The following is a 113008-nucleotide window of genomic DNA, read 5'->3' on the forward strand; positions in this document are numbered from 1 at the left end:
AGTCCGAGATGGCCAGCAAGCACAGCAGACACGTCCTACCGGCCCTGACCGTCAGCGGCGCACTGTTGCTGCTTGGCTGCTCGGCTGCACTGCAGAGCGGTCAAACCGACCGCGGGAATTATGCAGCGCAGGCAGCTGGTGAACAGCAGGATGCTACCGCCCCAACCCATGCGAAACGACCGGCCCGACGGATGCGTACCAGTCTGTCACTGCCCTACTTCTCCTTCGCACAGTCGCTGAATCCGCGGAGCTGACCCATGACCGATATCCAGTGGAGCGATGGCGCTCCCATCTACCGCCAGCTGAAGGATCGCGTGATCGCGATGATGCTGGACGGTGTCCTCAAGCCGGGTGATGCCCTGCCCTCGGTGCGCCAGGTGGCGGCCGAGTACCAGCTCAATCCGATCACCGTCTCGCGGGCCTACCAAGAGTTGGCCGACGAGAACCTGGTCGAGAAGCGCCGTGGCCTTGGCATGTTCATGACCGAGGAAGCCGCGCTGAAACTGCGCGGCAACGAGCGCGACCGTTTTCTCAACGATGAATGGCCCAGCGTACTGGAGCGCATCCAGCGCCTGGGTCTGACCTTGAAAGATCTGCTGCCACCGGGGACCACTCTATGAACGCCGCCGTCGAAGCCGTCGTTTCCGCCAAGGGCCTGCGCAAGGCCTACAAGCAGAAGCCGGCGCTGGACAACACCAGCTTCACCATTGAACCGGGTCGCATCGTCGGCCTGATCGGCCCCAACGGCGCCGGCAAGACCACCGCGCTGAAGGCCCTGCTCGGCCTGACCGCGGTCGAGGGCGAGCTGCGGGTGCTGGGCATGGACCCGCGTACCCGTCGCAACGCGCTGATGAACGACGTGTGCTTCATCGCCGACGTGGCGGTGCTGCCGCGCTGGATCCGGGTCAAGGAGGCCATCGACTTCGTCGCCGGCGTCCACCCGCGCTTCGACCGCGCCCGCTGCGAGCGCTTCCTGGCCAATACCAAGCTCAACCCGAAGCAGCGCGTGCGCGAGCTGTCCAAGGGCATGGTGGTGCAACTGCACCTGGCCCTGGTGATGGCCATCGACGCCAAGGTACTGGTGCTCGACGAGCCGACCCTGGGCCTGGACATCCTGTACCGCAAGGAGTTCTACCAGCGCCTGCTGGAAGACTACTTCGACGAGCAGAAGACCATCATCGTCACCACCCACCAGGTGGAGGAGATCGAGCACATCCTCACCGACGTGCTGTTCATCCGCGACGGCAGGATCGTCCTGTCCACCGACATGGAAACCCTGGCCGACCGCTACACCGAGTTGCTGGCCTCGGCGGACACGCTGGAAGCAGCGCGCGCGCTGGGCCCGATCGACGAGCGCAGCCTGCCGTTCGGCAAGACTGTCCTGCTCTACGACGGCGTCGAGCGCAGCCGCATCGCCGCCCTCGGTGAAACCCGCAACCCCGGCCTGGCCGACCTGTTCGTGGCCACCATGAAGGGAACCTACGCATGAACGCCGCACACCACATCACCCCGCTGGGCAAGCTGAAGTGGCTGCTCAAGCGCGAATACTGGGAAAACAAGGGCGGTTTCTTCTGGGCACCGGTCGTGGCCGGCGGCGTGTCGCTGCTGCTGTCCTCGATGGCGATCATCGCCGGCCTGTGGGCGGCCAGCCGCGCGGCGAGCACCGGTGACCTCCATATCAATGGCGTGAACGTCAACGGCCTGGACCTGAGCCTGCTGACCAGCCAGATGTCGGCCGGTGATGCCCAGGACCTGGCCAACGGCATCAACTTCACCCTGCTGCTCAGCGCCGGATGGCCGTTCATCGTGCTGATGTTCGTGGTGTTCTTCTACTTCCTGGGCGCGCTGTACGACGATCGCCGCGATCGCAGCATCCTGTTCTGGAAGTCGATGCCGCTGTCGGACACCCAGACCGTGCTGTCCAAGCTGATCGCCGGTGTCGTGCTGGCACCGCTGCTGGCCACCGTGGCCGCCATCGTCGCCATGTTCGGCTTCCTGGCCATCATCAGCCTGGTCGTGCTCGCCCATGGTGGCAGCCCGATGACGCTGATCTGGGGCCCCGCCGAGCCGTTGACCATCGCCGCGTCGTTCCTGTGCCGCATCCCGGTCTACGCGCTGTGGGCGTTGCCGACCGCCGGCTGGCTGCTGATGTGCTCGGCCTGGGCCAAGAGCAAGCCGTTCCTGTGGGCGGTGATGCTGCCGGTGTTCTCCGGCGTGGTGGTGAGCTGGTTCGGCCTGATGCGCCTGTTCGGCAGCGACGGCAGCTGGTTCTGGGCGCACGTGGTTGGTCGCCTGCTGCTGGGCACCGTCCCCGGCGTGGACCTGGCCTACACCGCCGATGCCCGTGCCCCGCGTGAGTCGCTGCATTCGTTGCTGGATGGCTTCTCCCCGGCCACCCAGTTCGCCGCCCTGGCCACGCCGGAGTTGTGGATTGGCGCCGCGGTGGGCATCGTCTTCATCGCCGCCGCCATCTGGCTGCGCCAGCGCCGCGACGAAATCTGAGCCCTCATCCGCAATCGCAAGGAAAACAGATGAATATCAAGCCCTTCCTGTTCGCCCTCGCCCTGCTGCCGGCCGGCGCCTTCGCGGCCGAGGAACACTGCAAGTTCTCCGAGCCCAAGGCGCTGGAACTGGAACTCGGCGACGCCAAGGCCGTGGTGTTCGAGGTCAACAGCCACGACCTGCGCCTGGTCGCAAGCCCCGGTGCCAGGGCGGCGGTTTCCGGCCGCGCCTGCGCCTCCACCCAGGACCTGCTGCGCCAGTTGTCGGTCAGCCAGCAGAAGGTCGGCGACAAGCTGGTGGTCCGCCTTGAACGCCAGAGCCAGGGCCTGAACTTCAACTTCAGCGGCAGCACCTACGCTTACTTGGACGTGTCCGGCACCCTGCCGGACACGATCCTAGTGCAGCTGAAGGTCGGCTCGGGCGACGCCTCGCTGACCGGTGCGCATTCGATGAGCGCCGATGTCGGTTCCGGCGACGTGGTCGCCCGCGACATCAAAGGCCTGGCCACCGCCGCGGTGGGCTCCGGTGACATCGAGCTGAGCACCATCAGCGCACTCCACGTCGTCTCCATCGGTTCGGGCGACGTCAAGGTCGACGGCGTGCGTGGCGACGCCCGGGTCGGCAGCATCGGCTCCGGCGACCTGGAACTGCGCAACGTGCAGGGTGCGGTGAGCATCGACAGCGTCGGCTCCGGCGACGTCGACGTGCGCGACGTGCGCGGTGCCGTCAGCGTCGGTTCGCTCGGCTCGGGCGATGTCGAAGTCCGCAACGCCGCCAGCCTGCAGGTACGTCGTACCGGCAGTGGCTCGGTCAACCACTCCGGCATCACCGGCACGGTCGACCTGCCCAAGAAGCGCTGATTCCCATTCCCGTCCGCAACGGAAGCCCACCATGAAACTCGTCAATGCCCCCCTGCTCGCCCTGATGCTCGTCCTGCCGCTGGCCGCCTGTGGCGAGCGCCCGCAGGCCAATGCGCCGCAGACCGACACCACGCTCGGCCAGAAGGTCCGCGAAGCCACCAACGAGGCACGCAAGGAACTGACCCAGGGCAACATCAGCATTGGCAGCGACGGCGCCAAGGTCGAGATCTCGCCCGCCGGCGACCTGCTGATCAACGGCACCGCCGTCGCGCTGAACGACAGCCAGCGCGCGCTGACCCTGCAGTATCGCGAACGGACCATCGCCATCGCCGAGGCCGGCATCGAGATCGGTGTGCAGGGCGCCAACCTGGGCGCGCGCGCGGCCGGCGAAGCCCTGAAGGGCATCTTCAGCGGTGACACCGACAAGATCGAGGAACGCGTCAACGCCGAAGCCGAGAAGCTCAAGGCCAATGCGGCGAAGATCTGCGACCAGATGCCGGCGTTGCTGGCCACGCAGCAGCAGCTGGCGGCAGCGGTGCCGGAGTTCCGGCCCTACGCCAAGATGGACCAGAGCGACATCGACGACTGTCGCGACGGGCACGTCGAACTGCCCTGATCCCGGTGTCGGGCGCGCCTGCGGGCCGCGTCCCAGGTCGCCACCGGGACAGCGCGGACGGCGGGAGCGGTAGAATGCCGCTTCCGCCGTTCACGTATCTGCTGCTGTCATGAAAAAACTGCTGCTGCTCGCCCTGGTTGCCTTCGCCGTGCTCGCCACCGGCTGCGACCGCGAAAAGTACGCTGCCCATCGGTCCGAGCGCAGCAAGCCCAAGACCGAGGTCACCACCGACCGCATCGCGATCCGTCGCGCCCCGTTCCCGAACCTGGACATCCTTCCCGATGGCCAACTGCGCGTGGACGACATCGAGATCCCGCTCAAGCCCGAGCAGCGCGAACTGCTGCAGACCAGCTTCGTGAAGCTGCAGATCCTGCGCCAGAACACCCTGACCGACGCCACCAGCAACGGCGCCGCGCCCACTTCGCGCACGGTCCGGATCGATGTACCCGCCAACCAGCCGGTGTTCCCGGCCGATATCGCCGAACGCGTTCCCGAGTTCAAGGGCTACGCCGAGGCCCTGGCCAACACCCAGGCGGTTCGCTGAGCCGATGCCCGCCGGCGCGCCTCCAGGCGCGAAGCCGGCAATCCTCCCCTCAGTGCCGGCAGCCGCAGCCGCCGGCACCCTCGGCTTGGCGGCCGAGGCCGCTCCTACCCGGGTCCCAACGGGTAGAAGCGCCCCCGGAGCACGCCGACCTCAATGGTCGTGGATGCCACCCAGCGTCAGCGCCGCCGGGTCCAGCAGGCGCTTGAGCTCGGCCTCGGACAGGCCGCTGTCCTCCACCGCCACCTCCAGCACCGGCCGCTGCTCCTTGTAGGCGCGCTTGGCGATCGCCGCGGCCTTCTCGTAGCCGATGATCGGGTTCAGCGCGGTCACCAGGATCGGGTTGCGGGCCAGTGCCTCGCGCACCCGCTCCTGCTTGACCACCAACCCGGCGAACACCTTGTCGGCCAGCAGGTTCATCACGCTGGACAGCAACTGGATCGAATCGAGCAAGTTGGCCGCGATCAACGGCAGGGTCACGTTCAACTGGAAGTTGCCGGTCTGCCCGGCCACGGTGATCGCGGTGTGGTGGCCGATCACCTGCGCGGCGGCCATCACCGTCGCTTCCGGGATCACCGGATTGACCTTGCCCGGCATGATCGAACTGCCCGGCTGCAGCGCCGGCAGCTCCACCTCGCCCAGCCCGGCCAGCGGACCGGAGTTCATCCAGCGCAGGTCGTTGGCGATCTTGATCAGGGCCACGGCCAGCGCGTTGAACTGGCCGGACAGCTCGACCGCATCATCCTGGGCGGCCAGGCCTTCGAACTTGTTGTCCGCGCTGTCGAACTTCACCCCGGTGCCGGTACTCAGCACCTTGGCCACCTTGCCACCGAAGCGCGGGTCCGCATTGATGCCGGTGCCGATGGCGGTGCCGCCCAGCGGCAGCCGGCGCAGCCGCTTCAGGGCGTCCTCGATGCGGCCCTGCGCCGACGTCAGCTGCGCCGACCAGGCGCCGAACTCCTGGGCGAAGGTCAACGGCATGGCGTCCATCAGGTGCGTGCGGCCGGTCTTGACCACCTTGCCCAGCCCGCGGCCGCGCTTGTCGATGGTCTTGCGCAGGTGCCGCAACGCCGGCAGCAGGGTCTCCACCGTGGCCAGCTGCGCCGAAACACGGATCGCGGTGGGGATCACGTCATTGGAGCTCTGCCCCAGGTTGACGTGGTCATTGGGGTGTACCGCGGTCTTGCCGGCCTTCCCGCCCTGGTTGGCCAGGGTGGCGATGACCTCGTTGGCGTTCATGTTCGACGAGGTTCCCGAGCCGGTCTGGTACACATCGATCGGGAAATGCGCGTCATGCGCGCCGGCGGCCACGTCCTGCGCAGCCGCCTGGATCGCCTTGCCCACGCCCTTGGGCAGCAGCCCCAGCCCGGTATTGACCTCGGCCGCGGCCCCCTTGATCAGCCCCAGCGCGCGGATGAATTCGCGCGGCATGCGCTGCCCGGACACCGGGAAATTCTGCGCCGCCCGCTGCGTCTGGGCGCCCCACAAGGCCTCGGCGGGCACCTGCAGTTCACCCATGCTGTCGTGTTCAACCCTGAAACCCTTGCTCATCGTTCAACTCCGCGTTGCGTGTTCATGGAAGGAAGTCGCAGCTTGCTGATGGCGCGGCGCGCTTGGCTGGCAATGCCGCTACACGATACGCCGACCCGCTGGGTACGGCATGCCTGCCCGCCCGCCGGGCGGCAGACCCTGTCCTGCCCGATCACGGCCTTCGGCCCGCGGCCGGGCCGCGTCACCGCGAACACCGGCCCCGCCGTGGCGCCCGCCAGACGGGTAGAATGTGCGCCCCCGCCACTGCCCCAACTGCCCGCCGACATGACGGATACGTCCCGCCCCGAAGCCGCCCTGCTCGCCCTGTCCCCGCTGGACGGCCGTTACGCCAGCAAGGTCGACGCCCTGCGTCCGATCTTCTCCGAGTACGGCCTGATCAAGGCCCGCGTGAAGGTGGAGATCGAATGGCTGCTGGCACTGGCCGCCGAGCCGGGCATCGGCGAACTGGCCGACTTCAGTGCCGCCGCCAAGACGCGCCTGCGCGCCCTGGCCGACGGCTTCTCGGTCGCCAACGCCGCCCGCGTCAAGGAGATCGAGCGCACCACCAACCATGACGTCAAGGCGGTGGAGTACTTCATCAAGGAGCAGCTCAAGGACGACGCCGAGCTGGCCCCGGCGCTGGAGTTCGTGCATTTCGCCTGCACCAGCGAGGACATCAACAACCTGTCCTACGGCGTGATGCTGGAAGAGGCCCGCCGCACCGTGCTGCTGCCGACCCTGACCGGGATCGCCGCCAGCCTGCGCACGCTGGCCCACGCGCAGGCCGGACAGCCGATGCTCTCGCGCACCCACGGCCAGACCGCCTCGCCGACCACGCTGGGCAAGGAAATCGCCAACGTCGTGGCCCGCCTGGAGCGCCAGATCCGCCAGATCGACGCGGTCGAGCTGACCGGCAAGATCAACGGCGCGGTCGGCAACTACAACGCCCACGTCGTGTCCTACCCGGCGGTGGACTGGCCGGCCTTCGCCGAGCGCTTCGTCACCTCGCTGGGCCTGGTGTTCAACCCGTACACCACCCAGATCGAGCCGCACGACAACGTGGCCGAGATCGGCGACGCCGCGCGCCGCGCCAACACCATCCTGATCGACCTGGCCCGCGACATCTGGGGCTACATCTCGCTGGGCTACTTCAAGCAGAAGCTCAAGGAAGGCGAAGTCGGCTCCTCGACCATGCCGCACAAGGTCAACCCGATCGACTTCGAGAACGCCGAAGGCAACTTCGGCATCGCCAACGCGCTGTTCGAGCACTTCAGCGCCAAGCTGCCGATCAGCCGCTGGCAGCGCGACCTCACCGACTCCACCGTGCTGCGCGCGCTGGGCACCGCCTTCGGCCACAGCCAGGTGGCACTGGAGTCGCTGGCCAAGGGCCTGGGCAAGCTGACCGTGAACCCGGAGCGCCTGGATGCCGACCTGGACGCGGCCTGGGAAGTGCTGGCCGAAGCCGTGCAGACGGTGATGCGCCGCCACGGCCTGCCGAACCCGTACGAGCAGCTCAAGGCCCTGACCCGCGGCCACGGCATCACCGCCGATTCGATGCGCGAGTTCATCGAAACGCTGGAACTGCCGGCCGATGCCAAGCAGCGCCTGCGCGAACTGACCCCGGGCGGCTATGTTGGCCTGGCGGCGGACCTGGCCAAGGCGATCTGATCGGCGACCCTGCACGCCCTTCATCCGGCCTGCGGCGACGGCGGAGCGAAAGCTCCGCCGTTTCCTTATGAACGGGCCACAGGCACCGCGTAATAAAATCTTCGCACGGCCTCTGCCAGCATCGGGCAACCCGATGACAGTGGAGTCCCCATGCGGATCAGCCCCTTCCTGCTCGCACCGACCCTGGCCGCGCTCAGCGCCTGCACCCCCGCCCCCCCGGAAGCCGGCACCGCCGCGCCGGCGGCAGCGGCACCATCGCCGACCCCTGCGACGGCCGTTTCCGACACCCTCAACGACCCGGGCAGCGGCGCCGACTGCGCCGGCAAGAACCTACGCATCAGCCGCGACAACACCACGCTGGTCATCAACGGCGAATGCGGCGAGGTCACCATCACCGCCTCCGGCGGCAGCCTCAACTTCGACAAGGCCCGGACCATCGTCCTCGAAGGCAGCCATTACACGGTGCTCAACACCGACGTGGACACGGTGCGGGTGGTGGGCAGCGACAACACGCTCAACCTGACCAATGCCCGCCGCATCGAGGTCAGTGGCAACAACAACATGATCCTGTCCCGCGAAACGGCCGAAGTCCAGTTCAGCGGCAATACCAACACGCTCAACACCGACGCCCAGCCTCAGGTGGACGACCGCGGCAGCGGCAACCGGGTCATCTGACCTGCCCCCGCCCCGTAGCGCGGCGCCATGCTCCGTCGGGGCCTTGCCGGCCACGCCGCCCAGCGTGGTCCAGCACCATTGTCATCCCCGTGGCGATTGATCCAGATCAGCCACCCATCGTGCGGTTTGCCGCCAACAAGGGGACAATAGCCGCGATACGCGCCGCAGGCGCCTGATTCCCGTTTTCCGCTGCAAGGATCTCCCCCATGGCTGCACGCAAGCAAAAGACCTATCCGATCGAAGTCCAGGCCAAGCCCGGCCTGCCGCTGGGCATGGCCCCGGCCACCTTCCTGCGCGACTACTGGCAGAAGCGTCCGCTGCTGATCCGCGCCGCGTTCCCCGACTTTGAAACCCCGGTGATGCCCGAAGACCTGGCCGGCCTGGCCTGCGAGGAAGGCGCGCTGGCCCGCATGATCAGCCACGACCGCGCCACCGACGGCTGGACCGTGCGCACCGGCCCGTTCCAGGAAGAAGATTTCCCCGGCATGCCCGACCACGACTGGACCCTGCTGGTGCAGGACGTGGACAAGTGGGACCCGGATGTCCGTGCCCTGATCGGCTACTTCGATTTCCTGCCGCGCTGGCGCATGGACGACGTGATGATCAGCTTCGCCGCCACCGGCGGCTCGGTCGGCGCCCACGTCGACCAGTACGACGTGTTCCTGCTGCAGGCCTACGGCCACCGCCGCTGGCAGATCGACGCCAGCGAGTCCACCAAGGGCAAGCGTCCGCCGCTGGACTTCCGCCCCGACGTGGAGCTGAAGCTGCTCAAGAAGTTCAAGAAGACCCACGACTGGGTGCTCGGCCCGGGCGACATGCTGTACCTGCCGCCGAACGTGCCGCACAACGGCGTGGCTGAAGACCCCTGCCTGACCTTCTCCTTCGGCATGCGTGCGCCGTCCTCGGCCGAACTCATCAGCGACTACCTGGACGACCTGGTCGCCGGCGCCGATGAGTCCATCCGCCTGCAGGACCCGGACCTGAAGCTGCACGACGACCCGAACGAGATCGACGAGGCCGCCATGCGCCGCGTCGTCACCGCCCTCAATGCCCTGCGCATGAACGACCCGGACCGCCTGGGCAACTGGTTTGGCCGCTTCATCACCACCTACCGCTCGGCCGGCGACATCCTGCCCTCCCAGGCCCCCAGCTCGGCCGGGGAAGTGGACGCCGAACTCGCCAATGGCGGCGTGCTGGAGCGCCATCCCTGGGCCCGCACCGCGTGGCGACGCGCCACCAAGGGCGCCACCCTGTACATCTCCGGCCAGGCCTGCGCCCTGCCGGTCAAGGATGCCCAGGTGCTGGCCGGCACCGAGCGCCTGGATGCCACCGTCTGGCGCAAGCTGTCGGCCAAGGGCCGCACCACCGTGCTGGAACTGATCGCCGGCGGCTTCTTCCAGCTGCTCGATGCCCAGACCCTGGCCGCCGAGGCCGCGTGGGATGAGCAGGAAGAAGGCTTCGGGGATGAGGCCCTGGCCATCGCCGGGGAAGTGGACGAGGCGCTGGAACTGGACGAGGACGACGCCGATGGCGACGCCCCGGAAGTCGAGATCGAGGTGTTCGAGTACACCGAAGCAGGCGAAGGCGAGCCGGCCTCGGCCAACATCGGCACCGTCCAGGTCAACGACGAGGGGGTGGAGGTCGTGGTGATCTACGACGACGAGGACGCCCCACAGGCATGACCTCAGGCAGCGGCTTCAGCGTCCAGCCCGCCGACTACGCCGTGCAGCGCGACCAGCTGCACGGCGTCCGCCATGCCGTGTTCGTCAACGAACAGCGGGTACCGGCGGAACTGGAAGTCGATGCGCTGGACCCGCTCAGCCACCATGTGCTGGCACTGGATGCCGACGGCCGGGCCATTGGTGCCGGCCGCCTGACCCCGGAACGCCGCATCGGCCGCATGGCGGTCCTGCCCGGCTGGCGCAGCCAGGGCGTCGGTGACGCCCTGCTGGCCGCCTTGGTCGGCCAGGCCAGGGCGCTGGGCTGGGGCGAGGTCAGCCTGCACGCCCAGCTGCCGGCCCGCGATTTCTATGCCCGCAATGGCTTCCTGCCCGAAGGCCCGACCTTCCAGGAAGCCGGCATCGAACACCAGACCATGCGCCAGCGTCTGGACGGCGCCCTGCGCGTGAGCGACCGTGAGCAAGCCCTCGCCGCCACCGCCACGGTGATCCACCGCGCCCGTCGCGGCCTGTACCTGCACCTGCGCTGTGCCGACGACCTGTTCGGCGAGCCGCTCGTGCTCGGTGCCCTGCGCCGCTTCGCCGCCGCCCGGCATGACAAGCAGATGCAGGTCCTGGCCGAGGAGGCCGACCTGGTCGCCCTGCCCGCCGCGGTGCTCGCCCTGTTCCAGCGCCTGCCCAGCGTGTTCGTCGTGCGTACCCCGGTGGACCCCACCGACGTCCAGGTGGCCAGCGGCCGTATCGGCAACGACATCGGCGACTGCTACTTTCGTCCAATGGGCGTCCTTCTGGAGGGTGAACTCACGCTGGCGGCCCATCCCCGGATCCGCGCACCGGACGAGCAGTTCCAGCGCATCTGGCAGCGTTCACGCGACTGCAACGCACTTCGCGTACTTGGGATTTGACGATATCCGCACAACGGGACAAGCACTGACCAGGTATTAATCCCCGGGACAGTGTGCATGCCCCTTCCTGTCCCGTGAGGGGTATAATTCAGCGGTTAGAACACGCCCGCGCGGAGCGCTGCAGCCAGGCTCCGCCGGTTTCCCCAGAATTACCCCACAAGCGAATCCGACCCTCCATCGTGGACAATCTACTGAAGCAGTTTGCGCAGTCATCGCAACTCGCCGGCGGCAACGCCTCCTATGTCGAGGACCTGTACGAGCAGTACCTCGTCTCCCCGGACAGTGTGGACCCCAAGTGGAAGTCCTACTTCGACGGCTTCAAGGGCCGCGAAGCTGGTGATGTCCCGCACTCTGCCGCCATCGCCCACATCACCGAAGCCGCCAAGAACGCGTTCAACGCAGGCTTCTCCGCTGGCGAAGGCGACGAGCGCGAGCGCAACGTCGGCCGCCTGATCACCGCCTACCGTTCGCGCGGCCACCTCGGCGCCAACCTTGATCCGCTGGGCCTGACCCCGCCGACCAACCCGCCGGACCTCAGCCTGCCGTTCCACAACCTCAGCGATGCCGACCTCAACGACGAGTTCAGCACCGGTGGCGTGGGCGGCCAGCCGCGCATGAAGCTGCGTGACCTGCTGGCACGCCTGAAGGCGACCTACACCGGCTCCATCGGCGCCGAGTTCATGTACATCGCCGAAGTCGAGCAGCGCCAGTGGCTGTACAAGCGCCTGGAGCAGGCCGGCGGCAACTACAACCTCGATGCCGACACCAAGCGCCGCACGCTCGAGCGCCTGACCGCCGCCGAGGGCCTGGAACGCTACCTGCACACCAAGTACGTCGGCCAGAAGCGCTTCTCGCTGGAAGGCGGCGACTCGCTGATCCCGATGATGGACACCATCATCCGCGACGCCGGCAAGGAAGGCGTCAAGGACGTGGTGATCGGCATGGCCCACCGCGGCCGCCTCAACGTGCTGGTCAACACCCTCGGCAAGAACCCGCGCAAGCTGTTCGACGAATTCGAAGGCAAGTTCGAGCACGACGACCGTGCCGTCGCCGGTGACGTGAAGTACCACATGGGCTTCTCGGCCGACGTCGCCAGCGATGGTGGCCCGGTCCACCTGGCCCTGGCCTTCAACCCGTCGCACCTGGAGATCGCCGACCCGGTGGTCGCCGGTTCGGTGCGTTCGCGCCAGGAACGCCGCAACGACACCGCGCGCAAGCAGGTGATGCCGATCCTGATCCACGGCGACGCCGCATTCGCCGGCCAGGGCGTGGTGATGGAGCTGTTCCAGATGTCGCAGGCCCGCGGTTTCACCGTCGGCGGCACCGTGCACATCGTCATCAACAACCAGGTGGGTTTCACCACCTCCAACCGCGACGACTCGCGCTCGACCCTGTACTGCACCGACATCGCCAAGATGGTCGCTGCCCCGGTCCTGCACGTGAACGGCGACGACCCGGAAGCGGTGGTGTTCGCCGCCAAGCTGGCCTATGACTTCCGCCAGCAGTTCCACAAGGACGTCGTGATCGACCTGGTCTGCTACCGCCGCTGGGGCCACAACGAGGCCGACGAGCCGGCGATCACCCAGCCGCTGATGTACCAGGTGATCCGCAAGCACAAGACCACCCGCGAGCTCTACGCCGAGCAGCTGGAAGCCGCCGGCGTGATCGCCGCCGGTGCCGGCAAGGAAATGGTCGACGCCTACCGCAACAAGCTGGATTCGGGCGAAGTCACCACCGAGCTGGCCGTGGTCGAGAAGACCCCGACCACCAGCAAGATGTACGTGGATTGGCCGCGCTACCTGTCCGGCAAGCTGTCCGACCCGGTCAGCACCCAGGTCGAGATGGGCAAGCTGACCCAGCTGGCCACGATGATCAACACCGTCCCGGACGGCGTGGAGCTGCACTCGCGCGTGGCCAAGGTGTACGACGACCGTCGCAAGATGGCCGCCGGCGAGATCCCGGGCGACTGGGGCTTTGCCGAGAACCTCGCCTACGCCACCCTGCTGGACGAAGGCAACAGCCTGCGCCTGGTCGGCCAGGACGTGGGCCGCGGCACCTTCACCCACCGCCACGCGATCCTGCACGACCAGAAGACCGACAACTACTACCTGCCGCTGCGCCAGCTGGTCCAGTCGCCGGAGCAGGCCACCATCATCGATTCGCTGCTCAGCGAAGAAGCCGTGATGGCGTTCGAGTACGGCTTCTCCACCACCGACCCCAACACCCTGTGCATCTGGGAAGGCCAGTTCGGTGACTTCGCCAACGGTGCGCAGGTCGTGATCGACCAGTTCATCGCCTCCGGTGAAGCCAAGTGGGGCCGCATCTCCGGCCTGACCCTGCTGCTGCCGCACGGCTACGAAGGCCAGGGCCCGGAACACAGCTCGGCGCGCCTGGAGCGCTTCCTGCAGCTGTGCGCGCTGGAGAACATGCTGGTCTGCGTGCCGTCCACCCCGGCCCAGGCGTTCCACATGCTGCGTCGCCAGATGCGCATGGACACCCGCAAGCCGCTGATCGTCATGTCGCCCAAGTCGCTGCTGCGCCACAAGCTGGCCGTCTCGACCCTGGACGAACTGGCCAATGGCGAGTTCCAGCACCTGATCAGCGACACCACCGCCAAGGACATCAGCAAGGTCAAGCGCGTGGTGCTGTGCTCGGGCAAGGTCTACTACGACCTGCTGGAGGACGTGACCAAGCGTGGTCAGGAAGACGTCGCCCTGGTCCGCGTGGAGCAGCTCTATCCGTTCCCGCGCCCGGCGCTGGTCGCCGAGCTGAAGAAGTACGGCAAGGCCGACGTGGTGTGGTGCCAGGAAGAGCCGATGAACCAGGGTGCCTGGTACCAGATCAAGCACCACCTGCAGGCATGCCTGGCCGATGGCCAGTCGCTGCATTACGCAGGCCGTCCGCGTTCGCCGTCGCCGGCTGTGGGCCACATGTCCGACCACCTGCGCGAACTGTCGCAGTTGCTGGCCGACGCACTGGTCAACACCTTCAACGACAACTACGCCGAATAAGCCCCTTTTTCCACAAGAAAACGAAACCAGGAAAACAGCCACATGGCCACCGAAGTCAAAGTACCGGTACTGCCCGAATCCGTCTCCGACGCCACCATCGCCAGCTGGCACAAGAAGGCGGGTGAAGCGGTCAAGCGTGATGAGAACCTGCTCGACCTGGAAACCGACAAGGTCGTGCTGGAAGTGCCGGCACCGGTTGATGGCGTGCTGAAGGAAATCAAGTTCAAGGAAGGCGACACCGTCACCTCGAACCAGATCCTGGCCATCATCGAGGAAGGCGCGGTTGCCGCCGCTGCTCCGGCTGCTGCCGAAGCACCGAAGGCTGCCGCTCCGGCTGCGGCCGCCGCTGCTCCGGCCGCAGCCGCCGCCCCGGCACCGGCTGCCAAGTCGGCCGCCGACGGCCTGCCCCCGGGCGCCCGCTTCTCGGCCATCACCGAAGGCGTGAACCCGGCTGACGTGTCCGGCACCGGCCGCCACGGCGCCGTGACCAAGGAAGACATCGTCAACTTCGCCCGCAACGGCGGCGTCGGCAAGGCCGGCGGCGCACGTCCGGAAGAACGCGTGCCGATGACCCGCATGCGCAAGCGCATCGCCGAGCGCCTGATGCAGTCGAAGAACTCGACCGCCATGCTGACCACCTTCAACGAGGTCAACCTGTCCAAGGTGTCGGCCGCGCGCAAGGAACTGCAGGAAGAGTTCGTCAAGGCCCACGGCATCAAGCTGGGCTTCATGAGCTTCTTCGTGAAGGCCGCCGCCAACGCGCTGCAGCGCTTCCCGCTGGTCAATGCCTCCATCGATGGTGACGACATCATCTATCACGGCTACTCGGACATCTCCATCGCCGTGTCGACCGACAAGGGCCTGGTGACCCCGGTGCTGCGCAACGTCGAGCGCATGTCCTTCGCCGACATCGAGAAGGCGATCGCCGACTACGCCAAGAAGGCCCGCGACGGCAAGCTGTCGCTGGAAGAACTGCAGGGCGGCACCTTCACCGTCACCAACGGCGGCACCTTCGGCTCGCTGATGTCGACCCCGATCGTCAACCCGCCGCAGAGCGCCATCCTGGGCATGCACGCCATCAAGGACCGTCCGATCGCCGAGAACGGCCAGGTCGTGATCGCGCCGATGATGTACCTGGCCATGTCCTATGACCACCGCATCATCGACGGCAAGGACTCGGTGCAGTTCCTGGTGGACATCAAGAACCAGCTGGAAAACCCGGGCCGCATGCTGTTCGGCCTGTAACAGGCCTGTAGCCCCTCTCCCTCCGGGAGAGGGGTTGGGGGCGCCAAGCAGCCCGTCTGCGGCTCATTGAAGATCAACGAGCCGCCGCGAGCCGCCAAGGCAAACCACCCGCTGTTCACCTGCTCTACTCGCGGCGGCCCGTTTCGAATCACGACTCTTTGTCTTTGATTGAACGACTGCGGCACCCTCATCCGGCGCTTCGCGCCACCTTCTCCCGGCGGGAGAAGGGATAGGAAACAAGGAATCTCTAATGGCTGAACAATTCGACGTCGTCGTCATCGGTGCCGGCCCGGCCGGCTACCACGCCGCCATCCGCGCCGCACAGCTGGGCCTGAAGACCGCCTGCATCGACGCAGCGCTGGGCAAGGACGGCAAGCCGGCACTGGGCGGCACCTGTCTGCGCGTGGGCTGCATCCCGTCCAAGGCGCTGCTGGACTCCTCGCGCCAGTACTGGAACATGGGCCACATCTTCGACCAGCACGGCATCAGCTTCAACGACGCCAAGATCGACGTGAACAAGATGGTCGGCCGCAAGGACGCCATCGTGAAGCAGTTCACCGGCGGCATCGCTCAGCTGTTCAAGGCCAACAAGGTCGCCACCTACTACGGCTTCGGCCAGCTCAAGGCCGGCAACCTGGTCACCGTCAAGCAGCATGACGGCAGCGAAGTCGAGCTCAAGGGCACCAACGTCATCATCGCTGCCGGTTCGGATTCGATCGAACTGCCGTTCGCCAAGTTCGACGGCAAGCACATCGTCGACAACGTCGGCGCACTGGACTTCACCGAAGTGCCCAAGCGCCTGGCCGTGATCGGCGCCGGCGTGATCGGCCTGGAACTGGGCAGCGTGTGGAAGCGCCTGGGTTCGGAAGTGGTGATCCTGGAAGCACTGCCGGAATTCCTGGCCGCCGCCGATGCCGAAGTGGCCAAGGTCGCCGCCAAGGAATTCAAGAAGCAGGGCCTGGACATCCGCCTCAACGCCAAGGTCTCCAAGACCGAGATCAAGGGCGAGGAAGTCATCGTCACTTACACCGACGCCGAAGGCGAGAAGACGCTGACCGTCGACAAGCTGCTGGTGGCTGTCGGCCGTCGCGCCGCCACCAAGGGCCTGCTGGCCGATGGCAGCGGCGTGCAGGTCAACGAGCGCGGCCAGATCGTGGTCGACGACCACTGCCACACCGGCGTCGATGGCGTCTGGGCGGTGGGCGACTGCGTGCGCGGCCCGATGCTGGCGCACAAGGGCTTCGAGGAAGGCATCGCGGTTGCCGAACTGATCGCTGGCCTGCCGGGCCACGTCAACTTCGACACCATCCCGTGGGTCATCTACACCGAGCCGGAACTGGCATGGGTCGGCAAGACCGAAGCCCAGCTCAAGGCCGAGGGCATCCCGTACAAGGCTGGCAGCTTCCCGTTCGCCGCCAACGGCCGTGCGGTTGCGATGGTCGAGCCGGCCGGCTTCGTCAAGGTGCTGGCACACGCCGAGACCGACCGCGTGCTGGGCATGCACCTGGTGGGCGCCAACGTCTCCGAACTGGTCCACGAAGGCGTGCTGACCATGGAGTTCAGCGGCTCGTCCGACGACTTGGCCCGCATCTGCCACGCCCACCCGTCGCTGTCCGAGGCAGTGCACGACGCGGCGATGGCGGTCACCAAGCGCGCCATCCACAAGGCCAACTAAGCTCCATCGGCCTGTGAAAAGAAGGCTCCGCCCCGGCGGAGCCTTCTTGCTTTTGTACTTTCCGGGCCCGGCGCCTGTTCATCGGTGCCGGACGGAATACCTCCCGCTTTTTCAGGAACATCACATGAAGTCCATCTGCGTCTACTGCGGCTCCAACCCCGGCGCCAAACCCGTCTACGTCGAACAGGCCACCGCGCTGGGCAAGCGCATCGCCGCCGAAGGACTGCGCCTGGTGTATGGCGGTGGCCGCACCGGCCTGATGGGCGCGGTGGCCGATGGCGTGCTGGCGGCCGGCGGAGAAGTCACCGGCGTGATCCCGCAGCACCTGGTGGACATGGAAGTGGCGCACAAGGGCGTGACCACGCTGGAGATCGTCGGCTCGATGCACGAGCGCAAGTCGCGCATGTTCGACCTGTCCGATGCCTTCGTCGCCCTGCCCGGCGGCTTCGGCACCGCCGAGGAAATCTTCGAGATGCTGACCTGGCGCCAGCTCGGCATCGGCAAGAAGCCCTGCGCGTTCCTCGACATCGACGGCTTCTACAAGCCGCTGATCCACATGATCGACACCATGGTCAGCGAGCGCTTCCTGCACCCGGAGCAGCGCGAGGACCTGTGGTACGGCGACGACGCCGTGCAGATGCTGGAATGGATGCGCGCGTATTCGCCGGCGCAGGCGGACAAGTGGTTCGATGAGAAGAAGCGCAGCGCCCTGCGCTGAAGCAGTGTCTGGAGGCACTCCTACCGCGCGCCTGCCGTAGGAGCGGCCTTGGCCGCGAAGCTGGCGCCCGATCCGCCCCCCTGCCCTAGCCCGCCACAGCGCGCGGCAACACCGCTTCGCCCGGCGACGGATAGCCCAGCAGATACCCCTGTCCGAAGCTGCAGCCCAGCTCCAGCAGGGTCTGCAGCTGCCGGTCGTTCTCCACGCCTTCGCCGATGGTCTCGATGCCCAGCGTGCGGGCCAGCGACAGCACCCCCTCGACCAGCGCCATCGTGCTCTTGCCGGTCTCCGCATGCAGGCCGGCGACGAAACTGCGGTCCACCTTCAGCGCACTGATCGGGAACCGGTGCAGGTACGACAACGCCGAATACCCCGTGCCGAAGTCGTCCAGCTGCACCACCACGCCACGCTCGCGCAGCTGGTGCAGGGTCTGCAGGGTACGCGGCGCGTCGTCAAGCAGGGCCATCTCGGTGATCTCCACCCGCAGTCGCTCCGGGTCCGCACCCGCGGCATCCAGCAGGCCCAGCAGTCGCGAGGCGAACTCGACCGAACGGAAGTGCCGCGGCGACACGTTCACCGAGATATAGCCGGCCGCGCTGTTGGCCAGGTCGCCGATCACGTGCTCGTAGATCTGCCAGTCCACCTGCTCGATCAGCCCGCTCTCCTCCCCCAGCTCCAGGAAGTCCCCGGGCGTGAGCAGGCCACGGCGCTCGTGCCGCCATCGCAGCAGCGCCTCGAAACCCACCACCTGGCCGCTCTGCAGGGAGACGATCGGCTGGTAGTACGGGATGAAATGCTGGTTCTTGATCGCTCGCCGCAGGTCGGCTTCCAGCTCCAGGCTGCGCACCGCCTCCTCGTGCATGGCACCGTCGAACATCACGCAGCGGTCCTGGCCCCGCAGCTTGGCCCGGTACATCGCGGCATCAGCGTCACGCAGCAGGTCCGCACCCGAGGTATAGCGTGGGTTCCACAAGGCGATGCCGATGCTGCCGGACGGGAACAGCTCGCGCCCATCGACCCACATCGGCGCTTCCAGCGCCTTGAGCAGCCGGCGGCCCAACTGCATCGCCGCATCGGCGCCGCGCTCGCAGCTGACCAGCAACGCGAACTCGTCGCCTCCCAGCCGCGCCACCACGTCCTCGCCCCGTACCAATCCAACCAGCCGCCGCGCCACCTCGACCAGCATCTGGTCGCCGGCGGCATGCCCGATGCTGTCGTTCACCCACTTGAAACGGTCCAGGTCCAGGAACAGCAACGCGAAATGCTGGGCGATGCCCAGCTCGGCATTCTCGATGGCGCGTTCCAGGCGGTCCTGCAGGTGCAGGCGATTGGGCAGCCCGGTCAGCACGTCGTGCATGGCTAGGTGGGTCAAGCGCTGCTCGGCGCGCATGCGCTCGCCGATCTGGCCAAGCAGCTTCTGGTTGACCTCCCCCAGTTCACGGGTGCGTTCCATCACCCGTCGTTCCAGGTCCGCATGCGCCTGCATCAGGCGCTGCTGGTCGCGCTGTCGCGTCAGGCCGGCACCGATGGTGCGCGCCACGAACACCAGCAGGCGCTGGTCATCCAGCGTGAACACCGTCTCCGGGTCATAGCTCTGCACGGCGATGACACCCACCGCCTCGTCGTCGCTGAACAAGGGAACCCCCAGCCAGCAGTACGATTTGGCACCGAATTCGCTTACCGCGCCGGCGGCGAGCAACGCATCGATATCCGCGCGCATGGCCAACACCGGCGCCCTCCGGCGCAGCGTGTACTCGGTCAGGCCGGCACTGAACGGCCGTGACGGACGTTCGCGGTTGAAACGGTCGACCGAGTAGACGAACTCGATGCCGTCACCGCTGGCACTGACCATCGCCACGTAGAAATTGCTGGCGTCCAGCAGCCCGCTGATGATCGCGTGCACCTGCGCAAGGAACGCGTCCTGGCAAAGCCCGCCCATCGCCAGTTCGGAAATATTGAACAGCGCGGCCTGCAACTGCTCCGCGCGCCGGCGCTCGACGATCTCCTCCTGCAGGTGGACGTTGATGCGCTCCAGCTCCTGGGTGCGCTGCTGCACGCGCTCCTCCAGCTGCATGTGCGTCTGGTGGCGGTCCATCGTGGTCAGGATCTGCTTGGCCACGAAGTCCAGCAGCGCGCGTTCCTCCTCGCCGTAGCTGTCCTCGCCCACGTAGCTCTGCACCACGATCGCGCCGCAGACGCGGTTGTCGCGCCACATCGGCACGCCCAGCCAGTCCAGGCTCTCCGCGCCCTCGCTGGTATCCGGCGGATACTCCAGGAAGCGGTGCAGCTCCTGCGACGGCCCGCTCATCACCCGGCCATGGCGCAGCACCGCGAAGGTCAGGCTGCCGGGCATCTCGTCATGGTGGTAGCTGCGCCCCGCCTCGGGCACGAAGTCGTCCTGCGTATCGACGTAGAACAGGAACTTCAGGCTCTCCTGGCGCTCGTCGCACTCGACGATGTAGCAGTTCTCCGCGTACATCAGCGAACACAGGATGCGGTGGAAATAGCCCAGCATCTCCGACATCGCCAGGTCCGCGCCGGCCAGGTCGGCGATCTCGAACAGCGCCCGCTGCAACTGGCGCGCCCGCTGCAGCTGCTTGATCTCCACGTGCTGGCGCATCGAATCGATGGCGCAGCCGATCAACACCCGCGCCGTACCCTGCCATGCCTGGCACTGGTGCGGCGCCAAGGCGCCGGCCGCATCGATCACCGCCGCCAGCCGCACTCCGCTGGCATGCTCCCAGGCGAAGCAGCGCTGCGCGGGGCCATCGTCGCCGGCTGGCGCATCGGCAAGGGCACGCCGGGCCCGCTGCAGCGCCACCGTTGCATCCACGGGCAGCACGCAGCTCCCTTCGCCGAGCACGTCGTCGCGCCAGGCCACCGCAACGGCAGTCCCGGCAGGCAGCAGTCCCTGCAGCGTCGCCACGACCTTTTCCAGCGGCGTCTGGCTGGTGGCCTGTGTCGATTCGGTACGCGTTTCCAACTCGCTGTACGTCATGTATTCCGTCTCTCTGGGCCCCGGTTCCCCCGAAGCTCCCCCCATCAACCAGCATACCGTCCCGGCCGGGTTCAAACCTGCAAATATTTCGCTTCACAATCGTGAACAGGCCGCGATCCACCGGCCTTGCCGACTAGGCATGCTCCACCGCAACACTTACGCTTCCCGCGTGGATACCGCCGTTCAATCCCCTTCCGACGAAACGCTGATGCTCGCCTACGCCGACGGCGACGGCGACGCATTCGCCGAACTGTATGCGCGCCACCGGGCGCGGCTGTTCCATTACCTGCTCGGACAGTTGCGCGACCGCTCGCTGGCCGAGGAGCTGTTCCAGGACGTGTGGCAGAAGATGATCCATGCCCGCAACGGCTGGCGGCCCGACGCGGCCTTCGCCACCTGGCTGTTCCGCATCGCGCACAACCGCTTGAACGACCACTGGCGCGCTGCACGCCACCGCCCGGTGGCCCCGGACGACGCCGATGAGCGCACCGCGCGCCTGGCCGACACCTGCACCCCTGAACTGCTGGCGGACGAACAGGCCCAGCGGCTCGAACTGCGCCAGGCCTTGGCCGAACTGCCACCGGAGCAACAGGAGGTCGTGATCCTGCGCCTGGAGCAGGAATTGAGCCTGGAGGAGATCGGGCAGATCACCGGCGTGGGCCGGGAAACCGTCAAGTCGCGGCTGCGCTATGCGATGGACAAGCTGCGCGCGAGGTTGAGCCAATGAACACGTCTGACCTGCTCAGCGCTGAAGAACGCGAACTGGCCCGGCTGCTCGGTCGTCCGGGCCCGGCCGCTGGCCCCGGCCCAGGCCTGGACGCCGCCGTCCTGGCGATGGCGCGTGCACCGGCAGCCCCGGCCGCGGAGACCCCGCCGGCGGCGGCACCGGTCGCCGCCCCGCTGCCTGTCCGTCCCCGGACCACGGGCTGGGGACGACGTCGCCGCGTCGTGTCCTCGCTGGCGGCGGTCGCCTCGCTGGTCCTGGTGGTTGGCCTTGCCTGGCAGTTGCGCCCGCTTCCGCCCCAACCCGGCATGGCCCTGCCCGCCGCCACGGAATCCCAGGCGGCGCCGGCTGATGCCCCCGCCGCCGAGGCTCCCCCGCTGCAGCAGTCGGCCGATGCCGCCGCCAACCAGGCGACGCTGCCCGCCACAGGCATGGCCGAAACCGAGCCTGTGCCGGCGCCCCCGCCGGCTCCTGCCCGGGCCCGGGCCCAGGCTGCGCCTGCCGCGGCCGCTCCCGTCGCTGAGCCGGCCGCCGCGGAAGTCATCGCCCCACCGGCGGCCTACAGCACCGCCATCCTCCCGCCCGCTCCGCCAGCGCCTCCGGCGCCCGCGCCGGCAGCCATCAGCGCCCCGGTCGACCAACAGGCCGACGCGTTCCCGGCCGCCGACGCGGGCGCTGACCGCACGTCCGTCCCGCAACCGCCGCAAACGCCACGTCCCGTCATGTCCGCCCCCATCCCGCATGCCGGTGCCAAGGCCACCGCCAAGGCAGTCGAAGCCCGCAGGGAACAGGCGCAGGTGGCCGACATCGGGGCTGACAGTGGCTTGTCGCGGCACCAGTGGCTCAAGCGCATCCGCGAACGCCGCGACAACGGTGACTTCGACGGCGCCCGCGCAAGCCTGCGCCAGTTCGTCCAGGACTACCCCGAGGCGCGCGTGCCGCGTGACCTGCGCCCGTTGCTGGAACCGTGAGCACAACGCACGGCTGCTGCGGCAGCCACTAGAATGGCGGCGATGCTCGACACCCTTGCCGCACCGGCCAGCCACGCGCTGGAAATCAAGCACAGCCGCTTCCTCGCCCAGGCCTGCCCGATCAACAGCGCCGCCGAGGCGCTGGTGTTCTTCGATGCTGTTTCCACGCCGGATGCCACGCACAACTGCTGGGCCTACCGCTACGGCAACGAATACCGCTCCAGTGACGATGGCGAACCCGCCGGCACCGCCGGGCGGCCGATCCTGGCCGCCATCGACGGCCAGGGCTACGACCGCGTCGCAGTGGTCGTCACCCGCTGGTACGGCGGCATCAAGCTGGGGGCCGGCGGGCTGGTGCGTGCGTACGGTGGCACTGCCGCCGAATGCCTGCGGCTGGCCACGCGCAGCCCGTTGGTGCCGATGACCGAGCGCATCCTGCAATGTGGCTTCGAGGACATGGGCATCGTGCATACCCTGCTGGGCAGCGCCGGTGCCGAGAAGCTGGACGAACAATTCCTGGCGGAGGGGCTGCGCCTGCACGTGCGCCTGCCGGCCGACCGCATCGATGCCCTGGCCATCCGCCTGCGCGATGCCACCCGTGATCGCCTGCGCCTGAGCGAGCCTGCACACCATGACTGAAGCCCCCCCGTCGCCGCGCGAGCCGCGCCTGAAGAAACTCGGCAGCCTGAAAACCCTGTGGCCATTCGTGCGTCGGCATGGCGCGCTGTTCAGCGCATGGCTGCTGGCGCTGGCCGTCTCCTCTGCGGCCACCCTGAGCCTGCCGATGGCAGTCAAGCAGATGATCGACACCGGTTTCTCCGGCGGCGGCAGCGAGATCAACCGTGCCTTCGGCCTGCTCTTGATCGTGGCGATCGTGCTCGCCCTGGCCACCGCAGCGCGCTTCTTCTTCGTTTCCCTGCTGGGCGAGAAGGTGGTGGCCGACCTGCGTGGACAGCTGTACGCGCACCTGATCGGGCTGGACGCCGGTTTCCATGACCGCACCCGCAGCGGCGAGCTGGTCTCGCGCCTGTCCGCCGACAGCGAGCTGCTGCGCAGCGTGATCGGCTCGACCATGTCGGTGGCGCTGCGCAGCACCGTCACCGTGGTCGGCAGCATGGTCATGCTGTTCGTGACCAGCCCGCATCTGGCACTGTACTCGCTGATCGGCATTCCGCTGGCGGTGCTGCCGATCGTGCTCGGCGCGCGCCAGTTGCAGAAGATCTCACGCGCCAGCCAGGACCGCGTGGCCGACGCCAACACGCTGGCCGCCGAGACCCTCGGCGCGGTGCGAACGGTACAGGCACATGCACGCGAACCGTACGAACGTGGCCGTTTTGAAGACGCACTGAAGGTATCGGTGGCCACCGCGCGGCGTCGCATCGGCACCCAATCCTTCGTCACGGCCATCGCGATCATGCTGGTGTTCGGCGCCATCGTGGCGGTGCTGTGGTCCGGCGCGCACGATGTGGTCGATGGCCAGATGAGTGCCGGCACGCTGGGGCAGTTCGTGCTGTATGCCCTGATCGGCGGCGGCTCGGTCGGCGCGCTGGCCGAGGTCTGGAATGAGCTGCAGCGTGCCGCCGGTGGCATGGGCCGCATTGGCGAGCTGCTGGTGGAAACCCCGCGCATCACTGCGCCGGCGCAACCCGTGCCGCTGCCTGCGCCGGTCCGTGGCCAGATCCGCTTCGAGCAGGTCGCCTTCCACTACCCGCAGCGGCCTGACCAGCCCGCCCTGGACGACTTCACCCTGACCGTTGCCCCCGGCGAGACGGTGGCCCTGGTCGGCCCTTCCGGGGCCGGCAAGAGCACCGTGCTGTCGTTGCTGCTGCGTTTCCACGACCCGGACGCCGGCGCGGTGTACCTGGACGACATCGACCTGCGCAAGCTCGACCCGGCCCAACTGCGCCAGAGCATCGCACTGGTGCCGCAGCAGCCGGCCCTGTTCGCCGCCAGCGCCGCCGACAACATCCGCTACGGCCGTTTGGATGCCACCGACGAGGAACTGCGCGCCGCCGCCCGTTCGGCCGAGGCCGACGACTTCCTCAACCAGTTGCCGCAGGGCTATGACAGTGACCTGGGCGAGCGTGGCGCGCGCCTGTCCGGCGGCCAGCAGCAACGCATCGCCATTGCCCGTGCCCTGCTCAAGGACGCCCCGGTGCTGCTGCTGGACGAAGCCACCAGCGCGCTGGATGCCCAAAGCGAGCGTGCGGTGCAGCAGGCGCTGGAGCGACTGATGGCCGGCCGCACCACACTGGTCATCGCGCACCGCCTGGCCACCGTGCTCAAGGCCGACCGCATCGTGGTGATGGACCACGGCCGCATCGTCGCCCAAGGCACGCATGCCGAGCTGCTGGCCCAGGATGGGCTGTACGCCGAGCTGGCCCGGCTGCAGTTCATCGATTGACCACGTCCGGATAACGCCTGCATAACGCTGCAAGGGGCAAGCTGCCCCGGCAGTGCACGCGCACCGCATCGTGCGGACAGGAGGTGAGCCATGGCGTTTCGACAGTTCCCTGCCACCAATGAAGAGGGCGAAAGCTGGGTCGTGATCGAGTTCAAGGACGAAGACGGCGGCGCGGCGCATTCCATCCGCTACGAGCTGTCCGACGGGCGCCCGCTGATACGTGAGGGCAGCCGCCTTTTCACCTCCGACGGCGAGGTCCGACTGTCCTTGAACCAGTCATATCGCGCCTGAGCCTGAATGCGCTTTGCCGATATCGCCTTGAACTGGTCAATATTTAGGCAACTGTCTTGACAGCCTTGTGCCCCAAGGGCTGCCGGCGATTATCCACATGGTTGTGAACATTTCATCCACACCCCCTGTGGATTAGTACAGAACCGTCTCACCGCCTGCGACCACTGTAGAAGCCGCCTCGGCCACGAAGCAGGGAGTGCTTGACGTACGCAAACCCCTCCGTCCCAGGCACGCCCTCACCCCTTGGCGCCAATCGATGGGACGGCCGGCGAGGAACAACGCTTCGACATCCCTGCAGGACCCGGCGCGGGGATGGCATCCCCGCCCAGGCATCCTCGTCCGCCTAGCGCCCCAGCACCCGGCCAATGCCGCTGCTGTCGATCTCCGCCGACGCCGCGGCCAGCACCTCGGGCGCATAGGCCTGCACGAACCCCATCCGGAAGTGCACCTCGCCTGCCGGCGTACGCGAGGAGTGTATCGAGGCCAGGCTGATCCCGTGCCGCTCGAACACGTGCAGCAGTTCGCGCAATGAACCGGCGCGATCCTCCGGCAGGTGCACGCTCATTGCCCGCTGATCGGTCAGATCCGCCAGCAGGTAGCCGAGCCGTTCGAAGCTGTAGTTGCCATCACGCAACGTCTGCTCGCCGACCGCTTCGCGGTTGACGTCCAGGAACTGCTTCCGGAACGCGGTACGCGCCTGTTCGCTGCCTTCGGCCAGCAGGCCGCGCAGCTGCTGCAGCTGCTGCAGCAGGTGATCCAGCACCTCGCCGGCATGCGGGTTGCCGAACTGGATGTCTTCATAGATCGCCGGGTTCAACGACAGGATCCGCGAGATCACCGTCGCATCCAACTCGAACGCAGCCGAACGGTACGGCATCAATTCCTGCAATGAGCCCAGCATCGGCGCGTACTCGCGCAGCACGCCGGCCTGCGCCAGGTGGGTGGCATGCACCATCGCCTGCACCAACGCCATTACCCGGTCATGGTGTTCGGCCGTGCCACGTACGCATTCGGCCTGCAGCGCCATGCACAGCGCATCCAGCCAGGCCTGCCAGCGTGCATCCAGCCGCGCTTCGCAGACCACCATCACCCTGCCTTTCAGCGTGGGAGCCTTGGGGGGTGCCGTCATCGGATGCAGCCCGGCCACCGAGGCCTGCGACTCCAGCATCGCCGCGACCGGCCCGGCCTTGATCGAGGTGACGTCCAGCCACAGCCGGCCACGTTCGCGTCCGGCCGATTGCTGCACGTACTGGCGGATCAGCGCCGGGGTCTGCCGGATCGGCGCGGAGAACAGCAGCACGTCGGCGCGTTCCAGCAACTGCTCCGGCGTCTGCGACGAAGCATCCACCGGATCGTGCCCGATGACTTCCAGGCCCATCCGGGTCTGGAAGAACGTGCGCAGCCAACGACCATAGGCGCCACCACTCCCGACGATGCCGATCACCGGCATCGCCGTCGCGTCCTGCGTCACGCCAGGCGCTCGGCGCGGAAGCGGTACGGCGTGCCCAGCGCGGCCGGCGCCGCGGCCAGCACGTCGAACTCCTCCACGCCCTCGGCCAAGGTGGCTTCCAGCGCTGCGTGCACGCCGGCGATCGCACGCCCGACGGCGTCCTCGAAGGCATGGCCCTTGATCAGGAAGGCCACCAGCAGCGACATCAGCACGTCACCGGTGCCGGCCACGTCCACCGGCAGGTGCGGCGAGGTCCAGCGCCACACTTCATCGCGGCCGATGGCCAGCGTCACCAGCTCGCCCGGATCGCCGGACACCGAATGCGCGATCACCCATTCCGGCCCGCGCTCAAGCAGCTTGCGCGAGGCGGCGATGGCATCGTCCTGCTCCAGCGCCGGCATGCCGGTCAGGCGTCCCAGTTCGAAGGCATTGGGCGTCACCAGCCAGGCATGCGGCAACAGCCGCTCGGCGAACACGCGTTCCAATCCCGGTTCCACGTAGGGGCCGGTATGGGTGTCGCCGATCACCGGGTCCAGGCAGTAACGCAGGTTGGGCGACTGTGGCAGCACTTCGTCCAGCCAGTCGGCAAACGCCGCGCCGTTGTCGACGCTGCCGAAGTAGCCGGACACCAGCATCTTCGCCCGCTGCGGCAAGCCGCGCTCGCTCGTGCCCTGCAACAGCTCGGCGAACCAGTCCGACGGCAGCACCCGGCCGCGCAGGGTCGAATAGAACGGCGCATTGCTGAGCAGCGTGGTCGGGATCTCCGCCACGCGCAGGCCCAGCGCGCGCAACGGCGGCACCGCCGCGCTGTTGCCGGCATGGCCGTAGACCAGTTGGGATTGAACGGAAATCACGTCCACCGGCGACGGCCCATCGGGGCGCTGCCGGCGACCATGCACGAGGTGGCTGTGGTCGGGATTGTTCATTGCAACATTCTACGTCCGCCTGCCACCGCGCGGCCCAGGACGCTTGCGTGCGCAACCAACGCAACCGCCTGGAACGCGAAAGCCGCAGCAAGCTGCGGCTTTCGCGTCGAATCCAGCACAAAGACAAAGGCCCGGCCGTAGCGCCGGGCCCCGTCCGTCGGCGGCTCCACCGGAAACGTCCGGTGGGGTGTGGCGCCGCACTGTCGCCTCAGGACTTCATGCGTTCCCAGAAGCCCTTCACGCCATCCATGAAGGTGGCCGATTTCGGCGAGTGCTTGCGTGCTTCCTCGCCGACGAAGGTGGCCTCGAACTGCTCCAGCAGCTTGCGCTGCTCGTTGGTCAGGTTCACCGGCGTCTCGACCACGATGCGGCAGTACAGATCGCCCTCGGTGCGGCTGCGCACCGACTTGACGCCCTTGCCGCGCAAACGGAACAGCTTGCCGGTCTGGGTCTCGGACGGGATGCGGATCTCCGCCTCGCCACCCAGCGTGGCCACGCGCACGGTATCGCCCAGCGCCGCCTGCGAGATGCGGATCGGCACTTCGCAGTGCAGGTCGTCGCCGTCGCGGGTAAAGATGGCGTGGTCGCGCACGCGCACTTCCACGTACAAGTCGCCCGGCGGGGTGCCCGGCGGACCGGCCTCGCCCTCGCCCTGCAGGCGGATGCGGTCGCCGGTGTCCACGCCCGCGGGCACCTTCACCGACAACACCTTGTCTTCCTCGACACGGCCGTTGCCGTGGCAGGTCTTGCACGGCTTGGCGATGATCTGGCCGCGGCCGCCGCAGTTGTGGCAGGCCTGTTGCATGGCGAAGATGCCGCGCTGCACGCGGACCTGGCCGCGACCACCGCAGACGTTGCAGGTTTCCACCTTGCCGTCTTCCGAGCCGCTGCCATCGCAGTCACCACACTCGGCCAGGGTCGGGATCTCGATGCGGCGCTCCACGCCGGCCACCGCTTCCTCCAGGTCCAGCTCCATCACGTAGCCGATGTCGGCACCGCGACGCGGCTGGCGCGGGCCACCGCCGCCACCGAAGATGTTGCCGAAGATGTCCCCGAAGATGTCGTTCATGTCCGGGCCGCCGGCACCGCCGCCACCGCCCATGCCGTGCTCGAACGCGGCGTGGCCGTGGGCGTCGTACATGCGCCGCTTGTTGCCGTCGGACAGCACCTCGTAGGCTTCCTTGCACTCCTTGAAGGAGGCCTCGGCCGCCGCGTCACCGGGGTTGCGGTCCGGGTGGAACTTCATCGCGCAGCGACGGTAGGACTTCTTCAGTTCCTCGTCGCTGGCGTTGCGGGCCACGCCCAGTACTTCGTAGTAATCGCGCTTGCTCATGCTCTTCTCTCCCTCCCCCTCCGGGGAGGGCAAGGTGGCGGTTCATCGACAAGACAAGGGTCCGGGGCCGCCTGCGCAAACCCGGACCCTGGTCCCGGCCCTTCCCACGCGGGGAAGGGCCAGCGGTACATCAGGACTTCTTGTCGTCCTTGACTTCGGTGAACTCGGCGTCCACCACGTCGTCGTTGGACGGGCCGGCGGCGCCGGCACCCGGTGCCGGGCCGGCCTGCTCACCGGCCGAAGCGGCGGCGTACAGCGACTGGCCGGCTTCCTCCAGCGCCTTGGACCTGGCTTCGATCTGGGCCTTGTCGTCGCCCTTCATCGCCGTCTCCAGGTCGGCCAGCGCGGCCTCGACCTTGCCGATCACATCGCCACCGACCTTGCTGCCATGCTCGGTGATGGCGGTGCGGGTGGCGTGGATCAGGCCGTCGGCCTGGTTGCGGGCCTGGACCAGCTCCTGGAACTTCTTGTCTTCCTCGCGGTTGGCTTCGGCGTCGGCAACCATGCGGTTGATTTCGTCTTCCGACAGGCCCGAACCGGCCTTGATCTCGACCTTCTGTTCCTTGTTGGTCTTCTTGTCCTTGGCCGACACGTGCAGGATGCCGTTGGCGTCGATGTCGAAGGACACTTCCACCTGCGGCATGCCGCGCGGGGCCGGCTCGATGCCGGACAGGTCGAACTTGGCCAGCGACTTGTTGAAGCGGGCCTGCTCGCGCTCACCCTGCAGCACGTGCACGGTCACGGCCGACTGGTTGTCCTCGGCGGTGGAGAAGGTCTGCGAGGCCTTGGTCGGGATGGTGGTGTTCTTCTCGATGATCTTGGTGAACACGCCACCCAGGGTCTCGATGCCCAGCGACAGCGGGGTCACGTCCAGCAGCAGCACGTCCTTGACGTCGCCGCCCAGCACGCCGCCCTGGATCGCGGCACCCAGTGCCACGGCTTCGTCCGGGTTGACGTCCTTGCGCGGCTCCTTGCCGAAGAACTCGGTGACGGCCTGCTGCACCTTCGGCATGCGGGTCTGGCCACCGACCAGGATCACTTCGCTGATGTCGCTCGAACGCAGGCCGGCATCGTTCAACGCGGTGCGGCACGGCTCGATCGACTTCTTGATCAGGTCTTCCACCAGCGCTTCGAGCTTGGCACGGGTCAGCTTGATGTTCAGGTGCTTCGGGCCCGACGCGTCAGCGGTGACGTACGGCAGGTTCACTTCGGTCTGCTGGGCGCTGGACAGCTCGATCTTGGCGCGCTCGGCGGCGTCCTTCAGGCGCTGCAGGGCCAGCGGATCCTTGCGCAGGTCGATGCCCTGGTCCTTCTGGAACTCTTCCACCAGGTACTCGATGACGCGGTTGTCGAAGTCTTCGCCGCCCAGGAAGGTGTCGCCGTTGGTGGCCAGCACCTCGAACTGCTTCTCGCCGTCGACGTTGGCGATCTCGATGATCGACACGTCGAAGGTGCCGCCGCCCAGGTCGTAGACGACGATCTTGCGGTCCTTGTTGTCACCCTTGTCCAGGCCATAGGCCAGCGCGGCCGCGGTCGGCTCGTTGATGATGCGCTTGACGTCCAGGCCGGCGATGCGGCCGGCGTCCTTGGTCGCCTGGCGCTGGCTGTCGTTGAAGTACGCCGGCACGGTGATCACCGCTTCGGTGACCTTCTCGCCCAGGAAATCCTCGGCGGTCTTGCGCATCTTCTCCAGCACGCGGGCGGAGATTTCCTGCGGCGCCATCTTCTTGGCGTCGCTGGTCTGCACCCAGGCGTCGCCATTGTCATGGGCCAGGATGGTGTACGGGACGTGCGCGATGTCCTTCTGCACTTCGGCGTCGGTGAACTTGCGGCCGATCAGGCGCTTCACCGCGTAGAAGGTGTTCTTCGGGTTGGTGACGGCCTGGCGCTTGGCCGAGGCACCCACCAGCACTTCGCCGTCCTTGGTGTAGGCAACGATGGAGGGCGTGGTGCGGTCGCCTTCCGAGTTTTCGATGACGCGGGCCTTGCCGCCGTCCATGATCGCCACGCACGAGTTGGTGGTGCCGAGGTCGATACCAATGATCTTGCCCATGGGGGACTCCTGAGAATTCGTGTGCCGGCCGCTGCCGGGGATGAATGGGATGTGGGGGACGACCCGATGACATTCAAGTCATCCCCGGAACACTGTTTGCTGTTGGCCGGCCCCGTTTAACCCGGGGCCAGCCGGCCGGTCAGTCGGCCTTGGCCACCACCACCAGCGCCGGCCGCAGCAGGCGCTCGTTGAGCAGGTAGCCCTTCTGGAACACGGTCACCACGGCGCCCGGCGCCACGCCAGCCGGCGCGTCGACCTGGCTGATGGCCTGGTGGTGTTCCGGGTTGAAGGCCTCCCCGGCCGGGTTCAGCAGGGTCAGCCCGTTGTCGGCGGCCACCTTGAGCAACTGCTTGTAGGTCAGCTCCAGCCCCTCGCGCAGCGGGCTCGGCTCGGTGCCGGCGGCGGCCAGGCCGGCGTCCAGGCTGTCAAAGACCGGCAGCAGCTCGCCCAGCAGCTTCTCGTTGGCGAACTTGCGCGCCTGTTCGATGTCACGGGCCACGCGCTTGCGCTGGTTCTCCAGGTCGGCACGCTCGCGCAGCGCGTCGGCCTTGACCTGCTCCAGCTCGCCAAGCAGCGCCTGGACCTGGGCTTCGTGCTGGTCGGCGACGGCGTCGTTCTGATGATCGGTTTCGGGGTGGTCTTGGTTCATTTCCGGTTCCCTGGCGGAGGTTCTGCCCGCCTACCCGGCCTCGTATGTGGGCAATGCCTGCCGTTTCAAGGCTTGGACTCATCCTTTGAGACGCCGGGCGCCTACCCTGCCCCGGCGCCCCTGCATGCATTGACCTGTCCGGCGTGCGTGCTAGCTTTGCGCGGCCAACTCATCTGCCCACCATGCTCAGACATCTTTCAATCAAGGATTTCGCCGTTGCCCGCGCCACCGAGCTCGAGTTCGGGCCTGGCATGACCGTGGTTTCCGGCGAAACCGGCGCCGGCAAGTCATTGATGGTGGACGCCCTGGGCTTCCTGTCCGGGCTGCGCGCCGACTCCGGCGTGGTCCGCCACGGCGCCAGCCGGGCCGAGCTTTCGGCCGAATTCAGCCTGGAGGCCGACAGCCCGGCCCGGCAGTGGCTGCTGGACAACGAACTGGACGACGAGGAGCAGTGCCAACTGCGCCGCGTGATCCGCGCCGACGGCGGCTCGCGGGCCTTCATCAACGGTCGCCCGGTCCCGGTTTCGCAGCTGACCGAGCTGGCCGGCTTCCTGGTCGAGATCCATGGCCAGCACGACCAGCAGGCATTGCTGTCGCGGCCCAGCCAGCTGGCCCTGCTCGATGCCTATGCCCGCAACGACACCGAGCGCGCCGCCGTGCGTGCCGCCACCGGCACCTGGCAGGCACTGCTCGATGAGCGCGATGCCCTCTCCCAGCAGGGCGACGTCTCCGACCGCATCGGCTTCCTGGAGCACCAGCTCGGTGAACTGCAGCGCGAGGACCTGGAACCGGCGGCGATCACCGCGCTGGGCGCCAGCCACCGTCGCCAGGCCCATTCCACCGCCCTGATCGAAGCCTGCCAACGTGCCGGCGGCATCCTCAACGGGGACGACGATGCCCCGTCCCTGCTCTCGCTGCTGCAGCAGGTCCGCCATGAACTGGGCCGGGTCAGCCAGCACGAACCGCGCCTGGGCGAGGTCGATGGCATGCTCGACGCGGCCGGCATCCAACTGCACGAGGCGCTGGCCCAGCTCGACCGCGTCCAGGACGACCTGGACAGCGACCCGGATGCCTTCGAGGAAATCGAACGCCGGCTCGGCCGCCTGCACGACCTGGCGCGCAAGCACCGGGTACCGATGGAGGAGCTGCTGGCCACCCAGCAGCGCATCGAGGCCGAGCTGGAACAGTTGCGTGGCGCCGACGAACGCCTGGCCCGTCTGGCCGGCGAGATCGACAAGGCCGCTGCCCGCTGGCAGGCCGAAGCGGCCATCCTCACCGCCAGCCGCAGCAACGCGGCCAAGGCACTGTCTGACACCACCACCACCCTGATCGGCGAGCTGGGCATGGGCGGCGGCCAGTTCCTGATCGAACTGGAACCGCAGCCGGCCGCCCGCCCGGACCCGAACGGCGCCGAGCGGGTCGAGTTCCTGGTCGCCGCCAACGCCGGCCAGCCACCGCGTGCCCTGCGCAAGGTCGCCTCCGGTGGCGAGCTCTCGCGCATCTCGCTGGCCATCGAGGTCGCCGCGCTGGGCCTGGATGCCGTCCCCACCATGGTCTTCGACGAAGTGGACTCGGGCATCGGTGGCGCGGTGGCTGACATCGTCGGCAAGAAGCTGCGCGCCCTGGGCGAACGCCGCCAGGTGCTGTGCGTGACCCACCTGCCGCAGGTCGCCTCCAAGGGCCATGCCCACTACCGCGTCAGCAAGGCCCCGGTCGACGGCATGACCCAGAGCGCGGTGGAACTGCTCGACGCCAAGGGCCGCGAGGAAGAGCTGGCGCGCATGCTCGGCGGGGCCGAGGTCAGCAAGGAAGCCCGCGCCGCTGCCCGCAGGCTGCTCACCGAGGCCTGAGCCGGTCGAGGACCAAGGTGTCCCCGGCCTGTTCCCCCATGGACGCGGGACAGGCCCCAAACAACAACGCCGGCCCAGGGGCCGGCGTTGTGCGTTTCATCCTGCTGGCCGGTGACCCGTGGCGGGCTACCGCTGGCGCGGGCGTTCAGCGACGCTTCTTGCGCACGTACAGCACCAGCGAATGCTCTTCCAGCTCGTAGCCATGATCAGCCGCGATCTTGCGCTGCAGCTGCTCGATCTCGTGGCTTTCGAACTCGATGATCTTGCCGGTGTCCACGTCCACCATGTGGTCGTGGTGGCCGCCGCGGTCCAGCTCATAAACCGCCTGGCCGCCCTCGAAGTTGTGCTTGAGCACCAGCCCGGCCGCTTCGAACTGGGTCAGGACACGGTAAACCGTGGCCAGGCCGATTTCGTCGCCGCAATCGAGCAACTGCCGATAGATGTCTTCGGCGGTCAGGTGGTGATGGGGGGTGTTCTGCTCGAGCAGGGCGAGGATGCGCATCCGCGGATGCGTCACCTTCAGACCGACTTTGCGCAGGTCGTTGGATTCCATGGCCATCGTGTTCATTGGCGGTTTAGCGCCAGTTGCCTCCGGTCAGATCGCGCTGGGTGCCGGGGAGTGTATCATCGCCCTGATATCCCCAATCGCCCTACCCAATGCGCAACCTTCTGTTGATTGCTGTAGTCGCCCTGTCCACCACCGGCTGCGGCATCATCTACAAGCAGCCCATCTACCAGGGCAACCTGATCCGTGAACAGGCCGTCTCGCAGCTGCAGGTCGGCCAGAGCAAGCAGCAGGTCAACGCGCTGCTGGGCACCCCGTCCATCGCCGACCCGTTCCACGCCCAGCGTTGGGATTACACCGCCAGCCAGCGCGTGAACCGCCTCGGCACCACCGAGACCAAGAACTTCACGGTGTTCTTCGAGAACGACATGGTCACCCGCTGGGAAGGCGACTACTTCCCGAACCAGGATGCCGAGCTTGCCCGCAAGAGCGTGCGCCAGTTCGGCCGCAACCTGGCCAAGGACAAGAAGAAGGGCCGCTGATCGCCAGCGCCGCTTGGGATCAATCGCCGCCGCGCGCCCGCCGGCGGCGATTTTCTTTGGGGTCGGCCAACAGCGGGCGCAGCAGCTCGATGCGGTCCCCCTCGTGCAGCAACTGCTGCGGGCGCGCCAGCACGCCATGCACGGCCAACGCCACCGTGACGCCGGCGGTATCCAGCCCGGCCTCGTCCACCGCCTCGGCGACGGTGCAGCCCTCGGGCAGCTCCAGCGTCCGCTGCAGGTAACGTTCCGGCCAGGCCAGCACCACCTCCACCCGCATGCCTCATTCCTCCTGGTCGGCGACGCGCACGAAGTCGTTGACCATGCGGTCGGCCAACCCCTGGAAACCCAGCGCCAGCGCCGGCCCCAGCAGCCGCGAGGTCGGCTCGAACTCCAGCTCCAGGCTGACCTTGCAGGCATCGGCGGCCAGCGGCTGGAAGTCCCAGCGCCCATGCAGGCGCTTGAACGGCCCGTCGCGCAGCTGCATGTCGATGCTGCGCGGGCGCACCAGCGCGTTTTCGGTCATGAACCAGGTGCGGAACGAGCCCAGCCCAAGGTCCAGCCGCGCCACCAGCCGGTCCCCGCCCTGCTCCAGGATCTCGGCTTTGTCGCACCAGCGGAACCGGCGCGGATAGGCGGAGACGTCATTGACCAGATCAAACATGCGCTCGGCGGAGTGTTCGACCAGGGCGCTTCGGCGGATGGTAGGCATGGGGAATACGATGGATATCCGGAATGCCTCCGAATCGGAGACAATACGTAAATGAGCAAGAACACCGGCAAGGATAAAGCAAAGAACGCGACGGCCGACAAAACCATCGCGTTGAACAAGCGTGCCCGTCACGAATACCACCTGGAAGAACGCTTCGAGGCCGGCCTGGTCCTGCAGGGCTGGGAAATCAAGGCCATCCGCGCCGGCCGCGGCAACATGACCGACGCCTACGCCTACGTGAAGGACGGCGAGATCTTCCTGATCGGCGCCCAGATCACCCCGCTGATCCAGGCCTCGACCCACACCATCCCCGAGGACCGCCGCCAGCGGAAGCTGCTGCTGCACCGCCGGGAGATCGACAAGCTGATCGGCCGCGTCGAACGCGACGGCTACACCCTGGTCCCCACCGCGATGTACTGGAGCAAGAACAAGATCAAGCTCGAGATCGCGCTGGCCAAGGGCAAGCAGAACCACGACAAGCGCGACACCGCCAAGGAACGCGACTGGGCCCGCGAGAAGCAGCGCGCCATGCGCGCCCACAACCGCAACGCCTGATGTCCCCCTGCGCGCCACGGCCGGCCAGCGCGCACGACAGCGAGCAGCTTTGCCAGCGCCTGCTGGCCTTCAACCAGCAGGCCTGTGGCGATCCACTGGAAGACCTTCCCGTCCGTCTGGCCTGCCACGATCACGACGGCACCCTCTACGCCGGCCTGCTCGCCGACATCTGCGCCGGCTGGCTCACGGTTCATGTCCTGTAGGTTGACCCCGCCCACCGCGGGCGCGGGGTGGCCAGTGCGTTGCTGGCCGAGGCCGAGCAGACCGCACGCCAGCACGGCGCCCACGCCGCCCTGCTGGACACCTTCGACTGGCAAGCCGAGGGCTTCTACACCCGCCACGGCTACGACGTGTTTGCCCGGCTCGCTGACTACCCGCCGGGCCATCAGCGTATCTACCTGCGCAAATCCCTGCTCGCGTAAGCCCACCGGCGCAGCTCACCACGGGTACCGGCCTCCTGGAGCGCAACGCACAGCAGCGCCAGGCGCACGACCACCTTGATTTCAGTCGCAGTGGCGGCGTCTCCTGCCAGCCACGCCCGGACCCTGTCCGTCGCTTCCGGCGGCAACAGCTCCAGCACGCGCTCCTCCGGGATCGCGTCGGCCACCCGCTGCAAGCGCTGCGAGAAGCCGAACAGGCGCAACGAACTCCATGCCACCTGCAGCACCGCCACCACTGCCGCCAGCGTGACCAGGCGATCCACCGCCGCCAGCTCAAGACCCGACCATGCCGGCCGCAACGCCAGCAGCAACAGGGCTGCGGCAACCTGCCAGCCCGCCCAGCGATACCGCCGCCGCGCCATGGCCCCGACCATGCCTGCGCTGACCAGCAACGTAGCCACGGCCGCGCCGAGCTGCCAGCCCGAGTCACCCCACAGCGCCGCCGTCGCCAACAACAGCAGCAACACATAGGCAGGCAGAGCCGGCAAGGCACGCCGCAGGAAATCGCGCCCCACGCCTGCCGCGAGCCCCTTCAAACTGCGCGCCTGCTGCTGTTGCACCAACGGTCTCCATCCGATTTCAACCGGCACATCGTTGACGGGCGCCTGTCGCAGAAAGGTCGGCGGGGCGTTAACCCACGCCAGACGGATACCGGCACGTGACGATTCAGCTTGTTTGCCGTAGCATCCACACCGTCAGCGAGGTTTCGGTCCACTTGGTCGCTCAGGTAGCCGCAACCCTCATCGCTCAACGTCTTACCGGGGGTGCACTGGTTTCGACGGGGGTTATGAAGTCGCTTGGCGCATGCCGAGGGGGTAGCTTTCCTCGTAAATCCAGCTGCAAAACTCTAGTTGCCAACGACGACAACTACGCTCTCGCCGCTTAAGGCGTAAGCCCCGAACCCACTTGTGCCCGTGCTCGTGGATGTAGGGTCATTATCACGGAACCGGCTGTGACGGCTGCCTGTCAGTCACGGCTTAACCAAAACAGGCTGGTCCTTGGGTGCGCTTCGCTCACCGTGCTGCCACAGGACGAGACCCAACGGTGAACTAAGCATGTAGTGCCAGGGATGGAGTGCCTTCGGACGGCGGTTCAATTCCGCCCACCTCCACCAATGCAGTGGCCGACAAGGCCCGAAGCAGGCCGGAATCCCCGAGAAATCAAGGGATTCCGGCCTTTTTCGTTTCCGCCTCCGTGCATCCGCTTCCATTGCAAGCCGTGAGACCGCGGGCACATTTGGGGGCATCTCCCCCCATCGACCATCCAGATACCCCCAACTGACCGACATGGCCCTCCGCAAGGCCAATCTCACCGCGCAAGCTCAAAGAGCCTTCTGACGGCCACCACCTGGGAATTGCCCGATGGCATCGAGGAACCTACGATCAATCCTTGCAAAAGGAAGACCCCCTGCCTTCGAGGCCTTCCAAACCTGGAGATGTGCTTCCCATGCCGGAAAAAGGACAGAAGACGAAGCTGCTTTACTTTTGGCTGTCCCGCGAGGATGTCGCCGAGTTCAGCGATGCACTGCATGAGGCGCTCCCGGATATGCGTTGGCGCTGCTCGCATACGGGCGCTGACCGTCTTCTGATTCACCACTTCGACACGCTCCAGGCTGCGCTCGATTGCGAGGCAAGTGCAATCGTCAGCCAGGCATTTGCACCCTTGGGCCGGTCGGAACTGCAATTCCTCCGCTCCTACCGCATGCATATGACGGACATGAAGGATGCGACAGGGCATGCCTACGACCCTGAGATTGATGTAGTCAACTATGGACGCATGGCGATTCGGTGGAACACGCTGGACGGGGATGATGCGCCCCTCACGGCGTTGCTCAACACGATCTGGAAAACGTTCAAGCAAGTGACCCTACCGGCAAAAGTGCATACCACCGCGGGCCATCCAATCCCAGGCTTCAGGATCGGAAAACAGATGCATGAAACTGCAAGGAGCGAAAGGCTGTACCTGAAGGCGAATGGGCCCTTCTGCCTTCTCGACTAACGTCCACGTGCGTCGCCGCGCCCATGTATGTCGCAGCGCTCCCATACCCCCTGCCGATCAACGCACTTCGGCTCGATCGACCAAGGGAAAAGGGACTGCCGTCGATACGCCGCCTCGTGCCATGAACGACATGCGCTGATTTGAGCACATTGGTTGGAAGCGAGCCATCCGATCATCAACAGGATGCCCGGCTCGCCAGACACTTCTTTCGTAAGCCTTCGATCTTTGGAAGCCTGGCCGGAAGCATCCTGCATGCATTGGCAATGCCATGCTTCGGCCCGAGCATTCACCATCACCGGCAACAGTGCCCTCCCGGCATCTGCAGGCGCATCCGCGACAAGGAACTGCTGATACAAACCGCAACTGGAATCCAGCGAACCCAGCATGCCCCCGGTGCCAAATTCCAGGCAAAGAAAAAGCCCCGGTTTCCCGGAGCTTTTTTGGAAATGGCGTCCCCACGGGGATTCGAACCCCGGTCGCCACCGTGAAAGGGTGATGTCCTAGGCCTCTAGACGATGGGGACGCGTATTCTTCAAATTCGAGTTGTCTATCCGGACGGCCTAATGTCCGAATTGGTGGAGCTAAGCGGGATCGAACCGCTGACCTCCTGCATGCCATGCAGGCGCTCTCCCAGCTGAGCTATAGCCCCACGTTGTTACCGCGAGCCCGCCATTATGGCAGACTTTCTGTTGGAAAGGAAAATCTTTTTTCCTTTCGGACCATCCTGGGAGGATGATCTTTTCAACAGGATCCCGACACATGACCGGGACCGTACTACAGTGATGAATGGCGTCCCCACGGGGATTCGAACCCCGGTCGCCACCGTGAAAGGGTGATGTCCTAGGCCTCTAGACGATGGGGACGCGTTATACTCATCAAGTTGTTTTCGACGATCCGAACGGCCTAATGTCCGGATTTGGTGGAGCCAAGCGGGATCGAACCGCTGACCTCCTGCATGCCATGCAGGCGCTCTCCCAGCTGAGCTATGGCCCCGACGTCGCCGAGAAAGAAATAATAGCCCGGCTTTTTTAGGCCCGCAAGACATTTGTGAAAAAATTTCTTCACATCTCGCCAGCGAACAGGTCATCGCGCCCAGGGCCGACTGGCTGAACTCCTACGCACATGGGATGGGCTTCCCGGCTGCCCCGGCAGGAAGCACGCCGCAACGTATCGGCTCCATCCCTGCGAGGAGCATCGCATGCCGGTCGTGGTCATCGTGCTGGCTTTCATCTTCATCAACCTGGGCTGCGGACCGGCCCATGCACAACAGGTGTTCAAGTGCCGCACCGACGATGGGATCGCCTATCAGTCCCTGCCCTGCGACGGCCCGCCGTTGAAGCAATGGACGGCGGCACCCGAACCGTTCGACCGGCACGCGCAGACGCGCCTGCAGACCATCGAGCGTGAACTCAAGCGCGCCAATGCCGTTCCCGCATGGCGGACACGGCGTTCCGGCCGACCGCCCACACCCGCGGCAGGTGCCTGCGAGCTGGCGCGGCGCGGTCGCAGCCAGGCCTATGCCAAGGCCGGGCTGAAACGGGACTTCGCGCTCTCCAGCCATTGGGACAACCAGGTCCATGCCGCCTGTTGGTAGGAGCTGGACGCTGAAGGACGCGGAGTCGATAGAATCCAGGCAACTCCTCCGCGACCTGTGGCCATGGCCAGATCCCCGCTCCGCTGCCTGCTGTCGCGCCTGCGTCCTCTGGCCTTGTCCGCTGTCCTGCTGTTCGGCATCTGGCCTGCGCTGGCGCGCACACCGGAAGCCCCGGAGTGGCAACCCACCACGCCCGCGTTCGGGCGCGCACAGAAGGCCTTGCTGGACGGCCAGATCAATGCCCTGGCCGCGCAGCGACCGGGCGTCACCGACCTGTACGTGCTGGGCGTGGCCGGGGATGTCGATGAAGACGTCTTCCGCAACGAAGTGCTGTACCTGCGCCAACTGTCGGCACAACGCTGGGACGCCGAAGGCCGCATGCTCAGCCTCGTCAATCACCCCGATACGCGCGCCGGGGCGCAGGCACAACCGCTGGCGACCTACCAGAGCATTGGCTACGCGCTTGATGCGCTCGGCCAGCGACTGGACCCCAAGGAGGACGTGCTGCTGGTCTACCTGAGCAGCCACGGCCTGGACGACAGCAGCTTCTACCTGCATACCGGATCGGGCCAGGAGGACTACCTCACGCCCGGGGACCTGGCCGAATCATTGAACGAAGCGGGGATCGGAAACGCGGTGATCGTGGTCTCCGCCTGCTACTCCGGCGGCTTCATCCCCGCCCTGAAAGCCCCCAACCGGATGATCATCACCGCGGCGCGCCACGACCGTCCCTCCTTCGGCTGCGGCAACACCGACAGTGCCACCTGGTTCGGGCGCGCCTTCCTGGTGGAAGCGATGAACGCCACCAGCGATTTCGCCGACGCCTTCTCGCGTGCCAGCGCCACCGTGCGCGAGCGTGAAAAGGAAGAAGGCGAGTTGCCATCCGAACCCCAGTTCGATGCCGGCAAGCGCGTCAGCAGCGTGCTCGGCAAATGGCGGCTGGGCCTGCCAGAGACGGCCGCCGTGCCCTACCCGTACGTGCATGTGCCGCGGTCACCGACGGGCGCGCTGCGCACCAAGGCACCGGCTGACGGCCGCGCCAACAAGAAGGGTTTGTAGGCGACCGGCGGGCGTCCAGACGCACAGGGCCGCGGCATGCAGGGGTTTGGCAATGCCGGCGAAACACCGCAATGGGGTTCGCGATCGAGGGCGCTGCTACCGTGGCTTCAGCGACGCATGGCTTCGGTAGCCTCGCTGACGGCGGAGGCCGGCAATACGGTGATCGGGCCGGCCCGCTCCGCGGGAGCCACCAACGTCACCGACATCGCCGCAATCGCGGTGACGCTGCCATCGGCGTCACCACGCGACACCGGATGCCCCGTACTGCGCGGTTGGTCGGCAACCTGCGCCTGGGGCAACTCGACCACCCGCCCGCGCACGGTCACCCGGTCGCCGGTCCGTACCCGCGAACCCAGTCGCATCGTGTACTCGGTGTCGGCCGGCATGTTGATCGACGTGTCGTAGCCTTGGTCGAGCACGAACACCCCGTCGGACGTGGCAGGATTGCCATCGCCTTCGTCCTGGATGAACCAGCCTATCGGCGGCGCGGCGCTGCCCGCTCCCTCACCCAGGGTTTCCTTCATTTCCTGGCCGACGTCGTCGCTGTCACCCATCAGGTTGCGCACGACCACGCCCTCGACGAGCACATCGCTATCCAGCAGCGGGCTGATGGCTCCGGCGCCCTGCACCGTGCCGATCAGCTTGCGTGCCGGATCGATGGGTTCGACCACCGTCTCGGTCGCAGGCAACGAACAGGCGCTGCAGGCCAGCATCCATGCCATCAGGGCGACGCCCGTCACTTCCTTGTTGCGCATGTGTTGGTCTCTTGCGGTGCCGGTGCGGGAACGGTGAAGGGTAAGGGAATTGGCCGGGCGCGCCCTCCCCGTTGAGGGCGCCGTCGAAATCCCGGGGAAGGCAGCAGCCGCGCGGAGCAGGCCGTGCGTGCGTCGCGGCGGGGTAGTTCCTACCGAGCGGCCCCGCCCATCGGCGTGTTCGTTGTCAGGGGCTGGCGGATTGCAGACGATAACCGGTGGTAGCGGTATAGGACTTGCCGTTCAAGGTGGTGCGCACTTCGACGGTGTGCTCGCCCTCGGCCAGCCCGGTCGGCAGCGCGGCGCGCCACAGGTGCGTGGAGGGCACGGCTTCGGGGGAGCGATCGTATCCGCGCAGCGTTTCGGCCAGGTCGTCGGCGATGTTCTCCACGAGCAGCCGCGGGTCGGGCTGGCGGACCTGCTTCATCGCCTGCCACTGGCCACCGTCGACACGGAACTCCACCGGCAGCCCGTCATGGCCCATGAACACGTTGGCGTACACACCCCAGGCCGGATAAGCGCCCTGGCGCAGCACCTTGGGCGCATGCAGCGCGATCTGATGGTCCGCCGGCGCACGCGCGACCCGGTACTCGACGCTGTACTGCCCATGCGGCTGCACGTTGAGCAGGCCGTAGCCGTTGGGCGTGCCGTCGGCCATGGTCGTATCGGGGATGCCCTGCGCATCCTTCACGCCGGACCAGAACGCGCCGCAGGCGGCGCCGACGTTGTATTCGTGCAACGGACGCGCCCCTTTCCACCCCTGCGCGGCCGACCAGAACACCTGGCTCTGGTTGTGGGTGTGCCCGCTGAGGATCAGCGGGTGCTCCACCTTCGCCAAGAGGGCGAACAGGCGGGCGCGGTCCTGCTCACGGAAGACGTGGTCGAACAGCGGGATATGGAGGCCAAGCACGACCAGCTTGTCGCGGCCAACCGTGGGCAGGTAGCGCTCCAGGAAGGCGAACTGGTCCTCGCGTAGGCCGCCGATGTAGGCCGGCTTCTGCCCGGGCTGGGCGAGGATGTCGTCCAGCCCGATGAACACCATCGATGCCTCTTCCCAGGCGTAGGTGTCCGGCCCGAGGTAACGGTGGTAACTGACCAGCGATGTCGCATCACTGCTCGCGCCGATGTCCATGTCGTGATTGCCGGGAACATGCAGCCACGGCACGCCGAGCGACGTCACCGCACGGGTGAGCGCCGGATACAGCGAGGGATCGTCATTGGTGACATCCCCCAGCGTCATCCCGAGCCGTGCCTGATGCTTGCCACGCAGTGGCTCGATGATGTCGCGCTCGAAATAGCCCACGTCCAGCGCACTGCCGGTCTGGCTGTCGGCCATGACCAGCGCCTGGAAGCTGTCCGGCGCATCCGGCTGCGGCACCAGTGCAAACGGCCGGCACTGCCCACCCTGCCCATCACGCGGACGCCAGATGTCCGGTAACCCATCAGCACGCGCGGACGCAGCGTAGCCGGCAGGCTTGATGACGAAGATGTTTGGTTGCGTGGAGGCCGGGAGCTGGTAACGGCCAGCCGTGTCGGTCAAGGCGATGTGCTCGCCATCGGAAATCCTGATGCCGGCCAGCGGCGCTTCGCCCGCCTCCTGCCTGCCGTTGCCGTTCGCATCGACGAAGACACTGCCGCTGCTGCAGGAGGCGGCCGCCACGAACGGCGCACCGGCCAGCAACAGGCCGGTCAACAGGGAATGACGCATGGAATCCTCGGCGGGCGGATGATGTACGGACCTCCATTATCGCCCCGGCGTTGCGACAGCGGCATGGCGGAAACTGGCGGCCGACGGGAGAAGGCCGTTGCCGCAGGAAGTGCGGGCCAGGCGTGGGGAGAACCTGGCCGGGCTTCATCCCCGCCCGCGTTTGCCGGATCCTCCCCCGGCCGTACCGAAGGGCGGACCAGCATCATTGCTTCAGCCGGCCGCCTTCTCCACGGCCTTGGCGTGGCGCGTCTCCAGCACGGCCACCGCATCCTCCAGCGACAGGCCGCGCGAGCGCAGCAGCACGATCAGGTGGAACAGCAGGTCGGCCGACTCGCCGAGCAGGTCTTCGTCACGCTGCACGACACCGGCCAGCGCCGTTTCCACGCCCTCCTCGCCCACTTTCTGCGCGATATGGCGCGGGCCCTTCTCGAACAGCTGGGTGGTGTAGCTGTTGAGCGGGCGGTCGTGCTCGCGCCGCTTGACCAGTGCGTCCAGCGCGCCGAGGAAATTGCCGGGTGTGGCGCCGAAGCAGCTGGTGGCACCGGTATGGCAGGTCGGCCCGTGCGGGCGCACGCTGACCAGCAGTGTGTCGGCGTCGCAATCGGTGCGGATCTCGACCAGCTCCAGATGGTTCCCCGAGGTTTCCCCTTTCGTCCACAGCCGCTGCTTGCTGCGACTGAAGAACGTGACCCTGCCGCTCGCCCGGGTCTTGTCCAGGGCATCGCGGTCCATGTAGCCCAGCATCAGCACGCGCAGCGTCGCCGCATCCTGGATGATGGCCGGCATCAGCCCGTCAACCTTGGCCCAATCCAGCGTAGCCGGGTCGACCGGCGTGAAATCAGTAGACATCCCTTACCTCGATCTGTTGTTCGCGCAGGAACTGTTTCAGTTCCGGAATGGCGATGGCGCCGGAGTGGAAGACACTGGCGGCCAGGGCCCCGTCCACGTCAGCCTGTTCGAACACGTCGGCAAAGTGCTGTGGCGTCCCGGCACCGCCGGAGGCGATCAACGGCACCGTGCTCACCGCCCGGGCCTGGCGCAACTGGGCAATATCGTAGCCCCTGCGCACGCCGTCGCTGTCCATGCAGTTCAGCACGATTTCACCTGCGCCGCGTTGCTGAACTTCACGCACCCAGTCCAGCGTCAGCCGCGCCTCGGCACGGGTCTTGGCCGGGTCGCCGGTGTAGGAACGCACCCGCCATTGGCCGTCGGGCTCGCGGATGGAGTCGATGCCGACCACCACGCATTGCTCGCCGAAAGCCTCGGCCAGCGCCTCGATCAGCGCCGGGTGCTCCAGCGCCGGGGTGTTGATGGAGATCTTGTCCGCGCCGGCATGCAGCACCGCGCGGGCGGTCTCGACGTCTCGGATGCCTCCGGCCACGCAGAAGGGGATGTCGATCAGACGGGCGACGCGTTCGATCCAGGCCCGGTCCACCGAGCGCCCTTCCGGGCTGGCGGAGATGTCGTAGAACACCAGCTCGTCGGCGCCGGCGTCGCGGTAGCGCAATGCCAGCTCGGTGATGTCGCCCATGTCGACATGGTCACGGAACCTGACGCCCTTGACCACACGGCCTTCGCGCACGTCCAGGCAGGGAATGATGCGGCGGCTCAACATGCCAGGGCCTCGTCGAGTTGCAGCCGGCCTTCCAGCAAGGCCTTGCCCAGCACGGCGCCACCGCAACCGGCCACCTTGGCCGCGTGCACGTCGGCGACGTCACGCACACCGCCGGAAGCCTGCACCGCCACCCCGGGCAGCAGTTGCACCAGGTGCGCGTACAGGTCGATGTTGGGACCGGTCAGCATGCCGTCACGGGAAATGTCGGTGCACAGCAGGTGCTTCATGCCGGCTTGCGCATAGCGCTGGGCCAGTGCATCCAGGGTGACGTCGGCGGTCTCGGTCCAGCCATGCACCGGCAGACGCCAGACGCCGTCCTCGCCCTGACGGGTATCCAGGGCGATGGTCAGGTGCTCGGGACCGAACTCGGACAACCACGCCAATACGTCGTCCGGCGCGCGCACCGCCAGTGAACCGATCACCACGCGGCTGGCGCCGGCATCCAGGATGCGCGCCACGTCATCGCGACCGCGCACGCCGCCGCCGGTCTGCACCTTCAACGAGGTAGTCGAGGCAATCTGCGCAAGCAGCGGTGCCAGCGTATAGCCACCGGCCTTGGCCGCGTCCAGGTCGACCAGGTGCATCCAGTGCGCACCGGTGGTGGCGAAGGCCTGCGCACGCGGCAACGGGTCGTCGCCATAGGTGGTCTGTTGGGCGTAGTCGCCCTGCAGCAGGCGCACGACGCAGCCGTTGCGGATGTCCAGCGCGGGATAGACGGTAAAGCTCATGGGAAATCGGTCTCGATGAAGTTGCGCAGGAGGCGGGCGCCGGGGCCGGCGGAGCGCTCCGGGTGGAACTGCGCGCCGCACAGGCGACCGCGCTGCACCACCGCGGTGAACAGCCCGCCGTGGTGGCAGGCCGCGACCGTGTCCGATGTCACCGGCGCGGCGTAGCTGTGCACGAAGTAGGCACTGGCACCGGCGGCAACACCGTCCAGCAAGGGCGACGCGCGCAGCGCCAGCAATTTGTTCCATCCCATGTGCGGCACGCGCACGCCTACCCCCGGATGCAGGCGACGGACAACGCCGGGCAGCAGCCCCAGGCAATCGACCTTGCCTTCTTCCGATGCCTCGAACAGCAGCTGCATGCCCAGGCAGATGCCCATCAGCGGCACCTGCAACGTGCGCAGCGGCTCGACCAGGCCCTGCGCGTGCAGCCGGCGCATGCCTTCGGCAGCCGCGCCGACGCCGGGCAGGATCACCCGCGGCACGCCAACCAGGTCGTCGGCGGTGCGCACCATGCACACCGTCTGCCCCAGCCGCTCCAGCGCATAGCGCACCGAGCCGAGGTTGGCACCGCCGGCGTCGACCAGGCCGATCGTGCTCACAACGCCCCCTTGGTCGAGGGCAGCTCGGTGCCTTCGCGGCGGATGGCCTGGTGCAGGGCGCGGGCCAATGCCTTGAAGCAGGCTTCGACCTTGTGGTGGTCGTTGTCGCCTTCCACCTTGAGGTTGAGGTTCAGCCCGGCCGCATCGCACAGGGAGCGGAAGAAGTGCGGCACCAGCTCGGTGGGCATGTCCCCTACCCGCTCGCGCTTGAAGTCGCCTGCGAACACGAAATACGGGCGGCCGCTGAAGTCCAGCGCGGCGCTGGCCAGGGTCTCATCCATCGGCAGGGTGAACCCATAGCGGCCGATACCGCGCTTGTCGCCGAGCGCCTCACGCAAGGCTTGGCCCAATGCCAGGCCGGTGTCCTCGATGGTGTGGTGCTCGTCGATGTGCAGGTCCCCCTTGGCCTCGACCTCCAGCGCGAAGCCGCCGTGACGCCCGATCTGGTCGAGCATGTGGTCGAAGAACGGCAGACCCGTGCTGATCTTCGCCGTGGCCACGGTGTCCAGGTCCACGAACACGCGGATCCGGGTTTCCTTGGTGTCGCGCTGCACGGTGGCGCGGCGCGGCGCATCGGCCAACTCGTGGGCGATGCCGTCCCAATCCCACTCGCCGCCGAACTGCCCGGTGCGCAGCTGGAAGCCGCGGACCTTCAGGTTGTCGGCGAACTGGATGTCGGTGGGACGGTCGCCCACCATGCCCGAGCGCGCCCAGTCGATGCCCCGGTCCTGCAGGTACGACAGCATCATGCCGATGCCCGGCTTGCGGTTGGGGCTGTTGTCGTGCGGCCAGCTCGGGTCGATCAGCACGTCGCGGAAGACGATGCCCTGGCTGGCGAAGATCTGCAGCATCAGGTTGTTCGGGCCGTCGAAGCGCTCCTGCGGGTAGCCTTCGCTGCCCAACCCATCCTGGTTGGAGACGATGACGAACTGGTAGCCGGCATCGCGCAGCTTGAGCATCGCCGGGATGACGTTCTTCACCAGACGCAGCTTGTCGTAGGCGTCGATCTGGAAATCGGCCGGCTCTTCGATCAGGGTGCCGTCACGATCGACGAACAGGATGGGGGTCATGTAACGGGCTCCAGCGTGGCGAGGGCGTCGAGGACGCGGTCATTCTGTTCGGGCGTTCCCACGGTGATGCGCAGCGCATCGTGCAGCTGCGGCGCGGCGCGCTGGTCGCGCACCACCACCCCGGCGCGCAGCAGCGCCTGGAAGGCGGCTTCGGCGTCGATGAAGCGCACCAGCAGGAAGTTCGCGTCGGAGGCATACACCTTGCGCACATGCCCCTGCAGCGACAGCGCCATGCGCAGACGGTCGCGCTCGCTGCGTACGGTGGCAATGCGCGCGCGGGTCTGCTGCAGCGCCTGCTCACCCAACCCCGCCAACGCCAGCGCCGAGCATGGGGTCGGAACGGGATACGGCGCCTGGCAGCGGCGCAACACCACGATCAGGCGGGGATCGGCGATGACGCAGCCAATCCGCGCCGCCGCCAGAGCGTGGGCCTTGGACAGGGTCCGCAGTACCGCGACGTTGTCATGGCCCGCCAGCAGGCGCGTCGCCGAGGGCGTGTCGGCGAACTCGGCATACGCCTCGTCAACCACCACCAGCGCCTGGCCGCGCAGAGCCTCGGCCACCCGCTCCACCTGCGCCAGCGGGATGCTCAACCCGGCCGGGTTGGACGGCGAGCACAGGAACACCAGCTTGGCGCCGCCTTGCCTGGCAGTGGTGATGATGGCGTCGATGTCCGGCACGAAGCCCGCCGCGGTGTCCTGCAACGGCACCTCCAGTGCAGGCGCGTTCTGCAGGCGGGCACTGACCGCATACATGCCGAACACCGGCGGGGTATACAGCACCGCATCGCGGCCCGGCACGCACAGCGCACGTACCAGCAGGTCGATGACCTCGTCGCTGCCACGCCCGATCAGCAGTTGCTCCGGCGCACAGTCGTACAACGTCGCCAGCCGTTCGCGCAGCGCCTGCGGTTGCGGGTCCGGATAGCGCCGACAACTGGCCAGGGGGTCGCCCGGGTTGGCCCACGCCGATTCATTGGCGTTGAGCCAGATCTCGCCATCGAGCTTGGCGCTGCGCGCCGAGGAATAGCCGGTGAAGCCACGCAGGTCATCGCGTACAAGGTCGAGCACGCTGCTCACGGCGTCACTCCCAGCCGCAGGGCGACGGCGTTGGCGTGCGCGCCCAACCCTTCCGCCCGCGCCAGCGTCAAGGCGCATGGACCGATGTTGGCGATGCCCTCGGCACTGGCCGCCTGCACGCTGATCTGGTTCTGGAAGCTGGCGACGCTGACGCCGCTGTAGGCGCGCGCGGCGCCGGCGGTCGGCAGGACGTGGTTGGTGCCGGAACAATAGTCACCCAACGCCTCCGGCGTGTAGTCACCCATGAACACCGAACCGGCGGCCTCGACCTGTTCCAGCCAGCTGCGCGGTTCGCGCAGGGCCAGGATCAGGTGCTCCGGTGCGTAGCGGTTGGAGATGGCGAACGCCTGGGCGATCGAGTCCACCTTGATCAGCAGCGAAGCCGCCAGCGCCTGCCGGGCAATGCCCTCGCGCGCCAGCTGCGCCACCTGGGCCTCCACCTCGTCCTGCACGGCGGCGATCAGCGCAGTATCGTCGCTGAGCAGCAGCACCTGCGAATCCGGGCCATGTTCGGCCTGCGACAGCAGGTCGGCCGCGACGAAGGCGGCATTGGCGCCGGCATCGGCGATCACCAGCACTTCGGATGGCCCGGCCGGCATGTCGATGGCCGCCGCACCGGCCTGCGCGACCTGCTGCTTGGCCTCGGTGACGTAGCTGTTGCCCGGGCCGAACAACTTGTCGCAGGACGGGACGGTATCGGTGCCGTATGCCATCGCCGCGATCGCCTGCGCTCCGCCGATCTTGTAGACCCGGTGCACACCGGTCAGGCGAGCGGCCACCAGCACCGCCGGGTCGGCACTGCCGTCCTTGCGCGGCGGCGTGCACAGCACCACTTCGCGGCAGCCGGCCAGACGCGCCGGCACCCCGAGCATCAACGCGGTCGATGGCAGCGGCGCGCTGCCGGCCGGCACGTACAGGCCGACGCGACCGATCGGGCGGATCATCTTCTCGCAGACCACGCCCGGTGCGGTTTCCACCGCGTAGGGGCGAGCCATGCCGGCGCGGTGATAGGTATCGATGCGATCGGCCGCCTGCTGCATGGCGATGCGCAGCTCGGCCGGCACCGCCAGCTCGGCGGCCGCAAACTCGGATTCACCAACCTCAAAGCGCTCCGGTGCCACCCCGTCGAAACGGGCACTGATCTCGCGCAGGGCCACGTCGCCGTCCTCGCGCACCTGTGTGATCAACGCGGTGACCGACGCCCGGGTCTGCTCGGCCACCGCCTGCACCGGGCGGGTCAAGGCGCGGGCCTGGCCGTCGGCGTCCAGCGCATCCCAGTCGAGGATGTTCATACCAGCGACTTCTCCACGGCCAGCACCATCAAGCCCTGTGCGCCGGCGCGCTCCAGCTCCTCCAGCCGTTGCCAGCTCAGCGCCCCGTTGCACATGGTCTGCAGCCGTACCGCGCTGCCACTACCCGGCAGGCGCAGCAGCGGTTCGGCATCGGGCAGCAGGCGCGCCAGCGCGTCCACGCGCTCCTCGGCGGCGCTGAACATCAGCAGCTTCTGGTCCTGCACCTTGGTCAGGCCATCCAGGCGGCGCAACAGCATCGCCATCAGGCCGGCGCGGGCGTCATCGAGTTCATTGACCGGGCCGGCCAGCACCGCTTCGCTTTCGAGCAGGGTCTCCACCGGCTTGAGCTGGTTGGCCGCCAGGGTCGCGCCGCTGGATACCAGATCGCAGATCAGCTCGGCGGTCCCCAGCTTCGGCGCGATCTCCACCGAGCCGGACAGCTCGACCACCTGCGCATCCACGCTCTTTTCCTTCAGCCACGCGCTGAGGACAGCCGGATAACTGGTGGCGATCCGCTTGCCCTGCAGCATCTGCACGCCCTGCCAATCCCACTCTTCCGGCACCGCGATCATCAGCCGGCACTGGCCGAAGCCCAGCCCGCGCAGCGGTTGGTAGGCATCGGGCAGACCGATCTGGCGGCGCGCCTTGGCCTGCTCGTCCAGCTCGTTGAGACCCACCACGCCCAGGTCGCAGACACCGTCGGCGATCAGGCCAGGGATGTCGTCATCGCGTACCAGCAGCAGGTCCACCGGCAGCGACTCGCCGAAGCAGAACAGCTTGTCGCGGCTTTGCCGCCAGCTCAGCCCGCAGGCCGCCAACAGGCTGCGCGCAGGGTCGGCCAGCCGGCCGCTCTTCTGGATGGCGATACGCAACCGGTCACGCGCCGGTGCGGAGGTGGAAGCACTCATGTTCGGGTCTCAGTTGGATTCGGTCTTGCGCGCAGCCAGGCGCTCGATGGCGGTGAGGTAGCCCCCGGCGCCGTGCTCGAGCGAGCGCGCCACCCGGCCGATGGTGGTCACGCTCACCCCGGTCAGGTCATAGATCTCGCGATATGGCACGCCCTTGCGCAGCAACGGCACCACCCGCCAGCGGTCGGCCATGGCCTCCAGCTCGGCGGGGGTGCACAGGTCGCGCAGGAAGGCCTGGACGTCCTGCGGCTTGTCCAGCGCGGCCAGCACACGCGCCAGCGCCTTCAACGGGGCATCGGAGGCCTTCTCTTTCTCGGTATCGGGACGTGACTTCATGACGTATCAATGTATTAGCGTGCTAATACATTAGTCCAAGCAGGTGCGCCGGTCAAACCCGCAACGAAAAAGGCCCCGCGATGCGGGGCCTTTGTTCAGCAGGATCGAGGGTTGTCCGGGCCCGGAGGCCCGGCCCACTCAGCGCGCCATCGCGCGGGCCTGCTCCAGCTCCACCTGCAAGGTGGTGGCCAGCTCGTCACGGGCGACCTCGAACTGCTGTTCACGCAGCAGGTCCTTGACCGCGACCACGCCACGCGCCAGCTCATCCTCACCGGCCAGCACCACGAAGCGGATGCCCGCCTTGGCGGCGTACTGGAACTGCTTGCCGATCTTCTTCGGCTCCATCTGCACTTCGGTGTTGATGCCACCGGCGCGCAGGCGACGGGCGATGTCCAGCGACTGCGGCATGGCGGCCTCGTCCATCAACGCGACCATGGCCTGCACGCTGCTTTCGGCGATGCCGTCGATCAGGTTGGCCTCGCGCAGCTGCCAGAACAGGCGGGTCAGGCCGATCGAGATGCCCACGCCCGGCAGCTTGGACTTGGTGTAATGGCTGGCCAGGTCCTCGTAGCGGCCGCCCGAGCAGATCGAACCGATCTGCGGGTGGTCGAGCAGCGTGGTCTCGTAGACGGTGCCGGTGTAGTAATCCAGGCCGCGGGCGATGGAGAAATTCAGGCAGTACGCAGGTTCCGGCACGCCCAGGCCCTTGACCAGCTCCAGCACCTCGCGCAGTTCGGCGGCACCGGTACGCAGCGATTCGCTGGCCGAATCGCCGGCATCGGCCAGCACCGCATCCAGCTTGGCCAGCGCATCGGCATGCGATTCCGAACGTACTTCCACGAACGCCAGGATGCGCTCGACGGCATCCACCGGCAGGCCGAAATCCGGGCCCAGCAGGGTTTCACGCACGTAATCGGCACCGCGCTTGTCGAGCTTGTCGACCTCGCGCAGCACCAGTGCCTGCTGCTGCGGGTCAGCCACGCCCTGGGCCTCGAAGAAGCCGCGCATGAACTTGCGGTTGTTCAGCTGCACGGCGAACTTGCCGATGCGCAGCTCGGAGAACACCGCATTGATGACCGCCAGCACTTCGGCGTCATAGCGGATGCTCAGCGTGTCCTTGCCGATCACGTCCACGTCGCACTGGTAGAACTCGCGGAAACGGCCCCGCTGGGCGCGCTCGCCACGGTAGACGCGCTGCATCTGGTAGCGACGGAACGGGAACGTCAGGTCGTGCTCGTGCTCGGCCACGTAGCGGGCCAGCGGCACGGTCAGGTCGAAGCGCAGCGCCATTTCGGGCAGGCCCTTCTCGCCGGACTCGGCCGCATTGGCCAGCGCGCCGGTGGACTGCACGAAGTACACCTGTCGCTCGGTTTCACCCCCGGACTTGGTCAGCAGCACGTCGGACAGCTCGAACACCGGGGTCTCCACCGGCAGGAACCCGAAGCGCTCGTAGTTGCGGCGGATGACGTCCAGCATGCGCTGGAACGCGATCTGCTCGCGCGGCAGCAATTCCATGATGCCGGGCGGGGTACGGGGCTTGATCACGGGCGAAACTCCTGCAACTCAGTGGGGTGGACGACCGCCAATTCTAGCGCCAGCCCGCCCCGCTGGCCGCATGAAGTATCATTTACCCCATCTTCCCCTCACCCGTGCCATGTCCCGGTCTGCCCCAGGCTCCGAGCTTTCCCCCGTTTCGTCCGCTGCCCAGGAAAGCAGCGGCGCGCGTGAATGCCTGCATTGTTCGGTCCGGCACCTGTCGGTCTGCTCGGCGCTGTCCTGCGATGAAGTGCATGCGCTGGAGCGGATCACCGTGTCCCTGCCGGTGCCGATGGGGGCCACCCTGGCCCGCTCCGGGGAGCCGCGCACTTATGTCTATACAGTGACCGAGGGCGCGCTGCGCCTGGTGCGGACGCTGGCCGACGGCCGGCGCCAGGTGAATGGGTTCGTGCTGCCGGGCGACTACCTGGGCCTGAGCGGCAGCGACCTGCACCGTTACGACATCGAGGCCATCGCCGACAGCCGGGTCTGCCGGGTGCCGACCACACAGATGCGCGACCTGCGCCAGCACCACCCGCACCTGGAGCGCAAGCTGCTGCAGCGCGCCTGCCAGGAGCTGGACGCGGCCCAGGACAACGCCCTGGCGCTGGCCCGCCTGCAGCCGCCGGAGCGGCTGGCCGATTTCCTGCTGCGCCTGGCCGCCCGCGAGGCAACCCTCGCCGGCCACAGCAGCAACCGGGTGTCGCTGCCGATGGGCCGCGGCGACATCGCCGACCACCTGGGCCTGACCATGGAAACGGTCAGCCGCACCTTCACCAAGCTGCGCCAGCAGGGCCTGATCGCCCTGCCCCACCTGAACGTGGTGGAGATCCTGGATTTCGCCGAGCTGCAGAAGCTGGCCAACGACGGCGCCTGAGCGCCCCCGCACAGCAGCGCCGCCTGGGCGCGATGCGGGGACGGCCCCGATGCGATCAGCCCGCGCCGGCCAGCAACGTTTCGCGCAGGGCGGCATAGTCCGGCGGGCACGGGTCCGCATGGGCCGGGCGCTTGAGCAGTTCGGCCAAGGCTGGCGGCACCGGCACCTCGCGGCCGATCAACGGCTCGACCACCGATTCGAACTTGGCCGGGTGCGCGGTCGCGGCGACTGCCCAATGCGTTTCGGCCGCGGCTTCACCACTGGCGCGCAACTGCTCCAGCACCCGCACGGCGGTGGCGGTATGCGGGCAGAACACCTCACCGTGATCACGGAAGCGACGGGCAATGGTGTCGCGGATGGTCGCATCGTCCACCGAGCGCGATACGAAGGCCGCACGCAGCGCCGTGTCGTCGCCGGCATACAGCCAACGCAGGCGCTCGAAGTTGCTCGGCGCGCCCACGTCCATCGCATTGGCCAAGGTCGCCACGCTCGCCGTCGGTGCGTACGCGCCGCCGTTGAAATAGTCCGGCAGCACCCGGTTGGCGTTGGTCGCCAGCACAATGCGCCCCAACGGCACGCCCAGCGCGCGGGCGATCACTGCCGCCATCGCATTGCCCAGGTTGCCAGTGGGAATGACGAAACTCAGCGGTGTTCCGTATGCAGCCTGATGGCTGAGCGCGGCATGCGCGTAGTAGCTCATCTGCGGCAGCAGGCGACCGAGACTGATGCTGTTGGCCGAACTTAGTGGCACCTGCGCCTGCAGCTCGGCATCATTGAGTGCCTGCTTGGCCATGGCCTGGCAATCGTCGAATGAGCCGGCCACGCGCAGCGCGCGGATGTTGCCGCCCAGGCAGCCCAGCTGGTGCGCCTGGCGCGGCGATACGCGGCCGTCCGGGTACAGCACCACCACCTGCAGGTGGGGCTGGTTGTGGAAGGCGGCAGCCACCGCGGCGCCGGTATCACCGGAGGTCGCCACGATGATGGTCAGCGGGCGCTCCTGCCCGGCGCGCAGCCGTGACAGGCTGGCGGCGAGAAAGCGTGCGCCGAAGTCCTTGAATGCGGCGGTCGGCCCATGGAACAGCTCCAGCACGTGATCGTTGCCGGTAGCCAGCGGCTGCAGCGGCGCGGGGAAATCAAACGCCTGCGCGCAGATGGAGGGCAGCGCCGCTTCCAGGCCATCGCCGGCGAAGAACGGCTGCAGCAGTTCGGTGGCGGTCGCCGCCAGACTGTCGCCGGCGCGTAGCGTGCGTGCGGCCGGCATCTGCTGCGGAACGTACAGGCCGCCGTCGGGGGCCAGTCCGGCGGCAATCGCCTGGCTGAGCGTGGCCGGCGGAGAGGCATTGCGGGTGGAGATGAAGTTCATTGCGGTTTCCGGAAAATGTCTGTTCGGGTGCGCGCTCAGAGCAGCGCGGCACCGGGACTGTTCAAGGGGGTAACCCAGGCCTGGCTGCCGAAACCCGCCGCGGCGAAGGCCGCCTGCACGTCAGCGGCAGCGGCTTCGGCAGCCAGGCGCGTTTCAAACCATGCAAACACGCTGGGGCCCGCACCGGAGATGCTGGCACCCATTGCACCGGCGTCCAGCGCGGCCTGCTTGGCCGCATCAAAGCCGACGATCAATGGTGCGCGGCGCGGCTCCACCAGCACGTCGGCTAGGCCTGCACGGACCAGCCCGGCATCGCCGGCATGGCAACCGGCCAGCACCAGGGCCAGGTTGGTGCTCTGCGCGACGAACTCCTTCAGCTCGTACGTGCCCTGCAGGGCGGCACGGGCACGACGGGTTTCCAACTGCGCGTCGGGATGGACCAGCAGGCTGTGCCAGGCATCGGGCACCACCACCGGCACCAGCCGCTCCAGCGTCGACATCACCAACCCGCCCAGGAACATCGGCCCAAGGTTGTCGCCGTGGCGGCTGCCGCTGGCCACCGCCTCGCCATCCAATGCGTACAGGTACAACTGCTCGCGCGACAACGGCGCGTCGAGCAGCGCATTGGCCGCCACCAGCGCCGCCACGCACGAGGCTGCCGACCCGCCCATGCCGGAACTGAGCGGGATGCCCTTGTCGATCTCGATCTCGAAACCGAACGGCAACGACAGTGCGTCGCGCAACGCGATCAAGGCCGCGCCCGCGGTGTTGCGGGGTGCATCGGTTGGCAACGCCACCGCCGTGCCACGGATCGCGCTGATCCGCACTTCGGGCGTGTCAATGCGACGCACCGTCACGGTGTCGCCAACGCCGGGCACGGCATACCCCAACAGATCGAACCCGACCGCCACGTTGGCGACCGAGGCCGGTGCGAAGGCACGCGCCTCGCCTCGACCGGAACCCTTCAGCACCGCACTCACAGGCGCGCCCCCTCGCCCGCGGCGACCCGCAGCACGTCGGCAAACACACCGGCCGCGGTGACTTCCGGGCCCGCGCCCGGACCCTGCACCACTAACGGGTTGTTGCAGTAGCGGCCGGTGGTGAACTGCACCACGTTGTCGGTCAGGCGCAGGTTGGCGAAGGCATGGTCGGCCGGCAGTTCCACCAATCCCACGCTCGGGGCCTGGCCCGGCTTGAACTGGGCCACGTAGCGCAGCACGCAGCCGCGCGAACGTGCATCGGCCAGGCGCCGGGCGAAGGTGGCATCCACCTCCGGCAACGCCGCCATGAAATCCTCGACGCTGGCCTGCTGCAGCGATGCCGGCACCAGGCTTTCCACCGCCACGTCCTCCAGGCTCAGATCGTGGCCAGCCTCGCGGGCAAGGATGACCAGCTTGCGCGCCACGTCGATGCCGGACAGGTCGTCACGCGGGTCCGGCTCGGTGTAGCCCATGCCACGCGCCTGGGTGACCAGTTCGGAGAACGGCACGCTGCCGTCGTACTTGTTGAACAGCCATGCCAGCGTGCCGGAGAAGATGCCGGCGAGCGCCGTGACTTCATCGCCGGTATCGACCAGGTCACGCAGCGTGGTGATGACCGGCAGGCCCGCACCGACCGTCGCCTCGTAGCGGAAGCGCGCCCCGCTGGCCTCGGCCGCCGCGCGGATGGCGTGGTAGCGCACCAGCGGGCCGGCACCGGCCTGTTTGTTCGGGGTGACCACGTGGATGCCGGCGGCCAGCCAGCCGGCGTAGCGCTCGGCCACTTCCGGGCTGCCACTGCAGTCCACGATCAGCGTGTGCGGCAGGCGTGCGGAGAGCAGGTGCTCGGTGAACAGGTCCAGGTCGGCCGGCGACCTGGACGCCTCGAACGCCTGTTTCCACTCACCGTGCAGGCCACGCTGGTCCAGCAGCATGCGCGTGCGCGAGGTGACCGCGCGCAGGCGCAGGTCGAGCTTGGCCTTGGCCAGCAACTGCGGCTGAGCGGTGTTGAGCTGGTCCAGCAAGGCCGCGCCGACGTTGCCCGGCCCGATCACGCCGACCGAGAAGGTCTGCGGCGATAGCCAGAAGCCGGCATGTGCGGCGCGCAGTGCCTTGGTCGCGTCACGCGCGTCGATGGCCACCGAGATATTGCGCTCGGACGAGCCCTGCGCGATGGCCAGGATGTTGACGTGCGCCCGGCCCAGCGCTTCGAACAGGCGCGCCGCCACGCCGGGTTGGCCGGCCATGCCATCACCTACCGCCGCCAGCACGCTCACGCCGGTGGTCAACTGGACGCGCTGCACCTGGCCGGCGGCCAGTTCATGCGAGAACGCCTGTACCAGCGCCTCACGCGCCTGCTCTGCCTCGCCCTGCTTGACCACGCAGCAGATCGAATGCTCGGACGAACCCTGCGAGATCATCACCACCGACACATGCGCGTTGCGCAGCGCCGAGAACACCCGCTCGGCCGTGCCCGGCACGCCGATCAGGCCGGTGCCCTCGACGTTGAGCACGGCCAGGTCCGGGCTCAGGGTCAGGCCCTTGATCGGGCCGGCGCTGGAGCTTTCACCGGTGATGCGGGTCCCCGGATGATCGGGCTGGAAGGTATTGCGGATGATGATCGGCAAGCCGCGTTCGATCGCCGGCGACATCGTCTGCGGGTGCACCACCTTGGCCCCGAAGTAGGCCAGCTCGCAGGCCTCGTCGTAGCTCAAGGCATCCAGCTGCACCGCTTCGGGCACCACCCGCGGGTCGGCCGAGAGCACCCCGTCCACGTCGGTCCAGATGTGCAGTTCGTCCGCTTCGAACAGCGCGGCGAAGATCGCACCGGAGAAGTCGCTGCCATTGCGGCCCAGCGTGGTGATGTGGCCCTTGCGGTCACGGGCCACGAAACCGGTCACCACCAGCCGGCGTGCCGGATGCGACTGCCGCCACAGCTCCAGCTTGGCCGCGCTGGACTTCCAGTCCACGTCCACGCCGAGTTCGCCGTGGTTGACCACCAGCACCTCGCGCGCGTCGAGCACATCGCAGTCCTCGCCCAGCGCCTGCAGGTGATGGCCGAGCAGGTGCGCGGAGAACACTTCGCCCAGGCCCTGCACCCGGTCCAGCACTTCCTGCGGCAGTTCGCCGATCACCGCCAATGCGGCCAGCACGTCATGCAGGCGCGCGAAACGCGCATCCAGCCATTCGACGGTGGCGCCGGAGTGCTCACCCAGCAGCGCAGCGGCGGCGGCGCGGTGACGCGCCCGCAGTTCATGCCAACGTTCTTCCCAGTTCGCATCACCCGCGCCGGCCAGCCGCGCCAGTTCGATCAGCGCGTCGGTCACGCCCTTCATCGCCGAGACCACGGTGACCTGCACCTGCTCCTGGCGCGCCAGCAGCAACTGGGCGACATGGCGATAGCGCTCGGCATCGGCCACGGAGGTGCCGCCGAATTTATGGACGACGGTACGGACAGCGGCGTCCGCGGCGGGATCGGCGAGTGAAGCGGCAACTGACGACATCGGATCAACCTCGTTGGGAGGCCCCGACACACATCTGGATGGAGTTCCCCCGCATCCTGATCCGGGTGCGGGGCCGTGGTTTTCGGAAATTACGCGAAGACGACGGGCCGCACCGGGCAAGTGGTGACGGTAATAGTGGTGGTAATCGAGGTCGCCGGGCCCTGCGCGCGGCACGACACACCCCGGTGGGGTGGCAGCGGCTGGGCGGTGGTCAGGGCGGCGAACATGCGTTCAAGAAAACACCGACGGTCAGGCCACTGTCAAGTGCTGCAGCGCAAAAACCGGCTTGAAGGCATCGTCGGCGAAGCTGCCGTCAAAAGTTGCAAATGTCACGAAGCATCAACTTCGCGCATCTTTCAATGAAGAACCGCGATCCCTTCAGCCGCGCATTGGTTGCCGTCGCAACCGGCGTTCCGGTACCGCATTCACGCCGCCGCCACTGCCGTTGCGCGTGATCGCATCGAGCGTACCGAACTGCGCGGAATGACCTACGCCGATTCAGCCACTGGCCCGGTCGGACGATGCGCGGCGGCACTCCATACCACGCCGGCCAACAGGCAGGCGGCCGCGACCAGTTCGATCGGCAACGGCCAACGCTGTTGCCACAGGAAGCCGTACAGCAGGCCGAACAGGGTTTCGAACACGATCATCTGCCCCCCCAGGGTCAGCGGCAGCGCCCGGCTGGCCCGGTTCCAGCAGGCGTTGCCCAGGATCGAGGCGAACAAGGCCACCGCCGCCGCGACCGCCCAGAAGCCGACCCATTCGTTGCCGCTGTGCGTGCGGCTGTCACCGAGGAATGCCACCGGTGCCAGCAGCAGCGCCAGCGCCCCGGTCGCCACGCCGGTCAGCAGTGACCAGTCGTGCCCGGACAGCTGCGGCACCCTGGCAAGCCAGCGGGTGTTCCAGACCGAATACGCCGTCCATGACACCAACGCGCCGACACCGCACAACAGGCCGACCACACGCTGCAGCGTGCTGCCGTGCACATGGGTCGAGCCAACCGCCTCGTAACCCATCAGCACCACCCCGGCCACGCACAGCACCAGTGCCGGCGCCAGCCGCGACAGCGGCACCGCGCTAGGCTCCCGCGAGCCGACGACCGCGACCAGTACCGGCACCATGCCCACGATCAGCGCCGCGGCGGCACCGCCGCTCCATTGCACCGAGATGGACAGCAGCACGAAATAGACGAGGTTGCCGAGCAGGCTCAGCCAGGTCAGTGCGGTCCATTCGATCCGACCGATGCTGGCGCGCAGCGTCTGCCAACGCGGCACCAGCAGCACGATGGCGATCAATCCGTAGACCAGATAACGGGCGGCGGCCAGTTGCAGCGGCGAGAAGCCGGACAGCATCGCTGGCGCGAGGAACACCACACCCCACAACGCGCCCGAGGCCACGCCGTTGGCAATGCCCACGCCCATCGATCGATTCATCTCGCACCACGCCATCCTTCGGGCCGCGCAGTGTAGGCCCGCGGTCAGGGCGTGTCTTGACCGAAACTACTGGCCTGGGCCCGCCACTGGCGCGGGCCCAATCCGGTTTCCCGGCGCAGCGCACGGGTCAACGCGCTGTGCTCGGAGTACCCGGCCCGCAGCGCGATATCACTGATGCTGGCGTTGCTGCCCTGCAACTGATGCTTGGCCCAGCGCAGCCGCGTTGCCCCTACCCAGGCCAGCGGCGAAAGGTCGAACTCGCGGGCGAACACCGCATGCAGGCGACTGCCACTGACCCCGACTTCGGCCGCCATCCGTGCCACCGTCCAGTCCGCCCCAGGCGTCTGGCGAACCCGCGCGCACAGGGCCTGCAGGCGTGCACCGCTGCCGGCTGGCGCGAACCAGCGCAGCAGCAGTGGCAATGGGTCATGCCCGGCGGTGTGGCGCGGGTCCTGGACATGCTGTAGCAGATGGCGCGCATGCCCGGGCAGGGCCAGCCAAGGCACGCGGCGCAGGTGCTCGAGCGTGTCATCGTCCAATGAACCGGGCGGGCAATCGATGATCAGGCAGCAGTTCTCGCCCCGCCCTTCCAATGCATGGATTTCGCCTGCCGCGACGAAGGCGCCCTGCAGCGGATCGAGTCGACCGCCGTGGCCAGAGACCTCGAACTGCAGGTCACCCCGTACGGGCAGCACCCACTGCGAGAAGTCATGGCACTCCTGTCCGGTCGGAACCGGATAACGGCGCAAGTGGCGGGACGTGGCGGACATCGCCGCAGTCTGCATCGCGGCCTTGCCTGCGGCAATCCGCCTTCCGTCGCACTCGCGCGCAGCCCACGACGCGAGACGCCCCGCGTTCATGGCATCACGAGGCAGCCGAGGCAGTAAGGGGAGGCAATGGCTGCGCCATGCATGGCCAGCATGGGAACGCTGGCGGCCCCGACACGATTCGAACGTGCGACCTGTCCCTTAGGAGGGGACCGCTCTATCCAGCTGAGCTACGGGGCCTGAAATTGGGTGCCAAGAGTACAGGCAAGCTCGATCAACGACCAGCATTGCGGAGGGTCGACGCATATCAGCATGCTTGAAGAAGGATGCCCTCCAGGCCGAATCACCACGTTCAGCAGCGCACTGTCCCAGACAAACAAGCCCCAAAGCCCCTTGCTGAACAACAAATGGAAGGCGTGGGCGTCACTCCTCGAAGGGAGGCGCCTCCGGACATGACCCGGCCACTCTCCGCCCCCCGCTTTGACCGGCCAGCCGCCCCGGCCCGGGTCATGGCCGGACATGCACCTCTGTTACCATTCTGTATTCCGCCCGCCGTTTCCCCCCACGCCGGCGGCGGGCATTCAACGCCACAGAAACAGGAGTTTGCATGTCTTCCGAGCTGCTCAAGGCCTTGGGCCTGGACGCCACCAACGCTGGCACCTACCTGGGTCAGGGGGAATGGTCCGCCGCCACCGGCGCCGGCGTCCTCAAGCCGCAGAACCCGACCACCGGCGAAGTGATCGCCGAGGTCCAGGCCACCACCGAGGCCGATTACGAGACCGTGATCGCCCGTGCTCAGGAAGCCTACAAGGTATGGCGCACCACCCCGGCCCCGCGCCGTGGCGAGGCCGTGCGCCTGTGCGGTGAGGCACTGCGCGCCAACAAGGACGCGCTGGGCTCGCTGGTCGCGCTGGAAATGGGCAAGTCCAAGCCGGAAGGCGACGGCGAAGTGCAGGAAATGATCGACATCGCCGACTTCGCGCTGGGCCAGAGCCGCATGCTGTACGGCTACACCATGCACTCCGAGCGCCCGGGCCACCGCATGTACGAGCAGTACCACCCGCTGGGCCTGGTCGGCATCATCTCGGCCTTCAACTTCCCGGTCGCGGTGTGGAGCTGGAATGCGTTCCTGGCCGCCATCTGCGGCGACGTGTGCATCTGGAAGCCGTCCAACAAGACCCCGCTGACCGCCATTGCCACGATGAAGATCTGCAATGACGCACTCAAGGCCGGCGGCTTCCCGGACATCTTCTTCCTGATCAACGACGCCGGCACCGCGCTGTCGGAAAAGATGGTCGACGACCGTCGCGTGCCGCTGATCTCCTTCACCGGCTCGACCCAGGTCGGCCGCACCGTCAACCAGAAGGTCGCCCAGCGCCTGGGCCGCTGCCTGCTGGAACTGGGCGGCAACAACGCCATCATCCTGGACGAGACCGCCGACCAGAAGCTGGCCGTGCCGGGCATCGTGTTCGGCGCCGTCGGCACCGCCGGCCAGCGCTGCACCACCACCCGCCGCCTGATCGTGCACGAATCCATCTATGACAACGTGCTGGCCACGCTGGTCAAGGCGTACAAGCAGGTCGAAGGCAAGATCGGCGACCCGACCGATGCGGCCAACCTGATGGGCCCGCTGAACAGCCCGGAAGCCGTGCAGCAGTTCCTGGCCTCGATCGAAAAGGCCAAGGCTGCCGGCGGCACCGTCGAGACCGGCGGCACCGCCATCGACCGCCCGGGCAACTTCGTGCTGCCGGCGATCGTCACCGGCCTGAAGAACAGCGACGAGATCGTCCAGCACGAGACCTTCGCCCCGATCCTGTACGTGATGAAGTACAGCAACCTGGACGAAGCCATCGACATGCAGAACGGCGTGCCGCAGGGCCTGTCGTCCTCGATCTTCACCCAGAACCTGAAGACCGCCGAGAAGTTCCTGTCTGCGGCCGGCAGCGACTGCGGCATCGCCAACGTCAACATCGGCACCTCCGGTGCGGAAATCGGCGGTGCGTTCGGTGGCGAGAAGGACACCGGCGGTGGCCGTGAGTCCGGTTCGGACGCCTGGAAGGTCTACATGCGCCGCCAGACCAACACCATCAACTACTCCGACTCGCTGCCGCTGGCCCAGGGCATCAAGTTCGACCTGTAAGGTGAGACGGCCCCCGCCACGGCGGGAGCCCGCAGCATGGCGGACGGGCTTCCCGTCCGCTTTCCACATCTGAAATGGAGTTCCATCATGAGCATCCCCACTCCGCGCCAGACCAGCAGCCTTGCCGTGGTCAGCCTGGTTGCCGGCATCCTCGGCTGGACCCTGCTGCCGTTCCTCGGCAGCCTGGCGGCGATCATCTTCGGCCACATGGCCCGGGGCGAGATCCGCCGCAGCAATGGCCAGCTCGATGGCGATGGCCTGGCCGTCACCGGCCTGGTGCTGGGCTGGCTGTCGGTGGCGATGTGGGTGGTGGGCATCCTGGCCTTCGTCCTGTTCTTCGGCGGACTGGCCTGGCTGGCCGCACTGAACTCCTGAGGCCGTCATGGCGCATTCCGATTCCACCCAACGCTTCAGCAACCGCGTGGCGGACTATGTCCGCTACCGGCCCGGGTATCCGGCGGCGTTGCTGGAATGGCTGCGCCGGGACATCGGCATCCCCCCGAGTGCCCGCGTGGCCGACATCGGCGCCGGCACCGGCATTTCCTCGCGCCTGTTCCTGGAGGCCGGCCATCCGGTCATCGCGGTGGAACCCAATGCGCCCATGCGCGAGGCCGCCCGTGACTGGCTGGCCGCGGACTACCCGCAGCTCACCCTGGTCGATGGCACCGCCGAAGCCACCACGCTGGCCGACGCCAGCGTCGACGTGGTCGCCGCGGCGCAGGCCTTCCATTGGTTCGACACCGACGCGGTGCACCGCGAATGGGCGCGCATCCTGCGGCCCGGCGGCATTGCGCTGGTGTTCTGGAACTCACGCCTGCTCGATGCCTCGCCGTTCCTGGTCGGCTACGAACGCCTGTTGATCGAGTACGGCACCGACTACACCGAAGTGGCCGAGCGCTACCAGAGCGATGCCCGGATGCGCGAGTGGTTCGGCGCCGGGCTGCGCGGCATCGCCACCTTCCCCAACGTGCAGTGGCTGGACCTGGATGGCCTGCGTGGCCGCCTGCTGTCCTCCTCCTACGCGCCGCAGGCCGGCCATCCGCGCCACGCGGCGATGCTGCAGGCCCTGCAACAGTTGTTCAACGACCATGCCCTCGACGGCAAGGTCGCCTTTGAGTACCAGACCCGCGCCTTCGCCGGCACGCTGAATTGAGCTTATGTATTCGATTGCCCGTCCCCTGCTGTTCACCCTCGACGCCGAACGCGCGCATGGCCTTGGCCTGTCCGCGCTGGACCTGGCCTGGCGCACCGGCACCACGCCGCTGCTGGCCGGCCGCGTCAAGCCGCTGCCCACCAAGGTCTGGGGCCTGGACTTCCCCAACCCGGTAGGCCTGGCGGCCGGGCTGGACAAGAACGGCGAGCACATCGAGGCCCTGTTCGGGCTGGGTTTCGGCTTCGTCGAGATCGGCACCATCACCCCGCGCCCGCAGGCCGGCAGCCCCAAGCCGCGGCTGTTCCGGCTGCCCAACCACGGCGCCATCATCAACCGCATGGGGTTCAACAACCTCGGCGTGGATGCGCTCGTGGCCAACGTGGAAAAGGTCCGCCATCGCCCCGGCCCGCTGGGCATCAACATCGGCAAGAACAAGGACACGCCCAACGAGGACGCGCTGTCCGATTACCTGGCGTGCATGGAGAAGGTCTACCCGCTGGCCGACTACATCACCGTCAACATTTCCTCGCCCAACACCGCCGGCCTGCGCGAACTGCAGGAGGAACAGGCGCTCAAGCACCTAGTCGCCGGCCTGCGCGAGGCGCAGGAACGGCTGGCCGCCCAGCATGGCCGGCGCGTGCCGATGCTGGTCAAGGTCGCCCCGGACCTGAGCGACCGCGACATCGACGCCGCGGCCCGGGTGCTGGGCGAACTGGCCGTCGACGGCGTGATCGCCACCAACACCACCATCGGCCGCCCGCTGGTCGACGCCGACCCGACTTCGAAGGAAATCGGCGGCTTGTCCGGCGCACCGCTGCTGGGCCAGTCCACGCTGGTGCTGCGCCGCCTGCGCGCACGCCTGCCCGAATCGGTGCCACTGATCGGCGTGGGCGGCATCAGCTCCGGTGCCGACGCAGTCGCCAAGATGGCCGCCGGCGCCGCGTTGGTGCAGTGCTACAGCGGCCTGATCTACCGTGGCCCGGCCCTGATCGGCGATTGCGTCGACGCGATCCGCCGCCGCCGTGAATCCCCGTCGCGCGGCGCCGTCGCACCGCTATGACGACTGCTGTTGCCCCCTGGTCGCTCACCGAAAACGCCTCGCTGCAGCACCTGAACACCTTCCACGTCACCGCGCATGCGCCCCGCCTGTTGCGCATCGCCGACCCGGCGGCCCTGCCCGAAGCCCTGGCCACCGTCGTCGGGCAGGCGCCGCTACTGGTGCTGGGCAGCGGCAGCAACGTGCTGATCGCCGCCGACCCCGAAGGCACGGTCCTGGCATTCGACAACCGCGACATCACCATCCTCGAACACCGCGCCGACCATGCCATCGTCCGCGCCGGGGCCGGAGTGATCTGGCACGAACTGGTGCTGTGGTCGCTGGGCGAAGGCCTGTCCGGACTGGAAAACCTGGCATTGATCCCCGGCACCGTCGGTGCCGCGCCCATCCAGAACATCGGTGCCTATGGCGCACAGGTCGGCGAATTCATCCAGACCGTCGAAGCCTGGGATACCCGCGAACAGGCCTGGGTGCGCCTGGACCAGGACGCCTGCCTTTTCAGCTACCGCGACAGCGTGTTCAAGCAGGACGCCGACCGTTACCTGATCACCGCCGTCGAGTTCCGCCTGCCGCTGCTCAACGAACTGCGGCTGGACTACGCCGGCATCGGCGAGCAGCTGGACGCGATGGGCATCGCCCTGCCGGTCGCCGCCGACGTGGCCAATGCGGTGATCGCGATCCGTCGCCGCAAGCTGCCCGACCCCGATGTGCTCGGCAACGCCGGCAGCTTCTTCAAGAACCCGATCCTGCCGCTGGAACAGGTCGACGTGCTGCTGCAGCACTACCCGCAGTTGCCGGTGTTTCCCGGCAATGACCCGGGCAACCGCAAGGTCTCCGCCGCGTGGATGATCGAAGCCTGCGGCTGGAAGGGCCAGCGCGACGGCGATGCCGGCATCTCGCCGAACCACGCGCTGGTGCTGGTCAACCACGGCACCGCCAGCGGCGCGCAGCTGCTGGCCTTCGCGCGGCGCGTCTCGGCCTCGGTGCTGGAGACCTTCGGCGTCCCCATCGAGCCGGAACCACGGCTCATCGGCGCACGCTGGTGAGCCGCATTGCGGCCATCGCCCCCCAGCCCGCCCCCGTCCGCGCCGCGCTGCTGATGTTCGGCAGCGCGATGGCGTTCGGCCTGATGGCCATCGCCATCCGCTACGCCACCCGCTACGTACCCACCCAGGAAGTGGCGTTCTTCCGCAACGGCTTCGGCCTGCTGGCGCTGTTGCCGGTGCTGCTGCGGCCGGGCCATGCCCCGTTGCGCACCCGGCAGCTGCCTCGCTACTTCGTGCGCAGCGCGATCGGCCTGGCCTCGATGCTGTGCGGTTTCTGGGCGATCGGCCACCTGCCACTGGCGCAGGCCATCTCGCTGTCGTATTCCACGCCGCTGTTCGTGACCCTGGCCGCGGTGCTGTGGCTGGGCGAGAAGGTGCGCTTCCGGCGCTGGGCGGCGGTGATCGCCGGCTTCATCGGGGTGCTGGTGATCGTGCGCCCCGGCTCGAACGGCTTCGCCGCCGGCAGCCTGATCGCGGTGCTGGCGGCCCTGCTCAGCGCGCTGGTGGCCATCCAGATCAAGCAACTCACCCGCGTCGACGGCCCGGATACCGTGGTGTTCTACACCTACGTGTTCTGGGTACCGCTGTCGCTGGTACCGGCCCTGTTCGTCTGGGTCTGGCCCAGCGCCATCGCCTGGGCATGGCTGGTCGCCACCGGCGTACTCGGCACCGCCGGCCAGCTGTTGTGGACGCGCGCCCTGAAGCTCGGCGAAGTCTCCGCACTCACCCCGATCAGCTTCACCCAGCTGCCGCTGGTCACGCTGCTGGGCTGGCTGCTGTTCGACCAGGCGCTGGGCCGCTGGACCGTGATCGGCGCACTGATCATCCTCGGCTCCAACGCCTACATCGCCCACCGCGAGGCGGTGCTGGCGCGCCGTGCCGCCACCCAGTCGCCCAGCGCCGCCGCCAAGCCCATCGAATGAGCCCTACAGCAGCATTGCCAGCAGCGGTGCCGCGGCGACGTTGACCAGGCCGGCCATCACCATCACCAGCCCGGCGATGGCGCCTTCGCTCTCCCCCAGCTCGCGTGCCTTGGACACGCCCATGCCGTGCGCGCCCATGCCGAACAGCGCACCACGCGCCATCGCGCTGCGTACCGGCAGCACTTTGAGCAGCAGTTGCCCGAACAGGGAACCGCAGATGCCGGTGATCATCACGAACACCGCGGTCAACTCGGGGATGCCGCCGATGCGGCCGGACACGTCCATCGCGAACGGCGTGGTGATCGAACGCGGCGCCAAGCTCAGCCGCAGTTCCGGCGACAGGTGCAGGGCGGTGGCCATCCACCATGCGGCCGTGATGGCGATGCCACTGCCCACCAGCACCCCGGCACCGAGCACTTTCCAGTGCCGTGCGATCAAGGCCCGCTGCGCGTGGATGGGCACCGCGAAGGCCACCGTCGCCGGACCCAGCATCGCCATCAACCAATGGGTACCGCGCAGATAGTCGTGGTAACTGGCATGCAGCAACGAGGCCAGCGCCAGCAGCACCAACGGCGCGACGATCAGCGGCGATGCCCATGCCCGACCGCTGCGCCGGTAGAGCTGCTTGGCACCAAAGTAGGCCACGATCGTCGCCACGGCCCAGAACACCGGCCACAGCCACTGCGCCGGGTGCGCAAACCCAGGGTCAATGTTCATCGCGCTGGCTCCTGTGCAACAGCAGCTCCACCGTCATCGCCGTGGCCGCCATCACCAGCAGCGTGCCGCCGACCACCACCGCCAGCAGCTTCAGGCCCAGCCAGCCGAACATCTGCCGGTTGTCGAGCAGGATCATCGCCGCCGGCACGAAGAACAGCAGCATCTCGGCCAGCAGCCAGCGCGCGCCACCGCTGAAGGTACGCGGTGACAACCAGCCCAGTGCGAAGGCCAGCAACAGCACGCACAAGCCAACGATCCCGCCCGGCACCGGCACGCCCCACTGCCGCATCAGGGCATCGGCCAGCAGCCAGACCGCGACCAGCGCCAGGATCTGCAGCACGCGGCTGCGCCGGAAGCCACGCCGCAGGCCTGCCCGGTGGCGGCGCAGGGAAACAAGGAAGGTATCCATGCCCTCCTGTGTACGCCTGCCCATTGCATAATTAAAATGAATTGATTGAATCCAATGAATTCCAATTCAGAATGGATATCCGCCAACTCCGGATGCTGGTCGAAGTGGTCCGGCGGGACGGTTTCTCCGCCGCGGCCGAGACCCTGTTCGCCACCCAGCCCACGGTCAGCAAGGCCATCCGCCAGCTGGAAGAGGAGCTGGGTGAAACCCTGCTGGAGCGCTCCCGCCACGGCGTGCGGCTGACGCCCGCCGGGCAGATCGTCTACCGGCGTGCCCTGGCCCTGCTCGGCGAGCGCGAGGACATGCTGCGCGAACTGGAAGAACTGCGCGGCCTGCAACGAGGCGCGCTTCACCTGGGCTTGGCCTCGCTGGGCAGCGACGTGTTGTTCGCGCCCGTGCTGGCACGCTTCCGCCAGCAATACCCGCAGATCGAACTGCACGTGCAGCAGCGAGGCAGCGAGGCCCTGGAGGAAAGCCTGCGCGCCGGTGAGATCGAACTGGCCGCCAGCCTGCTGCCCGTGGCCGACGACCTGGAATGGCAGGCCGTGCGCACCGAGCCACTGGTCGCGCTGCTGCCGCAGGCGCACCCGCTGGCACGGCGGCCGTCGCTGCAGCTGCAGGACCTGGCGCAGGTGCCGTTCGTGCTGTTCGAAAAGGGCTTCATGCTCAACCGCCGCATCGTCCAGGCCTGCCTGGCGCGCGGCTTCACGCCACGCGAGGCCACCCGCAGCGGCCAACCGGATTTCATCATCGCCCTGGTCGCCGCCGGCTTGGGCGTGGCCCTGCTGCCGCGCATGATCGCCGTGGCCCGGCCACGTCCGGACGTGGCCGTCGTGCCGCTGGACGCGCCCGAACTGGACTGGAAGATGGCACTGACCTGGCGCCGCGGCGGATACCTGTCCGCCGCCGCCCAGGCCTGGTTGCAGTTGGTCGCCGAATTCGCCCCCGAAGCCGGGCCCGGCTGACGCGGCGAGGCGGTGTCGGCACTGCATGGATTGCCACGCTGTCGCGACGCATTCCTCGCACCCCGCGCGGATCAGGCGACGCGTGCGCAGGCGTCCGCCGGTTGCCGCCAGGCCAGCCAAGCCGTCACTGCCAGCAGCGCCATCACGGCCGGTGGAAACGCCCCCGCCCCGGCGTGCGTGAGCAGGACGCCACCGATCAGGCCGCCGCCGGCGATGGCCAGGTTCCAGGTGGTGACCAGCATCGATTGCGCCACATCGGCCGCCGCCCCGGCGGCTGTCGCCAGCGCGGTCTGGAACAGGGTTGCCGCGCCTCCGAACGCCAACCCCCAGATCGCCACCGCGGCGTAGACCACCACCGGCATGTCGCCCAGGACTCCCAGTGCAAGCGCAGCGGTGGCAAACAGCCCCGTGCTGGCGAGCGTGAGCAGGCGCAGATGATGGTCGATCCAGAGACCCACGCCGACGATACCGAACAACGATGCGCTGCCGAACACCAGCAACACCAGGTCCGTCCGCGCCGCCATGCCCGCACGTGCCAGGAACGGCGCGATGTAGGTGTACAGGATGTTGTGCGCCAGCACGTAAGCCAACACCACGAACAGCACCGGCCGCACCCCCGGCAAGGTGAACACCTGCCGCAGCGATGCCCTTCGACCCTTGTCCTGGCCGGGGAAGTCCGGCAGGCGCAGGCGTACCCAGGCCATCAACAACACCGCCAGCACGCTCATGATGCCGAAGCAGGTCCGCCAGCCCAGCACCTGGCCCAGCAGGGTTCCCGCCGGGATTCCCAGTGACAGCGCCAACGGCGTGCCGACCATCGCAATCGCGATCGCCTTGCCCTTCTGCGACGCCGGCACCATGCGCGTGGCATAGCCTGCCAACAACGCCCACAGCAGCCCTGCCGACACGCCGGCACCGAAGCGCGCCAGCATCGTCAGCACAAGGTTCGAAGAGAACGTGGTGACCGCGTTGGTCAGCGCGAAGCCGGCGATCGCGGCCAGCAACAACGCCCGTCGGCGCATGCACTGGGTGGCGGTGGTCAGCGGGATCGCGGCGGTCATCGACCCCAGTGCGTAGACGGTGATGGTCTGGCCGACCCAGGCCTCCGACACCGCCAGCCCCTGCGCCATCTGCGGCAACAGGCCGGCCGGCAGCGCCTCGGTGAGGATGGTGATGAACCCTGCCAAGGCCAGCGCCAGCAGCGACGCCAGCGGCAGGCGGTCGTGCGGCCCCGTCTTCATCGGGCACCGCCAATGCCGGCGTACACCGCATCACGCACGTCGGCGACGAAGCGCCCGGACATGCCCTCGTACAGGGTGTTGGTGAAAGCGACCACGCTCAATCGCTGCTGCCTGTCCACGAACCACGAATGCCCGTAGGCACCGCCCCAGCGCCAGGTCCCGGGGCTTTCCGGCGAGCCCGCCAGCAACGGATCGCGCAGCACCGAGAAGCCCAGCCCGAAGCCGAACCCGGGGGCACCGGCCACCTCCGCTCCCCCGGTCTGGTCGCGCCCGGCCTCGTCCAGCAGCGCGGGCGGCAGCAGCGCTTCGCTGCGCAGCGCCTCGAGCAAGCGCAGGAAGTCGCCCGCCGTACCCGCCATGCCGGCACCCGCGGATGCGAATGCCATCGGGTCCAGGACGCGTGATGGACTGAACGGGATGCCGACCGTGCCTTCAAACGGGGCGACCACCTCGCCCTCGCCCAGCCGATGCGGCACCGGCTGGTCAGTCACATAGGCCACGGCCAGCCGCGCGGCATCGTCCACCACGAAACCGGTATCGCGCATCTCCAACGGGCCGGTCAGCAACGCGCGGACCGCCTGCGCCAGCGGTTGTCCGTGCAGCTGTGCAACCAGCCGCCCCAGGACATCGGTGGCCAACGAGTACCCCCATCCGGCTCCCGGTGCATAGGCCAGCGGCACGCTGGCGATCCGGCGCAGGTTCTCGTCCAGGTCGAACCCGACCGCATCCATGCCGTCGGACACGCCGGCCCGTGCATAAGGCCCCTGCGCGTCTGCTTCGAAGAAGCGGTAGCCGAGCCCGGCCATATGGCTGAGCAGGTGCCGGGGCGTGATGACGGCCGGCTGTCCGTCGGCCAACCGAGGCTGGAACCACGGCAGCCATCGACGGATGTCCACGTCCAGATCCAGTTGCCCACGTGCAACCAGCAGCAGCGCCGCCATCGACACGATGGGCTTGCTGACCGAAGCAAGCCGGAAGATCGTGTCCAACTGCATCGGCCGGGCCGCCTCGCGATCGGCCATCCCGGCCGCCTGGCGGTGCACCCAGCGCCCATCCCGGCGCACCAGCACCACCGCACCCACCAGCCGATGCTCGGCGATGGCCTGGTCAACGACAGCCTTCACGGGGGCGCTGAGGGGCGAGCGGTCGGGGGCTGGCGATGGCAAGGACGACGTCATCGTCATGGAAACACCTCACTGCTTGGGGGAGGTGTGACGATAGGAATCCTTCCATTCGGGAAAAAGTGGGCTACATTTCCGCATTGTGCGGACACCAACGTCCGTAATCACGCCATGTCAGGGAGCAGGGATGGACAACCTCAACGGCTTCGTCGTGTTCGTGCAGGTCGCCGAGACCCGCAGCTTCGTGGCTGCCGGGCGGCAACTGAGCGTCTCTGCCTCGGCCATCGGCAAGAGCGTCGCGCGCCTGGAGGAAAAGCTGGGGGTACGCCTGTTCCACCGCAGCACGCGCAGCGTCACCCTCACCGCCGAGGGCGCGCTGTTCCTGGAGCGCAGCCGGCGCATCCTGGCCGAGATCGAAGCCGCCGAACTGGAGCTGTCCCAGGCCAGCGGCGCGCCGCGCGGGCGACTGCGCATCAGCCTGCCCCTGGTCAGTCCGTTGATGCTGCCGGTACTGGGCGAGTTCATGCGCACCTACCCGGACATCGAACTGGACCTGGACTTCACCGACCGCATGGTGGACGTGATCGAGGAGGGCTTCGATGCGGTGATACGCACCGGTGCCCCGGCCGACTCGCGGCTGTCGGCACGCCGCCTGGGCGCCTTCCGGCTGCAGGTCGTGGCTTCACCGGCCTATCTCGCCCGCCATGGCACGCCGCGCACGCCGGCCGACCTGTTGCATCATCAGTGCCTGCACTACCGCTTCCCCAACACCGGCAAGCTGGAAACCTGGGTACTGCGCCACCCCGTCGCCGAAGGCGACCTGCAACTGCCACGGACCATGGTCTGCAACAACATCGAGACGCGGCTGTGCTTCGCGCTGCGCGGGCTGGGCATCGCCTACCTGCCCGACTTCGCCATCCGCGAGCACCTGGCCGACGGATGCCTGCTGCCGTTGCTGGAAGACGCCATCGGCGCCACCGGCGTGTTCCACATCCTCTGGCCGGCCAGCAAGCACCCCTCGCCCAAGCTGCGGGCGCTGGTCGACTTCCTGAGCGAGCGGGTGTTCCCGGACACCGCAGCCATCTGACCTGCCCCACAACCACCCGCGTGCACGGGCGCCTGTGGCTTGCGCCCCCACGCCTGAGCGTGCTCACCAGCTAGAGCGACCGTTTCGTTGACCTGTTGGGCGAAGGCTTCGATTGCGCGAACCGGATCGGCACGTTGCACGATTCCACCCTCATCGCACGTCGGATCGCCCCATCGGCGGTAGCCTGGTCGCCAGCCCGCAGTACCTTCGTGAGCATGGCACACCGACCACACCTGACCAGTTGGCCGCGCATCAGCTTCTGCCCCAGGGCGTGGAAACCTCGTGCTTCATGAGCGACCAGCGCGTCATCAGCGTGCCTGCGCAAGGTTGGTTCAGAACTGACAACGGCGCGGCGCGGGCTGCGGCAGCAATGGCCGGGCTCGGCATCGCCTGCCTGCCCAGGTTCCTCGTCGGCCAGGCGCTGGTTAGGGGGGCATTGGTGGCGGCCATGCCGCACTACCCCGTACCTGCGGTGGCATCTACCTGCTGCGCCCTTCGGGCCGCCATCCGGCCCGGAAGGTCCGGGCCCTTGCCGAGCTGCTGATCAGGCACCTGGGCACTGACGACTCCCCTGTGCTGCCGGTCACCTGAACGGCCTGTGCGATAGCACCCGGACAATATCAGCGGGCGGGTTCAGCACCCCGCACACCGGCCGAGTCAGCCGCCCGCCGCCCGGCCCCTAATCGCGGTAGGTGTACGTGCTGCTTTCACCGTCGCGCCAGGTCACGTGCGCCTGCAGGCCCTGCCGGTCCCGTGCCTGACCCTGCAGCGACAGCGACGCTGGCCGCTCACTCACCAGGCACAGCTTTTCGAAGGCGTTCACCCAACCGCAGCTACGCAACACTTCGCCACCCAAGGCAAGCGCCGGCGGTTCCGCATCCAGCATGCCCAGCGCCACCAGTGCCTGTGCACGACCAAGCGCCTCGGCACCGCCCCAGAGATGCGCCGCACCACCCGAATACAACAGCCATTCTTGGCGCCCGTCCTGCAATGAGGCTTCCAACGCCTCGGTGACCGCGTGCTCGAAATGGATCAGTCTGCCCAGCTCCTTGTCCACGGCACCGGCAAGGCCCTCCCAGCCGGCCTCCCAAGTGAACGGTTGGATCACTTCCCGCTCCAAGTCACCTGCAGGCAACTCCACTTCCTCACCCCATTCGGCGAGGCCACGCGGTTGCACCGACGCCATCGAGGCCAGCAAACCCTGCAGCTCGTCCATGTCGCCGGTGAACTGGCTGAAGTCCGCCGCCAGCGGTGCCGGCTCGCCCATTCCTCCGGACGCCAATTCGCGCAAATGGCGCATGCTGGCCTGCGGGCTGTCGAAGAAGCGTACCGTCGGTGCCGGCAACCCCATCGCTGCATATGCCTTCTCGATGACCGCCCGGCAGGCTGCCCGGTCAATGGCATCGGTATTCAACGCCGCCGCATGGACCTGCGCCGTCACGGCTTTGACCACCTTCTTCTGCTCCGCGTCCAACGTCGCTGGCAACGTCCTTTTCATTCCCACCACTCCTTTGTCACGGTGCATGCGCCCGATCCGCACGCGCTCCACTTCTTCATGCCTGCGGATGTCCGACATCCGCAGGCCCAAGCGTTGATCCTTGCATACGCGCTGCACCGGATGAAACCCCGGACCGCCCATTCCCAAGGCGCAGAAGCAACAAAGGCGCCCTGCGGCGCCCTTGTTGCTCAACTCACTCCCACTCGATCGTCGCCGGCGGCTTGCCGGAGATGTCGTAGACCACGCGCGAGACGCCACGCAGCTCGTTGATGATGCGATTGGACACGCGGCCGAGGAAGTCATACGGCAGGTGCGCCCAATGCGCGGTCATGAAGTCGATGGTTTCCACCGCACGCAGTGCGATCACCCACTCGTAGGCACGCGCATCACCGACCACGCCCACCGACTTGACCGGCAGGAACACCGCGAACGCCTGGCTGGTCTTGTCGTACAGGTCGGCCGCACGCAGCTCCTCGATGAAGATCGCATCGGCCTTGCCGAGCAGCTCGGCGTACTCGCGCTTCACTTCGCCCAGGATGCGCACGCCCAGGCCCGGGCCCGGGAACGGATGCCGGTAGACCATCGCGCGCGGCAGGCCGAGCTCGACGCCGAGGCGACGCACTTCGTCCTTGAACAGTTCGCGCAGCGGCTCGACCAGCTTGAGCTTCATGTCTTCCGGCAAGCCGCCCACGTTGTGGTGGCTCTTGATGACGTGCGCCTTGCCGGTCTTGCTGCCGGCCGACTCGATCACGTCCGGGTAGATCGTGCCCTGCGCCAGCCACTTGGCGTTGCTGAGCTTGTTCGACTCCTCGTCGAAGATCTCCACGAACAGGTTGCCGATGATCTTGCGCTTGGCTTCCGGGTCGCTGACGCCTTCCAGCGCCTTGAAGTAGCGGTCGGCGGCATTCACGCGCACGACCTTCACGCCCATGTTCTCGGCCATCATCTGCATGACCTGGTCGCCTTCCTGGAAGCGCAGCAGGCCGGTATCGACGAACACGCAGGTCAGCTGCGTGCCGATCGCCTTGTGCAGCAGCGCTGCCACGACGGACGAATCCACGCCGCCGGACAGGCCCAGGATCACCTCATCGTTGCCAACCTGCTCGCGCACGCGGGCGATCTGGTCGTCGATGATGTTGGCCGCGGTCCACAGCGTGGCGCAGCCGCAGATCTCGGTGACGAAGCGCTTCAGCAACGCGGAGCCCTGCTTGGTGTGGGTCACTTCCGGATGGAACTGCACGCCGTACCAGCGCTTGTCCTCGTTGGCCATCGCGGCCACCGGGATGCGGTCGGTCACCGCGGTGATGGCGAAGCCCGGCGGCACGTGGGTGACGTGGTCACCGTGGCTCATCCACACATCCAGGCGCGGCTCGCCGTTGTGGTCGGACAGGCCACCGAGCAGGCCGTCGTTGCCCAGCAGCTTCACTTCGGCATGGCCGAACTCGCGCTGGTCGGCGGCTTCGGTGCCACCGCCCAACTGCTTGGCCATGGTCTGCAGGCCGTAGCAGATGCCCAGCAGCGGCAGGCCACTGTCGAACACCTGCTGCGGCGCGGCCGGGGCACCCGGTAGCGTGGTGGTTTCCGGGCCACCGGACAGGATGATGCCCTTGGCACCGAACGCGGCAATCTCGGCCGGATCGTGGTCCCACGCCCAGATTTCGCAGTAAACGCCGAACTCGCGGATGCGACGCGCGATCAGCTGCGTGTACTGGGCGCCGAAATCGAGGATGAGGATCTTGTCGTTATGGATGTTGGTCATAAAGCCCGGCAAGTGATCAATGAAAACGGGAAACGAAGCAAAACGATTGGCGGATAGAGAAAGAGGAACGGGACAGTGTCCTCGTTCCTCTTCTGCTCACCGCATCAAGCGCGGTAGTTCGGCGGCTCTTTGGTGATCTGCACGTCGTGGACGTGGCTCTCACGCTGGCCGGCGCCGCTGATCTTCACGAACTTGGGCTGGGTGCGCATGTCCTCGATGGTCGCGCAACCGACGTAGCCCATGGTCGCGCGCAGGCCACCGATCAACTGGTGGATGATGCCGCCGACCTGGCCACGGTACGGTACGCGGCCTTCGATACCTTCCGGCACCAGCTTGTCGGCGGTGGCGGCGTCCTGGAAGTAGCGGTCCTTGGACCCCTTCTCCATCGCGGCCAGCGAGCCCATGCCGCGGTAGCTCTTGTAGGAGCGTCCCTGAAACAGTTCGGTCTCGCCCGGCGATTCCTCGGTACCGGCCAGCAGGCCACCGATCATCACCGTCGACGCGCCGGCGGCCAGTGCCTTGCCGATGTCACCGGAGTAACGGATGCCACCGTCGGCGATCAGCGGGATGCGGTCCTGCAGCGCTTCGGCGACCAGGTCGATGGCGGTCACCTGCGGCACGCCGACACCGGCGACCACGCGGGTGGTGCAGATCGAGCCCGGGCCGATGCCGACCTTGACCGCATCAGCGCCGGAATCCAGCAGCGCCAGTGCTGCTTCGCCGGTGCAGATGTTGCCGCCGACCACCTGCACGTTCGGGAAGGTCTTCTTCACCCAACGCACGCGGTCCAGCACGCCCTGCGAATGGCCATGCGCGGTGTCCACCACCAGCACGTCCACGCCGGCGGCGACCAGCGCCTCGACGCGACGCTCGGTGTCGCCACCGACGCCCACCGCGGCACCGACCAGCAGGCGCGTGGCGGCGTCCTTGGCGGCGTTCGGGTTGTCGCTCTTCTTCTGGATGTCCTTGACGGTGATCAGGCCGCGCAGTTCGAACGCATCGTTGACCACCAGCACCTTCTCGATGCGGTTGCGGTGCAGCAGCTGCAGCACCTCATCGGAGGCCGCGCCTTCCTTCACCGTGACCAGGCGATCCTTCTTGGTCATGATGTGGCGGACCGGGTCGTCCAGCTCGGTTTCGAAGCGCATGTCGCGGTGGGTGACGATGCCGGCCAGCAGGCCGTCGCTGCCCACCACCGGCACGCCGGAGATGTTGTGCGCCTGGGTCAGTGCCAGGACGTCGCGGATGCTGGTTTCCGGGCCCACGGTGATCGGGTCGCGGATCACGCCGGACTCGAACTTCTTGACCTTGGCCACTTCGGCGGCCTGCTGTTCCAGGGTCAGGTTCTTGTGGATGATGCCGATGCCGCCGAGCTGGGCCATGGCAATCGCCAGGCGGGCTTCGGTGACGGTATCCATGGCGGCCGAGACGATCGGCAACTTCAACCGCAGGTCGCGCGTCAGGCGCGTGCCGAGGTCGACATCCTTGGGCAGGATCGTGGAGTGAGCGGGGACGAGCGAGACGTCGTCGTAAGTGAGTGCTTCAGCCTGGATGCGCAGCATCGGCGTGCCCGATTTGTGGGGAAGCGCGACATTTTACCCCTATTCGGGGGCCGATGTCAGGGGGCTGGTGCGACGCAGTGTCGCGTCCGGGAGGGGTTGTTCAGGCGTCCGTGGGGGAAAGCCCTTCCCTCTCTTCGTCCCTGCGCCCATGGCCAAGGAAAGGCGTGGTTCCTGCCGTGGATCAGGTCACGGCAGCGTCTGGCACCGGCTCCCTCCCCAGCGCCGCGGGCGCGAAGGGAGGGCTGGCGAGGGGCAAGCGCCCGCTCGAAATCAGCGCGCTGCTTCAGCGGCCTCGATGGTGTTCTGCATCAGGGTCGCCACGGTCATCGGCCCCACCCCACCCGGCACCGGGGTGATCCAGCTGGCGCGCTGCGCGGCAGCCTCGAAGCCCACGTCACCGACCAGGCGGCCATCCTCCAGGCGGTTGATGCCGACGTCGATCACCACCGCACCCGGCTTCACCCACTCACCGGGGATCAGCTGCGGAATACCCACCGCCACCACCAGGATGTCGGCGTTGCGCACGGCCTGTTCCAGCACGTCCTTCGGGGTGAACTTGTGGCAGCTGGTCACCGTGCAGCCGGCGATCAGCAGCTCCAGCCCCATCGGACGACCCACGTGGTTGCTGACGCCGACGATGGTGGCATTGCGGCCGCGCACCGGCTGGTCGGTGTGGCCGAGCAGCGTGGTGATGCCACGCGGGGTGCAGGGGCGCAGGCCGAACTCGCGCAGCACCAGGTGGCCGACGTTCTGCGGGTGGAAACCGTCCACGTCCTTGCCCGGGTCGATCCGCTGGATCAGCCGGCTGGCGTCGGGGATACCCGGCAGCGGCAGCTGGATCAGGATGCCGTGGATCTTCGGGTCGGCATTGAGCTGGTCGATCAGGTCCAGCAACTGTGCCTCGGAGGTGCCTTCGGGCAGGTCGTAATCGAACGCCTCGATGCCCACCTTCTCGGCGGCACGGCGCTTGTTGCGCACGTACACCGCCGATGCCGGGTCGCCCCCCACCAGCACCACGGCCAGGCCCGGGCGTGAACGCCCGGCGTCCAGGCGCGCATCCACGCGGACCTTCAGGTCGTCGAGCAGTTCTTCGGCGATACGACGGCCGTCAAGGATGCGGGAGGTCTGCGCGGGTGCGGCGGAAACGGTCATGGGGCATGGGGGCGATGGCGGGGGAGCGTATTGTCCCCGATTACGGCAGGCGCGACACCTCGCCTGCGCCACTCCACGCCATTACCGGGCCGCATCGCCCTCCTGCCCTGCCCCGGCCACCGCGTCGGGATTGAGCGTGCGCGATTCCCGGCGCGGCGGCGTGAACGGCGTGGGCTTGGGCCCGGCCGTGTTGCCGTACAGCAGGCCAACGCCGGCCCCGACGCCGCCGGCCATCTCCAGCTCGAAGCGCTCGGCATCGCGGCGGCGAATTTCCTGGGCCACCAGGTCCGCCTCGAACTCCTCCACGCCCAGCTGCAGCAGCGCCGCCCGGCCAAACTCCACCGCCGATTCGAAGGTCTCGCGGATCTGGAAGTCCACGCCGGCGTGGATCAGCGACAACGAGTGCTCGCGGTCGTACGAGCGCACCAGCAGCTTGGCCTGTGGGAACTCATGCGTGGCCAGCTCGACGATGCGGTCGGCCGCGCCGCGGTCGTCCACGCATACCGCGATCGCCGCGGCGGTCTCGGCGCCGGACGCGCGCAGCACGTCCAGCCGGGTGCCATCGCCGTAGTAGACCTTGAAGCCGAAGTCGGCGGCGCTGCGGATCATCTCGATGTCGTTGTCGATGATGGTCACGTCCACGTCGCGCGCCAGCAGCGACTGGCTCGACACCTGCCCGAAGCGGCCGAAGCCGATCACCAGTACGGCACCGCTCAGCCCGTCGGCGGCCTCCACCCCATCGGTGGACACCTCCGCCTCCTTCACCAGGTGGCGATACACCAGCATGCACAGCGGCGTGAGGGCCATCGACAGCACCACCACTGCCGTCAGGTTGGCGTTGATCGGTGCATCGATCACGCCCGCGCTCGCGGCGGCGGCGAACAGCACGAAGGCGAACTCACCGCCCTGCGCCATCAGTACGCCACGGTCCAGCGCCTGCCGGTGGTCACTGCCCATCACCCGCGCCACCGCATAGATGCACAGCGCCTTGGCCGCCATCATCGCCGGCACCAGCAGCGCGATCAGCTTCCAGTTCGCCGCCACCACCGACAGGTCCAGGGCCATGCCCACGCTGAGGAAGAACAGGCCCAGCAGGATGCCGCGGAACGGCTCGATGTCGGCCTCGATCTGGTGGCGGAAGGTGGATTCGGACAGCAGCACGCCGGCCAGGAAGGCGCCCATCGCCATCGACAGCCCGCCCAGTTGCATCAGCAGGGCCGACCCCAGCACCACCAGCAGCGCGGCGGCCGTCATCACTTCCCGCGCCTTGGCCTCGGCCAGGATGCGGAACAACGGATTGAGCAGGTAGCGGCCCACGACTACCAGCCCGACGATGGCACCGGCACCGATGGCCACCCCCACCCAGCGCGAACCTTCATGCGCGCCGGCCTGCGTCGGCGCCATCCAGGCCACCAGCGCCAGCAGCGGCACGATCAGCAGGTCCTCGAACAGCAGGATCGAGACGATCTTCTGCCCCGAGGGCAGGGTCAGGTCACCGCGTTCGGCCAGCAACTGCATCACCACCGCCGTCGAGGTCAGCACGAAGCCGGCCGCGGCGATGAAGGCGATCTGCGGCCGGTAGCCGAACAGCATGGCCACGCCGGTCAACACCGCCGCGCAGGTCACGATCTGCGCCGTGCCCAGGCCGAAGATCTCCTTGCGCAAGCTCCACAGGTGCGAGGGCCGCATCTCCAGCCCGATCACGAACAGGAACATCACCACGCCCAGTTCGGCCACGTGCAGGATCGATTGCGGGTCTGAGAACCAGCCGAAACCGAACGGGCCGATCGCCAGGCCGGCCACGAAGTAGCCAAGCACCGACCCCAGCCCCAGCCGCCGGAACAGCGGGACCACCACCACGGCGGCACCCAGCAGGGCGACGACCTTCACAAGTTCCGTCGAGGACTCGGCTGACATGTTGCTACTCCCAATCTGGAGGGCACACGATAAAGCACACCCTGTGCAAGCCGGATGCAGCGGCGCACGCGCCTGGCGGTCGCTGCGTAGTCAGCCTTGGTGCGAGCAGAAGGCCGCGTAGTCGATGTAGCCCGGGAACGGCACGCCGGGCGCGCACACCGGGCAATCCGGGTCGGCGCTGACGCGGCTCTCGCGGAAGCGCATCTGCAGCGCATCGAAGCGCAACAGGCGCCCGACCAGCGGCTCACCCACACCCAGCAGCAGCTTGAGCACCTCGGTGGCCTGCATCACCCCGGCCAGCCCCGGCAGCACGCCCAGCACCCCGGCTTCGGAACAGTTCGGCGCGAACTCCGGCGGTGGTGGCTCCGGGAACAGGCAGCGATAGCACGGCGCCACGCCGCGCTGGCGCCCGGCATCGAACACGCTCACCTGCCCGTCGAAACGCTCGATGGCGGCATACACCAGCGGCTTGGCGTGCTTGATGCAGGCGTCATTGAGCAGATAGCGCAGCGGAAAATTGTCCGAACCATCCAGCACCACATCGACGTCCTGCAACAGCGCATCGACGTTGTCCGAGCTCACCCGCGCCTGCACGGCCTCGATGTCGACATGCGGATTCAGGGCCAGCAACCGCTCGCGCGCGGAGAGCACCTTGGCCACGCCCACCGCCGCCTCGGCATGGACGATCTGCCGCTGCAGGTTGCTGCGCTCGACCACGTCGTGGTCCACGATGCGCAGGTGCCCCACCCCGGCCGCGGCCAGGTAGAAGCTGGCCGGCGCTCCCAGCCCGCCGGCGCCCAGCACCAGCACCCGCGCCTGCTGCAGGCGCCGCTGGCCCGCCTCGCCTACCTGCGGCAGCAGCAGGTGACGTGAATAGCGGTCGTAGAAGTCGCGGTCCGCCGCGTCCATCTGCGGCTGTACCAGTGGCAGCCCGGCCGTCCGCCAAGCCACCGTGCCGCCAGCGACCGAGGCCACGGCCGTATAGCCGAGCGCCCCCAGCACCGATGCCGCATCGGCCGAGCGCCTGCCGCTCTGGCAGATCAGCACGATCTCCCGATCAAGCGCCGGCAGGTGGGTGCCCGGCGCAGCCAACAGTTCGTCCTTGGCAACGCCCAGGGCCCCCTCCGCCATCCCGCCGGCGCGCTCGTGCGCCTGGCGCACATCCATCAACAACGCGCCCTGCCGCTGCCGCTCACGGGCCTGTTCCGGGGTCAATTCACGAATGCTCATCCACTGATTATCGGCCAACAACCCCCGCAGGAGCGGCCTCGGCCGCAAAGCCAGCGCCCCGCGGACCGCAAGACCTGCACCACACGGGAGAATCCTTGCCTCGCGCCCAAGGATGCTCCCAGGGGGCCCTGAACGCGGAAGGCGACCTTCCGGTCGCCTTCCGATGCATCACTTCTTGCCTTTCACGTGCTTCATCAAGCGCCGCTTGGCCTTGATCTGCCGCTCGGTCAGTACGTTCTTCTTGCCTTCGTACGGGTTGGCGCCTTCACGGAACAGGAACGTCACCGGCGTACCCACCAGCTTGAAACGCTTGCGGAAGAAGTTTTCCAGGTAGCGCTTGTACGAATCCGGCAGCTCCTTCAGGCGCGTGCCATGCACGATGAAGGTCGGCGGGTTGGTGCCGCCCGGGTGCACGTAGCGCAGCTTGGAGACATGGCCGCGGATGCTCGGCGGCGGATTGGTCTCGTAGGCGATTTCCAGCGCCTTGTTGACCTCGCTGGTGCTGAACTCATGCGTGGCCGAGGCATGCGCGCGGTGCACCGCGCGGAACAGCTCGCGCAGGCCCGAGCCGTGCTTGGCCGAGATCCGGACCACTTCCGCCCACGGCACGAAGCCCAGCTTCAGCGACACCAGCGTTTCGGCCTGCTCGCGCTGGTAGTCGGTCAGCCCGTCCCACTTGTTGATCGCGATCACCAGCGCACGGCCGGCATCGAGCACCGCACCCAGCACGCTGGCGTCCTGGTCGGTCACGCCTTCGCTGGCATCGAGCATCAGCACCGCGACCTGGGCCTGTTCGATGGCGCGCAGCGTCTTGACCACGCTGAACTTCTCGACCACCTCCTCCACGCGCGCCTTGCGGCGCAGGCCGGCGGTGTCGATCAGGCGGTACAACTGGCCGTCGCGCTCCATGTCCACCGAGATCGAGTCACGGGTGGTGCCGGGCACTTCGGAGGCAATCATGCGCTCCTCGCCCAGCAGGCGATTGACCAACGTCGACTTGCCCACGTTCGGGCGCCCGCAGAAGGCAATGCGGATGCGGTTCGGGTCGTTGTCCAGCACCTCGGTCGTGCCTTCCTCGGGCAGACGTTCGATGATTTCCTCGACCAGGTCATCGATGCCCTGACGGTGCGCGGCCGAGATCATCAGCATCTCGCCGAACCCGTAGCGGGCAAACTCCGAACGCACGGCATGCTCGTCCGTGCCGTCGATCTTGTTGATCAACAGCAGCGTGGGCCGCGCAAGCTTGCGCAGCCACGACAGGATCTCGTCATCCAGCGCGGAGGTGCCATCACGGGCATCGACCACGAACACGATCAGATCCGCCTCACCGGCGGCGGCACGGGCCTGGCGCGCGGTGGCGCCGGCCAGCCCTTCCTCTTCACCGGCGATACCACCGGTATCGACGATCAGGAAGGGATTGTCCTCGTCCAAGCGGCAGACGCCGTAGTTGCGATCGCGGGTCACCCCGGGCTGGTCGTGGACCAGCGCATCGCGCGTACGGGTCAGCGCATTGAAAATGGTGGACTTGCCGACGTTCGGCCGTCCTACCAGGGCGACCAAAGGCAGCATCGCGTTTACTCCTTATTGGGCCAACCGGAATGCGGTCAGCTTTCCATCAACGTTCTGCACCAGCAGGATGCCGTCGGCGACGACCGGCTGCGCCAGGAGGGCGTCACCGCCACTCTTCGCGCGCGCGGCCAGCTCACCGTCACTCAGCCGCAACCAATGCACGTATCCCTTGTAGTCCCCCACCACGGCGTAGTCGCCCTGGATGGCGGCACCGGTGACCGAGCGACGCGCCAGCGCCTGCTGCGACCACATGGCCGAACCGGAATTCTTGTCCAGGCCGTAAACCGTACCCTTGCCGTCGGTCACCACCACGTTGCCCGACGAAATCGCCACGCCGCCAGCGCCACCATGGTCACGCGACCACAGCGGACGGCCGGTCGGGCCTTCGATCGCCATGGTCTCGTTCTTGAAGCTGGTGACGTACAGCGTATTACCTTCCAGCACCGGTGCGCCGTCCACGTCGGCCATGCGCTCCAGCTCGGTGCGGCCTTCCGGCGTACCGACCATCTGTTCCCACAGCGGGCGACCGTCCTGCATGGCCAGCGCGCTCAGGGTGCCATCGTCGTTGCCGATGAACAGCACGCCCGGGCCGGTCACCACCGGCGCATTGCCGCGCACGGTCAGCGTCGGCAGTTCCTGCGAATTGAACCAGCGCTGCTCGCCGGTGGCGACGTCGAGGGCGGTGGTACGGCCATCGTTGCTGCGCACGAACACCAGGCCCTGCGCGACGGCCGGCGCGGTGATCACTTCGCCCGGCACCTTGGCCTTCCACTTCTCGCTGCCATTGGCCGCATCCAGGGCAATCACCTGCCCGTCCAGCGTGCCGATCACGACCAGGCCGTCACCCGCGCCCGGACCACCGGAAAGACGCAGCTTGGGCTGCTTCTTTTCCTTGGCCGGGACGTACTTCCAGATCTCCTTGCCGGTCTGCAGGTCCAGCGCATGCACGCCGCCTTCCACCGCCGCGGCATAGACGCGACCATCGTGCACCAGCGGCGCCTGACGCACGCCGATGCGGCCCTCGCCCTTGCCCACGCCGGTCGACCAGATGCGGTCGACCCGTACGCTCGGTTCGAACTTGACCAGCTCGGCCGGTTCCAGCGCCTTCTTGGCCGCCGCGTCCTTGCCCGCGAACCAGCCCTTGACGGTCGAGCAACCGGTCAGGGTCATCGCGACCAGCACCACGCCTGCAACATACTTGAGCTTCATCAGATCTTCTCCGCCGCAGGATCGGCCACCGTGCCGCCGGCATCCATCAACTTGGTTTCCAGCAGGCGGCGCTGCGGTGCAGCCACGTCAAGCTTGGCCAATGCCTTGGTGTAGAGGTCACGCGCTTCATCACGCTTGTCCTGCGCGACCTGGGCGTCACCGCGGATCTCCAGGCTGGCGCTGTCCTCGGCGTTGCCGATCAGGGTCAGCGCCTCGCCGGCCTTGCCGGTCTCGATCAGCAATCGCGCGATGCGCTGGTCGATCAGCGTCTTGAACTCGCCTTCGGTCTTGAGCGCGCGCAGCGTCTTGATCGCGTCGTCGTTCTTGCCCGCCTCGACCTGGGCCTTGGCCAGCTCCAGCGACGCCAGGTCGGCGTAGATGCCGGCCTTGCCGCCTTCCAGCGCAGCGACTTCCTTGGCCGCCTCGTCCAACTTGCTGGACTGCAGGCTGCGGGTCACCGCCTCATAGCGGACGTTGGCTTCAGCCAGCTTGCCGACCTGGTCCTTCTGCCACCATTGCCAGCCGGCGATGGCGCCGATGCCGAGTACCACTCCGCCGAAGATTCCGGCGCCATTATTGCGCAGCCACGTGCGGACACGTTCGCTTTGTTCGTGCTCGTCGAGCAGGTCGTCAATCGCCATGCGTACTCTCGCCCACCCTGCCGGGGAGCCTTGTTGTATTGATCGGCGCCTTGCCTCAGGGTGAAACCGGCGCCACGGAACCGTCAGAGGATACCGTAAAGCGGGCGACATTACCGCGCTTGTAGGGCGTCAAATCGACGCTCCCGGCCGCCTGCTGGACCTCAACCTCGGCCGCATTGCCGAGCACCATGTGCCCGACCTGGCCGGCGTTGAAGCTACGGGTTTCACCAGCGCGGACCAGGGCCTTCTCGACCGTGGCACCGTCCGGTGCGGAAATGTTGACCCAACTGTCGCCCTTGAAGTTCAACGTCAGCGCCGAGGCCGCCGCGGCGGGCCGGGCAATGGGCGCCATCGAGGCCAGATACGGGCCTTCCTGCCGTGCCGCGGACGGCACCGGCGCGGCAGCCGGCGACGCGGCGGCGCTCGCCGGGTCAACGGCAACCGTCGTGGCGGCGGGCGGCACCACGTCCAGCGACGCGGTGCTGGGCGGCGCGCTGCGGGTGGTACTGCTGACCACGTACCAGATCGGCACGGCCAGCACGGCGGTGATGACCACATAGACCGCGCGGCGGCCCAGGTTCTCGGCCATCCGCTTCATCGGCGGGGTATGGGTATGGCTGACCAGCTTGGGCGGCTCGACCGGCGCGATCCGCGCCTGCTCCAGCAACTGCCCCAGGTCCACCTTCAGCAGGCGCGCATAGCTGCGCAGCTGGCCACGGACGAACACCGGCGCCCCCAGGCGATCCCACTGCTCGGACTCCAGCGCGGACACAACCTGAATGGGCATTTTCAACTGACTGGCAACCGCTTCGAGCGACAACCCGGCACCCTCGCGCGCCTTGCGGAGCCGCTCACCACATCCCACCGCACTTTCGAAAGCGCTTACATCCGGATCATTGATCACAATGCATCAGCCCTGGGATTTCGAGGCCGCGTCCGAAGGGAACTCTTCGCGCAACCGCTGTTGGAATCGACCGACGGCACTCCTGTCGCCCAGCCGCTCTTCAATCTGAATGGCAAGTTGTAACACGGAAACCGTGGCCGGCGCAGCCGCCAAACGCCGCTGGTAGAAGGCCCGGGCCTCGAAATAGCGCCCATGGAGGACCTCGTTGCGCGCCATCGATTCCAGCGCGTAGGCGTTGTTCGGCGCCGACGCCAGCGCCTGGCGGAGGTTGTCCTCGGCGCGCTCGTTCTGGCCGGCATCGAGCGCACAGCCACCGGCGTTGGCCAGCGCCTCGGCCCGGGAGCCGTAGTTGGCATCGGCCAAGGCACGGTCAAACCAGACCAGCGCTTCGGCCGGATGCCCATGTGAGCACAGCCAGACGCCGTAGTTGTTCAGCTCCGCGCCCTGGGTCGGCGCCAGCTCGGCGGCCTTGCGGTACAGCGCGCCGGCCTCCTCGTCCTGGCCGCGCTGCGAGGCCACCAACGCCTGCGCTGTGAAGGCTTCCGGGCGCGAGGCGTCCAGCTTCTGGGCGGAGCGGGCGAACTTCTGGGCATCCTCCAGATCACCGCGACCGAAGCGATCGCCGGCCACGCCCAGCAGCTCGTCGTACTTCATCCGCTTGCGGGTCTGCGCGTCATCGCGCACCTCGTACACCGGCGCGACCGGCTTGTACCCCTTGATCTTGCCGATCCGCGCATTGCGCTCGCCGCAGCCGGCCAGCAGCAGCGCCACGACCGCCAGCAGGAGCAGCCGGTCAGGCCCGCGCATCCCCGTTTTCCTGTGCTTCCAGCAGACGGTTGAATTCGGCCTGGCGGCGGGTGCGGTCCATCACCTGGCCCTTGAGCTGGCCGCAGGCCGCGTCGATGTCGTCACCGCGGGTACGGCGCACCATCGTCAGCACCTGCGCGTCGAGCAGGATTTTCTGGAAGGCACGGATCTGCTCCTCGTCCGAACGCTCGTAGCGGGTACCGGGGAACGGATTGAACGGGATCAGGTTGACCTTGCCCGAATCCTTGGCCTGCACAGCGTTGTCGAACTGGCGCATCAAGCGCGCCAGCTGGCGGGCGTGCTCGGGCTGGTCGTTGATGCCCTTCATCAGGGTGTATTCGAAGGTCACCGAATCGCGCTTCTTGTTGCCGCGCAGGTAGCGCGCGCACGACGCCATCAACTCGGCGATCGGGTATTTCTTGTTCAGCGGCACCAGCGTTTCGCGCAGCTCATCATTGGGCGCGTGCAGCGACACGGCCAGCGATACATCACTCTCGACCGACAGGCGATCGATCTGCGGCACCAGGCCGGAGGTGGACAAGGTCACGCGCTTGTTGGCCAGGCCGTAGCCCAGGTCATCGCGCATGATGCTCATGGCGCGCACGACGTTGTCGAAGTTCATCAGCGGCTCGCCCATGCCCATCATCACCACATTGGTGAGACGGCGCATCTGGTGCGGCACGTTGCCCAGGTGGCGGGCGGCCACCCATACCTGGCCGATGATCTCGGCGGTGGTCAGGTTGCGGTTGAAGCCCTGGGTGGCGGTCGAGCAGAAGGTGCAGTTCAGGCCGCAACCGACCTGCGAGGACACGCACAGCGTGCCGCGGGTCTTGTCCGGGATGTAGACGGTCTCGATGGCGTTCTTGCCATCCACGCCCATCGCCAGCAGCCACTTGTGGGTGCCGTCGGCGGAGGGCTTGTCGAACACGACATTGGGGACGACGACCTCGGCATGGGCATGCAGCTTGGCGCGCAGCGCCTTGCCGAGGTCGGTCATCTGGTCGAAATCGGTGACGTAGCGGTGGTGGATCCACTTCATCACCTGGTGGGCACGGAACTTCTGTTCGCCGAGGGTTTCGACGAAGAATTTCTCCAGGCCCGCGCGATCAAGGTCGAGCAGGTTCTGCTTGCCAGCGGTCGGCGCCGTTTTCGGCAGCGGCTGGATGGCGGGTGTCTGTACGACCTCGTTCACGGCTTCAACCTTCTTTACTGCTTAGCGCGAAACCACTTCGGTGGCGGCGAAGAAGTAGGCCACTTCAATGGCGGCGTTCTCGACCGAATCCGAACCGTGGGCGGCGTTGGCGTCGATCGAATCAGCGAAATCGGCGCGGATGGTGCCCGGGGCAGCGTCCTTCGGGTTGGTGGCGCCCAGCAGGTCGCGGTGCGCCAGCACGGCGTTCTCGCCTTCCAGGGCCTGGATCATCACCGGGCCGGAGATCATGAACTCGACCAGGGCGTTGAAGAACGGACGCTCGCGGTGCACGGCGTAGAAGCCTTCGGCTTCACGGCGCGAGAGCTGCTTGTACTTGGCGGCCACGACCTTCAGGCCGGCCTTTTCGAAGCGGGCGTAGATCTCGCCGATCACGTTCTTGGCAACGGCGTCGGGCTTGATGATGGAAAGGGTGCGCTCCAGCGCCATGGGAATTCTCCGGTTGTTCAGGGCCGGTCGGCCCGAGGGTACATGAAAAAAACCCGCGTGCGGACGCGGGCTTAGCCTGAATTGCGGTGGCTAATTCTACCGGGTGCCCCGGCCCTTTGCACAGCGCCACGTGAATGATGTTGCGTCGCAGCATGACCAAGGCGCCCGGCCGGGCGTAGGATCCAAACAATCGTTTGATTGATTGTGACCGCCATGGGCAAACCTGCCAGCTTCTCCACCAAGGACCGCATCCTCGGCGCGGCCGAGGAACTGTTCGCCCAGCACGGCTTCGCCGGCACCTCGCTGCGCCAGGTCACCAGTCACGCGGACGTAAACATCGCGGCGGTCAATTACCACTTCGGGTCCAAGGAAAACCTGGTCAATGAAGTGTTCCGCCGCCGCATGGACGAGATGACCGCCGCCCGCCTGGGCCAGCTGGAGCAGGCCCGCAGCAGCCAGCCCGGCGACCTGCGCGCGGTGCTGGCAGCCTTCGTCGAGCCGGCGCTGGCGTTGGCCCAGGACCGCCAGAGCGGCGGCGCCTTCGTCCGCGTGATCGCCCGCGCCTACGCCGAGAAGAACGACAACCTGCGCAAGTTCCTGTCCGACCACTACGGCCACGTGCTGCGCGAGTTCGGCAAGGCCATCGGCGCCTGCGTGCCTGGCCTGAGCAAGGAAGAGCTGTACTGGCGCCTGGACTTCCTGGCCGGCGCGCTCACCTACGCCATGGCCGATTTCGGCCTGATCAAGCGCCCGCACAACATCAGCGAGGCCGCCCACCGCAGCAAGGCCGCGCAGGAACTGATCCATTTCGCTGAAGCCGGTTTCCGTGCAAGCGCACGTACGCCGGATTCGTCCCTTACCTGATCCACCCGTCATCGCAGACCAAAGGTTTATCGATATGTCCAATTCCCTGCTTGTCCGCCGCGCCGCCGTCCTGGGCGCAGGCGTCATGGGTGCGCAGATCGCCGCCCACCTGACCAATGCCGGCGTCGACACCGTCCTGTTCGACCTGGCTGCCAAGGAAGGTCCGGCCGACGGCATCGTGCTCAAGGCCATCGCCAACCTGGGCAAGTTGAGCCCGGCACCGCTGGCATCCAAGTCGCTGGCCGAAGCCATCACCCCGGCCAACTACGACTCGGGCCTGGAGCAGCTGCGCGACTGCGACCTGATCATCGAGGCCATCGCTGAACGGATGGACTGGAAGCAGGACCTGTACAAGAAGATCGCCCCGTTCGTGAACGAGCACGCGGTGCTGGCCTCCAACACCTCCGGCCTGGGCATCAACAAGCTGGCCGACGTGCTGCCGGAAGAACTGCGCCACCGCTTCAGCGGCGTGCACTTCTTCAACCCGCCGCGCTACATGCACCTGGCCGAGCTGATCCCGGCCAAGACCACCGACAAGTCGGTGCTGGAAGGCCTGGAAACCTTCCTGACCACCAACCTGGGCAAGGGCGTGGTGTACGCCAAGGACACCCCGAACTTCATCGGCAACCGCATCGGCGTGTTCTCGATCCTGTCCACCATCCACCACACCCAGCAGTTCGGGCTGGGCTTCGACGAAGTGGACGGCCTGACCGGCCCGCTGGTCGGCCGCCCGAAGTCGGCGACCTATCGCACCTCCGACGTGGTCGGTTTGGACACCATGGCGCATGTCATCAAGACCATGGGCGACACCCTGCCCGACGACCCGTGGCACAAGTACTTCGCCGCGCCGGCATGGCTGGGCGCGCTGATCGGCAAGGGGGCACTGGGCCAGAAGACCGGCGCTGGCATCTTCCGCAAGGTCGGCAAGGACATCCTGGTCATCGACCTTGAAAAGCAGGACTACCGTCCGGCCGACCGCGCTGCCGCGCCGGAAGTGGTCGAGATCCTGAAGATCAAGAACCCGGCCGAGAAGTTCGCCAAGCTGCGCGAGAGCCAGCACCCGCATGCCCAGTTCCTGTGGGCGACTTTCCGCGACCTGTTCCATTACAGCGCCTACCACCTGGCCGACATCGCCGAAACCGCGCGCGACGTGGACCTGGCCATCCGCTGGGGCTACGGCTGGTCGCTGGGCCCGTTCGAGACCTGGCAGGCCGCCGGCTGGAAGCAAGTGGCGCAGTGGATCGCCGAGGACATCGCCGCCGGCAAGAGCATGAGCAATGCCCCGTTGCCGGCTTGGGTGCTGGACGGCCGCGACGGCGTGCATGCCGCCGAAGGCAGCTACAGCCCGTCGCAGAATGCACTGGTGCCGCGCTCGTCGCTGCCGGTGTACCAGCGCCAGCGCTTCCCCGATGCGCTGCTCGGCGAGAAGTTCGCCCCGGGCGAGACCGTGTTCGAGAACGACGGCATCCGCCTGTGGACCGACGGTGACGGCATCGGCGTCATCAGCTTCAAGACCAAGATGAACACCGTCTCCGACCAGGTGCTGGACGGCATCCAGCACGCCATCGGCCTGTCCGAGAAGCAGTTCAAGGGCGTGGTGATCTGGCAGAACAAGGAGCCCTTCTCCGCCGGCGCCGACCTGTCCGGTGCGCTTGGCGCACTGCAGGCCGGCAAGATCGCCGAGTTCGAGGCGATGGTCGCCAACTTCCAGCGCACCAGCCAGCGCATCAAGTACGCCACCGTGCCGGTGGTGACCGCGGTGCGCGGCCTGGCCCTGGGCGGCGGTTGCGAGTTCCAGATGCATGCGGCCAAATCGGTCGCCGCGCTGGAAAGCTACATCGGCCTGGTCGAGGCCGGCGTCGGCCTGCTGCCGGCCGGTGGCGGCCTGAAGGAAATCGCCGTGCGCGCCTCGCAGGCCGCCGGTGCCGACGGCGACGTGTTCGCCGAGCTGAAGAAGACCTTCGAAACCGTTGCGATGGCCAAGGTCTCCAACTCCGCGGTCAACGCCAAGGAGCTGGGCCTGATGCGCGGCACCGACAAGGTCGTGTTCAACAGCTTCGAGCTGCTGCACATCGCCAAGGCCGAGGTCACTGCACTGGCCGAGGGCGGCTACCGTCCGCCGCTGCCGGCGCGCCGCATCCGCGTCGCCGGCGACGTGGGCATCGCCACCTTCAAGATGATGCTGGTCAACATGCTCGAAGGCCGCTTCATCAGCCCCTACGACTATGAGATCGCCGAGCGCATCGCCACCGTGCTGTGCGGCGGCAAGGTCGACCGCAACACGCTGGTGGACGAAGAGTGGCTGCTCACCCTGGAGCGCAAGCATTTCGTCGAACTGGCCCAGCAGGAAAAGACCCAGGCCCGCATCGCGCACATGCTCAAAACCGGCAAGCCGCTGCGGAACTGAGTGAGCGTGCTTCAGGCGCGACGCCACGGCGTCGCCCTCGCCCGCCCTCACGCTCACACCTATTGAAGAGATCACTGCAATGACCAAGCAAATCCAGGACGCCTACATCGTCGCCGCCACCCGTACCCCGGTTGGCAAGGCGCCCAAGGGCATGTTCCGCAACACCCGTCCGGACGACATGCTCGCCCACGTGCTCAAGAGCGTGGTCGCCCAGGCCCCGGGCGTGGACGTCAACCGCATCGACGACGCCATCATCGGCTGCGCCATGCCCGAAGCCGAGCAAGGCATGAACGTGGCGCGCATCGGCGTGCTGCTGGCCGGTCTGCCCAACACCATCGCCGCGCAGACGGTGAACCGCTTCTGTTCGTCCGGCCTGCAGGCCGTGGCCATGGCTGCCGACCAGATCCGCCTGGGCAACAGCGACCTGATGCTGGCCGGCGGCACCGAGTCGATGTCGATGGTGCCGATGATGGGCAACAAGATCGCCATGGCGCCGAGCGTGTTCGACAACGACCACACCGCCATTGCCTACGGCATGGGCATCACCGCCGAGAAGGTCGCCGAGGAATGGAAGGTCTCGCGCGAAGACCAGGATGCCTTCGCCCTGGCCTCGCACCAGAAGGCCATCGCCGCGATCCAGAACGGCGAGTTCAAGGACGAGATCAGCCCCTACGAGATCATCTCGCACCTGCCTGATCTGGCCGATAGCAAGCGCATCATCACCCGCACCAAGCTCGCCGACACCGACGAAGGCCCGCGCCTTGATTCCTCGGCAGAAGGCCTGGCCAAGCTGCGTCCGGTGTTCCGCAACGGCCAGTTCGGCGGCTCGGTCACCGCCGGCAATTCCTCGCAGATGAGCGACGGTGCCGGTGCGGTGCTGCTGGCCTCCGAGCAGGCCATCAAGGATTACGGCCTGACCCCGCTGGCCCGCTTCGTCAGCTTCTCCGTCGCCGGCGTGCGCCCGGAAGTGATGGGCATCGGCCCGATCGCCGCGATCCCGAAGGCGCTCAAGCAGGCCGGCCTGAGCCAGGACCAGTTGGACTGGATCGAGCTCAACGAAGCCTTCGCCGCACAGTCGCTGGCGGTCATCCGCGACTGCGGCCTGGACCCGAGCAAGGTCAACCCGCTGGGCGGCGCCATCGCCCTGGGCCACCCGCTGGGTGCCACCGGCGCGATCCGTACCGCGACCATCCTGCACGGCCTGCGTCGCCGCCAGCAGAAGTACGGCATGGTCACCATGTGCATCGGTACCGGCATGGGTGCTGCCGGCATCTTCGAGTCGCTGTAATCCCACGCGCCGGATGACGCCGAAAGGGCGGCCCGCGGGCCGCCCTTTTTTTTGTGCGCATCGACGTGATGCCCTGAAACCGACGCCCTGATGCTTCGCGTGATGCAGAAAGCAGGAAGGGCAGCCAGTGGCTGCCCTTCTGCCCGTCAACCTTGAAGGTCGACGTCCTGCAGGCGCGGAGCTTACTCGGCCAACATCTTCTGCATGACTTCGCGCGCAGGGCCGGCCAGCTTCGGGTTCTCCAGCGCGAAACGGACCGTGGCCTCGACCAGCCCCAGATGCGTGCCGCAGTCGAAGCGGGTGCCTTCAAACCGATAGGCATCCACCTGCTCGCTGGTGAGCAACTGCGCGATCGCATCAGTCAACTGGATCTCCCCGCCCGCTCCGGTCCCGGTGGACTCGAGCAGTTCGAAGATCTTCGGGCTCAGCACGTAGCGGCCGACCACGGCCAAGTCGCTGGGCGCGTCCTCCGGCCTGGGCTTCTCGACGATCTGGGTGATATGCCCCTTGCGCCCGTCGAACTTGTCAGTGGCGACGATGCCGTAGCTGCCAGTCTTCTCGTGGGGCACGTCCTCCACCGCGATGACGCTGGCCCCCGATGCCTCATTGAGATCGGCCATCTGCTTGAGTGCGCCGTCGCCACGATTCCAGATCAGGTCGTCCGGCAACAGGACTGCGAACGGCTCATCTCCGACGATCGGCTTGGCACACAGCACCGCGTGCCCCAGGCCCAACGCCTCGGTCTGGGTCACGAACACCGCGCGCACGCCCTTGGGCAGTACATGGCGGATCTGCTCCAACTGCTCGGTCTTGCCCGCGCGCTCGAGCTTCTGCTCCAGCTCGTAAGCCTTGTCGAAATAATCGGCCACCGCATGCTTGTAGCGGTTGGTGATGAAGATCAGCGTATCGCAACCGGCCTCGATGGCTTCATCCACCGCGTACTGGATCAACGGACGATCAATGATCGGCAGCATCTCCTTCGGCACGGTCTTGGTCGCAGGCAGGAAGCGCGTCCCCAGGCCCGCCACGGGAAACACCGCCTTCTTGATACGAACACTCATCAATGAATCCTTCCAGCTTCTTTGGTGGGGAACGGCACGACCTTGGCCGAGGTGCTGTGCATTCCCGGCTCCTCGATCGGCTTGAACTCGGGAATGGTGGTGGTCAGGATCTGCTGCATTGCCTCGAGATCATAGGAAGCAATGGCCTTGCGCAGCGCCGCCACGTTGCCAAGCACCAGGTCAGGCGAGAACTCACGCACGCCGGCCTCCATCACCTTGGGATGAACGGTCGGCTGGCAGTTTTCATCGTGGTAGAACAGGCTCTCGTGCAGCTTCTCACCGGCACGCAGGCCCGTGTAGACAATAGCGATGTCCGCGCCGGGCACCTTGCCGGCCAGCCGGATCATCTGCTCGGCCAGGTCACGGATCAACACCGGCTCGCCCATATCCAGCATGTAGATGGCGCCACGCGAGGACGAGGCGGCCGCCTGCAGGATCAGCAGGCAGGCTTCCGGGATCGTCATGAAGTAGCGGCTGACGTCCGGATGGGTGACCGTCACCGGCCCCCCCTTGCGGATCTGCTCACGGAAGAACGGCACCACGCTACCGACCGAACCGAGCACGTTGCCAAAGCGGACGGTGACGAAGCGGGTCGATGGCGCGCGCTTGTTCAGGCTCTGGCAGATCATTTCGGCGTAGCGCTTGCTCGCGCCGAGGGCGTTGACCGGATCCACCGCCTTGTCGGTGGAGATCAACACGAAATTCTCGATTCCGGCTTCCGCACAGGCCGAAGCCACGCACTCGGTTGCCAGTGTGTTGTTGCGCACCGCCTCGCGCAGCTGATCCTCGAGCAACGGCACCTGCTTGTAGGCGGCCGCATGAAACACGGTATCGGGACGGAAGGTACGCAAGGCATGGCGGATCACGGCCGGATCGCCACAATCGCCCAACACCCCCTGCACATCCAGGTCCGGGAAATTGCGCCGCAGCTCGGCCTGGATGTTGATCATCAGCAGTTCGCTGATTTCCAGCACGACGACACGGGTAACACCGTGCCGTGCGCACTGCCGGCACAGCTCCGAACCAATCGAACCACCGCCACCGGTCACCAGCACCGTGCGTCCCCGCAGCCAACCGCGGATCAGCTCCCAGTCGGGCAGGATCGGCTTGCGGCCCAGCAGGTCCTCGATGGCCACTTCCTTGAGTTCACCAGGAAGCGAGCTGCCCTCCAGAATATCGTTCAACCGCGGCACGGTCCGGAACGGCAACCCGGTCCGCTCGCACAAGCCCACGATGCGCTGCATGCCGGCGGCATCGATGGTTGGAATGGCAATCACGAGCAGTTTGCTGCTGGTCTCCCGGGCAACCGAGACCAGATCGTCGATCTTGCCCAAGATCGGCACACCATGCAGCTTCGCCCCTTTCAGATGACTGGAATCATCCACCAAGCCAACGGGCTCATAGTCGCCTGAGCGACGCAGGTCCTTGATCAGCCCTTCTGCCGCCTGCCCCGCACCGATGACCAGCACGCGACGTGCCCGCGCATCCGAATGCACGGACTGGTAGTCCTTCCAGGCCCGGTACAGCAACCGCGGCGTGCCCAGCAGCGCTGAAAGCGCAAACGGATAGACCACCAATACGGAGATCGGAATACCGTGAAGCCGTCGGTAGGTGAACAGCACAACGATGGCCAGCAGGCCAATGAAGCTCGCCTTGAAGATATTGATCAGGTCGGCAACGCTGGCGAAACGCCACAGGCCTTGATAAAGGCCGACCTTCCAGAACGCGATTCCCTGTATCGCCACCACGGCCAGCACGTCCAGCGAGAACAGCGGCTGGTCAGGCGCGTTGTCCAGCATCGCGTAGCGCGCGGCAAACAGCAGCTGCCACCCCAGCCAGACCATGACCAGATCGTGGAGCATCACCGCATAGCGCAGACCACTACCGGGGAATCGATCATGCCAGGATGCCATTCAGTCGTCGTCCTTATTGAAAAGCCCGATGCGCAGGAAACCCCAGGCGGCTGCAAGCGCAGCCCCCCAGCCCAATCCCCCTGCCCATCCCCAACCTAGGGGAAGGCTTGAAAAGAATACCGTAAATGCCACTCCCGACAGCGTAAGACTGGCGTACATGACCGTGACAATGGCGTGACTTCGGCCACGTTTCACGAACCGCTGATACAGATGCTGGGTGTGTGGCTGCATCCAGCGCTCGCCTTTGAGTATCCGCGCCAACAAGGTGAACCCCGCATCAACAAGGAACACCGACGGCAATACCAGCCACAGCGGCGGGGCCAGCACTGTCGTGCACATGCCCAGTGCCAGCAATCCGGCAACGAGGTAGCCCAGCGCGCCACTGCCCACATCCCCCATGAAGATCCGGGCACGCGGGAAGTTGAACGGGAGAAACCCCAGGCAACCGGCCGCCAACACTGCGCCCGCGATTCCCTGGGGCCAGGGCAGGATCACTGCCACCCCGATGCCGACCAGCGCCGCCTGACTGGCGGCCAAGCCGTTGATGCCATCCATGAAGTTCCAGATGTTGATCAGCGACACCGCGAGGAAGGCACAGAACGCCGCCTTCAACGGGTCGCCGGTCGCCACCAGCACCACCCCGCCCAGCATCAGCGATGCAAGCAGGTGAACACCCAACCGTGGTAGCGCGGGAAGTGGCCGATGGTCGTCCCACCAGCCGATTCCCGCCACCAACAGCAGCCCCGCCGCGAAGACCAACAGCGCGAACGCGTAAGCGGGGTACAGGAAAGCCAGAACGGAACAGGCAAACACCTGCGACGCAACGATCCCGACCCCGCCACCGCGTGGCGTGGTGACCTGGTGGCTGCGCCGCTCGCCGGGAAGATCGACCAATCGACGACGGATCGCGTAGTGGATGGCCAGCCAGGTCACCCATGCCGCCAGCGCCAGCGTCGCCAGCGGCAGAAGTACGAACGGCATCGGCACGGTTCAGAGCACCGCGAAGTTCAGCAGCGGCTTGACCGTGCCCCACTCCTTGCAGCTCGGGCATTGCCAGTGGTGCGTCCTGGCACCGAAGCCACAACGCGTGCAGCGATAGGCCGGATTGCGGACCAGCAACTGGTCGGTGATGTGCTTGAGGTCCTGCAGCGTGGCAACCGGGTCAGCGCCCTCGGCCAAGGTCAGGTCGATCAGCGCCGACTCACCGCGCACCGAAGGACGATCCTTCAGCTGTCGCCCCAGATAGGCGCGTGCAGGCGCAGTGCCTTCCTGCTCCTCCATCAGGCGGGTCAGCGCCAGCACCGGCGCAATGCCCCGGTAGTGCTCGGTCATTTCGGCCAGGAACGCACGCGCGCCAGCCAGATCACCGACATTCCGGTAGTTCTTCAACAGCTGCGGCAGGATCTCCGGCAGGTAGTCCGGGTCATTGCGTGCCGCACGCTCGAACGCACGCACCGCGGCTTCGTCATTGCCGAAGTCGCTCTCCAGGCGGCCCTCGATGATGCCGGCACGCACGCTCATCGCATCCGCCGCATTGGCGCGGTTGATCGCCGCGCGCGCATCCTCCAGACGGCCCGCGGCGCGATAGCGTTCGGCCAGCTCGCATTCGAACTGCCCGATCAGCTTGCCCATCGGTTCGTCGGTGACCTGCTCGTAACGGGTGGCGTTCTCGATCGCCTTTTCCCAGTCGCGCTCGGCCTGGTAGATGCTGATCAGGTGCTTGAGCGCCTGCGGCGCACGCTGGTCCAGCTTGGCCAGGTCGGTGAACACGGTTTCGGCGCGGTCAAGCAAACCGGACTTCATGTAGTCCTCGCCCAAGGCAAGCAATGCCTGCACACGTTGCGCATCACTCAGGTCATTGCGGTTGACCAGGCCCTGATGCAGGCGGATGGCGCGATCGACTTCGCCGCGGCGGCGGAACAGATGCCCCAGCGCCACCTGCGTCTCGAAGGTTTCCTTGTCCAGCTCGGCGATGTGCAGGAACAGCTCGATGGCCTTGTCCGGCTGCTCGTTGAGCAGGTAATTCAAGCCGCGGAAATAGGTACTGGAAAGCCGGCTGACCTGGTTCTCGCTATGCCGTTGCCCCCCACGGCGGCCCACGACCCAGCCGCTGAGCGCGGCAAGCGGCAGGAACAGGAAGAACCAGAACCACTCACTGATGAATTCCATCTGCGATCAGCGCCCGTCGAAAGGAGAAGGGGATTGCGTCGTTTCGGCCGGTGCTGCCGCCGCGTTGGCTGCAGCCACCACTTTGTTGGCACGGCGCAGCTTGGCGTACATCGGCACGACCAGGCCTGCCATCACCATGCCGCCGCCCACCAGGGCGCCGAGCAACAGCGAGGCGATGATTGCCACCCCGGAGGTGGTCTTGAGCATCCAGAAGGCCAGGCTGATCTGGATGGGTTGCGAGTTGAGCGAACCAATCACCAGTCCTCCGACGAGGACGGCCAGCAGGAGCACTAAACGAAAAATCTTCATGGCGCCGTCTGCTCCGATAACAAGAGCCGGTAGCTTACCGAATCAGCGCATGAATTCGCAGCAGGAACCGGGCAGGCTCAGGCGGGATCGCTTTCCAGCGGGATGACGGAACTGACGCGCTCGCGCAATTCCTTGCCTGGCTTGAAGTGCGGCACGTGCTTGCCCGGCAATGCGACCGAGTCACCCGTCTTCGGGTTGCGACCCAGGCGCGGCGGGCGGTAATGCAGGGAAAAACTCCCGAAACCGCGGATCTCAATGCGATCCCCGGAGGACAACGAACCCCCCATCATTTCCAGCAAGGACTTCACCGCCAGATCGACATCATCGGCCTTCAGGTGCGCCTGGTGGCGCGCGAGGATTTCGATCAGTTCGGATTTGGTCATTGCGTACTCGCCAATGGCTGGTTCTCTAGCCTGAAGCGGCCCGGACTGATCGTCCGGGCCGCCCAGATACATCTACAACAAGGATGTCCGATTATTACTCGGACTTGTTGCCATTCAACTGCGCGCGCAGCAGGGCACCCAGCTGGGTGGTGCCGCCCGAAGAGGACTGGTATTCCTCCAGCACTTCGCGCATTTCAGCATCGTCCTTGGCCTTGATCGACAGCTGCAGGGTGCGGCCCTTGCGGTCCATGCCCACGAACTTGGCTTCGACCTTGTCGCCGACCTTCAGGAACTGGGTGGCGTCGTCGACGCGCTCGTTGGTGACGTCACGTGCCGACACGTAGCCTTCGATGCCGTCAGCCAGCTCGATGGTCGCGCCCTTGGCGTCAACTTCCTTCACGACGCCTTCGACCTTCGAACCCTTCGGGTTGGCAGCCATGTACTGGCCGAACGGATCCTGCTCCAGCTGCTTGACGCCCAGCGAGATGCGCTCACGCTCCGGATCAACCGCCAGCACGACGGCATCCAGGGTGTCGCCCTTCTTGAAGTTGCGGACCACGTCTTCGCCGGTGGTGTTCCAGCTGATGTCAGACAGGTGCACCAGGCCGTCGATACCGCCGTCCAGGCCGATGAAGATGCCGAAGTCGGTGATCGACTTGATCTGGCCCGACACCTTGTCGCCCTTCTTGTGGATGGCAGCGAAGGTTTCCCACGGATTGGCGGCAACCTGCTTCATGCCCAGCGAGATGCGGCGACGCTCTTCGTCCACGTCCAGCACCATCACTTCGACTTCGTCACCGACCTGCACGACCTTGGACGGGTTGACGTTCTTGTTGGTCCAATCCATCTCGGACACGTGCACCAGGCCTTCGACGCCCGGCTCGATCTCGACGAACGCGCCGTAATCGGTCACGTTGGAGACCTTGCCGAACACGCGGCTGTTGGCCGGGTAACGACGCGAGATGTTGTCCCACGGATCCTCGCCCAGCTGCTTCAGGCCCAGCGAAACGCGGTTGCGCTCGCGGTCGAACTTCAGCACGCGCACGTCCAGCTCGTCGCCGACGTTCACGACTTCGGACGGATGGCGCACGCGCTTCCATGCCATGTCGGTGATGTGCAGCAGGCCGTCGATGCCGCCCAGGTCCACGAACGCGCCGTAGTCGGTCAGGTTCTTGACGACACCCTTCAGGATCGCGCCTTCCTGCAGCTTGTCCATCAGCTGCTCGCGCTCTTCCGAATGCTCGCTCTCGACGACTGCACGGCGGGAAACGACCACGTTGTTACGCTTGCGGTCGAGCTTGATGAGCTTGAACTCCAGCTCCTTGCCTTCCAGGTAGGCCGGGTCGCGCACCGGGCGCACATCGACCAGCGAACCGGGCAGGAACGCGCGGACATCCTTGATGTCCACGGTGAAACCACCCTTGACCTTGCCGCTGATGCGGCCGGTGATGGTTTCGTTCTTTTCCAACGCTTCTTCCAGCTCGTCCCACACCATGGCGCGCTTGGCCTTCTCGCGCGACAGGACGGTTTCGCCGAAGCCGTTCTCGATGGAGTCCAGCGCGACCTTCACCTGGTCGCCCACGCCCACATCGATCTCGCCAGCGTCGTTACGGAACTGTTCGATCGGCACGATGCCTTCGGACTTCAGGCCGGCGTTGATCACGACCACGTCGCCGCGGACGTCAACGACGGTACCGACAACGATGGCGCCGGGCTTCAGCTTGGCCAGGTTGGCCTGGCTGGCTTCAAACAGTTCTGCAAATGATTCGGTCATTGGATTTACTCAGTTGAACACACGGACAGCGGATTCGTTGCGGAAACCCGGACTGTCCAGCCTGTTGTACGACCCCATGCAGGCGGCCGTGTGAATGGAAAAGCCCACCACGCACCATTGCGCAGCGGGGTTGTTGCAACTTCTCTTCGCGACTGTGGCCGGTGCACTGGCCACACTCAACACTGCGTGGATCACGGGCCCGTTGCGGGGACCAGATCCAGCACCTTGGCAACAACGTCGTCGATGCCAATTCCGCTGGTGTCGATGAAGACGGCGTCTTCGGCCGGCTTCAGGGGCGCCACTGCGCGCTGTGCATCACGGGCGTCGCGGGCCATGATCTCGCGCAGGAGGTCATCAAAGTTAACCGAAACCCCTTTTTCTTTCAACTGCTTATGCCGGCGATTGGCACGTTCCTCGGCGCTGGCGGTCAGGAAGACCTTGAATGGGGCATCCGGGAAGATCACCGTCCCCATGTCGCGCCCGTCAGCCACCAGACCCGGCTCGGCCCTGAATGCGCGCTGGCGCTCCTTCAGCGCCGCACGCACCTCCGGGATGGCCGCGATCGCCGAGGCCAGCGCGCCCGTGGTCTCCAGCCGCAACTCATCGGTGGCGTCGGTACCGTTGACCAGCACGCGCAGACTTTCACCCTGTTCAGCGAACTGAACCCGGGTATCGAAGGTGCAACGCACCAGCGCCGAGGCATCGGAGGTGTCGATATCGGCCCAGCTCGCCGCCACGCCCACCGCCCGGTACAGCGCGCCCGAATCCAGGTAGTGCCAGCCCAGGCGGCGCGCGACGATGCGGCTGACCGTGCCCTTGCCGGCCCCGGACGGGCCATCGATGGTGAGAACGGGGGGGAGCTGGCTCATGTGGCTGCCTGAGTCTGAACGGGAATCGCGCTATTCTAACGCCCCGCGCGGACGCCCCGCGGCCCGATTTGCCGCAACCACTTGAACGCGCATGGAAATGCCCGGTAGAATGGCGGGCTTGAACGAGCGTCATCCTGCATATCCGCGGCCGCGCTCCTGAGATTCCCAACAGTTATCCGCCGAGGTATGCCATGAAAGTCCTGTCCTCCCTGAAGTCGGCGAAGGCTCGTCACCGCGATTGCAAGGTCGTTCGCCGTCGCGGCAAGATCTTCGTGATCTGCAAGTCGAACCCGCGCTTCAAGGCTCGCCAGCGCTGAGCCAACTGGCCTAGGCCAGCACCGGTCGCCGCAAGGCCGCCGGAATCCGCAAAAAGCCGCCTTCGGGCGGTTTTTTGCATCCAGCTTCCGGCACAGACGTGTTCCAGCGCAACCAAACGACGCCAAGCCGGTTTTTCGTCGCCGTTTTTTGCTGTAATCGCCACTTGTCCTCTGGGGAGAAGCGACCATGAAGCAACTGTTCCAAGCACTGACCCTGACCGCCCTGCTGGGCGGGGCACCGGCCGCGATGGCCGACACCCTGCTCATCGACCGCGCCCAGGAAAAGCCGGCCGGCGCCCTGCCGGCACGCGGCGACACCGCGCAACAGGTGGAAGCCCGCTTCGGCGCGCCCCAGGAGCGGCTGGAGCCGCGTGGCGGCCAGAAGCGCCAGTGGCCGACCATCAACCGCTGGGTCTACCCGGCGTTCACCGTGTATTTCGAACGGCAGCGCGTCATCGACGTGGTGGCCAACCAGGCCAGCCCCGGTGAAGTCGGGCCCAAGCCGCCGATCCGCTGACCCTTGTCCCGGCGGCCGGTGTCGGTCATCGGTCGCCGCCTACGCCCGCGCCAGTGCGTGGGCCCTGAAACTGCAGGAAGAAATGAACGACACGCTCCGCTTCCCGGCCGAATGGGAATCCCAGTCCGGCGTCCTCATCGCCTGGCCACACGCCGACACCGATTGGGCCGAGCGCCTGGCCGAGGTCGAAGAAACCTATATCGCGCTGGTTGCCGCCATCACCCGCTTCCAGCCGGTACTGATCTGCGTGGCCGATGACGACGTCGAGACCTACGCCGAGATGCGCCTGCGCTCGAACCGGATCGACATGGCGCGCGTGCAGTTCGTCACCGCGCCGTACGACGACACCTGGCTGCGTGACTCCGGCCCGATCACCCTCACCCGCGCCGACGGCAGCTTCCAGCTGCTGGACTTCCGCTTCACCGGCTGGGGCGGCAAGTTCGACGCCAGCCTCGACGACCAGCTGGTCGGCGTGTTGCACGGCGCCGGCGTGTTCAACGCCAAGGCCGATGTCCGCAGCATTCCGTTCGCCCTGGAAGGCGGCGCGATCGACACCGACGGTGCCGGCACCCTGCTGACCACCTGGCAGTGCCTGCATGAGCGCCACCCGGAGCGTGACCGTGCCTCGCTGGGCGCGGACATGGCGCAGTGGATGCAGCAGGACCGCGTGCTGTGGCTGGACCACGGCTACCTGGAAGGCGACGACACCGACGCCCACGTCGATACCCTCGCCCGTTTCGCCTCGGCCGACAGCATCGTCTACCAGAACTGCGATGACCCTCAGGACTCGCATTACGCCGAACTGCAGGCCATGGGTGCCGAGCTGGCCGCACTGCGCACCGCCGATGGACAGCCCTACCGCCTGTTCCCGCTGCCGTGGGCACAACCGGTGCTGGACGAAGGTCGCCGCCTGGCGGCCTCCTACGCCAACTTCCTGATCATCGACGGCGCGGTACTGATGCCAGCCTATGGCGACGCGGCTGACGATGCCGCGCGCGACGTGCTGGTGCAGGCGTTCCCGGGTCGCGAGATCGTGCAGGTCCCCTGCCGCTCGCTGATCTGGCAGAACGGCAGCCTGCATTGCATCACCATGCAGTTGCCGGCCGGCCTGCTCAAGCACTGAGCCGGCCGCGGAGGAGCCCGGCCATGCCCGGCTCCTCCCATCACCTTGAACACGCGGAAAGCCGCCGGACAACACCCGGCCGCACGCTGCCCGAAGTCGTTCAGCCCCCACCACGTCGCGCCTGCGCATCCGCGCTAACATGCGCGTTTTCCACCGCAGGATCCGCATCACATGAACGCGCGCAGCCCCCTTACCGTCGCCCTGGTCCAGGAGCGCAACCACGGCGATGCCGCTGCCAACCTGGCAGTGATCGAAGCACGCGTGGCCGAGGCCGCCGCGCAGGGTGCGAAGCTGGTGCTGCTGCAGGAGCTGCATAACGGCCCGTACTTCTGCCAGCACGAATCGGTGGACGAGTTCGACCTGGCCGAGCCGATCCCCGGCCCGAGCACCGAACGCCTGGGCGCGCTGGCGAAGAAGCACGGCGTGGTGATCGTCGGTTCGCTGTTCGAACGCCGCGCCGCCGGCCTGTACCACAACACCGCGGTGGTTTTCGAGAAGGACGGCACCCTGCTGGGCAAGTACCGCAAGATGCACATCCCCGACGACCCGGGCTTCTACGAGAAGTTCTACTTCACCCCGGGCGACATCGGCTTCAAGCCGATCGACACCTCGGTCGGTCGCCTCGGCGTGCTGGTGTGCTGGGACCAGTGGTATCCGGAAGCCGCGCGCCTGATGGCGCTGGCCGGCGCCGACCTGCTGCTCTACCCCACCGCCATCGGCTGGGACCCGGACGACGTGCAGGACGAGAAGAACCGCCAGCGCGATGCGTGGGTGCTGAGCCATCGCGGCCACGCCGTGGCCAATGGCCTGCCGGTGCTGAGCTGCAACCGCGTCGGCCACGAGCGCTCGCCGCTGGGCGCCTCGGGCATCGACTTCTGGGGCAACAGCCACATTCTCGGCCCGCAGGGCGAGTTCCTGGCCGAAGCCGGCACCGAACCGACCCTGCTGGTCTGCGACGTCGACCTGCAGCGCAGCGAACACGTCCGCCGCATCTGGCCGTTCCTGCGCGACCGCCGCATCGATGCCTACGGCGACCTGCTCAAGCGCTACATCGACTGACCCAAGGGTGCCCGTGAGCCTGCAGCTGCGTCCGGCCACCCCGGCCGATATCCCCGCCATCACCGCCATCTACGCGGTGGAGGTGGAAGAACTGGTCAACACCTACGAGTACGAGGTGCCGGACGAAGCGGAGATGGCACGGCGCATGGCCGACATCACCGCGCGCGGCTTCCCCTACCTGGTCGCCACCATCGACGACCAGGTCGCCGGCTATGCCTATGCCAACAGCTACCGTGCCCGCATTGCCTACCAGTGGACGGTGGAGAACTCGGTCTACGTCGATGGTCGCTTCCAGGGCAAGGGCGTGGGCAGCGCGCTGATGCAGGCGTTGATCGATGCCTGCACCGCGCGCGGCTACCGGCAGATGGTGGCGGTGATCGGTGAACCCACCAACACCGCCTCGATCAAGCTGCACGAACGTTTCGGCTTCCACCTGGTCGGTATCTTCCGCGGGCTCGGCCGCAAGCATGGCCGCTGGCTGGACACGGTGCAGATGCAACGCGCCCTCGGCGACGGCACCGACAGTGCCCCCTCCAATGAATGACGCAATGAACGACTCCTCGCAACACGCCGGCACTGAACTGCTTGCCGGCCAGCCGGTCCGCATCGTCGAACGCGACGGCGTGCGCTACACCCTGCTCGGCACGGCCCACGTCTCGCTGGCCAGCGTACAGGCAGTGGAAGAAGCCATCGGCAGCGGCCAGTTCGATGCGGTCGCGGTCGAACTGGATCCGCAACGCCTGGTCGCACTGACCAACCCGAATGCAATGGCGCAGCTGGACCTGGTCGAAGTCATCCGCAAGGGCCGCGTGGCCCTGTTCGCGGCCAACCTCGCCCTTGCCGCCTACCAGCGCCGCCTCGCCGACCAGCTGGGTATCGAACCGGGCGCCGAGCTCAAGCGTGCGGTGACACTGGCCAAGCAAAACGACCTGCCGGTGCACCTGATCGACCGCGACGTCGGGCTGACCTTCCGCCGTGTTTCGCAGCGACTGGGCTTCTTTGGCAAGATCAAGCTGATCGCCGGCCTGGGGGCCGGGTTGTTCTCCTCCGAGGACGTCGGCGAGGACGAGATCGAGAAGCTCAAGCAAGGTGACATGCTCGAGTCGAGCTTCGGCGAGTTCGCCAAGGAAAGCCCGGCGCTGTACGAGACCATCATCGGCGAGCGCGACCGCTACATGGCCACCCGCCTGCGCCAGGAGCACGACAGCGCGCAGCGCAACGTGCTCGCCGTGGTGGGCGCTGGCCATCTGGCCGGCCTGGCCCGCTATCTGGAAACCGACAACGAGCCGCCGGCGCAGTTGCGCGAGCAGCTCGAATCGGTGCCCAGGAAGCGCAACGTCCCGTGGATTACGCTGACCATCCTGGCCGTGGTGCTGGCCGGCATCGGCATCGGTTTCTGGAAGGGCGGCATGAACATGGGCGCGCAGATGCTGGCGATCTGGGCGCTGTACACCGGCGGCCTGGCCGGCCTGGGCGCCCTGCTCGCCGGCAGTCACCCGCTGAGCATCCTCACCGCCATCGCGGTGGCCCCCTTCAAGCCGTTCCGCCTGAGCATCCCGACCGGTGCATTCGCCGCACTGGTGGAAACCCGGCTGCGCAAGCCGACCTACCAGGACTTCCTGCAGCTGCGCGACGACGCCCAAACCCTGAAGGGCTGGTACCGCAACCGCGTCACCCGCATCACGTTGACCTTCATGCTGACCAACCTCGGCAGCATGCTGGGGCTGTGGCTGACGGGCTTCAGCGTTTATGGAAAGTTGGCTGGCTGAGAGGCTCCCCCTTCTCCCACGCGCACGAAGGCGGCGCAGTGCAACGGATGAAGGTGCTTTGGCCTTTCGGCATGGATTATTCACAGCCTGCCCTCACCCCAACCCCTCTCCCGTGTACGGGAGAGGGGCTTTGAGCGGCCTCCCTGCCATCCAGCTACACGATACGTCGGCAGGCGCTTCCTTCTCCTGCATGCGGGAGAAGATGGTGCAGAGCATCGGGTGAGGGAGCTTTGGCCTTTCGGTTGGATTATCCAGAGCCTACCCTCACACCAACCCCTCTCCCGTGTACGGGAGAGGGGCTTTGAGCGGCCCCGCGCTGCCATCCAACTCCATGCCAAGCCGGTGGGCGCTTCCTTCTCCCGCTTGCGGGAGAAGGTGGTGCGGAGCGCCGGATGAGGGAGCTTTGGCCTTTCGGTTGGATTATCCAGAGCCTGCCCTCACCCCAACCCCTCTCACGCATACGGGAGAGGGCTTTGAGCACCTTCAAGCCACCGCGGCGTTCACTTCGTCGCAATGAAAAGGCCCGCATCGCTGCGGGCCTTTTCAATTTCAACTTCGGGATGGATCAACTCTCCAGCGCCACGTCACGCTCGGCCGGCAGACCGCGCGCGCGACGCACCGAACGTGCGGTGCCCCGGCGCAGGTCATCCAGCAGTGCGTAGATGGTCGGCAGGAACAACAGGCTGACCACCGTCGAGAACGCCAGGCCACCGGCAATCGCGCGGGCCATCGGGTAGTACGGCGGCATGCCGTCGGCGGTCTGCGTGTTCAAGGCAATCGGGATCATCGCCAGGATCGCGGTACCCATCGTCATCATGATCGGGCGCAGGCGCTCGCGACTGCCCTCCACCAACGCATCGGTGCGCGCCATGCCACGCCGTCGCAGGTTGTTGATGTGCTCGATCATCACGATGCCGTTGTTCACCACCACGCCCATCAGCACCAGGATGCCGATCACCGCCATGATGTTCATCTCGGTGCCGGTCAGCCAGAACAACCAGTACACGCCGAAGATGGAGAACAGCACGCAGGACATGATCGCGGCCGGGAACAGCAACGATTCGAACACCGCCGCCATGATCACCATCATCAACACCAGTGCGATCACGATGGCGCGCAGCATCTGGTCCATGCCATCGAAGTTGATGTTGAAGCCGGCGCCATTGAACGTGTAGCCGTAACCCGGTGGGAACTCCATGTCGCCCAGCGTGGCCTCCACCGACTTGCGCGCGTCCTCCATCGATACGTCCTTGGCCAGGCCGGCCTCGATCCGCAGCATGGTCTGCCGGTTCAGGCGCTGGATCGCATTGGCGGCCGGGTTGACGTTGACGTCGACCATCGCCAGCAACGGGATCTCCTTGCCGGACGCGCTGCGCACCATGAACGAAGACAAGTCCTCGATGCTGTAGTGGTCCGAGCCGGCGAAGCGCACGTTGACCGGGATCTCCACATCGTCACGGTGGAAATCCCGCAGCGACGAGCCGCGCAACGCCATGCCGACGAACTGCGCCACCTGCTGCGCGCTGAAGCCGTAGGCCGCCGCGCGCTCGCGGTTCACCTGCACCGCCAGCTCGGAATTGGCATCACCGATGTCCACGCGCACGTCACGCAGCTTCGGGTTGCGTGACAGGATCGGCATGATGTCGTCGGCCAGCTCGCGCAGCGTCTGGCTGGAATCACCCACCAGGCTGAAGCGCACGCCCTGCCCTTCGCTGCCCATGCCGCCGGGCCAGCCGATGCCGATCTTGGCCCGCGCCGACTGCGGCAGGCCCTTGCGAACCTCCTCCTCGATCTTCTTGCTGATCTCGCGGTCGTCGATGTTCAGGTACAGGCGCGTCTGCGCCCAGCCCTGCTCCGAATAGCGGCTGTACACCCGCTTGACGTGAAACTCCTCGCGGTTGGCGTTGACGAAGTCCTCCACCCGCTGCACTTCCTTGCCCATCTCCTCCTTCGAGTAGGAGCCCTTCCACTGGTAGAAGATGTTGATCTCGTCCGGGTCGTTGTCGTCACCGCCACCGGCCGTGTTCATCATCGGGAACACGCTGATCGCCGAGATCAGCACGATGCCGGCCACGCTCCAGCCACGGTGCTCCAGCGTCCAGCGCAGCACGTGTGCATAGCGGGTCTGCAACCTGCTGATCAACGGTGACTTCACCGCCGGCGGCGTCTTCATGCGTGCCGACAGCATCGGGATCAGGCTCACCGCCACCAGCCACGATGCAAGCAGCGAGAAGGAGATTGTCACCGCCAGCTGCGACAGGTAGATGGTGATGATGTTCTTCTCGCCGAACATCATCGGCAGGAACACCACGCAATGGCACAGCGTACCGGCCGACAGCGCGATGGCGACGTGCCGGGTACCGATGATCGAGGCCAGCTCCGGCTGGTTGGGAAACTTCTCCCGCTCCTGGTAGATGCTCTCCACCACCACCACGGCGTTGTCGACCAGCATGCCAACCGCCAGCAGCAGGCCCATCATCGAGATGATGTTCAGACTGATGCCGGTGAAGTACATGAAGCCCAGCGTCATGATGAAGCAGATCGGGATCGCCATCGACACCATCAGCGTCGACGGCCAATGCCGCAGGAACGCGTACAGCACGATCACCGACAGCAGCAGGCCGATCGCACCGGCCTCGGCCAACGCGAGCAACGAACTGGTCACCGCCTTGCCCGAGTCGTAGGCCACCTCGACGTCGACCCCGCGCATCGCCGGGTCCTGCTCGAGCACCTTGATCTCCTGGCCCACCGCACGCGACAGGTCCACCAGGTTGGCCGAACGCTCCTTGTAGATGTCCACGCCGACGCTGGGCTTGCCTTCCATCTGCCGCACGTAGCTCATGCGCTGCGGCTGCAGGCTGACATCGGCGACATCGGACAAGCGCGTGCCTCGGTTGTTGACCGGCAGGTTGCGCAGCGCCTGCAGCTCCAGCAGCTCGCCGCGGGGCTGTACGCGCAGGCGTCGTCCATCCTCGGTGATCTGCCCTGCGGACACCGAGAAGTTGGCCGCCTGCAGCTTCTCGACCAGTTCATTCAGGGCGATGCCATGCGCGCTGATGCGGTCCTTGTCCAGCGCCACCAGCACTTCCTGCTTGGCCACGCCTTCCACTTCCACGCGCGCCACGCCCGGCAGGCGCTCCAGGTGCTGCTTGATGCTGCGCTCGATCATGTCCGCGCGCGCGGTCAGGTCCTCGTTGCTGTTCAGGCGCAGGCTGATCGCCTCCTGGTCGCTGGTGCTCCAGCGCTGCACGTAGTAGCGGCGGAAGTCATCCGGCAGCTGGTCGCGCACCGCGTCGATGCGCTCGCGCGCTTCGGACGCGGCCATGGCGATGTCGCGGCTCCAATCGCTGAACTCGACCTGGATCTGGCCGCCTTCGGCATTGGCACGCGAGTTCATCGTTTTGATGCCCGGCATCGTGGCGATGGCCTCTTCCACCGGGCGCAGCAGGTTGCGCTCGACTTCCTCCGGCGTCGAGCCTGGATAGGGCAGCGAGACAAAGAAGAACGGGATGGTGGCTTCCGGTTCGGACTCCAGCGGCAGCCGGAACGAGGCGATCAGGCCGATCACCACCATCGACACGAACAGCATGATGGTGGTGACGGGACGGCGGATGGACAGCTCGGTGATGTTCATCCGGTTCAGTCCCTGGCGCCGCCGATGGCATCGTCTTCGTGCGCGATCACCTGCTCGGCCTGCTCGGCGGCCAGGCGTGCACGACGGCCACGCTCGGCATAGAACTCATCCGGCTTGCGGTCCAGCAGGTCGTACACCACCGGGATCACCACCAGCGTCAGCAGCGTGGAGACCAGCAGGCCGCCGATCACGGTGATCGCCATCGGCGAGCGCACCTCGGCGCCCTGGCCGAACGCCAGCGCCAGCGGCAGGAAGCCGAACACCGCGCACAAGGTGGTCATCATGATCGGGCGCAGGCGCGAACGCGCACCCTCCACCAATGCCTGGCGCTTGGCCACGCCGTCCTCGCGCAACTGGTTGACCTTGTCGATCAGGATGATCGCGTTCTTCACCACCAGGCCCACCAGCAGGATCAGGCCGATGAACACCACCACCGATACCGGCGAACGCGACAGCAGCAATGCCGCCACCGCACCGACCAGCGCCAACGGGATGGTGAACAGGATGACGAACGGGTGCAGCAGCGATTCGAACTGCGATGCCATCACCAGGTAGACCAGGAAGATCGCCAGCCCGAAGGCGAACAGCAGCGAGCGGATCGATTCCCCCAGTTCCTCGCCCTGGCCACCGATGCGCATGCCGACATCGGTGCCCAGCGGATTCTTGGCGACCATGCTCTGCACTTCGGTGATGGCCTTGCCCAGGTCGATGTCACGCAGGTTGGCCGAGACGATCGCCACGCGACGCTGGTCGGCGCGGTGGATCTCGCTCGGGCCGGTGGTGGCGATGACGTCGGCCACCGAGATCAGCTCCACCGGCTTGTTGCCGCTGGGGTTGACGATCAGCCGGCGGATGTCATCCACCGAGGCACGCTCGGATTCCTGCACGCGCACCAGCACGTCGATCTTGCGGTCACGGAAGCTGTAGCGGGTGGCGACGTTGCCGCGCACCTTGTTGACCACCGCATCGGCGATCTGGCGCGTGGTCAGGCCCAGCGCGGCGGCGCGGTCCTGGTCGAACACGATCTGGATCTCCGGGAAGCCCTGCTCCACCGTCGACTTCACGTCGGCGTAATGCGGGCTCTGGCGCAGCATCGCGGCCAGGCGGTTGCCGGCCACGCGGATCGATTCGAGGTTGTTGCCTTCGATCTCGATCTCCAGCGGCGCGGCCAATGCGAACAACTCCGGCCGCGCGAAGTCCACCTGCGCTTCCGGCCACTGCTTCATGGTCTGGCGCAGGCTTTCGATCAGCGCCGGCTCACGCCGGGTGTCGCTCATCACCACCGAGAGCTTGCCGATGTTCTCGCCGCTTTCGGTCGGGCTGGCGTCCAGGCGGGTACCGGTACCGGACACGCCGTACAGCAGGCGCACGCCTTCTTCGCCGGCATGCTGGCGCTGCACTTCGCGCACCAGCGCATCGGTCCTGGCCAACGGCGTACCCGGCGGCAGCTTGGCGGTCATGTCGAAGCGGTCCTGCGCCAGCTGCGGGATCAGGTCCACGCCCAGCAGCGGCAGCGCGGCCATGGTCAGCGCGAATGCCAGCGCGGCGCCACCGAGCACCGGCCAGGGGCGCTTCAGCGCTGCCGGCAGGATCCGCAGGTAACCCGCCTCGGCACGCCCGTACGGCGCCATCGCCAGGTCACTGGCCTTGCGCATCACCGGACCCACCACCGCGGCGATGCCGCGGAAGATCCGCACCACCAGCCACGCCAGCGAGAAGAAGCCGTAGCGGAACAGCGCACCCACGCCACGCCCGGCGTAGGCCGCCGGCTTCTTCCAGCGGCTTTCCGGACGCCACGGCTCACGCACCGCCTCGGACGGGAACTCCAGCGGCGGACGCCCCTTGAGTGCGCTCAGCATCGGGATCAGCGTCATCGACACCACCAGCGACACCGCGATGGCGATCGACACGGTCAGCGCCTGGTCGCGGAACAACTGGCCGGCGATGCCTTCCACGAACACCAGCGGCAGGAACACCGCGATCGTGGTGAGCGTGGAGGCGACCACCGCCATGAACACTTCGCGCGTGCCCTTGATCGCCGCTTCCAGGATGCCCATGCCACGCTCGCGCGCCTTGGCGATGGATTCCAGCACCACGATCGAGTCGTCCACCACCAGGCCGGTGGCCAGTGCCAGGCCGCCCAGCGACATCACGTTCAGGCTCAGGCCCAGCTGGCCCATGAAGAAGAACGTGGCGATGATCGAGATCGGCAGCGACAGCGAGATGACGAAGGTGCTCCAGCCATCGCGCAGGAACAGGAAGATGATCAGGATCGACAGGATGCCGCCGATCACCGCATCGATCTTCACGTCCTTGATGGCGTGGCGGATGAAGACCGACTGGTCCTCCACCATCGTCATCTCGATGTCCTTGGGCAGCTCCTTGCGGATCGTCTCCAGGCGCTTCTCCAGCGCGTCGGCCGTGGACACCGTATTGGCGTCGCCTTCCTTGTAGATGGCCAGCTCCACCGCCTCGTGGCCGGCGCTGCGGATGACGGCCTCGCGCTCCTTGTAACCCTGCCGCACATCGGCGACGTCCTTCAGGCGCACGCTCGGCGCACCGTTGCTGGTGTCGCTGCGCAGCGCGGCGATCACGTTCGGATCGCTGCTGCCCAGGATCGCCGTCATCAGCTGCGGGTTGGTGCCGGTCGAGCTGCTGGACGAGGCGCCCGCCGTGGTGGTCAGCAGCATCTCGCGCATCTGCTCGACCGTGGCGAACTGGTTGACCGTACGCACTAGGTAACGCTGCGAACCTTCCTCCAGGCGTCCGCCGGACAGGTTCACGTTCTCCTGCTGCAGGCGCTGGATCACGTTGTCCAGCGACAGGCCCAACTGGGCCAGCTTGCGCTGGTCGATGTCGACCTGGATCTCATCCTCCAGGCCACCGCCCACCTTCACCGCCGCCACGCCGGAGACCGGTTCGAGCTTGCGCTTGAGGTCCTCGTCGGCATAACGGCGCAGCTCCATCAGGCGACGGATCGCGTCGGCCTCGTTGCCGGCGTCCTGCCGGGAGGACAATGCAAGCCGCATGATCGGCTGGGTCGACGGGTTGAAGCGCAGCAGCACCGGGGCCTTGGCCTCTAGTGGCAGCTGCAGCGTCTCCATCTTGTCGCGGACGTCCAGGCCCGCCTGCTGCATATCCGTGCCCCAGGCGAACTCGAGCACCACATCGCTCTGCCCGGTACGCGAGATCGACTTCAGCTTGCGCAGGCCCTTGACGATGCCCAACGCTTCTTCGGCCGGCTGCGAGATCAGCGTTTCCACTTCCGCCGGTGCCGCGCCCTCATAGTCGGTGCGCACCGTCAGCGTCGGGTAACTCAGGTCCGGCAGCAGCTCGACCTTCAGGCTGGACAGCGAGATCAGGCCGAACAACACCAGGGTAAGCGTCATCATCGCGATGGTGACGCGGCGGCGCGTGGCGAACTCGATCAGGTCGAAGCCACCGCCGGACGCCGATGGTCCGTGCGCACTCATTGCTTGGTCGCCCCCGCGGCCGGTGCCTGGGCGGCCGCGGCCACCTTCTTCTCCTGCCCGATGACCTGCACAACACTGCCTTCGCGCAGCGCCGCCTTGCCGGCGATCACCAC

The 113008-nt window shown here is 67.0% G+C and carries 101 protein-coding genes, 5 tRNA genes, 1 other RNA gene and 2 pseudogenes (1 of these 109 running past the window's edge); 47 read left to right on the forward strand and 62 right to left on the reverse strand.

Annotated elements, in window-relative coordinates; all coding sequences use genetic code 11:
* The first annotated feature begins 257 nt into the window (after positions 1–257).
* The 6 genes from AC06FE_RS01050 (at position 258) to AC06FE_RS01075 (ending at position 4522) form a co-directional block, all read left to right on the forward strand.
* Positions 258–620, forward strand: a complete 363-nt coding sequence (locus AC06FE_RS01050; RefSeq protein WP_132864288.1) for a GntR family transcriptional regulator — start codon at positions 258–260, stop codon at positions 618–620.
* The gene (locus tag AC06FE_RS01055; protein ID WP_132864289.1) at positions 617–1489 is read left to right on the forward strand and encodes an ABC transporter ATP-binding protein; all 873 of its coding nucleotides are present in this window, start codon (positions 617–619) and stop codon (positions 1487–1489) included. Before AC06FE_RS01050 ends, AC06FE_RS01055 begins: the two co-directional genes overlap by 4 nt.
* Complete coding sequence (locus tag AC06FE_RS01060; RefSeq protein ID WP_132864290.1) at positions 1486–2502, forward strand: hypothetical protein; 1017 nt, start codon at positions 1486–1488, stop codon at positions 2500–2502. Before AC06FE_RS01055 ends, AC06FE_RS01060 begins: the two co-directional genes overlap by 4 nt.
* Before the next feature lie 29 nt (positions 2503–2531).
* Positions 2532–3362 (forward strand): DUF4097 family beta strand repeat-containing protein, encoded by an 831-nt coding sequence (locus AC06FE_RS01065; RefSeq protein ID WP_313251062.1) that lies wholly within the window; start codon positions 2532–2534, stop codon positions 3360–3362.
* 31 nt (positions 3363–3393) lie between these two features.
* Complete coding sequence (locus AC06FE_RS01070; protein WP_478072005.1) at positions 3394–3978, forward strand: DUF2884 family protein; 585 nt, start codon at positions 3394–3396, stop codon at positions 3976–3978.
* A 109-nt stretch (positions 3979–4087) separates the two neighbouring features.
* A complete protein-coding gene (locus tag AC06FE_RS01075) occupies positions 4088–4522 on the forward strand; it encodes a hypothetical protein (protein ID WP_478072006.1) in 435 nt (144 codons plus the stop codon).
* Positions 4523–4672: 150 nt separating this feature from the next.
* Here the strand turns inward: AC06FE_RS01075 and AC06FE_RS01080 are convergent, their stop codons facing one another.
* Positions 4673–6070 carry a class II fumarate hydratase gene (locus AC06FE_RS01080; RefSeq protein WP_478072007.1) on the reverse strand — a complete coding sequence of 466 codons (1398 nt, stop codon included), beginning with the start codon at positions 6068–6070 and terminating at the stop codon, positions 4673–4675.
* Positions 6071–6334: 264 nt separating this feature from the next.
* Here AC06FE_RS01080 and purB point away from each other — a divergent pair, with 264 nt between their 5' ends.
* The 8 genes from purB (at position 6335) to AC06FE_RS01120 (ending at position 17625) form a co-directional block, all read left to right on the forward strand.
* Positions 6335–7717 (forward strand): adenylosuccinate lyase, encoded by a 1383-nt coding sequence (gene purB / locus AC06FE_RS01085; RefSeq protein WP_192288181.1) that lies wholly within the window; start codon positions 6335–6337, stop codon positions 7715–7717.
* A gap of 150 nt (positions 7718–7867) precedes the next feature.
* Positions 7868–8392, forward strand: a complete 525-nt coding sequence (locus AC06FE_RS01090; protein ID WP_478072008.1) for a DUF3060 domain-containing protein — start codon at positions 7868–7870, stop codon at positions 8390–8392.
* Positions 8393–8598: 206 nt separating this feature from the next.
* Complete coding sequence (locus tag AC06FE_RS01095) at positions 8599–10074, forward strand: ribosomal protein uL16 3-hydroxylase (protein ID WP_478072009.1); 1476 nt, start codon at positions 8599–8601, stop codon at positions 10072–10074.
* Positions 10071–10976, forward strand: coding sequence for a GNAT family N-acetyltransferase (locus AC06FE_RS01100; RefSeq protein ID WP_478072010.1), 906 nt, complete (start codon positions 10071–10073; stop codon positions 10974–10976). The genes AC06FE_RS01095 and AC06FE_RS01100 overlap by 4 nt, the downstream gene beginning before the upstream one ends.
* A 179-nt stretch (positions 10977–11155) precedes the next feature.
* On the forward strand, positions 11156–13987 hold the full coding sequence (locus AC06FE_RS01105) for a 2-oxoglutarate dehydrogenase E1 component (RefSeq protein ID WP_478072011.1): 2832 nt from the start codon (positions 11156–11158) through the stop codon (positions 13985–13987).
* Positions 13988–14029: 42 nt separating this feature from the next.
* Positions 14030–15232: a dihydrolipoyllysine-residue succinyltransferase gene (sucB, locus tag AC06FE_RS01110; protein ID WP_323439513.1), complete on the forward strand. Its 1203-nt coding sequence runs from the start codon at positions 14030–14032 to the stop codon at positions 15230–15232.
* Between the two features lie 250 nt (positions 15233–15482).
* Positions 15483–16907 (forward strand): dihydrolipoyl dehydrogenase, encoded by a 1425-nt coding sequence (gene lpdA, locus AC06FE_RS01115; RefSeq protein ID WP_478072012.1) that lies wholly within the window; start codon positions 15483–15485, stop codon positions 16905–16907.
* A 124-nt stretch (positions 16908–17031) separates the two neighbouring features.
* Positions 17032–17625 (forward strand): LOG family protein, encoded by a 594-nt coding sequence (locus tag AC06FE_RS01120; protein ID WP_132864302.1) that lies wholly within the window; start codon positions 17032–17034, stop codon positions 17623–17625.
* 85 nt (positions 17626–17710) lie between these two features.
* On the opposite strand, the gene AC06FE_RS01125 is transcribed toward AC06FE_RS01120, so the two are convergent.
* Positions 17711–20623, reverse strand: coding sequence for a bifunctional diguanylate cyclase/phosphodiesterase (locus tag AC06FE_RS01125; RefSeq protein WP_478072013.1), 2913 nt, complete (start codon positions 20621–20623; stop codon positions 17711–17713).
* A gap of 139 nt (positions 20624–20762) precedes the next feature.
* Here AC06FE_RS01125 and AC06FE_RS01130 point away from each other — a divergent pair, with 139 nt between their 5' ends.
* The 5 genes from AC06FE_RS01130 (at position 20763) to AC06FE_RS01150 (ending at position 25013) form a co-directional block, all read left to right on the forward strand.
* Complete coding sequence (locus AC06FE_RS01130; protein ID WP_478072014.1) at positions 20763–21350, forward strand: RNA polymerase sigma factor; 588 nt, start codon at positions 20763–20765, stop codon at positions 21348–21350.
* Positions 21347–22318 (forward strand): hypothetical protein, encoded by a 972-nt coding sequence (locus AC06FE_RS01135; protein ID WP_478072015.1) that lies wholly within the window; start codon positions 21347–21349, stop codon positions 22316–22318. The genes AC06FE_RS01130 and AC06FE_RS01135 overlap by 4 nt, the downstream gene beginning before the upstream one ends.
* Positions 22319–22360: 42 nt before the next feature.
* A complete protein-coding gene (locus AC06FE_RS01140) occupies positions 22361–22957 on the forward strand; it encodes an IMPACT family protein (protein WP_192288171.1) in 597 nt (198 codons plus the stop codon).
* The gene (locus AC06FE_RS01145; RefSeq protein WP_478072016.1) at positions 22950–24722 is read left to right on the forward strand and encodes an ABC transporter transmembrane domain-containing protein; all 1773 of its coding nucleotides are present in this window, start codon (positions 22950–22952) and stop codon (positions 24720–24722) included. The genes AC06FE_RS01140 and AC06FE_RS01145 overlap by 8 nt, the downstream gene beginning before the upstream one ends.
* Positions 24723–24812: 90 nt before the next feature.
* Positions 24813–25013 (forward strand): hypothetical protein, encoded by a 201-nt coding sequence (locus AC06FE_RS01150; protein ID WP_192288170.1) that lies wholly within the window; start codon positions 24813–24815, stop codon positions 25011–25013.
* A gap of 343 nt (positions 25014–25356) precedes the next feature.
* Here the strand turns inward: AC06FE_RS01150 and AC06FE_RS01155 are convergent, their stop codons facing one another.
* The 5 genes from AC06FE_RS01155 to grpE all read right to left on the reverse strand — a co-directional run bounded on the left by AC06FE_RS01155 (position 25357) and on the right by grpE (position 31424).
* Entirely contained in the window at positions 25357–26463 is a 1107-nt protein-coding gene (locus tag AC06FE_RS01155) for a prephenate dehydrogenase (RefSeq protein ID WP_478072356.1), read from the reverse strand.
* 17 nt (positions 26464–26480) lie between these two features.
* Positions 26481–27389, reverse strand: a complete 909-nt coding sequence (pdxY, locus tag AC06FE_RS01160) for a pyridoxal kinase (protein ID WP_132864309.1) — start codon at positions 27387–27389, stop codon at positions 26481–26483.
* Between the two features lie 208 nt (positions 27390–27597).
* Entirely contained in the window at positions 27598–28722 is a 1125-nt protein-coding gene (dnaJ, locus tag AC06FE_RS01165) for a molecular chaperone DnaJ (protein ID WP_132864310.1), read from the reverse strand.
* Between the two features lie 130 nt (positions 28723–28852).
* Positions 28853–30775: a molecular chaperone DnaK gene (gene dnaK / locus AC06FE_RS01170; protein WP_192288167.1), complete on the reverse strand. Its 1923-nt coding sequence runs from the start codon at positions 30773–30775 to the stop codon at positions 28853–28855.
* A 139-nt stretch (positions 30776–30914) separates the two neighbouring features.
* Positions 30915–31424 (reverse strand): nucleotide exchange factor GrpE, encoded by a 510-nt coding sequence (gene grpE, locus AC06FE_RS01175; RefSeq protein ID WP_132864312.1) that lies wholly within the window; start codon positions 31422–31424, stop codon positions 30915–30917.
* Between the two features lie 182 nt (positions 31425–31606).
* Between grpE and recN the strand changes: the two genes are divergently transcribed.
* Positions 31607–33274 carry a DNA repair protein RecN gene (recN, locus tag AC06FE_RS01180; RefSeq protein ID WP_132864313.1) on the forward strand — a complete coding sequence of 556 codons (1668 nt, stop codon included), beginning with the start codon at positions 31607–31609 and terminating at the stop codon, positions 33272–33274.
* Between the two features lie 145 nt (positions 33275–33419).
* Here recN and fur read toward each other — a convergent pair whose 3' ends face one another.
* Positions 33420–33827 (reverse strand): ferric iron uptake transcriptional regulator, encoded by a 408-nt coding sequence (gene fur, locus AC06FE_RS01185; protein ID WP_165931239.1) that lies wholly within the window; start codon positions 33825–33827, stop codon positions 33420–33422.
* A gap of 104 nt (positions 33828–33931) precedes the next feature.
* Between fur and AC06FE_RS01190 the strand changes: the two genes are divergently transcribed.
* The gene (locus tag AC06FE_RS01190) at positions 33932–34321 is read left to right on the forward strand and encodes an outer membrane protein assembly factor BamE (RefSeq protein WP_132864315.1); all 390 of its coding nucleotides are present in this window, start codon (positions 33932–33934) and stop codon (positions 34319–34321) included.
* 19 nt (positions 34322–34340) lie between these two features.
* Here AC06FE_RS01190 and AC06FE_RS01195 read toward each other — a convergent pair whose 3' ends face one another.
* Both AC06FE_RS01195 and AC06FE_RS01200 read right to left on the reverse strand, forming a co-directional pair.
* Positions 34341–34598: an RnfH family protein gene (locus tag AC06FE_RS01195; RefSeq protein ID WP_478072017.1), complete on the reverse strand. Its 258-nt coding sequence runs from the start codon at positions 34596–34598 to the stop codon at positions 34341–34343.
* A 3-nt stretch (positions 34599–34601) separates the two neighbouring features.
* Entirely contained in the window at positions 34602–35030 is a 429-nt protein-coding gene (locus AC06FE_RS01200; protein ID WP_313251122.1) for a type II toxin-antitoxin system RatA family toxin, read from the reverse strand.
* A gap of 51 nt (positions 35031–35081) precedes the next feature.
* Here AC06FE_RS01200 and smpB point away from each other — a divergent pair, with 51 nt between their 5' ends.
* The 3 genes and pseudogenes from smpB to AC06FE_RS01215 all read left to right on the forward strand — a co-directional run.
* Positions 35082–35585 carry an SsrA-binding protein SmpB gene (gene smpB / locus AC06FE_RS01205; protein WP_132864318.1) on the forward strand — a complete coding sequence of 168 codons (504 nt, stop codon included), beginning with the start codon at positions 35082–35084 and terminating at the stop codon, positions 35583–35585.
* Positions 35585–35788, forward strand: a complete 204-nt coding sequence (locus AC06FE_RS01210; protein WP_478072018.1) for a hypothetical protein — start codon at positions 35585–35587, stop codon at positions 35786–35788. The genes smpB and AC06FE_RS01210 overlap by 1 nt, the downstream gene beginning before the upstream one ends.
* A 12-nt stretch (positions 35789–35800) precedes the next feature.
* A pseudogene (locus tag AC06FE_RS01215) lies at positions 35801–36007 on the forward strand (GNAT family N-acetyltransferase); the annotation flags it as partial.
* Here AC06FE_RS01215 and AC06FE_RS01220 read toward each other — a convergent pair.
* On the reverse strand, positions 35980–36585 hold the full coding sequence (locus AC06FE_RS01220) for a hypothetical protein (protein ID WP_478072019.1): 606 nt from the start codon (positions 36583–36585) through the stop codon (positions 35980–35982). The pseudogene AC06FE_RS01215 and the gene AC06FE_RS01220 sit on opposite strands and share 28 nt — an antisense overlap.
* A 200-nt stretch (positions 36586–36785) precedes the next feature.
* On the opposite strand from AC06FE_RS01220, the gene ssrA reads away from it, so the two are divergent.
* Both ssrA and AC06FE_RS01230 read left to right on the forward strand, forming a co-directional pair.
* Positions 36786–37139, forward strand: a transfer-messenger RNA (tmRNA) gene (gene ssrA / locus AC06FE_RS01225).
* Positions 37140–37471: 332 nt separating this feature from the next.
* Positions 37472–38023, forward strand: coding sequence for a hypothetical protein (locus AC06FE_RS01230; RefSeq protein ID WP_478072020.1), 552 nt, complete (start codon positions 37472–37474; stop codon positions 38021–38023).
* 447 nt (positions 38024–38470) lie between these two features.
* Here the strand turns inward: AC06FE_RS01230 and AC06FE_RS01235 are convergent.
* The 4 genes from AC06FE_RS01235 to AC06FE_RS01250 all read right to left on the reverse strand — a co-directional run bounded on the left by AC06FE_RS01235 (position 38471) and on the right by AC06FE_RS01250 (position 39016).
* Positions 38471–38546, reverse strand: a tRNA-Glu gene (locus AC06FE_RS01235).
* A gap of 50 nt (positions 38547–38596) precedes the next feature.
* Positions 38597–38672, reverse strand: a tRNA-Ala gene (locus tag AC06FE_RS01240).
* Between the two features lie 138 nt (positions 38673–38810).
* A tRNA-Glu gene (locus AC06FE_RS01245) sits at positions 38811–38886 on the reverse strand.
* Positions 38887–38940: 54 nt separating this feature from the next.
* Positions 38941–39016, reverse strand: a tRNA-Ala gene (locus AC06FE_RS01250).
* 205 nt (positions 39017–39221) lie between these two features.
* Between AC06FE_RS01250 and AC06FE_RS01255 the strand changes: the two genes are divergently transcribed.
* Positions 39222–39617: a hypothetical protein gene (locus AC06FE_RS01255; protein WP_478072021.1), complete on the forward strand. Its 396-nt coding sequence runs from the start codon at positions 39222–39224 to the stop codon at positions 39615–39617.
* A 63-nt stretch (positions 39618–39680) separates the two neighbouring features.
* A complete protein-coding gene (locus tag AC06FE_RS01260) occupies positions 39681–40676 on the forward strand; it encodes a C13 family peptidase (RefSeq protein ID WP_478072022.1) in 996 nt (331 codons plus the stop codon).
* A 107-nt stretch (positions 40677–40783) separates the two neighbouring features.
* On the opposite strand, the gene AC06FE_RS01265 is transcribed toward AC06FE_RS01260, so the two are convergent.
* The 12 genes from AC06FE_RS01265 to hisS all read right to left on the reverse strand — a co-directional run bounded on the left by AC06FE_RS01265 (position 40784) and on the right by hisS (position 52308).
* Positions 40784–41431 carry a single stranded DNA-binding domain-containing protein gene (locus tag AC06FE_RS01265; RefSeq protein ID WP_478072023.1) on the reverse strand — a complete coding sequence of 216 codons (648 nt, stop codon included), beginning with the start codon at positions 41429–41431 and terminating at the stop codon, positions 40784–40786.
* A gap of 184 nt (positions 41432–41615) precedes the next feature.
* Complete coding sequence (locus tag AC06FE_RS01270; RefSeq protein WP_478072024.1) at positions 41616–43136, reverse strand: calcineurin-like phosphoesterase C-terminal domain-containing protein; 1521 nt, start codon at positions 43134–43136, stop codon at positions 41616–41618.
* A 210-nt stretch (positions 43137–43346) separates the two neighbouring features.
* Positions 43347–43985, reverse strand: a complete 639-nt coding sequence (gene hisIE, locus AC06FE_RS01275; RefSeq protein ID WP_478072025.1) for a bifunctional phosphoribosyl-AMP cyclohydrolase/phosphoribosyl-ATP diphosphatase HisIE — start codon at positions 43983–43985, stop codon at positions 43347–43349.
* On the reverse strand, positions 43975–44751 hold the full coding sequence (gene hisF, locus AC06FE_RS01280) for an imidazole glycerol phosphate synthase subunit HisF (protein ID WP_132862871.1): 777 nt from the start codon (positions 44749–44751) through the stop codon (positions 43975–43977). Before hisF ends, hisIE begins: the two co-directional genes overlap by 11 nt.
* A complete protein-coding gene (gene hisA / locus AC06FE_RS01285; RefSeq protein WP_478072026.1) occupies positions 44745–45479 on the reverse strand; it encodes a 1-(5-phosphoribosyl)-5-[(5-phosphoribosylamino)methylideneamino]imidazole-4-carboxamide isomerase in 735 nt (244 codons plus the stop codon). The genes hisF and hisA overlap by 7 nt, the downstream gene beginning before the upstream one ends.
* Positions 45476–46078, reverse strand: a complete 603-nt coding sequence (gene hisH, locus AC06FE_RS01290; RefSeq protein WP_478072027.1) for an imidazole glycerol phosphate synthase subunit HisH — start codon at positions 46076–46078, stop codon at positions 45476–45478. The genes hisA and hisH overlap by 4 nt, the downstream gene beginning before the upstream one ends.
* Positions 46075–47148: a bifunctional histidinol-phosphatase/imidazoleglycerol-phosphate dehydratase HisB gene (gene hisB / locus AC06FE_RS01295; RefSeq protein ID WP_478072028.1), complete on the reverse strand. Its 1074-nt coding sequence runs from the start codon at positions 47146–47148 to the stop codon at positions 46075–46077. Before hisB ends, hisH begins: the two co-directional genes overlap by 4 nt.
* Positions 47145–48227 carry a histidinol-phosphate transaminase gene (hisC, locus tag AC06FE_RS01300; protein ID WP_478072029.1) on the reverse strand — a complete coding sequence of 361 codons (1083 nt, stop codon included), beginning with the start codon at positions 48225–48227 and terminating at the stop codon, positions 47145–47147. The genes hisB and hisC overlap by 4 nt, the downstream gene beginning before the upstream one ends.
* Complete coding sequence (gene hisD, locus AC06FE_RS01305) at positions 48224–49519, reverse strand: histidinol dehydrogenase (protein ID WP_478072030.1); 1296 nt, start codon at positions 49517–49519, stop codon at positions 48224–48226. The genes hisC and hisD overlap by 4 nt, the downstream gene beginning before the upstream one ends.
* Positions 49516–50427, reverse strand: coding sequence for an ATP phosphoribosyltransferase (gene hisG, locus AC06FE_RS01310; RefSeq protein ID WP_478072031.1), 912 nt, complete (start codon positions 50425–50427; stop codon positions 49516–49518). Before hisG ends, hisD begins: the two co-directional genes overlap by 4 nt.
* A gap of 9 nt (positions 50428–50436) precedes the next feature.
* On the reverse strand, positions 50437–50763 hold the full coding sequence (locus AC06FE_RS01315; RefSeq protein ID WP_478072032.1) for a YerC/YecD family TrpR-related protein: 327 nt from the start codon (positions 50761–50763) through the stop codon (positions 50437–50439).
* Between the two features lie 138 nt (positions 50764–50901).
* Positions 50902–52308: a histidine--tRNA ligase gene (hisS, locus tag AC06FE_RS01320; protein ID WP_478072033.1), complete on the reverse strand. Its 1407-nt coding sequence runs from the start codon at positions 52306–52308 to the stop codon at positions 50902–50904.
* 109 nt (positions 52309–52417) lie between these two features.
* Between hisS and AC06FE_RS01325 the strand changes: the two genes are divergently transcribed.
* Positions 52418–53176 carry a Crp/Fnr family transcriptional regulator gene (locus AC06FE_RS01325; RefSeq protein WP_132862862.1) on the forward strand — a complete coding sequence of 253 codons (759 nt, stop codon included), beginning with the start codon at positions 52418–52420 and terminating at the stop codon, positions 53174–53176.
* A gap of 55 nt (positions 53177–53231) precedes the next feature.
* Here AC06FE_RS01325 and thrC read toward each other — a convergent pair whose 3' ends face one another.
* The 6 genes from thrC to AC06FE_RS01355 form a co-directional block, all read right to left on the reverse strand.
* A complete protein-coding gene (gene thrC / locus AC06FE_RS01330) occupies positions 53232–54539 on the reverse strand; it encodes a threonine synthase (RefSeq protein ID WP_478072034.1) in 1308 nt (435 codons plus the stop codon).
* Positions 54540–54574: 35 nt separating this feature from the next.
* Positions 54575–55510, reverse strand: a complete 936-nt coding sequence (locus AC06FE_RS01335; RefSeq protein WP_478072035.1) for a homoserine kinase — start codon at positions 55508–55510, stop codon at positions 54575–54577.
* Positions 55511–55515: 5 nt separating this feature from the next.
* Positions 55516–58020, reverse strand: coding sequence for a bifunctional aspartate kinase/homoserine dehydrogenase I (gene thrA, locus AC06FE_RS01340; RefSeq protein ID WP_478072036.1), 2505 nt, complete (start codon positions 58018–58020; stop codon positions 55516–55518).
* A 488-nt stretch (positions 58021–58508) separates the two neighbouring features.
* Complete coding sequence (locus tag AC06FE_RS01345) at positions 58509–59453, reverse strand: DMT family transporter (RefSeq protein WP_478072037.1); 945 nt, start codon at positions 59451–59453, stop codon at positions 58509–58511.
* A 44-nt stretch (positions 59454–59497) separates the two neighbouring features.
* Positions 59498–60223: a helix-turn-helix domain-containing protein gene (locus AC06FE_RS01350; RefSeq protein ID WP_478072038.1), complete on the reverse strand. Its 726-nt coding sequence runs from the start codon at positions 60221–60223 to the stop codon at positions 59498–59500.
* Between the two features lie 160 nt (positions 60224–60383).
* A tRNA-Arg gene (locus AC06FE_RS01355) sits at positions 60384–60460 on the reverse strand.
* A 367-nt stretch (positions 60461–60827) separates the two neighbouring features.
* On the opposite strand from AC06FE_RS01355, the gene amaB reads away from it, so the two are divergent.
* From amaB to AC06FE_RS01385, 6 genes are all read left to right on the forward strand, one after another.
* A complete protein-coding gene (amaB, locus tag AC06FE_RS01360) occupies positions 60828–62360 on the forward strand; it encodes an L-piperidine-6-carboxylate dehydrogenase (protein ID WP_132862856.1) in 1533 nt (510 codons plus the stop codon).
* A gap of 87 nt (positions 62361–62447) precedes the next feature.
* Positions 62448–62735: a DUF4190 domain-containing protein gene (locus tag AC06FE_RS01365; protein WP_132862855.1), complete on the forward strand. Its 288-nt coding sequence runs from the start codon at positions 62448–62450 to the stop codon at positions 62733–62735.
* A gap of 7 nt (positions 62736–62742) precedes the next feature.
* Positions 62743–63513: a class I SAM-dependent methyltransferase gene (locus AC06FE_RS01370; protein ID WP_478072039.1), complete on the forward strand. Its 771-nt coding sequence runs from the start codon at positions 62743–62745 to the stop codon at positions 63511–63513.
* 4 nt (positions 63514–63517) lie between these two features.
* Positions 63518–64573: a quinone-dependent dihydroorotate dehydrogenase gene (locus AC06FE_RS01375; protein ID WP_446540383.1), complete on the forward strand. Its 1056-nt coding sequence runs from the start codon at positions 63518–63520 to the stop codon at positions 64571–64573.
* Positions 64570–65616: a UDP-N-acetylmuramate dehydrogenase gene (gene murB, locus AC06FE_RS01380; RefSeq protein WP_478072040.1), complete on the forward strand. Its 1047-nt coding sequence runs from the start codon at positions 64570–64572 to the stop codon at positions 65614–65616. Before AC06FE_RS01375 ends, murB begins: the two co-directional genes overlap by 4 nt.
* 53 nt (positions 65617–65669) lie before the next feature.
* A complete protein-coding gene (locus tag AC06FE_RS01385; RefSeq protein ID WP_478072358.1) occupies positions 65670–66539 on the forward strand; it encodes a DMT family transporter in 870 nt (289 codons plus the stop codon).
* A 3-nt stretch (positions 66540–66542) separates the two neighbouring features.
* Here AC06FE_RS01385 and AC06FE_RS01390 read toward each other — a convergent pair whose 3' ends face one another.
* Entirely contained in the window at positions 66543–67256 is a 714-nt protein-coding gene (locus tag AC06FE_RS01390; protein WP_478072041.1) for an LrgB family protein, read from the reverse strand.
* Positions 67246–67665: a CidA/LrgA family protein gene (locus tag AC06FE_RS01395; RefSeq protein ID WP_478072042.1), complete on the reverse strand. Its 420-nt coding sequence runs from the start codon at positions 67663–67665 to the stop codon at positions 67246–67248. The genes AC06FE_RS01390 and AC06FE_RS01395 overlap by 11 nt, the downstream gene beginning before the upstream one ends.
* Positions 67666–67736: 71 nt before the next feature.
* Here AC06FE_RS01395 and AC06FE_RS01400 point away from each other — a divergent pair, with 71 nt between their 5' ends.
* Positions 67737–68630: a LysR substrate-binding domain-containing protein gene (locus tag AC06FE_RS01400; protein WP_192288131.1), complete on the forward strand. Its 894-nt coding sequence runs from the start codon at positions 67737–67739 to the stop codon at positions 68628–68630.
* 71 nt (positions 68631–68701) lie between these two features.
* Here the strand turns inward: AC06FE_RS01400 and AC06FE_RS01405 are convergent, their stop codons facing one another.
* The gene (locus tag AC06FE_RS01405) at positions 68702–69871 is read right to left on the reverse strand and encodes an MFS transporter (protein ID WP_478072043.1); all 1170 of its coding nucleotides are present in this window, start codon (positions 69869–69871) and stop codon (positions 68702–68704) included.
* Positions 69868–71049, reverse strand: coding sequence for a serine hydrolase domain-containing protein (locus tag AC06FE_RS01410; protein ID WP_478072044.1), 1182 nt, complete (start codon positions 71047–71049; stop codon positions 69868–69870). The genes AC06FE_RS01405 and AC06FE_RS01410 overlap by 4 nt, the downstream gene beginning before the upstream one ends.
* Positions 71050–71179: 130 nt before the next feature.
* Between AC06FE_RS01410 and AC06FE_RS01415 the strand changes: the two genes are divergently transcribed.
* Complete coding sequence (locus AC06FE_RS01415; RefSeq protein WP_478072045.1) at positions 71180–72079, forward strand: LysR family transcriptional regulator; 900 nt, start codon at positions 71180–71182, stop codon at positions 72077–72079.
* 112 nt (positions 72080–72191) lie between these two features.
* Positions 72192–72623, forward strand: a complete 432-nt coding sequence (locus AC06FE_RS01420; RefSeq protein ID WP_478072046.1) for a LysR substrate-binding domain-containing protein — start codon at positions 72192–72194, stop codon at positions 72621–72623.
* 135 nt (positions 72624–72758) lie between these two features.
* On the opposite strand, the gene AC06FE_RS01425 is transcribed toward AC06FE_RS01420, so the two are convergent.
* The 13 genes from AC06FE_RS01425 to ndk all read right to left on the reverse strand — a co-directional run bounded on the left by AC06FE_RS01425 (position 72759) and on the right by ndk (position 87966).
* Positions 72759–73769 (reverse strand): hypothetical protein, encoded by a 1011-nt coding sequence (locus AC06FE_RS01425; RefSeq protein WP_478072047.1) that lies wholly within the window; start codon positions 73767–73769, stop codon positions 72759–72761.
* Between the two features lies 1 nt (position 73770).
* Positions 73771–75336, reverse strand: a complete 1566-nt coding sequence (gene guaA / locus AC06FE_RS01430) for a glutamine-hydrolyzing GMP synthase (RefSeq protein WP_478072048.1) — start codon at positions 75334–75336, stop codon at positions 73771–73773.
* A gap of 104 nt (positions 75337–75440) precedes the next feature.
* Positions 75441–76898, reverse strand: a complete 1458-nt coding sequence (gene guaB / locus AC06FE_RS01435) for an IMP dehydrogenase (protein WP_478072049.1) — start codon at positions 76896–76898, stop codon at positions 75441–75443.
* Positions 76899–77168: 270 nt separating this feature from the next.
* A complete protein-coding gene (folD, locus tag AC06FE_RS01440; protein ID WP_132862842.1) occupies positions 77169–78050 on the reverse strand; it encodes a bifunctional methylenetetrahydrofolate dehydrogenase/methenyltetrahydrofolate cyclohydrolase FolD in 882 nt (293 codons plus the stop codon).
* Positions 78051–78131: 81 nt separating this feature from the next.
* Entirely contained in the window at positions 78132–79967 is a 1836-nt protein-coding gene (locus tag AC06FE_RS01445; RefSeq protein WP_478072050.1) for a monovalent cation:proton antiporter-2 (CPA2) family protein, read from the reverse strand.
* 90 nt (positions 79968–80057) lie between these two features.
* Complete coding sequence (moeB, locus tag AC06FE_RS01450) at positions 80058–81197, reverse strand: molybdopterin-synthase adenylyltransferase MoeB (RefSeq protein ID WP_478072051.1); 1140 nt, start codon at positions 81195–81197, stop codon at positions 80058–80060.
* 168 nt (positions 81198–81365) lie between these two features.
* Positions 81366–82766 carry a ribosome biogenesis GTPase Der gene (gene der / locus AC06FE_RS01455; protein ID WP_132862839.1) on the reverse strand — a complete coding sequence of 467 codons (1401 nt, stop codon included), beginning with the start codon at positions 82764–82766 and terminating at the stop codon, positions 81366–81368.
* Positions 82767–82778: 12 nt separating this feature from the next.
* Positions 82779–83975, reverse strand: a complete 1197-nt coding sequence (bamB, locus tag AC06FE_RS01460) for an outer membrane protein assembly factor BamB (RefSeq protein WP_478072052.1) — start codon at positions 83973–83975, stop codon at positions 82779–82781.
* Complete coding sequence (locus AC06FE_RS01465; protein ID WP_478072053.1) at positions 83975–84616, reverse strand: YfgM family protein; 642 nt, start codon at positions 84614–84616, stop codon at positions 83975–83977. The genes bamB and AC06FE_RS01465 overlap by 1 nt, the downstream gene beginning before the upstream one ends.
* A 55-nt stretch (positions 84617–84671) precedes the next feature.
* Positions 84672–85520 (reverse strand): helix-turn-helix domain-containing protein, encoded by an 849-nt coding sequence (locus AC06FE_RS01470; RefSeq protein WP_478072054.1) that lies wholly within the window; start codon positions 85518–85520, stop codon positions 84672–84674.
* A gap of 6 nt (positions 85521–85526) precedes the next feature.
* On the reverse strand, positions 85527–86327 hold the full coding sequence (gene pilW / locus AC06FE_RS01475) for a type IV pilus biogenesis/stability protein PilW (protein ID WP_192288120.1): 801 nt from the start codon (positions 86325–86327) through the stop codon (positions 85527–85529).
* The gene (gene rlmN / locus AC06FE_RS01480; RefSeq protein ID WP_313251232.1) at positions 86314–87519 is read right to left on the reverse strand and encodes a dual-specificity RNA methyltransferase RlmN; all 1206 of its coding nucleotides are present in this window, start codon (positions 87517–87519) and stop codon (positions 86314–86316) included. The genes pilW and rlmN overlap by 14 nt, the downstream gene beginning before the upstream one ends.
* A 21-nt stretch (positions 87520–87540) precedes the next feature.
* Entirely contained in the window at positions 87541–87966 is a 426-nt protein-coding gene (gene ndk / locus AC06FE_RS01485; protein WP_108749396.1) for a nucleoside-diphosphate kinase, read from the reverse strand.
* 213 nt (positions 87967–88179) lie between these two features.
* On the opposite strand from ndk, the gene AC06FE_RS01490 reads away from it, so the two are divergent.
* From AC06FE_RS01490 to AC06FE_RS01500, 3 genes are all read left to right on the forward strand, one after another.
* Positions 88180–88830 (forward strand): TetR/AcrR family transcriptional regulator, encoded by a 651-nt coding sequence (locus tag AC06FE_RS01490; RefSeq protein ID WP_132862833.1) that lies wholly within the window; start codon positions 88180–88182, stop codon positions 88828–88830.
* 34 nt (positions 88831–88864) lie between these two features.
* Entirely contained in the window at positions 88865–91237 is a 2373-nt protein-coding gene (locus AC06FE_RS01495) for a 3-hydroxyacyl-CoA dehydrogenase/enoyl-CoA hydratase family protein (RefSeq protein ID WP_478072055.1), read from the forward strand.
* 79 nt (positions 91238–91316) lie between these two features.
* The gene (locus AC06FE_RS01500) at positions 91317–92525 is read left to right on the forward strand and encodes an acetyl-CoA C-acyltransferase (RefSeq protein WP_478072056.1); all 1209 of its coding nucleotides are present in this window, start codon (positions 91317–91319) and stop codon (positions 92523–92525) included.
* Between the two features lie 182 nt (positions 92526–92707).
* Here AC06FE_RS01500 and galU read toward each other — a convergent pair whose 3' ends face one another.
* From galU to cmk, 8 genes are all read right to left on the reverse strand, one after another.
* Positions 92708–93586 carry a UTP--glucose-1-phosphate uridylyltransferase GalU gene (galU, locus tag AC06FE_RS01505; protein WP_192288116.1) on the reverse strand — a complete coding sequence of 293 codons (879 nt, stop codon included), beginning with the start codon at positions 93584–93586 and terminating at the stop codon, positions 92708–92710.
* The gene (locus AC06FE_RS01510; protein WP_478072057.1) at positions 93586–95499 is read right to left on the reverse strand and encodes a polysaccharide biosynthesis protein; all 1914 of its coding nucleotides are present in this window, start codon (positions 95497–95499) and stop codon (positions 93586–93588) included. The genes galU and AC06FE_RS01510 overlap by 1 nt, the downstream gene beginning before the upstream one ends.
* A complete protein-coding gene (locus AC06FE_RS01515) occupies positions 95500–96480 on the reverse strand; it encodes an MraY family glycosyltransferase (protein WP_478072058.1) in 981 nt (326 codons plus the stop codon).
* A gap of 9 nt (positions 96481–96489) precedes the next feature.
* Complete coding sequence (lapB, locus tag AC06FE_RS01520; RefSeq protein ID WP_132862828.1) at positions 96490–97668, reverse strand: lipopolysaccharide assembly protein LapB; 1179 nt, start codon at positions 97666–97668, stop codon at positions 96490–96492.
* 6 nt (positions 97669–97674) lie between these two features.
* The gene (locus tag AC06FE_RS01525; protein WP_132862827.1) at positions 97675–97977 is read right to left on the reverse strand and encodes a lipopolysaccharide assembly protein LapA domain-containing protein; all 303 of its coding nucleotides are present in this window, start codon (positions 97975–97977) and stop codon (positions 97675–97677) included.
* Between the two features lie 77 nt (positions 97978–98054).
* Positions 98055–98360, reverse strand: a complete 306-nt coding sequence (locus AC06FE_RS01530) for an integration host factor subunit beta (protein ID WP_132866053.1) — start codon at positions 98358–98360, stop codon at positions 98055–98057.
* Positions 98361–98454: 94 nt separating this feature from the next.
* Positions 98455–100134 (reverse strand): 30S ribosomal protein S1, encoded by a 1680-nt coding sequence (rpsA, locus tag AC06FE_RS01535; RefSeq protein WP_478072059.1) that lies wholly within the window; start codon positions 100132–100134, stop codon positions 98455–98457.
* Positions 100135–100325: 191 nt separating this feature from the next.
* Positions 100326–101003: a (d)CMP kinase gene (gene cmk, locus AC06FE_RS01540; RefSeq protein ID WP_323439469.1), complete on the reverse strand. Its 678-nt coding sequence runs from the start codon at positions 101001–101003 to the stop codon at positions 100326–100328.
* A gap of 191 nt (positions 101004–101194) precedes the next feature.
* Between cmk and ykgO the strand changes: the two genes are divergently transcribed.
* From ykgO to AC06FE_RS01570, 6 genes are all read left to right on the forward strand, one after another.
* On the forward strand, positions 101195–101320 hold the full coding sequence (ykgO, locus tag AC06FE_RS01545; protein ID WP_005409283.1) for a type B 50S ribosomal protein L36: 126 nt from the start codon (positions 101195–101197) through the stop codon (positions 101318–101320).
* A gap of 187 nt (positions 101321–101507) precedes the next feature.
* Positions 101508–101837 carry a hypothetical protein gene (locus AC06FE_RS01550; protein ID WP_132862824.1) on the forward strand — a complete coding sequence of 110 codons (330 nt, stop codon included), beginning with the start codon at positions 101508–101510 and terminating at the stop codon, positions 101835–101837.
* 82 nt (positions 101838–101919) lie between these two features.
* On the forward strand, positions 101920–102960 hold the full coding sequence (locus AC06FE_RS01555; protein WP_132862823.1) for an agmatine deiminase family protein: 1041 nt from the start codon (positions 101920–101922) through the stop codon (positions 102958–102960).
* A 171-nt stretch (positions 102961–103131) separates the two neighbouring features.
* Positions 103132–104019, forward strand: a complete 888-nt coding sequence (locus AC06FE_RS01560) for a carbon-nitrogen hydrolase (RefSeq protein ID WP_192288108.1) — start codon at positions 103132–103134, stop codon at positions 104017–104019.
* Positions 104020–104032: 13 nt separating this feature from the next.
* Entirely contained in the window at positions 104033–104563 is a 531-nt protein-coding gene (locus AC06FE_RS01565) for an N-acetyltransferase family protein (RefSeq protein ID WP_478072060.1), read from the forward strand.
* Complete coding sequence (locus AC06FE_RS01570) at positions 104556–105788, forward strand: TraB/GumN family protein (RefSeq protein WP_478072061.1); 1233 nt, start codon at positions 104556–104558, stop codon at positions 105786–105788. Before AC06FE_RS01565 ends, AC06FE_RS01570 begins: the two co-directional genes overlap by 8 nt.
* A 565-nt stretch (positions 105789–106353) precedes the next feature.
* Here AC06FE_RS01570 and AC06FE_RS01575 read toward each other — a convergent pair.
* From AC06FE_RS01575 to AC06FE_RS01590, 4 genes and pseudogenes are all read right to left on the reverse strand, one after another.
* Positions 106354–109422 carry an efflux RND transporter permease subunit gene (locus AC06FE_RS01575; protein ID WP_478072062.1) on the reverse strand — a complete coding sequence of 1023 codons (3069 nt, stop codon included), beginning with the start codon at positions 109420–109422 and terminating at the stop codon, positions 106354–106356.
* A 5-nt stretch (positions 109423–109427) separates the two neighbouring features.
* A complete protein-coding gene (locus AC06FE_RS01580; RefSeq protein WP_478072359.1) occupies positions 109428–111077 on the reverse strand; it encodes an efflux RND transporter permease subunit in 1650 nt (549 codons plus the stop codon).
* A 156-nt stretch (positions 111078–111233) separates the two neighbouring features.
* A pseudogene (locus tag AC06FE_RS01585) lies at positions 111234–112895 on the reverse strand (efflux RND transporter permease subunit); the annotation flags it as partial.
* Positions 112892–113008, reverse strand: partial view of an efflux RND transporter periplasmic adaptor subunit gene (locus tag AC06FE_RS01590; RefSeq protein ID WP_478072063.1) — the end only. 1017 nt of this gene lie beyond the right edge of the window; the window shows 117 of its 1134 coding nt (coding positions 1018–1134); its start codon lies beyond the right edge, outside the window; the stop codon is at positions 112892–112894. The pseudogene AC06FE_RS01585 and the gene AC06FE_RS01590, both read right to left, overlap by 4 nt.

The organism is Stenotrophomonas sp. Steno-C18, assembly GCF_056393195.1.

What these genes read in the sequence shown, in the direction of transcription:
- AC06FE_RS01230 (WP_478072020.1), top strand. Translation starts at nt 37,472, where the DNA reads ATGCCGGAAAAAGGACAGAAGACGAAGCTGCTTTACTTTTGGCTGTCC.
- AC06FE_RS01135 (WP_478072015.1), top strand. Translation starts at nt 21,347, where the DNA reads ATGAACACGTCTGACCTGCTCAGCGCTGAAGAACGCGAACTGGCCCGG.
- galU (WP_192288116.1), bottom strand. Translation starts at nt 93,586, where the DNA reads ATGAGTGTTCGTATCAAGAAGGCGGTGTTTCCCGTGGCGGGCCTGGGG.
- ndk (WP_108749396.1), bottom strand. Translation starts at nt 87,966, where the DNA reads ATGGCGCTGGAGCGCACCCTTTCCATCATCAAGCCCGACGCCGTTGCC.
- AC06FE_RS01415 (WP_478072045.1), top strand. Translation starts at nt 71,180, where the DNA reads ATGGACAACCTCAACGGCTTCGTCGTGTTCGTGCAGGTCGCCGAGACC.
- AC06FE_RS01255 (WP_478072021.1), top strand. Translation starts at nt 39,222, where the DNA reads ATGCCGGTCGTGGTCATCGTGCTGGCTTTCATCTTCATCAACCTGGGC.
- AC06FE_RS01580 (WP_478072359.1), bottom strand. Translation starts at nt 111,077, where the DNA reads ATGCGCAAGGCCAGTGACCTGGCGATGGCGCCGTACGGGCGTGCCGAG.
- AC06FE_RS01070 (WP_478072005.1), top strand. Translation starts at nt 3,394, where the DNA reads ATGAAACTCGTCAATGCCCCCCTGCTCGCCCTGATGCTCGTCCTGCCG.
- AC06FE_RS01325 (WP_132862862.1), top strand. Translation starts at nt 52,418, where the DNA reads ATGTCCCGGTCTGCCCCAGGCTCCGAGCTTTCCCCCGTTTCGTCCGCT.
- rpsA (WP_478072059.1), bottom strand. Translation starts at nt 100,134, where the DNA reads ATGACCGAATCATTTGCAGAACTGTTTGAAGCCAGCCAGGCCAACCTG.
- AC06FE_RS01150 (WP_192288170.1), top strand. Translation starts at nt 24,813, where the DNA reads ATGGCGTTTCGACAGTTCCCTGCCACCAATGAAGAGGGCGAAAGCTGG.
- AC06FE_RS01555 (WP_132862823.1), top strand. Translation starts at nt 101,920, where the DNA reads ATGAACGACACGCTCCGCTTCCCGGCCGAATGGGAATCCCAGTCCGGC.
- AC06FE_RS01395 (WP_478072042.1), bottom strand. Translation starts at nt 67,665, where the DNA reads ATGGATACCTTCCTTGTTTCCCTGCGCCGCCACCGGGCAGGCCTGCGG.
- der (WP_132862839.1), bottom strand. Translation starts at nt 82,766, where the DNA reads ATGCTGCCTTTGGTCGCCCTGGTAGGACGGCCGAACGTCGGCAAGTCC.
- AC06FE_RS01370 (WP_478072039.1), top strand. Translation starts at nt 62,743, where the DNA reads ATGGCGCATTCCGATTCCACCCAACGCTTCAGCAACCGCGTGGCGGAC.
- AC06FE_RS01515 (WP_478072058.1), bottom strand. Translation starts at nt 96,480, where the DNA reads ATGCCGTTCGTACTTCTGCCGCTGGCGACGCTGGCGCTGGCGGCATGG.
- AC06FE_RS01120 (WP_132864302.1), top strand. Translation starts at nt 17,032, where the DNA reads ATGAAGTCCATCTGCGTCTACTGCGGCTCCAACCCCGGCGCCAAACCC.
- bamB (WP_478072052.1), bottom strand. Translation starts at nt 83,975, where the DNA reads ATGAAGCTCAAGTATGTTGCAGGCGTGGTGCTGGTCGCGATGACCCTG.
- thrA (WP_478072036.1), bottom strand. Translation starts at nt 58,020, where the DNA reads ATGTCGTCAGTTGCCGCTTCACTCGCCGATCCCGCCGCGGACGCCGCT.
- dnaJ (WP_132864310.1), bottom strand. Translation starts at nt 28,722, where the DNA reads ATGAGCAAGCGCGATTACTACGAAGTACTGGGCGTGGCCCGCAACGCC.
- AC06FE_RS01100 (WP_478072010.1), top strand. Translation starts at nt 10,071, where the DNA reads ATGACCTCAGGCAGCGGCTTCAGCGTCCAGCCCGCCGACTACGCCGTG.
- folD (WP_132862842.1), bottom strand. Translation starts at nt 78,050, where the DNA reads ATGACCGTTTCCGCCGCACCCGCGCAGACCTCCCGCATCCTTGACGGC.
- guaB (WP_478072049.1), bottom strand. Translation starts at nt 76,898, where the DNA reads ATGCTGCGCATCCAGGCTGAAGCACTCACTTACGACGACGTCTCGCTC.
- hisB (WP_478072028.1), bottom strand. Translation starts at nt 47,148, where the DNA reads ATGACCCCCATCCTGTTCGTCGATCGTGACGGCACCCTGATCGAAGAG.
- AC06FE_RS01210 (WP_478072018.1), top strand. Translation starts at nt 35,585, where the DNA reads ATGTCCCCCTGCGCGCCACGGCCGGCCAGCGCGCACGACAGCGAGCAG.
- AC06FE_RS01080 (WP_478072007.1), bottom strand. Translation starts at nt 6,070, where the DNA reads ATGAGCAAGGGTTTCAGGGTTGAACACGACAGCATGGGTGAACTGCAG.
- AC06FE_RS01405 (WP_478072043.1), bottom strand. Translation starts at nt 69,871, where the DNA reads ATGAAGACGGGGCCGCACGACCGCCTGCCGCTGGCGTCGCTGCTGGCG.
- purB (WP_192288181.1), top strand. Translation starts at nt 6,335, where the DNA reads ATGACGGATACGTCCCGCCCCGAAGCCGCCCTGCTCGCCCTGTCCCCG.
- AC06FE_RS01410 (WP_478072044.1), bottom strand. Translation starts at nt 71,049, where the DNA reads ATGACGTCGTCCTTGCCATCGCCAGCCCCCGACCGCTCGCCCCTCAGC.
- moeB (WP_478072051.1), bottom strand. Translation starts at nt 81,197, where the DNA reads ATGAGCATTCGTGAATTGACCCCGGAACAGGCCCGTGAGCGGCAGCGG.
- AC06FE_RS01095 (WP_478072009.1), top strand. Translation starts at nt 8,599, where the DNA reads ATGGCTGCACGCAAGCAAAAGACCTATCCGATCGAAGTCCAGGCCAAG.
- fur (WP_165931239.1), bottom strand. Translation starts at nt 33,827, where the DNA reads ATGGAATCCAACGACCTGCGCAAAGTCGGTCTGAAGGTGACGCATCCG.
- sucB (WP_323439513.1), top strand. Translation starts at nt 14,030, where the DNA reads ATGGCCACCGAAGTCAAAGTACCGGTACTGCCCGAATCCGTCTCCGAC.
- AC06FE_RS01375 (WP_446540383.1), top strand. Translation starts at nt 63,518, where the DNA reads ATGTATTCGATTGCCCGTCCCCTGCTGTTCACCCTCGACGCCGAACGC.
- AC06FE_RS01190 (WP_132864315.1), top strand. Translation starts at nt 33,932, where the DNA reads ATGCGCAACCTTCTGTTGATTGCTGTAGTCGCCCTGTCCACCACCGGC.
- hisG (WP_478072031.1), bottom strand. Translation starts at nt 50,427, where the DNA reads ATGAGTGCTTCCACCTCCGCACCGGCGCGTGACCGGTTGCGTATCGCC.
- AC06FE_RS01560 (WP_192288108.1), top strand. Translation starts at nt 103,132, where the DNA reads ATGAACGCGCGCAGCCCCCTTACCGTCGCCCTGGTCCAGGAGCGCAAC.
- AC06FE_RS01270 (WP_478072024.1), bottom strand. Translation starts at nt 43,136, where the DNA reads ATGCGTCATTCCCTGTTGACCGGCCTGTTGCTGGCCGGTGCGCCGTTC.
- AC06FE_RS01465 (WP_478072053.1), bottom strand. Translation starts at nt 84,616, where the DNA reads ATGGCGATTGACGACCTGCTCGACGAGCACGAACAAAGCGAACGTGTC.
- AC06FE_RS01490 (WP_132862833.1), top strand. Translation starts at nt 88,180, where the DNA reads ATGGGCAAACCTGCCAGCTTCTCCACCAAGGACCGCATCCTCGGCGCG.
- hisIE (WP_478072025.1), bottom strand. Translation starts at nt 43,985, where the DNA reads ATGTCTACTGATTTCACGCCGGTCGACCCGGCTACGCTGGATTGGGCC.
- AC06FE_RS01390 (WP_478072041.1), bottom strand. Translation starts at nt 67,256, where the DNA reads ATGAACATTGACCCTGGGTTTGCGCACCCGGCGCAGTGGCTGTGGCCG.
- AC06FE_RS01155 (WP_478072356.1), bottom strand. Translation starts at nt 26,463, where the DNA reads ATGCCGGTGATCGGCATCGTCGGGAGTGGTGGCGCCTATGGTCGTTGG.
- AC06FE_RS01265 (WP_478072023.1), bottom strand. Translation starts at nt 41,431, where the DNA reads ATGCGCAACAAGGAAGTGACGGGCGTCGCCCTGATGGCATGGATGCTG.
- AC06FE_RS01495 (WP_478072055.1), top strand. Translation starts at nt 88,865, where the DNA reads ATGTCCAATTCCCTGCTTGTCCGCCGCGCCGCCGTCCTGGGCGCAGGC.
- hisA (WP_478072026.1), bottom strand. Translation starts at nt 45,479, where the DNA reads ATGAGCTTTACCGTCTATCCCGCGCTGGACATCCGCAACGGCTGCGTC.
- AC06FE_RS01400 (WP_192288131.1), top strand. Translation starts at nt 67,737, where the DNA reads ATGGATATCCGCCAACTCCGGATGCTGGTCGAAGTGGTCCGGCGGGAC.
- AC06FE_RS01140 (WP_192288171.1), top strand. Translation starts at nt 22,361, where the DNA reads ATGCTCGACACCCTTGCCGCACCGGCCAGCCACGCGCTGGAAATCAAG.
- AC06FE_RS01510 (WP_478072057.1), bottom strand. Translation starts at nt 95,499, where the DNA reads ATGGCATCCTGGCATGATCGATTCCCCGGTAGTGGTCTGCGCTATGCG.
- AC06FE_RS01345 (WP_478072037.1), bottom strand. Translation starts at nt 59,453, where the DNA reads ATGAATCGATCGATGGGCGTGGGCATTGCCAACGGCGTGGCCTCGGGC.
- AC06FE_RS01575 (WP_478072062.1), bottom strand. Translation starts at nt 109,422, where the DNA reads ATGAACATCACCGAGCTGTCCATCCGCCGTCCCGTCACCACCATCATG.
- amaB (WP_132862856.1), top strand. Translation starts at nt 60,828, where the DNA reads ATGTCTTCCGAGCTGCTCAAGGCCTTGGGCCTGGACGCCACCAACGCT.
- AC06FE_RS01090 (WP_478072008.1), top strand. Translation starts at nt 7,868, where the DNA reads ATGCGGATCAGCCCCTTCCTGCTCGCACCGACCCTGGCCGCGCTCAGC.
- pilW (WP_192288120.1), bottom strand. Translation starts at nt 86,327, where the DNA reads ATGCGCGGGCCTGACCGGCTGCTCCTGCTGGCGGTCGTGGCGCTGCTG.
- AC06FE_RS01530 (WP_132866053.1), bottom strand. Translation starts at nt 98,360, where the DNA reads ATGACCAAATCCGAACTGATCGAAATCCTCGCGCGCCACCAGGCGCAC.
- AC06FE_RS01060 (WP_132864290.1), top strand. Translation starts at nt 1,486, where the DNA reads ATGAACGCCGCACACCACATCACCCCGCTGGGCAAGCTGAAGTGGCTG.
- thrC (WP_478072034.1), bottom strand. Translation starts at nt 54,539, where the DNA reads ATGAACTTCATCTCCACCCGCAATGCCTCTCCGCCGGCCACGCTCAGC.
- ykgO (WP_005409283.1), top strand. Translation starts at nt 101,195, where the DNA reads ATGAAAGTCCTGTCCTCCCTGAAGTCGGCGAAGGCTCGTCACCGCGAT.
- smpB (WP_132864318.1), top strand. Translation starts at nt 35,082, where the DNA reads ATGAGCAAGAACACCGGCAAGGATAAAGCAAAGAACGCGACGGCCGAC.
- guaA (WP_478072048.1), bottom strand. Translation starts at nt 75,336, where the DNA reads ATGACCAACATCCATAACGACAAGATCCTCATCCTCGATTTCGGCGCC.
- AC06FE_RS01200 (WP_313251122.1), bottom strand. Translation starts at nt 35,030, where the DNA reads ATGCCTACCATCCGCCGAAGCGCCCTGGTCGAACACTCCGCCGAGCGC.
- hisD (WP_478072030.1), bottom strand. Translation starts at nt 49,519, where the DNA reads ATGAACATCCTCGACTGGGATGCGCTGGACGCCGACGGCCAGGCCCGC.
- AC06FE_RS01445 (WP_478072050.1), bottom strand. Translation starts at nt 79,967, where the DNA reads ATGTCAGCCGAGTCCTCGACGGAACTTGTGAAGGTCGTCGCCCTGCTG.
- pdxY (WP_132864309.1), bottom strand. Translation starts at nt 27,389, where the DNA reads ATGAACAATCCCGACCACAGCCACCTCGTGCATGGTCGCCGGCAGCGC.
- AC06FE_RS01260 (WP_478072022.1), top strand. Translation starts at nt 39,681, where the DNA reads ATGGCCAGATCCCCGCTCCGCTGCCTGCTGTCGCGCCTGCGTCCTCTG.
- AC06FE_RS01065 (WP_313251062.1), top strand. Translation starts at nt 2,532, where the DNA reads ATGAATATCAAGCCCTTCCTGTTCGCCCTCGCCCTGCTGCCGGCCGGC.
- AC06FE_RS01500 (WP_478072056.1), top strand. Translation starts at nt 91,317, where the DNA reads ATGACCAAGCAAATCCAGGACGCCTACATCGTCGCCGCCACCCGTACC.
- AC06FE_RS01350 (WP_478072038.1), bottom strand. Translation starts at nt 60,223, where the DNA reads ATGTCCGCCACGTCCCGCCACTTGCGCCGTTATCCGGTTCCGACCGGA.
- dnaK (WP_192288167.1), bottom strand. Translation starts at nt 30,775, where the DNA reads ATGGGCAAGATCATTGGTATCGACCTCGGCACCACCAACTCGTGCGTG.
- cmk (WP_323439469.1), bottom strand. Translation starts at nt 101,003, where the DNA reads ATGAGCCAGCTCCCCCCCGTTCTCACCATCGATGGCCCGTCCGGGGCC.
- AC06FE_RS01550 (WP_132862824.1), top strand. Translation starts at nt 101,508, where the DNA reads ATGAAGCAACTGTTCCAAGCACTGACCCTGACCGCCCTGCTGGGCGGG.
- AC06FE_RS01315 (WP_478072032.1), bottom strand. Translation starts at nt 50,763, where the DNA reads ATGAAGTCACGTCCCGATACCGAGAAAGAGAAGGCCTCCGATGCCCCG.
- AC06FE_RS01525 (WP_132862827.1), bottom strand. Translation starts at nt 97,977, where the DNA reads ATGAAGATTTTTCGTTTAGTGCTCCTGCTGGCCGTCCTCGTCGGAGGA.
- AC06FE_RS01075 (WP_478072006.1), top strand. Translation starts at nt 4,088, where the DNA reads ATGAAAAAACTGCTGCTGCTCGCCCTGGTTGCCTTCGCCGTGCTCGCC.
- AC06FE_RS01145 (WP_478072016.1), top strand. Translation starts at nt 22,950, where the DNA reads ATGACTGAAGCCCCCCCGTCGCCGCGCGAGCCGCGCCTGAAGAAACTC.
- AC06FE_RS01385 (WP_478072358.1), top strand. Translation starts at nt 65,670, where the DNA reads ATGTTCGGCAGCGCGATGGCGTTCGGCCTGATGGCCATCGCCATCCGC.
- recN (WP_132864313.1), top strand. Translation starts at nt 31,607, where the DNA reads ATGCTCAGACATCTTTCAATCAAGGATTTCGCCGTTGCCCGCGCCACC.
- AC06FE_RS01570 (WP_478072061.1), top strand. Translation starts at nt 104,556, where the DNA reads ATGAATGACGCAATGAACGACTCCTCGCAACACGCCGGCACTGAACTG.
- grpE (WP_132864312.1), bottom strand. Translation starts at nt 31,424, where the DNA reads ATGAACCAAGACCACCCCGAAACCGATCATCAGAACGACGCCGTCGCC.
- AC06FE_RS01050 (WP_132864288.1), top strand. Translation starts at nt 258, where the DNA reads ATGACCGATATCCAGTGGAGCGATGGCGCTCCCATCTACCGCCAGCTG.
- murB (WP_478072040.1), top strand. Translation starts at nt 64,570, where the DNA reads ATGACGACTGCTGTTGCCCCCTGGTCGCTCACCGAAAACGCCTCGCTG.
- AC06FE_RS01365 (WP_132862855.1), top strand. Translation starts at nt 62,448, where the DNA reads ATGAGCATCCCCACTCCGCGCCAGACCAGCAGCCTTGCCGTGGTCAGC.
- AC06FE_RS01130 (WP_478072014.1), top strand. Translation starts at nt 20,763, where the DNA reads ATGCTCCACCGCAACACTTACGCTTCCCGCGTGGATACCGCCGTTCAA.
- AC06FE_RS01125 (WP_478072013.1), bottom strand. Translation starts at nt 20,623, where the DNA reads ATGACGTACAGCGAGTTGGAAACGCGTACCGAATCGACACAGGCCACC.
- AC06FE_RS01195 (WP_478072017.1), bottom strand. Translation starts at nt 34,598, where the DNA reads ATGCGGGTGGAGGTGGTGCTGGCCTGGCCGGAACGTTACCTGCAGCGG.
- hisF (WP_132862871.1), bottom strand. Translation starts at nt 44,751, where the DNA reads ATGTTGAGCCGCCGCATCATTCCCTGCCTGGACGTGCGCGAAGGCCGT.
- lapB (WP_132862828.1), bottom strand. Translation starts at nt 97,668, where the DNA reads ATGGAATTCATCAGTGAGTGGTTCTGGTTCTTCCTGTTCCTGCCGCTT.
- AC06FE_RS01055 (WP_132864289.1), top strand. Translation starts at nt 617, where the DNA reads ATGAACGCCGCCGTCGAAGCCGTCGTTTCCGCCAAGGGCCTGCGCAAG.
- lpdA (WP_478072012.1), top strand. Translation starts at nt 15,483, where the DNA reads ATGGCTGAACAATTCGACGTCGTCGTCATCGGTGCCGGCCCGGCCGGC.